General features: G+C 41.0%; 92 protein-coding genes, 2 tRNA genes, 3 pseudogenes and 1 riboswitch (1 of these 98 running past the window's edge). Of the genes and pseudogenes, 85 read left to right on the top strand and 12 right to left on the bottom strand.

From position 1 onward, the window contains the following. From JYB65_RS06745 to JYB65_RS06700, 10 genes are all read left to right on the top strand, one after another. A protein-coding gene (locus JYB65_RS06745; protein ID WP_206581895.1) for a phosphoribosylformylglycinamidine synthase crosses the window boundary here: on the top strand, nucleotides 1-2882 show its 3' portion. 925 nt of this gene lie to the left of the window's left edge; only the last 2882 of its 3807 coding nucleotides appear in the window; the start codon falls outside the window, past its left edge; the stop codon is at nucleotides 2880-2882. Nucleotides 2883-2931: 49 nt separating this feature from the next. Further along, nucleotides 2932-3414 (top strand): 5-(carboxyamino)imidazole ribonucleotide mutase, encoded by a 483-nt coding sequence (gene purE, locus JYB65_RS06740; RefSeq protein WP_206581894.1) that lies wholly within the window; start codon nucleotides 2932-2934, stop codon nucleotides 3412-3414. A 93-nt stretch (nucleotides 3415-3507) separates the two neighbouring features. Continuing rightward, nucleotides 3508-4212: a phosphoribosylaminoimidazolesuccinocarboxamide synthase gene (gene purC / locus JYB65_RS06735; protein ID WP_206581893.1), complete on the top strand. Its 705-nt coding sequence runs from the start codon at nucleotides 3508-3510 to the stop codon at nucleotides 4210-4212. 17 nt (nucleotides 4213-4229) lie between these two features. After that, complete coding sequence (purF, locus tag JYB65_RS06730; RefSeq protein WP_245156614.1) at nucleotides 4230-5657, top strand: amidophosphoribosyltransferase; 1428 nt, start codon at nucleotides 4230-4232, stop codon at nucleotides 5655-5657. A gap of 2 nt (nucleotides 5658-5659) precedes the next feature. Beyond that, nucleotides 5660-6691, top strand: coding sequence for a phosphoribosylformylglycinamidine cyclo-ligase (gene purM / locus JYB65_RS06725; protein WP_206581891.1), 1032 nt, complete (start codon nucleotides 5660-5662; stop codon nucleotides 6689-6691). Continuing rightward, a complete protein-coding gene (gene purN / locus JYB65_RS06720) occupies nucleotides 6685-7278 on the top strand; it encodes a phosphoribosylglycinamide formyltransferase (RefSeq protein WP_206581890.1) in 594 nt (197 codons plus the stop codon). The genes purM and purN overlap by 7 nt, the downstream gene beginning before the upstream one ends. 46 nt (nucleotides 7279-7324) lie before the next feature. Then, the gene (locus tag JYB65_RS06715) at nucleotides 7325-8743 is read left to right on the top strand and encodes an amidophosphoribosyltransferase (RefSeq protein WP_206581889.1); all 1419 of its coding nucleotides are present in this window, start codon (nucleotides 7325-7327) and stop codon (nucleotides 8741-8743) included. A gap of 6 nt (nucleotides 8744-8749) precedes the next feature. Next, a complete protein-coding gene (purH, locus tag JYB65_RS06710) occupies nucleotides 8750-10285 on the top strand; it encodes a bifunctional phosphoribosylaminoimidazolecarboxamide formyltransferase/IMP cyclohydrolase (RefSeq protein WP_206581888.1) in 1536 nt (511 codons plus the stop codon). Nucleotides 10286-10303: 18 nt separating this feature from the next. Further along, nucleotides 10304-11617, top strand: coding sequence for a phosphoribosylamine--glycine ligase (gene purD, locus JYB65_RS06705; RefSeq protein ID WP_206581887.1), 1314 nt, complete (start codon nucleotides 10304-10306; stop codon nucleotides 11615-11617). Nucleotides 11618-11886: 269 nt separating this feature from the next. Further along, on the top strand, nucleotides 11887-12594 hold the full coding sequence (locus JYB65_RS06700; RefSeq protein ID WP_206581886.1) for a pseudouridine synthase: 708 nt from the start codon (nucleotides 11887-11889) through the stop codon (nucleotides 12592-12594). Between the two features lie 75 nt (nucleotides 12595-12669). Here JYB65_RS06700 and JYB65_RS06695 read toward each other — a convergent pair whose 3' ends face one another. Together JYB65_RS06695 and JYB65_RS06690 are read right to left on the bottom strand one after the other, a co-directional pair. Next, complete coding sequence (locus JYB65_RS06695) at nucleotides 12670-12951, bottom strand: DUF503 domain-containing protein (protein WP_206581885.1); 282 nt, start codon at nucleotides 12949-12951, stop codon at nucleotides 12670-12672. 323 nt (nucleotides 12952-13274) lie between these two features. After that, the gene (locus JYB65_RS06690) at nucleotides 13275-13430 is read right to left on the bottom strand and encodes a hypothetical protein (protein ID WP_206581884.1); all 156 of its coding nucleotides are present in this window, start codon (nucleotides 13428-13430) and stop codon (nucleotides 13275-13277) included. A gap of 181 nt (nucleotides 13431-13611) precedes the next feature. On the opposite strand from JYB65_RS06690, the gene JYB65_RS06685 reads away from it, so the two are divergent. From JYB65_RS06685 to JYB65_RS06650, 8 genes are all read left to right on the top strand, one after another. Further along, nucleotides 13612-14397: a threonine/serine exporter family protein gene (locus tag JYB65_RS06685; RefSeq protein WP_206581883.1), complete on the top strand. Its 786-nt coding sequence runs from the start codon at nucleotides 13612-13614 to the stop codon at nucleotides 14395-14397. Then, on the top strand, nucleotides 14394-14873 hold the full coding sequence (locus tag JYB65_RS06680; RefSeq protein WP_206581882.1) for a threonine/serine exporter family protein: 480 nt from the start codon (nucleotides 14394-14396) through the stop codon (nucleotides 14871-14873). The genes JYB65_RS06685 and JYB65_RS06680 overlap by 4 nt, the downstream gene beginning before the upstream one ends. Beyond that, nucleotides 14870-15622 carry an exodeoxyribonuclease III gene (locus JYB65_RS06675; RefSeq protein ID WP_206581881.1) on the top strand — a complete coding sequence of 251 codons (753 nt, stop codon included), beginning with the start codon at nucleotides 14870-14872 and terminating at the stop codon, nucleotides 15620-15622. The genes JYB65_RS06680 and JYB65_RS06675 overlap by 4 nt, the downstream gene beginning before the upstream one ends. Before the next feature lie 91 nt (nucleotides 15623-15713). Continuing rightward, complete coding sequence (locus tag JYB65_RS06670; protein WP_206581880.1) at nucleotides 15714-17054, top strand: FAD-dependent oxidoreductase; 1341 nt, start codon at nucleotides 15714-15716, stop codon at nucleotides 17052-17054. 338 nt (nucleotides 17055-17392) lie between these two features. Beyond that, entirely contained in the window at nucleotides 17393-18781 is a 1389-nt protein-coding gene (locus JYB65_RS06665; protein WP_206581879.1) for a sigma-54-dependent transcriptional regulator, read from the top strand. A 372-nt stretch (nucleotides 18782-19153) separates the two neighbouring features. Next, nucleotides 19154-20566, top strand: a complete 1413-nt coding sequence (locus JYB65_RS06660) for an APC family permease (protein WP_206581878.1) — start codon at nucleotides 19154-19156, stop codon at nucleotides 20564-20566. Nucleotides 20567-21102: 536 nt separating this feature from the next. Beyond that, a complete protein-coding gene (locus JYB65_RS06655; protein WP_206581877.1) occupies nucleotides 21103-22515 on the top strand; it encodes an APC family permease in 1413 nt (470 codons plus the stop codon). Nucleotides 22516-23093: 578 nt separating this feature from the next. Then, the gene (locus tag JYB65_RS06650; RefSeq protein WP_206581876.1) at nucleotides 23094-24506 is read left to right on the top strand and encodes an APC family permease; all 1413 of its coding nucleotides are present in this window, start codon (nucleotides 23094-23096) and stop codon (nucleotides 24504-24506) included. A gap of 411 nt (nucleotides 24507-24917) precedes the next feature. Here the strand turns inward: JYB65_RS06650 and kal are convergent, their stop codons facing one another. Further along, nucleotides 24918-25298, bottom strand: coding sequence for a 3-aminobutyryl-CoA ammonia lyase (gene kal / locus JYB65_RS06645; protein WP_206582208.1), 381 nt, complete (start codon nucleotides 25296-25298; stop codon nucleotides 24918-24920). 286 nt (nucleotides 25299-25584) lie between these two features. Between kal and JYB65_RS14935 the strand changes: the two genes are divergently transcribed. The 12 genes from JYB65_RS14935 to JYB65_RS06585 all read left to right on the top strand — a co-directional run bounded on the left by JYB65_RS14935 (nucleotide 25585) and on the right by JYB65_RS06585 (nucleotide 40421). Then, nucleotides 25585-27675: a sigma-54 interaction domain-containing protein gene (locus JYB65_RS14935; RefSeq protein ID WP_245156613.1), complete on the top strand. Its 2091-nt coding sequence runs from the start codon at nucleotides 25585-25587 to the stop codon at nucleotides 27673-27675. A 315-nt stretch (nucleotides 27676-27990) separates the two neighbouring features. Continuing rightward, nucleotides 27991-29022, top strand: coding sequence for an L-erythro-3,5-diaminohexanoate dehydrogenase (gene kdd / locus JYB65_RS06635; RefSeq protein ID WP_206581875.1), 1032 nt, complete (start codon nucleotides 27991-27993; stop codon nucleotides 29020-29022). Between the two features lie 217 nt (nucleotides 29023-29239). Beyond that, a complete protein-coding gene (gene kamA, locus JYB65_RS06630; protein ID WP_206581874.1) occupies nucleotides 29240-30499 on the top strand; it encodes a lysine 2,3-aminomutase in 1260 nt (419 codons plus the stop codon). Nucleotides 30500-30671: 172 nt separating this feature from the next. Beyond that, entirely contained in the window at nucleotides 30672-31697 is a 1026-nt protein-coding gene (gene kamB, locus JYB65_RS06625) for a lysine 5,6-aminomutase reactivase subunit KamB (protein WP_206581873.1), read from the top strand. Nucleotides 31698-31723: 26 nt separating this feature from the next. Beyond that, nucleotides 31724-33352, top strand: coding sequence for a lysine 5,6-aminomutase reactivase ATPase KamC (gene kamC, locus JYB65_RS15200; protein WP_206581872.1), 1629 nt, complete (start codon nucleotides 31724-31726; stop codon nucleotides 33350-33352). A gap of 43 nt (nucleotides 33353-33395) precedes the next feature. Further along, the gene (kamD, locus tag JYB65_RS06615; RefSeq protein ID WP_206581871.1) at nucleotides 33396-34952 is read left to right on the top strand and encodes a lysine 5,6-aminomutase subunit alpha; all 1557 of its coding nucleotides are present in this window, start codon (nucleotides 33396-33398) and stop codon (nucleotides 34950-34952) included. After that, complete coding sequence (gene kamE / locus JYB65_RS06610; RefSeq protein ID WP_206581870.1) at nucleotides 34952-35725, top strand: lysine 5,6-aminomutase subunit beta; 774 nt, start codon at nucleotides 34952-34954, stop codon at nucleotides 35723-35725. Before kamD ends, kamE begins: the two co-directional genes overlap by 1 nt. 71 nt (nucleotides 35726-35796) lie before the next feature. After that, nucleotides 35797-36474 carry a CoA transferase subunit A gene (locus tag JYB65_RS06605; protein WP_342366644.1) on the top strand — a complete coding sequence of 226 codons (678 nt, stop codon included), beginning with the start codon at nucleotides 35797-35799 and terminating at the stop codon, nucleotides 36472-36474. Beyond that, on the top strand, nucleotides 36462-37118 hold the full coding sequence (locus JYB65_RS06600) for a 3-oxoacid CoA-transferase subunit B (protein WP_206581868.1): 657 nt from the start codon (nucleotides 36462-36464) through the stop codon (nucleotides 37116-37118). Before JYB65_RS06605 ends, JYB65_RS06600 begins: the two co-directional genes overlap by 13 nt. Before the next feature lie 248 nt (nucleotides 37119-37366). Beyond that, nucleotides 37367-37837 carry a chemotaxis protein CheW gene (locus JYB65_RS06595; RefSeq protein WP_206581867.1) on the top strand — a complete coding sequence of 157 codons (471 nt, stop codon included), beginning with the start codon at nucleotides 37367-37369 and terminating at the stop codon, nucleotides 37835-37837. A 13-nt stretch (nucleotides 37838-37850) separates the two neighbouring features. Then, nucleotides 37851-39530 carry a methyl-accepting chemotaxis protein gene (locus JYB65_RS06590; RefSeq protein ID WP_206581866.1) on the top strand — a complete coding sequence of 560 codons (1680 nt, stop codon included), beginning with the start codon at nucleotides 37851-37853 and terminating at the stop codon, nucleotides 39528-39530. A 24-nt stretch (nucleotides 39531-39554) separates the two neighbouring features. Next, on the top strand, nucleotides 39555-40421 hold the full coding sequence (locus JYB65_RS06585) for a PhzF family phenazine biosynthesis protein (RefSeq protein WP_206581865.1): 867 nt from the start codon (nucleotides 39555-39557) through the stop codon (nucleotides 40419-40421). A 75-nt stretch (nucleotides 40422-40496) separates the two neighbouring features. Here JYB65_RS06585 and JYB65_RS06580 read toward each other — a convergent pair whose 3' ends face one another. Further along, a complete protein-coding gene (locus tag JYB65_RS06580) occupies nucleotides 40497-41726 on the bottom strand; it encodes an alanyl-tRNA editing protein (protein ID WP_206581864.1) in 1230 nt (409 codons plus the stop codon). A 159-nt stretch (nucleotides 41727-41885) separates the two neighbouring features. Here JYB65_RS06580 and JYB65_RS06575 point away from each other — a divergent pair, with 159 nt between their 5' ends. The 3 genes and pseudogenes from JYB65_RS06575 to JYB65_RS06565 all read left to right on the top strand — a co-directional run. Continuing rightward, on the top strand, nucleotides 41886-42665 hold the full coding sequence (locus JYB65_RS06575) for an N-acetylmuramoyl-L-alanine amidase (protein WP_206581863.1): 780 nt from the start codon (nucleotides 41886-41888) through the stop codon (nucleotides 42663-42665). Nucleotides 42666-42931: 266 nt separating this feature from the next. Continuing rightward, nucleotides 42932-44503: an AraC family transcriptional regulator gene (locus JYB65_RS06570; RefSeq protein WP_206581862.1), complete on the top strand. Its 1572-nt coding sequence runs from the start codon at nucleotides 42932-42934 to the stop codon at nucleotides 44501-44503. A 167-nt stretch (nucleotides 44504-44670) separates the two neighbouring features. Beyond that, nucleotides 44671-44787 (top strand): annotated as a pseudogene (locus JYB65_RS06565) (IS3 family transposase); the annotation flags it as partial. Nucleotides 44788-44836: 49 nt separating this feature from the next. On the opposite strand, the gene JYB65_RS06560 reads toward JYB65_RS06565, so the two are convergent. Both JYB65_RS06560 and JYB65_RS06555 read right to left on the bottom strand, forming a co-directional pair. Then, on the bottom strand, nucleotides 44837-46312 hold the full coding sequence (locus JYB65_RS06560) for a Na+/H+ antiporter NhaC family protein (protein WP_206581861.1): 1476 nt from the start codon (nucleotides 46310-46312) through the stop codon (nucleotides 44837-44839). 368 nt (nucleotides 46313-46680) lie between these two features. Continuing rightward, on the bottom strand, nucleotides 46681-47808 hold the full coding sequence (locus tag JYB65_RS06555; RefSeq protein ID WP_206581860.1) for an aldo/keto reductase: 1128 nt from the start codon (nucleotides 47806-47808) through the stop codon (nucleotides 46681-46683). 176 nt (nucleotides 47809-47984) lie between these two features. On the opposite strand from JYB65_RS06555, the gene JYB65_RS06550 reads away from it, so the two are divergent. Further along, entirely contained in the window at nucleotides 47985-49133 is a 1149-nt protein-coding gene (locus JYB65_RS06550; RefSeq protein WP_206581859.1) for a serine hydrolase domain-containing protein, read from the top strand. Continuing rightward, complete coding sequence (locus tag JYB65_RS06545; protein ID WP_206581858.1) at nucleotides 49120-50289, top strand: M20 family metallopeptidase; 1170 nt, start codon at nucleotides 49120-49122, stop codon at nucleotides 50287-50289. Before JYB65_RS06550 ends, JYB65_RS06545 begins: the two co-directional genes overlap by 14 nt. A 104-nt stretch (nucleotides 50290-50393) precedes the next feature. Here the strand turns inward: JYB65_RS06545 and JYB65_RS06540 are convergent, their stop codons facing one another. Next, nucleotides 50394-51572 carry a hypothetical protein gene (locus JYB65_RS06540; protein ID WP_206581857.1) on the bottom strand — a complete coding sequence of 393 codons (1179 nt, stop codon included), beginning with the start codon at nucleotides 51570-51572 and terminating at the stop codon, nucleotides 50394-50396. A 196-nt stretch (nucleotides 51573-51768) separates the two neighbouring features. Then, nucleotides 51769-51893: riboswitch (SAM riboswitch) on the top strand. Between the two features lie 109 nt (nucleotides 51894-52002). Between JYB65_RS06540 and metK the strand changes: the two genes are divergently transcribed. The 11 genes from metK to JYB65_RS06485 all read left to right on the top strand — a co-directional run bounded on the left by metK (nucleotide 52003) and on the right by JYB65_RS06485 (nucleotide 68372). Continuing rightward, nucleotides 52003-53187, top strand: coding sequence for a methionine adenosyltransferase (gene metK, locus JYB65_RS06535; RefSeq protein WP_206581856.1), 1185 nt, complete (start codon nucleotides 52003-52005; stop codon nucleotides 53185-53187). A 229-nt stretch (nucleotides 53188-53416) separates the two neighbouring features. Next, nucleotides 53417-54730 (top strand): aspartate kinase, encoded by a 1314-nt coding sequence (locus JYB65_RS06530; RefSeq protein ID WP_206581855.1) that lies wholly within the window; start codon nucleotides 53417-53419, stop codon nucleotides 54728-54730. 58 nt (nucleotides 54731-54788) lie between these two features. Continuing rightward, the gene (locus JYB65_RS06525; protein WP_206581854.1) at nucleotides 54789-55862 is read left to right on the top strand and encodes a hypothetical protein; all 1074 of its coding nucleotides are present in this window, start codon (nucleotides 54789-54791) and stop codon (nucleotides 55860-55862) included. Further along, on the top strand, nucleotides 55863-56483 hold the full coding sequence (locus tag JYB65_RS06520; RefSeq protein ID WP_206581853.1) for a hypothetical protein: 621 nt from the start codon (nucleotides 55863-55865) through the stop codon (nucleotides 56481-56483). A gap of 178 nt (nucleotides 56484-56661) precedes the next feature. Further along, nucleotides 56662-57936: an HlyC/CorC family transporter gene (locus tag JYB65_RS06515; RefSeq protein WP_206581852.1), complete on the top strand. Its 1275-nt coding sequence runs from the start codon at nucleotides 56662-56664 to the stop codon at nucleotides 57934-57936. Between the two features lie 3 nt (nucleotides 57937-57939). After that, on the top strand, nucleotides 57940-60708 hold the full coding sequence (gene secA / locus JYB65_RS06510; protein WP_206581851.1) for a preprotein translocase subunit SecA: 2769 nt from the start codon (nucleotides 57940-57942) through the stop codon (nucleotides 60706-60708). Nucleotides 60709-60722: 14 nt separating this feature from the next. Then, a protein-coding gene (gene prfB / locus JYB65_RS06505; protein WP_206581850.1) for a peptide chain release factor 2 occupies nucleotides 60723-61824 on the top strand; the annotation gives its coding sequence in 2 pieces (ribosomal slippage) (nucleotides 60723-60797 and nucleotides 60799-61824; 1101 coding nt in all). A 5-nt stretch (nucleotides 61825-61829) separates the two neighbouring features. Next, a complete protein-coding gene (locus JYB65_RS06500; protein WP_206581849.1) occupies nucleotides 61830-64085 on the top strand; it encodes a Tex family protein in 2256 nt (751 codons plus the stop codon). A 131-nt stretch (nucleotides 64086-64216) separates the two neighbouring features. Beyond that, entirely contained in the window at nucleotides 64217-65368 is a 1152-nt protein-coding gene (locus JYB65_RS06495) for a sodium ion-translocating decarboxylase subunit beta (protein ID WP_206581848.1), read from the top strand. A 182-nt stretch (nucleotides 65369-65550) separates the two neighbouring features. Next, on the top strand, nucleotides 65551-66219 hold the full coding sequence (locus JYB65_RS06490) for an HAD-IA family hydrolase (RefSeq protein ID WP_206581847.1): 669 nt from the start codon (nucleotides 65551-65553) through the stop codon (nucleotides 66217-66219). A gap of 83 nt (nucleotides 66220-66302) precedes the next feature. Next, the gene (locus JYB65_RS06485; protein ID WP_206581846.1) at nucleotides 66303-68372 is read left to right on the top strand and encodes a methyl-accepting chemotaxis protein; all 2070 of its coding nucleotides are present in this window, start codon (nucleotides 66303-66305) and stop codon (nucleotides 68370-68372) included. A gap of 110 nt (nucleotides 68373-68482) precedes the next feature. On the opposite strand, the gene JYB65_RS06480 is transcribed toward JYB65_RS06485, so the two are convergent. Next, nucleotides 68483-69688 carry a glycosyltransferase gene (locus JYB65_RS06480; protein WP_206581845.1) on the bottom strand — a complete coding sequence of 402 codons (1206 nt, stop codon included), beginning with the start codon at nucleotides 69686-69688 and terminating at the stop codon, nucleotides 68483-68485. Nucleotides 69689-70037: 349 nt separating this feature from the next. On the opposite strand from JYB65_RS06480, the gene JYB65_RS06475 reads away from it, so the two are divergent. The 10 genes and pseudogenes from JYB65_RS06475 to JYB65_RS06435 all read left to right on the top strand — a co-directional run bounded on the left by JYB65_RS06475 (nucleotide 70038) and on the right by JYB65_RS06435 (nucleotide 82663). Beyond that, nucleotides 70038-71531: an aldehyde dehydrogenase family protein gene (locus JYB65_RS06475; protein WP_206581844.1), complete on the top strand. Its 1494-nt coding sequence runs from the start codon at nucleotides 70038-70040 to the stop codon at nucleotides 71529-71531. A gap of 461 nt (nucleotides 71532-71992) precedes the next feature. Continuing rightward, entirely contained in the window at nucleotides 71993-72997 is a 1005-nt protein-coding gene (locus tag JYB65_RS06470) for a beta-ketoacyl-ACP synthase III (RefSeq protein WP_206581843.1), read from the top strand. 16 nt (nucleotides 72998-73013) lie between these two features. Next, on the top strand, nucleotides 73014-73979 hold the full coding sequence (fabK, locus tag JYB65_RS06465) for an enoyl-[acyl-carrier-protein] reductase FabK (RefSeq protein ID WP_206581842.1): 966 nt from the start codon (nucleotides 73014-73016) through the stop codon (nucleotides 73977-73979). After that, nucleotides 73924-74934, top strand: coding sequence for an ACP S-malonyltransferase (locus JYB65_RS06460; RefSeq protein WP_206581841.1), 1011 nt, complete (start codon nucleotides 73924-73926; stop codon nucleotides 74932-74934). The genes fabK and JYB65_RS06460 overlap by 56 nt, the downstream gene beginning before the upstream one ends. A gap of 30 nt (nucleotides 74935-74964) precedes the next feature. Further along, on the top strand, nucleotides 74965-75705 hold the full coding sequence (gene fabG, locus JYB65_RS06455; protein ID WP_206581840.1) for a 3-oxoacyl-[acyl-carrier-protein] reductase: 741 nt from the start codon (nucleotides 74965-74967) through the stop codon (nucleotides 75703-75705). Between the two features lie 48 nt (nucleotides 75706-75753). After that, entirely contained in the window at nucleotides 75754-76995 is a 1242-nt protein-coding gene (gene fabF, locus JYB65_RS06450) for a beta-ketoacyl-ACP synthase II (protein WP_206581839.1), read from the top strand. Between the two features lie 41 nt (nucleotides 76996-77036). After that, the gene (gene fabZ / locus JYB65_RS06445; RefSeq protein ID WP_206581838.1) at nucleotides 77037-77462 is read left to right on the top strand and encodes a 3-hydroxyacyl-ACP dehydratase FabZ; all 426 of its coding nucleotides are present in this window, start codon (nucleotides 77037-77039) and stop codon (nucleotides 77460-77462) included. A 57-nt stretch (nucleotides 77463-77519) separates the two neighbouring features. Beyond that, a pseudogene (locus JYB65_RS15105) lies at nucleotides 77520-77783 on the top strand (MarR family transcriptional regulator); the annotation flags it as partial. A 156-nt stretch (nucleotides 77784-77939) separates the two neighbouring features. Next, the gene (locus tag JYB65_RS06440) at nucleotides 77940-78998 is read left to right on the top strand and encodes an NAD(P)H-dependent flavin oxidoreductase (protein WP_245156628.1); all 1059 of its coding nucleotides are present in this window, start codon (nucleotides 77940-77942) and stop codon (nucleotides 78996-78998) included. 245 nt (nucleotides 78999-79243) lie between these two features. After that, a complete protein-coding gene (locus JYB65_RS06435) occupies nucleotides 79244-82663 on the top strand; it encodes a PD-(D/E)XK nuclease family protein (protein ID WP_206581836.1) in 3420 nt (1139 codons plus the stop codon). Nucleotides 82664-82744: 81 nt separating this feature from the next. Here the strand turns inward: JYB65_RS06435 and JYB65_RS06430 are convergent, their stop codons facing one another. Beyond that, nucleotides 82745-83002 (bottom strand): hypothetical protein, encoded by a 258-nt coding sequence (locus JYB65_RS06430; RefSeq protein WP_206581835.1) that lies wholly within the window; start codon nucleotides 83000-83002, stop codon nucleotides 82745-82747. A 3-nt stretch (nucleotides 83003-83005) separates the two neighbouring features. After that, complete coding sequence (locus tag JYB65_RS06425) at nucleotides 83006-83512, bottom strand: helix-turn-helix domain-containing protein (protein ID WP_206581834.1); 507 nt, start codon at nucleotides 83510-83512, stop codon at nucleotides 83006-83008. Between the two features lie 410 nt (nucleotides 83513-83922). Between JYB65_RS06425 and JYB65_RS06420 the strand changes: the two genes are divergently transcribed. Together JYB65_RS06420 and JYB65_RS06415 are read left to right on the top strand one after the other, a co-directional pair. Next, a complete protein-coding gene (locus tag JYB65_RS06420) occupies nucleotides 83923-84897 on the top strand; it encodes a C-terminal binding protein (protein WP_206581833.1) in 975 nt (324 codons plus the stop codon). 359 nt (nucleotides 84898-85256) lie between these two features. Further along, a complete protein-coding gene (locus tag JYB65_RS06415; protein ID WP_206581832.1) occupies nucleotides 85257-86648 on the top strand; it encodes a sigma-54 interaction domain-containing protein in 1392 nt (463 codons plus the stop codon). Nucleotides 86649-87041: 393 nt separating this feature from the next. Here the strand turns inward: JYB65_RS06415 and JYB65_RS06410 are convergent, their stop codons facing one another. Then, complete coding sequence (locus JYB65_RS06410) at nucleotides 87042-88541, bottom strand: UxaA family hydrolase (RefSeq protein WP_206581831.1); 1500 nt, start codon at nucleotides 88539-88541, stop codon at nucleotides 87042-87044. 562 nt (nucleotides 88542-89103) lie between these two features. Here JYB65_RS06410 and JYB65_RS06405 point away from each other — a divergent pair. The 25 genes and pseudogenes from JYB65_RS06405 to JYB65_RS14920 all read left to right on the top strand — a co-directional run. After that, nucleotides 89104-90138: a TRAP transporter substrate-binding protein gene (locus tag JYB65_RS06405; protein WP_245156627.1), complete on the top strand. Its 1035-nt coding sequence runs from the start codon at nucleotides 89104-89106 to the stop codon at nucleotides 90136-90138. Nucleotides 90139-90202: 64 nt separating this feature from the next. After that, nucleotides 90203-90760: a TRAP transporter small permease gene (locus JYB65_RS06400; RefSeq protein WP_206581829.1), complete on the top strand. Its 558-nt coding sequence runs from the start codon at nucleotides 90203-90205 to the stop codon at nucleotides 90758-90760. Next, the gene (locus JYB65_RS06395; RefSeq protein ID WP_206581828.1) at nucleotides 90757-92055 is read left to right on the top strand and encodes a TRAP transporter large permease; all 1299 of its coding nucleotides are present in this window, start codon (nucleotides 90757-90759) and stop codon (nucleotides 92053-92055) included. The genes JYB65_RS06400 and JYB65_RS06395 overlap by 4 nt, the downstream gene beginning before the upstream one ends. Nucleotides 92056-92274: 219 nt before the next feature. Beyond that, on the top strand, nucleotides 92275-93216 hold the full coding sequence (locus JYB65_RS06390; protein WP_206581827.1) for an AEC family transporter: 942 nt from the start codon (nucleotides 92275-92277) through the stop codon (nucleotides 93214-93216). A 407-nt stretch (nucleotides 93217-93623) separates the two neighbouring features. Continuing rightward, nucleotides 93624-94694, top strand: coding sequence for a glycerol dehydrogenase (locus tag JYB65_RS06385; RefSeq protein ID WP_206581826.1), 1071 nt, complete (start codon nucleotides 93624-93626; stop codon nucleotides 94692-94694). Nucleotide 94695: 1 nt separating this feature from the next. Next, nucleotides 94696-95451 (top strand): SDR family NAD(P)-dependent oxidoreductase, encoded by a 756-nt coding sequence (locus JYB65_RS06380; RefSeq protein WP_206581825.1) that lies wholly within the window; start codon nucleotides 94696-94698, stop codon nucleotides 95449-95451. 596 nt (nucleotides 95452-96047) lie between these two features. Then, on the top strand, nucleotides 96048-97187 hold the full coding sequence (locus JYB65_RS06375) for an acyl-CoA dehydrogenase (RefSeq protein ID WP_206581824.1): 1140 nt from the start codon (nucleotides 96048-96050) through the stop codon (nucleotides 97185-97187). 19 nt (nucleotides 97188-97206) lie between these two features. Beyond that, nucleotides 97207-97995: an electron transfer flavoprotein subunit beta gene (gene etfB / locus JYB65_RS06370; protein ID WP_206581823.1), complete on the top strand. Its 789-nt coding sequence runs from the start codon at nucleotides 97207-97209 to the stop codon at nucleotides 97993-97995. 13 nt (nucleotides 97996-98008) lie between these two features. Continuing rightward, nucleotides 98009-99085: an electron transfer flavoprotein subunit alpha/FixB family protein gene (locus JYB65_RS06365; protein WP_206581822.1), complete on the top strand. Its 1077-nt coding sequence runs from the start codon at nucleotides 98009-98011 to the stop codon at nucleotides 99083-99085. Between the two features lie 34 nt (nucleotides 99086-99119). Then, nucleotides 99120-100319 (top strand): thiolase family protein, encoded by a 1200-nt coding sequence (locus JYB65_RS06360; protein WP_206581821.1) that lies wholly within the window; start codon nucleotides 99120-99122, stop codon nucleotides 100317-100319. 31 nt (nucleotides 100320-100350) lie between these two features. Further along, entirely contained in the window at nucleotides 100351-101205 is an 855-nt protein-coding gene (locus JYB65_RS06355; protein ID WP_206581820.1) for a 3-hydroxyacyl-CoA dehydrogenase family protein, read from the top strand. 10 nt (nucleotides 101206-101215) lie between these two features. After that, nucleotides 101216-101983 carry an enoyl-CoA hydratase/isomerase family protein gene (locus JYB65_RS06350; protein ID WP_206581819.1) on the top strand — a complete coding sequence of 256 codons (768 nt, stop codon included), beginning with the start codon at nucleotides 101216-101218 and terminating at the stop codon, nucleotides 101981-101983. Nucleotides 101984-101997: 14 nt separating this feature from the next. Next, nucleotides 101998-103224, top strand: a complete 1227-nt coding sequence (locus JYB65_RS06345; RefSeq protein WP_206581818.1) for a 2-hydroxyacyl-CoA dehydratase subunit D — start codon at nucleotides 101998-102000, stop codon at nucleotides 103222-103224. Nucleotides 103225-103226: 2 nt separating this feature from the next. Then, nucleotides 103227-104354, top strand: a complete 1128-nt coding sequence (locus JYB65_RS06340; RefSeq protein WP_206581817.1) for a 2-hydroxyacyl-CoA dehydratase subunit D — start codon at nucleotides 103227-103229, stop codon at nucleotides 104352-104354. Nucleotides 104355-104372: 18 nt separating this feature from the next. Next, complete coding sequence (locus JYB65_RS06335) at nucleotides 104373-105164, top strand: acyl-CoA dehydratase activase (protein ID WP_206581816.1); 792 nt, start codon at nucleotides 104373-104375, stop codon at nucleotides 105162-105164. After that, nucleotides 105157-105597 carry a 3-hydroxyacyl-ACP dehydratase FabZ gene (gene fabZ / locus JYB65_RS06330; RefSeq protein WP_209010497.1) on the top strand — a complete coding sequence of 147 codons (441 nt, stop codon included), beginning with the start codon at nucleotides 105157-105159 and terminating at the stop codon, nucleotides 105595-105597. Before JYB65_RS06335 ends, fabZ (JYB65_RS06330) begins: the two co-directional genes overlap by 8 nt. A gap of 32 nt (nucleotides 105598-105629) precedes the next feature. Continuing rightward, nucleotides 105630-106949: an acetyl-CoA hydrolase/transferase family protein gene (locus JYB65_RS06325; RefSeq protein WP_206581815.1), complete on the top strand. Its 1320-nt coding sequence runs from the start codon at nucleotides 105630-105632 to the stop codon at nucleotides 106947-106949. A 332-nt stretch (nucleotides 106950-107281) separates the two neighbouring features. Continuing rightward, complete coding sequence (locus tag JYB65_RS06320; RefSeq protein ID WP_206581814.1) at nucleotides 107282-108730, top strand: 4-hydroxyphenylacetate 3-hydroxylase family protein; 1449 nt, start codon at nucleotides 107282-107284, stop codon at nucleotides 108728-108730. Between the two features lie 217 nt (nucleotides 108731-108947). Beyond that, nucleotides 108948-109502: an NADPH-dependent FMN reductase gene (locus JYB65_RS06315; protein WP_206581813.1), complete on the top strand. Its 555-nt coding sequence runs from the start codon at nucleotides 108948-108950 to the stop codon at nucleotides 109500-109502. Between the two features lie 245 nt (nucleotides 109503-109747). After that, on the top strand, nucleotides 109748-110551 hold the full coding sequence (locus JYB65_RS06310; protein ID WP_206581812.1) for an AAA family ATPase: 804 nt from the start codon (nucleotides 109748-109750) through the stop codon (nucleotides 110549-110551). A 237-nt stretch (nucleotides 110552-110788) separates the two neighbouring features. After that, on the top strand, nucleotides 110789-111790 hold the full coding sequence (locus JYB65_RS06305) for a calcium/sodium antiporter (RefSeq protein ID WP_206581811.1): 1002 nt from the start codon (nucleotides 110789-110791) through the stop codon (nucleotides 111788-111790). 88 nt (nucleotides 111791-111878) lie between these two features. Next, nucleotides 111879-112448: an acetylglutamate kinase gene (locus JYB65_RS06300; RefSeq protein WP_206581810.1), complete on the top strand. Its 570-nt coding sequence runs from the start codon at nucleotides 111879-111881 to the stop codon at nucleotides 112446-112448. Nucleotides 112449-112594: 146 nt separating this feature from the next. Continuing rightward, nucleotides 112595-112670, top strand: a tRNA-Thr gene (locus JYB65_RS06295). Between the two features lie 9 nt (nucleotides 112671-112679). After that, a tRNA-Pro gene (locus JYB65_RS06290) sits at nucleotides 112680-112756 on the top strand. Between the two features lie 131 nt (nucleotides 112757-112887). Then, nucleotides 112888-112971 (top strand): annotated as a pseudogene (locus tag JYB65_RS14920) (transposase); the annotation flags it as partial. Between the two features lie 19 nt (nucleotides 112972-112990). Here the strand turns inward: JYB65_RS14920 and JYB65_RS06280 are convergent. Beyond that, a complete protein-coding gene (locus JYB65_RS06280) occupies nucleotides 112991-113188 on the bottom strand; it encodes a hypothetical protein (RefSeq protein WP_206581809.1) in 198 nt (65 codons plus the stop codon). 217 nt (nucleotides 113189-113405) lie between these two features. Between JYB65_RS06280 and JYB65_RS06275 the strand changes: the two genes are divergently transcribed. Next, nucleotides 113406-114479, top strand: coding sequence for a type I restriction endonuclease (locus tag JYB65_RS06275; protein ID WP_206581808.1), 1074 nt, complete (start codon nucleotides 113406-113408; stop codon nucleotides 114477-114479). A 457-nt stretch (nucleotides 114480-114936) separates the two neighbouring features. After that, entirely contained in the window at nucleotides 114937-115053 is a 117-nt protein-coding gene (locus JYB65_RS15275) for a DUF4368 domain-containing protein (RefSeq protein ID WP_206581807.1), read from the top strand. Nucleotides 115054-115343: the final 290 nt, after the last annotated feature.

Raw genomic sequence — 115343 nt, 5'->3', positions numbered from 1 at the left:
GCAGTATTAAGGTGAAGGCGAAGATCGACGGTCGTGAAGAAGATTGGCTGGTCATGTTTAAGAACGAGACGCATAACCACCCAACTGAGATTGAACCGTTTGGCGGTGCAGCTACTTGTCTTGGCGGAGCCATCCGAGATCCTCTTTCAGGCAGAGTGTATGTATATCAGGCGATGAGAGTGACAGGCTCTGCTGATCCGAGAACCCCGATTGAAGAAACCCTTCCGGGCAAATTACCGCAGCGGAAAATTACACAGGGTGCGGCGGCCGGATACAGTTCCTACGGAAATCAGATTGGCTTGGCGACAGGCCAGGTCGTTGAAATATATGATAAGGACTATGTTGCAAAACGGATGGAGATCGGAGCGGTAATCGGAGCAGCCCCGGCTTCCCATGTTCGAAGAGAATCCCCCATAGAAAGCGATTGCATTGTATTGGTAGGAGGAAGAACAGGCAGAGACGGATGCGGCGGCGCAACCGGTTCCTCCAAAGAGCATACGGAAGATTCTATTTTGACTTGCGGTGCGGAAGTTCAGAAAGGAAATCCTCCTGTTGAAAGGAATATTCAACGTCTTTTCAGGAGAAAAGAAGTTTCTACTTTAATCAAGAGATGCAATGATTTCGGCGCCGGCGGCGTTTCTGTTGCCATCGGAGAGTTGGCTGACAGCTTAGATGTGAACCTTGATTTAGTTCTTAAAAAATATGACGGATTGGACGGAACGGAACTGGCTATTTCCGAATCTCAGGAAAGAATGGCTGTCGTAGTAGACAAGGCAGACGCAGAACAGTTTATTGCGTATGCCCAACAGGAAAATCTGGAAGCTGTGGTGGTAGCGAAAGTAACCGATACAGGACGTTTCAGGATGTACTGGCGGGAAAAATGCATCTTAGATTTAAGCAGAGCTTTCTTAAATACCAACGGTGCAACACAGGAAGCCACGGTATTCGTAAAAAATAATGTAGATATTACTACCTTAGATGATGGAAGTATTAAGAAAATAACCAGACATTTAGAGGATTTAAATTGTTGCAGTCAAAAGGGCTTAGTCGAACGCTTTGACAGTACCATCGGTGCGGCGACTGTGCTAATGCCTCTCGGAGGAAAGCATCAGCTTTCTCCGGCTGCGGGTATGGCGGCAAAGCTTCCGGTGACAGAAGGTGAAACTACTACTGCCACGCTGATGACCTACGGCTTCGACCCTCAGATTGCTAAATTCTCCCCTTATCATGGAGCGATGTATGCGGTGATTGATTCAGTGACGAAGATCGTGGCTATGGGAGGAGATTATACGAAGGTTCGATTGTCATTCCAAGAATACTTTGAACGAATGACAGAAAACCCGGAAAGCTGGAGTAAACCGTTCTCTGCGCTGCTCGGTGCATTGAAGGTTCAGAAGGAGCTCAACATTCCGGCTATCGGAGGAAAAGACAGCATGTCCGGCACATTCATGGACATCAATGTACCGCCGACTCTGGTTTCTTTTGCAGTATCTGTTGCAGATGCGGAAGAGGTGGTTTCCACCGAACTGAAACGCAAGGACAGTCAGCTGGTATTTTTAGCACCAAAATGGAATAAAGATAAAATTATCGATTTTGACATGTACCGAAAGAGCATGGCAAGGGTACGTGAATTAACTGCCCAGAAAAAGATTCTTTCTGCTAATACGGTGGGAAGAGGCGGAATCTTTATTTCTTTAGTGAAGATGGCAGTCGGCAATAAAGTCGGCGTGGGTCTGGATTATGTCAGTGAGCGGGAACTGCATGAGCAGTACTATGGTGCTCTAATTTTAGAAATTTCAAAAGACGAAAATGCGGAAGAGTTGTTTGATGGATTGAGACATAAGGTCATCGGCCATACGGATGACCGAGAAGAAATCGCTATCCAGATTACCGATGATAACAAAAAGCCGATTGGCGTAGCCCTTGGCCTCTCTATCGACGAACTTATAAGACAGTGGTCTGCACCGCTGGAAAGTATATTTCCGGTTCGCACTGCGGATTGGAAGACAACGATCGATCAGACGGTTGTCCCGACGATTTCGTACGAAGGAAAGTGTACCTATACGCCTGCGATAAAGATCGCAAAGCCGAGAGTGCTGATTCCGACCTTCCCCGGGACAAACTGTGAGGTGGATTCGAAGCGTGCATTTGAAAGAGCTGGAGCGGAGACGGATATCCAACTTATCCGAAACATGACGCAGCATCAGCTGATTGACTCCATCAACGAATTGGAGCAGAAAATCAGACAAAGTCAAATCATCTTTATCCCCGGTGGTTTTTCGGGCGGTGATGAGCCGGACGGTTCGGCAAAATTTATCACAGCGGTATTCAGAAATCCAGCGATCAAAGAAGCCGTAACGGACTTACTGGAAAACAGGGACGGCTTAATGTTCGGTATCTGTAATGGATTCCAAGCGTTGATTAAACTCGGTTTGGTACCATGCGGAAAAATACTGGATTTGGATGAAAAAGCGCCGACGCTGACGTATAACAAAATCGGCCGCCACGCATCGTGTTTGGTCAGAACAAGAATATCCTCCGTGAAGTCTCCATGGCTCGCGGGAACACAAGTAGGTGAACTTCATACCGTGGCAATTTCCCATGGCGAAGGACGTTTTATTGCGAATGAAGAGGTGCTGAATCAGCTCATCGCGGGAGGTCAGGTAGCAACCCAATACGTTGGATTTAACGGAACCCCATCCATGGACATCAAATTCAATCCGAATTACTCCACCATGGCAATTGAGGGGATTACTTCTCCGGACGGTCGTGTATTCGGCAAGATGGGACATTCCGAGCGAATCGGACAATATGTGTATAAGAATATACAAGGAAACACGGATCAGAAAATTTTTGAATCCGGTGTGAAATATTTTAAATAGATAAAATCGTATGACGAAAGTCGCTTGATGAAAAAAGGAGAGTTGTTTTATGAAAGTTGCGATTGTAATGGGCAGCAAATCGGATTATCCGGTGGTTCAAAAAACCGAAGACATTTTAAAGGAGTTCAACGTAGAAACAGAAACCAGAATTATTTCCGCACACAGAACGCCGAGGGTGGCTGAAGAGTTTGCTAAAACAGCAGAAGAAAAAGGCATTGAAGTGATTATTGCGGCAGCAGGAAAGGCGGCTCATTTGGCAGGAGTACTTGCCGCTACCACGCCGCTACCTATCATCGGGATTCCGATGAAGTCCAGCACGTTAGACGGATTGGATTCTCTTCTTTCCGTTGTACAGATGCCGAAAGGGGTGCCGGTGGCAACCGTAGCGATTGACGGAGCGGAGAATGCAGGGCTGCTCGCGGTGCAGATGCTTAGTATCAAATATCCTGAACTTCGAGAAAAAATGAAAGCGTATAAAGTTAAAATGGAAGAAGATATTATTGCCATTGATTCAGAATTTAGTAACAAGTAAGAAATGAGACAGTCCTTTTCGCCTAGGGGCCCAGAGGATAAACGATTATGAATTATGAATCGTAAAATGAAGAAAATATAGGAGGATTGAAAGATGGAGAAGTTAGAAATGATTTATGAAGGAAAAGCAAAGAAAGTCTTTAAAACAGATGATCCAAAGCTATTTATTGTTGATTATAAAGATGATGCCACAGCGTTCAATGGGCTAAAGAAGGGACAGATCGGCGGGAAGGGTATCGTAAACAATACAATGGCTAACATTATTTTTGAGATGCTTGAAAAGAGAGGTATTCCTACACATTTGGTGAAGCAGCTAAGCGAACGAGAGACCTTGGTAAAGGCTGTTCAAATTCTTCCGCTTGAAGTCATCATCCGAAATGTGTCTGCCGGTTCGTTCTCCAAAAGATATGGCGTAGAAGAAGGCATTCTGTTTAAGAAGCCGGTTCTGGAATTTTCCTATAAGAACGATGATCTAGGGGACCCTCTTATCAATGATGACCATATTCTAGCACTTGAATTGACTACAGAAGAACACCTTGCTGATGTGAAGAAGTATGCGTATGAAGTGAATGAGGCGCTAAAAGAGTTTTTCCTTGAACGGGATTTAAAACTGATTGACTTTAAAATTGAATTCGGCTTACATGACGGACAGGTGATTCTTGCAGATGAAATCTCGCCTGACACGTGTCGGCTTTGGGATGTAAATACCAATGAAAAAATGGACAAGGACCGATTCAGAAGAGACCTTGGAAATGTGGAAGAGACTTATCAGGAAGTATTTAACAGAATAAAGAAATAAGGACAATGGAGACAACAATGTTTGATATTAACCAGGAACTGAGAGAGTTCGAAGAAGAAAAATTCCATGATGAATGCGGGGTAGTCGGCGTGTATGCTCCCGGGAAAAAAGATATTGCCAGATCGGTGTACTTTGGATTGCATTCGCTGCAGCATCGGGGCCAGGAGAGTGCCGGTATTGCAGCCAATTATGGAGGAAAGATTCAATACTACAAAGAAATGGGCCTGGTGCAGGAGATCTTTAATGATGAAATTATTGAACGCTTGCAGGGAGACATTGCCATCGGCCATGTGCGCTATTCGACTGCCGGGGAAAGCCATGCGATCAATGCCATGCCGCTGGTTGTCTACTATAAAGGCGGTGCCTTGGCACTGGCCCATAACGGAAATCTGGTGAATGCAAGAATCCTAAGGGAAGAGATGCAGGACAACGGTGTTATTTTCCAAACGACGATTGATTCTGAAGTGATTGCGGCACTCATTGCAAGGCATATCAAGGATCATACCATTGAAGAGGCGATTACCAAGACCCTTGAAGTGGTGAAAGGCGCGTATGCGCTTGTCATTACTTGCGGAGATAAATTAATCGGTGTACGGGACCCGAACGGAATCAGGCCTTTATGCATCGGAAAAACGCCGGATGGCTTTGTTCTTTCTTCTGAGAGCTGCATTTTTCCGCTTCTTGGTGCGAAGCTGATTCGAGATGTGGAAGCGGGAGAAATGGTGGTGATCGAAAATCATGAAATCAAATCCTTCCCTTACGCGAAAAAATGCAGCAAGGCTTCTTGCGCGTTTGAATACGTATATTTTGCAAGACCGGACAGCGATATAGACGGTCGGAATGTATACACAGCCAGAAATCTTTGCGGACGAATTCTCGCAAAAGAACATCCGGTGGATGCGGATGTGGTGATTTCCGTGCCGGATTCGGGAACGGTTGCAGCTATTGGCTATGCAAAAGAATCTGGGATTCCTTACGGGGAAGGTTTTATAAAAAACAGATATGTGGGAAGAACCTTTATACAGCCTGATCAGCGAATGAGGGAACTGAGCGTACGATTAAAGCTGAATGTGCTCAGAGAAAATGTGGAAGGCAAACGGATTATCATGATCGACGATTCGATCGTACGGGGAACGACTAGTGTAAAAATTGTAAAGATGCTGAAAGATGCGGGAGCAAAAGAGGTTCATGTCCGAGTAGCCTCTCCTCCTGTTACGGATCCCTGCTTCTTTGGTATCGACACACCAAACAAAAATAAGTTAATCGCGGCAACACATACCATAGAAGAAATTTGTGAAGGTATGGGAGCGGACTCCTTAGGGTATGTAAGTGTAGAAGGAATGCTGGAAGCCATTGCGCTAGGCAGTGACAAGATCTGCAAAGCTTGCTTTACGGGAGATTATCCGATGGAACTGCCGGAAGTAAGCATGAAATGGGAGGAATAAAAATGGATGAACAATTAACCTATAAGGATGCCGGCGTTGATACAAAAGAAGGCGAACGAGCTGTCAACTTAATGAAGCCCCACGTGAAAAAAACCTTTAACGAGAATGTCCTTACAGGGCTCGGCGGATTCGGCAGCCTTTTTAAACTGGATGTTGCAGGACTGACGGAACCGGTGCTTGTATCCGGAACAGATGGCGTAGGAACCAAATTAAAGATTGCCTTCCTGATGGACAAACACGATACGGTTGGTATCGATTGCGTGGCTATGTGCGTCAATGATGTTCTTTGCCAAGGAGCAAAGCCTTTGTTCTTCCTGGATTATATTGCAACAGGCAGCGTAAAAGCGGAAAAAATTGCAGCTATCGTGAAAGGGATTGCGGATGGATGTGTTCAGGCAGGGAGTGCTTTGGTCGGCGGTGAAACAGCGGAGATGCCGGACTTTTATTCCGAAGGTGAATATGACATGGCCGGATTTTCGGTAGGGATAGTTGATAGAAGTAAAATGATTACCGGAGAGAAGATTGCAGAAGGAAATCAGGTTATTGGAATTGCTTCCAGCGGCATTCACAGCAATGGCTATTCCTTAGTACGAAAGGTATTTTTTGAAAAACTCCAAATGAACGTAGAAGATCATGTAGAAGAACTTGGAATGACTTTAGGGGAGGCATTGCTGACACCAACTAAAATCTATGCCAATGCGTGCAATGCTGTTTTAGGCAAGCATGAAGTGAACGGCATCATCCATATTACCGGGGGCGGATTCTTTGAAAATATTCCGAGAATTATTCCAAAAGGACTTGGTGTGAAAATTAATGTAGGCAGCTGGCAGGTTCCGCCGATTTTTTCGTACATCAGCAAGTGCGGCAATGTAGAGGAAAAAGAAATGTTTTCGACCTATAACATGGGCGTCGGCATGATGATGATCGTAGCGAAAGAAGAGGCACAAGCAGTGTTAGAAACCCTTCGAAACGCCGGAGAAACGGTCGATCTAATCGGAGAAATCATTTCGGGTGAAGGAGTATCGTTATGCTAAGGATAACGGTTTTGGTATCCGGGGGAGGAACCAATCTGCAAGCGATTATCGATTCCATCGAGTCGGGGAGAATACAGGGAGCCCAAATCGGTTGTATCATATCCAGCAATCCGAATGCGTATGCCCTTGAAAGAGCGAAAAAGCATCGGATTAGGGCACGTGTGATCAGTAAAAACGAATACCCCGACATGGCAGCCAGAACCGAAGCACTTTTGGCAACACTCAAGCAAGAAGAAACCGACTTGATTGTTCTCGCAGGATATATGAGTGTATTACAGCCGAAACTGGTACAAGCCTATCAGGGACGAATCATCAATATTCATCCTTCTTTGATTCCGAAATTCTGCGGTGCGGGATTTTATGGAAAAAAAGTACATCAGGCGGTGCTTGATGCCGGTGAAACCGAAAGCGGTGCGACGGTTCATTATGTAGATGAAGGCGTTGATACCGGTGAAATCATTGTACAGAAAAAAGTTCCCGTTCTGGAAGGAGATACGGCAGACACATTGGCAGCCAGAGTCCTTGAAGAGGAACATCAACTATTGACACAGGCAATTAATACGGTGATAGAAAAAATGAATCACTAGCAGTTCTTGAGACAGAGTCTGCTAGACGTAAAATGAAGGAGGAAAAATGGGCGGCTTATTTGGAGCAGTATCGAAGAACGATATTGTAATGGACTTATTCTTTGGTACGGACTATCATTCCCACCTTGGGACGAAAACAGGCGGAATGTGTGTTTTCGGTGAGAACGGTTTTAGCAGGGCCATTCACAGCATTGAAAACGGGGCTTTCAGAAATAAATTCGAAAGAGAAATCGGTGAAATGAAAGGGTCGATGGGAATCGGAAGCATCAGTGACGGTGAGCCGCAACCTTTAACGGCATACAGTCAGCGAGGTCATTATGCCGTTGGAACGGTAGGCAGAATCAACAACAAGGAGCAGCTTGTCCGGGAGCTTTTAAACAATGGATGCAATCAGTTTATGGCTATGAGCGGTGGTCAGATCAACAATACGGAATTGGTAGCGTCGTTGATTTCTACCGGACGTACTATTGCAGAAGGGATTCGAACGGCGCAGAAAAAAATCGATGGTTCTTGTACCATGTTGGTGCTGACCCCGGATGGACTGTATGCCGCAAGAGATAAATTCGGAAGGACGCCGCTTATTATCGGACAGAAAGAAGATGGCTATTGTGTTGCTTCCGAATCGTTCTCCTTTATTAATATAGGGTATAAAAAGATAAGAGAAGTAGGGCCGGGCGAAATTGTTCTCATTACGCCTGAACTTATAGAAACAGTGGGTGAAGCGCAGGAAGAAATGCGGATTTGTACGTTTCTATGGACTTATTTCGGCTATCCTACCGCGGTATATGAAGGTGAAAATGTGGAAAAAGCACGTCATCGAAACGGTGCATTGCTGGCAGAAAAGGACGGCGATCTGGATGTAGATTATGTGGCAGGGGTGCCGGACAGCGGTGTTGCTCACGCACTCGGTTATGCGAATAAATCCGGAATTCCATACGCCAGACCGCTTATCAAGTATACGCCTACTTGGCCGAGAAGCTTTATGCCGCAGAACCAAAAAGCCAGAAATCTGATTGCTAAAATGAAGCTGGTTCCGGTGTTTGAGATTATTCACGATAAAAAGTTTGTACTGGTGGATGATTCCATCGTGAGAGGAACGCAGCTTTCCGAAACCGTAACGTATCTGCATGAGAACGGTGCAAAGGAAATCCATGTGCGATCAGCCTGTCCCCCTATTATGTATGGCTGTAAGTACTTGAATTTTTCCCGTTCGGTAAGTGAGATGGATTTAATTGCACGCCGTGTGATTTGTGAACTGGAAAACTTGAGTCCGGAAGAAGTAACCGGGGAGCTGGTTGCCGAATATGCATCTTCAAAGACACAGAAGCATGCGGATATGGTGGAGAGGATCAGAGAAAAATTAAATTTCAATAGTTTGAGATACCAGGATTTAGAGGATACGTTAGAGGCTATCGGTATTGACAGATGTAAGCTTTGTACCTATTGCTGGAACGGAAAGGAGTAAATATAAATGAGAGCATTAATAAGTGTATCGGACAAAACCGGTGTGGTGGCTTTCGCAGAAGCATTGCAAGAACTTGGTGTAGAAATTATTTCAACAGGCGGAACCCATCAGCGGCTTGCAGATAATGGCATAAGAGTAAAAGGAATTTCAGAGGTGACCGAATTTCCTGAATGCTTGGATGGCAGAGTAAAGACGCTTCATCCGGCAGTTCACGGCGGCATCCTTGCTAGGAGAGATAAGCCGGAGCATATGCAGCAGCTGGAAGATTTACATATCGAAACCATCGATATCGTGGCAATCAATTTATATCCATTCAAAGAGACGATTAAGAAGCCGGGGGTGGCGCTTGAGGAAGCGATTGAAAATATTGATATCGGCGGCCCAACGATGCTTCGTTCCGCAGCGAAAAACCACCGAGACGTAGTGGTCCTTTGCGATCCTGCCGATTATGAAAAGGTTATTGCAGAATTAAAGGAAAATAAAACCGTTTCACTCGATACGAAATATAGGCTTGCATTGAAAGTATTCCAGCATACGGCTGCTTATGATGCCATGATTTCAGAATACTTGAGAAAACAAATCGGTGAAGAACTCCCTGATAATCTTACATTGACTTTCGAAAAGATTCAGGACTTACGATACGGGGAAAATCCTCATCAAAAGGCAGTTTATTATAAAGAGATACAGCCTGCAAACGGTTCTCTGGTAAATGCCGTTCAGCTTCACGGAAAAGAACTTTCTTTCAATAATATTAATGACACACAGGGAGCACTGGCAACGTTAAAAGAATTCAGTGAACCGACAATTGTGGCGGTAAAGCATGCGAACCCTTGCGGTGTAGGAAGCGGTTTTGACATTCTTTCTGCTTATCAGAAAGCGTACGAAGTGGACCCGGTTTCCATCTATGGAGGTATTGTTGCAGCAAACAGGCCGATTGATGGACCGACGGCAGAAGAGATCAGCAAAATTTTTGTTGAAATCATCGTCGCACCGGAATTTACACAGGAAGCAATGGAAATTTTGACTCAGAAGAAAAACATCCGGCTGTTAAAACTGGATCAGATTGAAGCGAAAGGACCGCAGGGCCAACTGGATGTCAAGAAAGTTTCGGGTGGGTTGCTTGTTCAAGATACCGATGAGATCTTGTTTGCAGAAGAGGATTTAAAGATTGTATCCGACCGGATTCCTACAGAGCGTGAAATGGAGGATATGCGTTTCGCGATGAAAGTGGTGAAGCATATTAAATCCAACGGCATTGTTATTGCGAAGGATTTGAAAACATTAGGAATCGGGCCGGGACAGGTCAACCGAATTTGGGCCGTAGAGAATGCAATCAAACAATCCTTATTTGATTTGAAGAGCTCTGTTCTTGCCTCCGATGCCTTCTTCCCGTTTGATGACTGTGTGACGGCAGCTGCGGCAGCAGGTGTGACGGCGATTATCCAGCCGGGAGGCTCCATCCGGGACGAAGAGTCCATCAAAAAGGCGAATGAACTTGGTCTTGCGATGGTATTTACGGGTGTGAGACATTTTAAACATTAATGGAAAAGTGAGGTACGTATGAAGGTATTAATTGTGGGCGGCGGAGGCAGAGAACACGCGATTGCTTGGAAACTGGCGCAGAGCCCAAACGTAGATAAAATATACTGTGCCCCCGGAAATGCAGGAATTGCGAACGTGGCAGAATGCATAGCGGTCAAGGCGGAGGATATAAAAGGTATTTGCCGTTTGGCAGCGGAGAAAGAAATTGATCTGGCAGTCATCGGCCCTGAAGTACCTCTTGCGCTTGGTATTGTAGATGAATTGGAGGATATTGGCGTAAGAACCTTCGGACCGAATAAAAAATGCGCTCAGCTTGAGGCAAGCAAAGCGTTTACAAAGGCATTTTTGGCAAGACATAACATTCCTACGGCAGGATATAAAGAGTTTACCGATAAAAACGAGCTTCTTGAGGAGGTCGGTCTATACGGCTATCCTATGGTCATTAAAGCAGATGGACTTGCAGCCGGTAAGGGGGTCGTGATTGCGGAAACAAAAGAGGATGCTGTACATGCCATTGAAGAAATGATGGGCGAGCGGGTTTTTGGTGATGCCGGAGATAAGATCGTTGTAGAAGAATACCTGACCGGCGTAGAAGCCTCCATGCTTTGCTTTGTGGATGAACATACCATTGTTCCGATGGAATCCGCGCAGGACTATAAGCGAATCTTTGATGGCGATAAAGGGCCGAACACAGGCGGAATGGGCACGTATTCTCCAAGCTTGGTGTTTAATAAGGAATTGGAAGAACGAATCCGAACCGAAATTTTAGAGCCTACCTTAGCTGGTTTCCAAAAGGACGGACTGGATTTTAGGGGTGTTCTTTTCGTCGGGCTGATGATCAGCGAAAACGGACCGAAGGTCATCGAGTTTAACAATCGGTTTGGTGATCCGGAAACTCAATCCGTGCTGCTAAGGTTGGAGACAGATCTTTATGAGATTTTTGATGCGGTGGTGGATAATCGTTTAGCAGACATAAACATTCAATGGAGTGACAAGAAGGCGGTTTGTGTGGTACTGGCTTCCGGCGGATATCCCGGAGATTATGAACGAGGTAAAGTAATTACCGGGCTGGAAGAAGTGGACGAAGATGCAGTAGTGTTCCATGCAGGGACAAAAGCATTGAATACGAGTAAACTGGCAGGCGACAGCGGCTGTGGGATTGAGCGCGTGGAAACGGTGGATATTGTAACCGACGGAGGCCGGGTTTTAGGGGTTGCCGTTCTTGGCAATACACACGATGAAGCCAGAATGAAAGCTTTTGAGAATGTGAAAAGAATCCATTTTGAAGGGCTGCAATATAGAAATGACATTGGTTTAATCTTAAAGAAATAAAAAAAGCGTTGTCTAAATTAAGGAAGTAACGTTATTTAGACAGGCAATGTTTCAGGATGAATCTTTTTATAAATTTCATTTACGAAATTTGAAAAGATAAACATTTCAAAACATCCATCAATATTGCCTGTCTAAATGATTCCTCTTTTATTTTGGGACAGCGGGGAGCGAGGACGTTGGGTTCCCTAGTAGGGTGGGTGAAACCATCTTTTTTATTGTAAAGAAATATGGTATACTAATACGAGTAAATTCGATTAGGAGAATATAACATGAGATTAAACAAATACATCGCACAAGCCGGTATAGCCAGCAGGCGAAAGGCAGATGAACTGATACAAAACGGAAATGTTAAAATAAATAGGATGACTGTAAAAGAAATGGGTACCGAAGTCCAAGAAGGGGATGTAGTCGAGGTGAATGGCAGAGAGATAGAAGCGGTTGCTAAGAAACCGGTCTATATCATGCTCAACAAGCCTTTAGGCTATATCACTTCCGTATCCGATGAAAAAGGCAGACCCACCGTGCTGGATTTAGTAGCGGATGTGGATGCCCGGTTATTTCCGATAGGAAGACTGGATTACAATACGTCAGGACTGTTGCTGCTGACCAATGATGGAGATATGGCATATCGGCTGACGCATCCCAAGCATCAGATTTATAAGACCTATCGAGCGCGGGTTTCCGGCGTATTGTCGAGAGAGCGGATCAATAGATTGCAAAACGGGGTGGATATTGGTGGTTTTGTTACGTCTAAAGCGAAAGTAAAAGTGATTAAGCAAGGGGAACGTTCTGCCATTGTGGAACTTCAGATTACAGAAGGAAAAAATCGTCAAGTGCGAAAAATGTTTGCTGCGGTCGGCAATAAAGTACAGGAATTGGAAAGAACCGCAGTCGGAGAATTATATCTTGGACGTCTCATGGTAGGTCACTATCGAAAACTGACTCCGAAAGAAATTGAATATCTTAAGGATTGCTAAAAAAGAAAAGCGCTGTTACCTATTTTTGATGGTAAACAGCGCTTTTAATAGTTCATTACTGAAGGAAACCTAAAATTAAATGATTTCCCGTTCCACTCTAGTGACCTCAGCTTCATTAGTATCTTCTATATAGTTCAAGACATTTTGTAAGATGCTATCACAATGTGCAGTTTCGTCACTGACGCAGGCCAACCCTATTACAATAAATTGATGGACATCTTGTTTGTCTACCTCTGCTATGGAGATATTAAATTTATTGCTGGCTTTTGCGCAGATACTTTTTACAATCATACGCTTCTCTTTTAATGAATGTACCCATGGTGCATGGAGTTCTAAAAGCATTGTTCCGACGAACATGGAATCACCTCTTTATTGTGTATAATATAGTCTATTATACCACAAAATCAATAGTATTAATATTCAATGTTTTTCTGATGATCTAAGGCATTTTTTGCCTTGGAATAGATACTTTAAAAATTATTATCGGCAAACAAAAAAAGCCTCTGCGAGGCGCTCGTAGTTTGTATTCGCTCGCGTTTAGTCGTAGCTTTTTATGATATTTCGTCTATATTGCAAGCGATATTTCCTACGTAATAAATAACGGCAGTACAAGTACTGCCGTTATTTATCGCTGTATTTATTTTGTGCTTAATAAGACCTTTAAAAGGCATTAAGTTTAACTAATGATAGCAGCCAATATAAGCAGTTGGAGATGCTTCTGCCGGTTCCACGGTAACCTGCCCATTTTCTAAACTCAAGCTGAGCGATGTTTCTTCTTCGTTAAATTCTTTCTCCATCACGATATTGCCTAGATCGTCTTTAATGATAATTTTCATAAAGGACCCCCTTCTAAAAGATGTATGTAAAAGATACTTTTTATATTTTGTTTTATACATTAATATAATAAAGCGATAAATCGATTAAGTCAAGTGCTTTTGATAAAGTTTGCTGTTTTTTTTCGGCAGTTGTTGTATACTAAGAAATAAGAAATTTGAGCAATACAATAGGGGAAAGATGATGACGAAACAAATGCAAAAAAAAATATTGATTCTTGCATTGTTTGCAGGCGAAACGATGATGAAAAGCGGGGCTGAAATCTATCGGGTAGAAGATACGGTTGAACGGATCTGTAAAGCGGCGGATATGCCGTATGTGGAGGTCTTTGCGATTCCTACGGGGATATTTGTTTCAATAGATCAAGGTGAAGATAACCGTGAGATGTTTACGTATATAAAAAGAATACGAGGGACAGGTATTGACCTTGGGCGGATTTCTGAACTGAACCAATTTTCAAGAGATTTTGCCAGTAAAGATTTAACCGTGGATAGCGGGATGAACTGGGTAAAGCAAATCTCGAAAACAAAACCGTATCGGCTGCCGTTAAGGCTTTTGGGAGCATCATTGGTATCTTCTTTTTTTTGTCTGATGTTTGGCGGGGATTTAAAAGACTATTTTTGTGCTTTTTTTATCGGTGCGATAAGCTATTTGCTTTCTATTTTATTTGACGAAATAGAGACGAATTTTTTTATCAAAGGTTTCTGCTGCTGTGCATTAGCCACGATTTTGGCACTTGTTTGCTCTTCGTTAGGACTTGGTTCGTCTTCCAGTGCGATTATCATAGGAGCACTGATGCTTTTTGTACCCGGAGTGGCCATCACCAATGGGATACGGGATATGTTGGCGGGGGACATGCTGGCAGGAGTGGTGCGGATTGCAGAGGCCTTCTGTATTGCCATTTCGTTAGCAGCAGGGGCCGGTGTCGTACTTCGTGCATGGGTGGCTTTCGGAGGTGCGATTCTATGAATATTTTTTTGCAGTTCATCTTTGGCCTTTTAGCGACGATTGGATTTTGCATCTTATTTCATGTGCCGACAAAGAAAATTATAGGGGCAGGATTCGTTGGTGCGGCTGGTTGGGCAACGTATATGTATTCCATTCAGGACGGACAGAGCAAATTGCTGGCGTGTTTTTTCGGTGCGTGTATAGTGGGTCTGTTTGCAGATATCTTATCAAGAGTTTGTAAAGAGGCAGCTATTATTTATATTATACCGGGGATCATTCCATTGGTGCCGGGTGCCGGTATGTATTACACTACTTTATACTTAATAAACGGGGATCTTTCGGCTTCCGCGGCGAAGGGAACTGAAACGTTGCTGATGGCAGGCAGCATTTCGGTAGGATTGCTGGTTGTAGGTTCTATATTGAGGATACGCCATGTCGTGTCATCTAAATTTCAGAAGCGGATAACGAAAAAGAATACTATGAGAGGTACAGAATGAAGTTTATAACGTGGAATGTAAATGGCCTAAGGGCTTGTATGGGAAAAGGATTTTTAGAGTTTGTACAATTGGAGTCTCCTGATTTTATCTGTCTGCAAGAAACGAAGATGCAAGAAGGGCAGGCAGAGGTGAAGCTGGAAGGGTATCGACAGTTTTGGAACAGTGCACAAAAGAAAGGCTATTCAGGAACGGCGATTTTTGCTAAAGAAGCGCCGCTGTCTGTTTCTTATGATATTGGAGCAGAAGGGCATGATATGGAAGGCCGTTCTATCACGCTAGAGTATCCCGAATTTTATTTAATAACGGAGTATACGCCAAATGCTCAGGATAAACTGGCTCGCATTGATTATAGACTGGAATGGGAAGCCGCTAGGAGAAACTATCTGAAAGAGCTGGATCAGAAAAAACCTATTATCCTGTGCGGAGATTTGAATGTAGCGCATCAGGAAATTGATTTGAAAAATCCGAAGTCGAATCGGGGAAATGCAGGCTTTTCAGACGAGGAGCGGGATGCCTTCGAACAGCTGCTGGGAATTGGATTGGTGGACAGCTACCGATACTTATATCCGGATACCACAGGCCAATATACGTGGTGGTCTTATCGTTTTAATGCCAGAGCCAACAACGCAGGTTGGAGAATTGACTATTTTCTGCTGTCTGAACGGATGAAAGACAGGATACAGGAGGTTCAGCTCCGAAATGATATCTTTGGAAGCGATCATTGTCCGGTCGTCTTAGAATTGAAATAAAGAACTTATAAAACTATAACTCACCAAACCCCTTTGACTCGAATATTCTAATATGTGATATTTTAGAGCTTCGAATCGAGGGGGATTTTTTATGTATAAAGTGGTAATTATCGGCGGGGGCTGGAGCGGATGCGCTGCTGCCGTGTCAGCTCGAAAAGCAGGTGCGGAAGTAGTGCTTTTAGAAAAGACGGACTTGCTTTTGGGACTAGGCAATGTCGGGGGAATTATGCGTAATAACGGCAGGTTTACAGCGGCAGAGGAAAATATTGCATTGGGGGCCAAAGAGCTATTTGGAATAACCGACCAGTGCTCACGACATGTAAATGTTGATTTTCCCGGTCATAAACATGCCAGCTTGTATGATGTGATGAGGGTGGAACCTCAGGTCAGAAGGTTGCTTTTAGAAATGGGTGTTGAAATTCATCTGATGGCAAGGGCTATCGATGTAGAAATGGAAACGATTGAACTGCCCGGAGAACAACCTCGCAAGTACTTAAAATCAATTATTTTGGCAGACGGCAGCGGCGTAGCTGTCGGCAAAAAGACGGGAGAATTTAAGATAGAGGGGGATGTTTTCGTTGAATGTACAGGATCTACAGGACCTATGGGGAATTGCCTGGCTTACGGGAATGGATGCTGCATGTGTATTCTCCGATGCCCTGCTTTCGGCCCTAGAGTCAGTATTTCGCAAAAAGCAGGTGTAAATGATATCATGGGCATGAGGAAAGACGGCGCTTGGGGGGCATTCAGCGGTTCAGGAAAACTCGAAAAAGATTCTCTTTCGGAGGAAATACAGCGAGTGCTCAATGATACCGGAGTTGCTGTTATACCTCTTGAGAAAAAAGACATCGTAAAGGAAAAATTGAATCTGAAAGTTTGCCAGCAATATGCGCTTGATGAATATGCTGAAAATATCGTCTTATTGGATACCGGATATGCTAAAATTATGACTCCATTTTTCCCATTGGAGAAATTGAGACAGGTGGAAGGTTTCGAAAATGCAAGATATGCAGACCCATACGCAGGAGGAAAGGGAAATTCCATCCGATACTTATCGGTGACGGAACGGGAAGACAATATGAAAGTCGCCGGTATAGAAAACTTGCTTTGCGGAGGTGAAAAATCAGGACTTTTTGTAGGGCATACGGAAGCAATTACAACCGGAAGCCTGGCAGGATATAATGCAGCAAGATATCTAAAAGGATTGAAACCGATGGAATTGCCTCGTCAGCTGGCAACAGGGGATCTGATCGCGTATGCCAACGAACGGCTTAAAACCAGCGAAGGACTGATGACCCGATATACGTTTGCCGGAGCAGAATATTTTAAGAGAATGCAGGAACGGGAATTGTATTCAATCAATCCGGAAGAAGTCACTAATCGCGTGGCACGCAGCGGACTCAAGGGCATCTATAGTGAAAAAATGATTTAAGGGGTAGTAAATAGAAATTTTATTCCACTGTTAAGAAAAAAATTTCTCGGACTATTTTCACTCATTGGCAGACCTGTTAAATGAATAAAGATATCAAAAAAGAGGTGAATGGATCAAAAAGTTCACGCTCTTTTTTTATGGTAAAGAATATAATTTGCCATAAATAAAAAAATAAAGAAAAATTTTTGAGCTGGTAAATATAATAGGTGTCGGTGCTTGAAAAATACAAGAATTTAAGTATAGAAATTCACATGTTTATTTGTTTTCTACTATTATTTGTGGTAAAATAGAAATAGCTGTAAAACGTTATTGGTGGAATAGAAAGCGATGTAAAGAAAATGGATTTTAATATTCTTATAGTAGATGATGAACAGGATTATTGCGAAGTATTAAAAATGATTTTTACGTCTAAGGGGTATCATGTAGATACTTGCATAGATGGCTTTGCTGCGCTTAAGATGCTGGAAGAAAAGCAATTTGATTTGGTCGTTACGGACTTAATCATGCCGGAGATGGATGGAAATGAATTGCTTGCCAAAATAAAGGAAAAATACCCCAATGTAAACGTGATTGTTTCTACTGCGTACGGGACGGTTGAAAAAGCGGTAGAAAGTATGAAAAATGGAGCATACACCTGTGTTACAAAAGGTGACAGCCCCGAGAGCTTGCTCATCGAAATAGAAGGGCTTTATGCGGAAACGTTAGAACGGGCGGAAGAAAAACAAAAAAATGGAAAGCCGGTTCATGAAGCAGATGATATTCTAGGGGAGTTTATGCTCATTACAAGAAATCCTGCTTATGCAAAGACTTTAGCGATGGCAGAAAAAGCAGCGAAAAGCAATGCCAATATTTTAATACTGGGAGAGTCCGGCTCGGGGAAAGACGTGTTGACCAGATACATCCATTCAAAGAGTAATAGAAGAAATAACGTTTTTATGGATCTTAACTGTCATGCAATAGCTGAGAATGTGTTAGAATCAGAACTTTTTGGTCACGAAAAAGGATCGTTTACAGGAGCCGCGGCAAAAAGAGTAGGACGCTTCGAAGCGGCAGATCACGGAACTTTATTTCTGGATGAAATCGGAGACATCTCATTGACTATGCAGGCAAAGCTGTTAAAAGTTCTTGAGAACAAAACCATTTGCAGGATGGGAAGCAATGAAGAAACGAAGGTAGATTTTAGATTAATTACGGCGACAAACAAAAACTTGGAAGAAGAAATTGCGTCAGGGAGATTCAGAGAAGATTTGTTTTACCGCTTAAGCACGATTATTATTACTGTGCCTCCGCTCAGGGAACGTAAGGAAGACTTACCGTTGCTGATTGATTATTTTGTCAGTATGATTGGAAGAGAGATGGAGGTTGAAAAGCTTGCTATAAGCTCTGACGTAATGGCATCGTTGCTGGAATATAATTATCCAGGGAATATCAGGGAGTTAAAAAATAAGATTGAACGATTGGTTGTTTTTGCAGAGGATGGAGTTATTCGCGCGGAAGGCGAGAAACTTCAGGTAAAACCGGAGGACTATATCACTCTTCCTCATTCTAATTTGACTTCTGAGCCTAAATTGGACAGAACACTGAAAGAACTGCGGAAGGAATTGGAGAGCAAATATATCAAGAGTGTTTTAGATGAATGCCGACATGATATGAACCGTGCTTCAGAAATTCTTGGAATAACCAGAAGACAACTTCTGAATAAAATAACGGAATACGGACTTCGATAACCTAGTGAAGATGAAAAACGTATTCTATAATAATTAAAAGATAAGAAATAAAATCAGGTGCGAAAAAAAATTCGCACCTGATTTCTTATTTTAAGGAGGTTTAGAAAAAAATTTCGCAAAAAATACGATAATATGGCAAAAATAAACAAATAATTGCAAACGATTAATAGAAATATTATTTATTTTTAAAAATATTTTATTTAATAAAACATTCAAAAATAAACATATTTTCATGAAAATATGTACAATTTTATACAATAATAAAAACCTATCACTCCCATAAGCAAAAGTTGGCATGTGGATTGCGTTATATAAGCATGTCGGAATTATTTATCTTATGTTAAGACAAAATTATTTAAGGAGGAACAAATAATGAGTCAAGAACAAAAACTCGTTAAGAGCTTTAGCACTAAAGATATTTTAGCTATGGCTTTTGGTACGATGATCGGATGGGGCTGGATCATGCTCTCCGGAAAATGGGCTGCTGACGCAGGTATGATGGGTGCCATCGGCGCATACCTAGTTGGTTCTATATTATGTATTTTTATCGGTTTGGCATATGCAGAGTTAACGCCTGCTATTCCATTCACAGGCGGTTCCGTAGTATTCTCGTATAAGTCAATGGGTTACTGGGCCGCAGTAGTGGCAGGTCTTGGTACCGGTTTGGCTTACTTAGGAGTAGCTGCATGGGAAGGTCCTGCTTTTGCAACAGCGATTGACTATGTATTCCCTATTCCAAAAATTGGTTACCTATGGACGATCCAAGGCTATGATGTATATGGATCATGGGCTGCTGTAGCCATCGTTGCATCTATTGTCATCACAGGGCTGAACTATCGTGGAGCGAAGGAATTTGCGTTATTCCAGAACATCGCTACCGTTGGTCTGATTGTAGTTGGTGTTATCTTCTTAGGCGGCGGTCTTGCTATGGGTGATATGGCCAATGCACAGCCTATGGTTACAAACTTCGCTGGATTTGCATCCGTACTATTGATGGTACCTGCTATGTTCGTAGGATTTGACGTTATTCCCCAGTCCGCTGGAGAAATGAACGTGCCTCTAAAGAAGATTCCTAGCTTGCTGATTATGTCCATCTTAGCAGCTGCTGCTTGGTATATCTTGATGATTTTATCCACTTGTCTATCCGCGCCTACAGAAATCCGTGTAAACGGAACAATTCCTGTAGCGGATGCTATGGCATACAACTTCGGTGGTGCAGTTTGGGGCAAGGTTTGTATCGTTGGTGCAATCTGTGGTATCTTAACAAGCTGGAACGGATTCCTTTACGGAGGTGCCCGTGTAATCTACTCCTTAGCAAACGCTAAGATGCTACCGGTTTGGCTTGGATATATCCATCCTAAGTTTGGTACACCTACACATGCGGTATTAGTATGCGGTATCATTTCAACTTTATCTTGCTTCCTTGGCAAGGGTGCTCTTGTTTGGTTCGTAGATGCAGCTTCTTTCGGAGTTGTAATCATGTACGGCATGGTGACATTATCCTTCATCGTATTAAGAATCAAACAGCCTGAGTTACATAGACCATACAAAGTACCTGCATTCGGATTTGTTGCAGTAATGTCTATATTTGTAACATTATTTTTCTTATACCTATACTTACCAATGGGTCCTGCTCCGCTTCTTCCAGTAGAATGGTTAGTAGTTCTTGGTTGGTTCGGCATAACATTTTTATTAGCAATCTATGCGAGAGTTAAGTATAAGGACGTTACTCCAAGAGAAAGAGAAATCTTGATGTTCGGAGAAGAATACGTTAACCAGAAATAATGACAACGATGGTAATTTCGGGATGAGTTCTAAAATCAAAATTATTATAGAGAATAGCTTATCCATTTGTTATGCAGATTGATGACAACCTTATTGCAAGGAAATCACAAATCGCCGATTTGTAGATATATATTGTTAGGTGATGAGGTCTTGTCATATAGATTAATAAATATTCCAAAATAAAAGGACTGCTCAAGAAGCAGTTCTTTTATTTTTTGTTCCAAAGAAATAAATGGGGTCTAAAATGCGAAAAAACTTTCGCATTTATTGTGTTAATACCTAAGATCAGAAAAAAAATTCTCAAAAAAATCGACAAAAATCAATGATAAGCAGCGTATGAAAATTTAAAATTATTAGTTTTTTTGAAAATTTAATCTAATTAAACATTCAAAAATGAACATATTTTACAGAAAATAAATTCAATTATAAAAACCTATTAAAACCATAAGCAATAATTGGCATGCGGATTGCGTAATATAAGCATGTCGGAATTATTAATCTTATGTTAAGACAAAATTATTAAGGAGGAACAAATAATGAGTCAAGAACAAAAACTCGTTAAGAGCTTTAGCACAAAAGATATTTTAGCTATGGCTTTTGGAACGATGATCGGATGGGGCTGGATCATGCTCTCCGGAAAATGGGCTGCTGACGCAGGTATGATGGGTGCCATCGGCGCATACCTAGTTGGTGCGGTATTATGTGTTTTTATCGGTTTGGCATATGCAGAGTTAACGCCTGCTATTCCATTCACAGGCGGTTCCGTAGTATTCTCGTATAAGTCAATGGGTTACTGGGCTGCAGTAGTGGCAGGTCTTGGTACCGGTTTGGCTTACTTAGGAGTAGCTGCTTGGGAAGGTCCTGCTTTCGCAACAGCGATTGACTATGTATTCCCTATTCCAAAAATTGGATATTTATGGACAATCCAAGGATTTGAAGTATATGGCTCATGGGCTGCTGTAGCTGTTGTTGGATCCATCATTCTTACCACTCTAAACTATCGTGGAGCGAAGGAATTTGCATTATTCCAGAACATCGCTACCGTTGGTCTGATCGCAGTTGGAATTATCTTCTTAGGCGGCGGTCTTGCTATGGGTGATTTCGCCAATGCACAGCCTATGGTTACAAACTTCGCTGGATTTGCATCCGTACTATTGATGGTACCGGCTATGTTCGTAGGATTTGACGTTATTCCTCAGTCCGCTGGAGAAATGAACGTACCTCTAAAGAAGATTCCTAGCTTGTTGATTATGTCCATTTTAGCTGCGGCTGCTTGGTATATCTTGATGATTTTATCTACTTGTCTGTCCGCTCCTACAGAAATCCGTGTAAACGGAACAATTCCTGTAGCGGATGCTATGGCATACAACTTCGGTGGTGCAGCTTGGGGTAAGGTTTGTATCGTTGGTGCAATCTGCGGTATCGTAACAAGTTGGAACGGATTCCTTTACGGAGCTGCTCGTGTAATCTACTCCTTAGCAAATGCTAAGATGTTACCGGTTTGGCTTGGATACATCCATCCTAAGTTCGGTACTCCTACACATGCAGTACTAGTATGCGGTATTATTTCAACTTTATCTTGCTTCCTTGGTAAGGGTGCTCTTGTTTGGTTCGTAGATGCAGCTTCTTTCGGAGTTGTAATCATGTACGGTATGGTAACATTATCCTTCATCGTATTAAGAATTAAGCAGCCAGAGTTGCACAGACCTTATAAGGTTCCTGCATTCGGATTGGTTGCAGTGATGTCTGTATTTGTAACATTATTCTTCTTATACCTATACTTACCAATGGGTCCTGCTCCGCTTCTTCCAGTTGAATGGTTAGTAGTTCTTGGTTGGTTCGGTGTATCATTCTTATTAGCAATCTATGCGAAGGTTAAGTATAAGGACGTTACTCCAAGAGAAAGAGAAATCTTGATGTTCGGAGAAGAATACGTTAACCAGAAATAATGACGACATCGGTAAAGTTGCTTTTATTTAAAAAGTGAGCTTACCAAATATAAGGAAATAAACCTTATTAATAATGAATTGAAAAATATTCCAAAAAGAAAGGACTGCTGAAAAGCAGTCCTTTTTGCGTACCTATTATTCTACGCCACGGCCCTTATATTATTGTAGTAATAATATATTTTTTAGAGTATTTAAAATAATTGAAACAAAACAGATAAAATACACAAAAAAGATTACAATTAGAGGAGTATTTTCCCATATACAGGGACAAACGAGAAATTTTTTTCTCAAATAGTTTATTAACGAGTAATATGAGAAAAAAAATTCGCGCAAAGATTCGCAAAAGTTCGACAAATACAAGCTATGAACATCATATGAAAATTACAAATTGTTAGATTTTTTAAAATAATCAAGGTGATGAACTATTGAAAAATGAACAAATTTCTCTTGAGAAGACTATCAATAGTAAAAATCTATTGTTCCATAAATAATAGTTGGCATAAGGATTGCGTTATATAGGCAATGTCGGAATTATTAATCTTATGTTAAGGCAAAATTATTTAAAGGAGGAACAAATAATGAGTCAAGAAACAAAAATGGTCAAAAGCTTTAGTACAAAAGACATTTTAGCTATGGCTTTTGGTACAATGATCGGATGGGGCTGGATCATGCTCTCCGGAAAATGGGCTGCTGACGCAGGCATGATGGGAGCCATCGGTGCATACCTAGTTGGTTCGGTATTATGTATTTTTATCGGTTTGGCATATGCAGAGTTAACTCCTGCTGTTCCATTTACAGGCGGTTCCGTAGTATTCTCGTATAAGTCAATGGGTTACTGGGCTGCAGTAGTAGCTGGTCTTGGTACCGGCTTGGCTTACTTAGGAGTAGCTGCTTGGGAAGGTCCTGCTTTCGCAACAGCAATCGACTACGTATTCCCTATTCCAAAAGCTGGATTCTTATGGACAATTCAAGGATTTGAGGTATACGCTTCATGGGCAATGGTTGGGGTAGTTGGAGCTATCTTCCTTACATGGCTAAACTATCGTGGAGCGAAAGAATTCGCTTTATTCCAAAACATCGCTACACTTGGTCTGATCTTAGTTGGCATTATCTTCTTAGGCGGCGGTCTTGCTATGGGTGATATGGCAAATGCTGCTCCTATGACTACAAACTTCGCTGGATTCGCATCCGTACTATTGATGGTACCGGCTATGTTCGTAGGATTTGACGTTATTCCTCAGTCCGCTGGAGAAATGAACGTACCTCTAAAGAAGATTCCTAGCTTGTTGATTATGTCCATCTTAGCTGCGGCTGCTTGGTATATCTTGATGATCTTAGCCACTTGTTTGTCCGCTCCTATCGAAATTCGTGTAGACGGAAAAATTCCGGTAGCTGACTCCATGGCATACAACTTCGGTGGTGCAGTTTGGGGTAAGGTTTGTATCGTTGGTGCTATTTGCGGTATCGTAACAAGCTGGAATGGATTCCTTTACGGAGCTGCTCGTGTAATCTACTCCTTAGCAAATGCTAAGATGTTACCGGTTTGGCTTGGTAAGATTCATCCTAAATTCGGTACACCTGGTAATGCTGTATTGGTTTGCGGTATCATCTCCGTATTATCTTGCTTCTTAGGAAAAGGAGCTCTTGTTTGGTTCGTAGATGCAGCTTCTTTCGGAGTTGTAATCATGTACGGTATGGTAACATTATCCTTTATCGTATTGAGAATTAAGCAGCCTGAGTTACACAGACCATACAAAGTACCTGCATTCGGATTTGTTGCAGTAATGTCTGTATTTGTAACATTATTCTTCTTATACTTGTACTTACCAATGGGTCCTGCTCCACTTCTTCCAGTAGAATGGGTAGTAGTTCTTGGTTGGTTCGGCGTATCCGGTCTATTAGCAGTTTATGCAAAGGTTAAATACAAGGATGTTACTCCAAGAGAAAGAGAAATCTTGATGTTCGGAGAAGACTACGTTAATCAGAAATAATGACGACGCCGGTAAAGTTGCTTTTATTTGAAAAGTGAGCTTACTACATATAAGGAAACAAACCTTATTAATAATGGGATTAATAAATATTCCAGAACAAAAGGACTGCTGAAAAGCAGTCCTTTTCTTAACATAGGAAATTAATTTCTAGGCATAAGTTGAAAATTTATAAATTAAAATAATAGCTGATAGCCTAAAAGCACGTGGATATATAGAACAATCTTCTGCATCTTAATGAAAATTTTTATGAAAAGAAATAAGCGAACGCCTTTGAAACAAAGGGGTTCGCTTAAATCATGTAAAGAAGATGATAAAGGAGACTCGGTCGAGGAAGACCGGTCTATAGTGGTTTTGTTGAGTGTGTATGAGAAAAAATATTACATCCTAAAGGATAGCGTATAACGATGTTTCTTATTTTCGTTTCGCTTCTTTAGGAGTTACACAAACGCCTTTTGCCTTGCAAACGATAATAGGCTCTTCCAAAAAATCTGCGGCGGAAGGGCTGATATCCGGTCTGGCTGCAACTACTTTTTTCGCAACAAATTCCATTGTCCTTGAAGTGTTGCCCATCTTGGTAATCTCACCGTAAGCTTCAATATAATCGCCGGCATATGTCGGTGCTAGAAATTCAACTTCATCATATCTTAAGAAAAGTCCTTCGTCTCCATCGCACTTAATTAATAATTCTGTCGCAACATCTCCAAATAGATGAACCATATGAGCCCCATCAACAAGACTTCCACCGTAGTGGGCATCCTTGTGTGACATTCTTAATCTGACTGTAGATGTAATCTTTTCCATTCGCTTTTTCTCCTTTTTGTTTTTGGTGATACTCCTCCCCTGTTCACGAGTTAAGAGCAATAGTGGAAACGTGAGCAGAGGGATGAAGGAATTCACCTGAGTAATTTTGGTATAAATTGATATAAATATTAATTGCAAGTGTCATGCCAATAGTTTATGATTGAAAATAGGTAATATGTGAACCGATTTTGGTTCGGACGTTTTTGAATTTAGAGGAAAAAAATTTCTAAAGAGAGAAACGATTTTAAATGAACAGCATAGAGGAGAGGAGCAATCAATGTTAGAAAACTATGGCACAAATCGTGTTTTAGAACCGAAATACGTACTTCCTACTTCGGCTTGGAAAGTCGACAATTCGAGAGAAATATATCCGAATGAGATGCGCATCCTGTTGAAAACCTTGCATATCGAGACTACCAGCTTTAAACAAATCTGTTTAGAAGCCAATAATAGTGAGGCGCAAATCAAGGAGAAAATATTAGATATTATAATGAAAAGAGGCAAACTCCATAATCCTGTAACGGATACGGGCGGTCTTCTCTATGGCGTGGTGGACGAAATCGGAAGCGAATATGTGAATGAGAAAGAGCTTAAAAAAGGGGATGAAATTTTATGCAATACCTCCCTTTCCGGTGTACCGCTCTATTTAAATCGGATAACGGCTATTGATAGGGCCTATACACAGATCGAGGTCGAAGGGTATGCTATCGTATTTCAAAAAATTCCTATTGTAAGGAAACCGGAAGGGGTGCCCTTGAACCTGCTTTTACTTACTTTCAATGAGTCGGGGACTTTATACCGAGTCAGTCGGGAAGTCTGTAAGAAAGGAGAAGGCAAAGGAAGATATTTGGTGGTAGGGAATAACATCTTGATGAATTTGTTGTTTGGATATGTTATTCGTAAGATTGCAGGAGCTCAGGTACAGATCATGTGCATGCTTGATAAGAGAACGGATCTGGTTTTGGTTGGAAAATCAATTGATAAGCTGTTATCTAAGGTGTTTAATGACATTCATTATGTGAATATTTTAAGGCCTATGGAGTGTTTGGAAAAACTCAACATTGAATCTCAATTTGACTTGACGGTTAATTGCGCGGACCTTCAGGGAGCCGAAACCATTAACATTTTAGCAACGAAATCCGGAGGAACGGTCGTATTCGCTAATTTAATAAACAATTACAATATTGCTCTTTACATAACGGAATCGGTTTCAAAAGATTTAGATATCAAATGTGCCGATGGATATTTAGAAAAATACGATGAATTTGACATTGAAGTTGTAAAAGAATTAGCACCTTATATGAAAGATATGGTGAGCTCTGTAACAAGTTTGCAGGAAGATTTAGCGTATCCGTTGGTAAGGGAAGATCGACTGATTTCCAGTGAAGGATACCGGCGAAGCTTAGCGGAGAATTTTATATGTGAGAGCCGCGCGATGGCCATGGTGTTAGAGGAAATCTTAAGTGTGTCAAAGTATGATTGCAATGTATTAATCACAGGAGAAACCGGTGTCGGCAAGGATAAAATTGCGAATATCATACAAAAAAACAGCACACGAAATATGCAGCCGTTCATCAAAATAAACTGTGCTGCCATCGCACCCAACTTAATGGAATCCGAATTTTTTGGTTATGAAAAAGGTGCCTTCACCGGGGCAAACTCAACCGGGAAAAAGGGGTATTTTGAGGCAGCAGATAACGGTATTATTTTTCTGGATGAAGTGGGTGAATTACCGTTAGACATACAGGCTAAACTGCTTCGAGTAACGCAAGACGGTGAAATATACAGAGTAGGGGGTACTACTCCGATTAAAACCAACGTGCGAATCATTTCTGCTACAAATAGAAATTTAATGGATCAAATTGAGAAAAAGCTGTTCAGACAAGACTTATATTATAGGCTGAATGTGTTTCCGATTAAAGTCCCTTCTTTAAATGAAAGGAAAGCTGAAATCCCGGCACTGGTAAGGCATTTCGTACGAACTTACAATGGAAAATACGGCATCAATCGAGGCATTGATGAAGAAGCAATCGAATATTTAAAAGAACGGCAATGGGTGGGTAATATTCGAGAATTGGAAAATTCAATACAACGTATCATGATCAGTGCAAAGGGCGAGAACATCACATTAATAGACGTTATAAAGTGTCTGCATGATAAAATTTTCGATCAAGTGGAGCTTACAACCGAAGAAGGTTTGCTGAATGCGATCGAAAATGAAGTACCTTTAGAGGATATGATAGAGAGCTTTGAAAAAGCGATACTTCGTTATGCGTGCGAGAAATATGGATCAACCAGAAAGGCAGCAAAAGCGATCCAAATCAGCCAGACTCAATTAGTGCGAAAAAAGAAAAAATATAATATTTAAATATACAGAAAAAGGGGTGAACCGAAAAGAGTTCGCCTCTTTTTCTGTATTGAACCCTTTTCGGTTCTGATATGAGCAAGATAGTACGGATTTTAGGCATAAAACCCCTCAAATTAAGCACTGCCTTGAAATTATTATAGGATAATAGGTAAATCTTAACGTAAATTGGGCAACATGATAGGTATGGCACAGATGTTGCTATACATGTAAAGTGAAAAGTTAATAGCGAACCGGATGACAAAGTTTTGATACAACCGGGATAAGCATTAAGAAAAAAAGAATAAGAAACAGTTATTTATTTAGAGGAGGATTGCTATGAAAAAAGGATGCCCATATGGGACCCACCGAGTTATTTCACCGAAGGGAGTTTTACCACAGCCTGCAGACGTGATTGATAACACAATGGAAATTTATGATAACGAAGTACTTATTGATGTGAAAACATTAAATGTTGACTCCGCATCTTTTACCCAAATAGAGAGACAGGCAAATCATGATATCGAAGAAATCAAGAAAATTATGATGGGCATTGTTGCTAAGGCTGGTAAGCACAAGAATCCAGTAACAGGATCCGGCGGTATGCTTCTTGGTACTGTAAAAGAAGTTGGTGAAAATTATGTAGGAGATTTAAAGCCTGGTGATAAAATTGCTACACTTGTATCTCTTTCTTTAACACCACTTGTAATAGAAGAAATTCTTGAAGTTAGACCGGACATCGATCAGGTAGACATTAAGGGTCAGGCTATTTTATTCCAGAGCGGCATTTATGCTAAGATTCCGACAGACATGCCTGAAGGATTAGCATTATCTGCATTAGACGTAGCTGGAGCTCCTGCTCAGACAGCTAAATTAGTAAAGCCTGGTGACACAGTTGTTATCATCGGCGGTGGCGGTAAGTCTGGATTACTATGCTTATATGAAGCAAAGAAGAGAGCAGGCGTAACCGGTAAAGTTATTTGTATCGGTGGTTCTGAAAAGTCAACTGATAGAGCTAGAAAGCTTAACTTAGCAGATGTATATTTTGCTGCAGATGCAACAAACGCTGTAGAAATTTACAACAAAGTTATGGAACATACAGATGGCAAATTAGCAGATGTTGTTATTAACTGTGTAAACATCGAAAATACTGAAATGGGTTCTATCTTAGCTTGTAAGGATGATGGAATCGTATACTTCTTCTCCATGGCAACTAGCTTTACAAAAGCTGCATTAGGAGCTGAAGGTGTAGGCAAAGACGTAAATATGATCATCGGTAATGGATACTGTAAGGGCCATGCCGAAATTACGCTTCAAGTTCTTAGAGAGTGCGAGCCTTTACGTAAACTGTTCCAAGAGATGTATGCTTAGGCAACAGCTTATTTCAATAGAAATAAGTACGGACTTATTTCACGTAAGAGGATCATCTTGTGCAAGGTGATTGATTAAAATAGTTTTTAAATTTTGCTGATTTAGAAATATATATCGGGAAGGTCTGTGAGGTCAACAGAGCAGCTTGCAGGCCTTAGCCTGATAGCATGTTGCTATCAAATACTCCAAATAATAGATGGATTAAAGGAGAGAGAAAATGGCTGAAAGAAGGAATTGGAAGGATATTTCCCTTTGGAAAGATGTGACAGAAGAGCAGTGGAATGATTGGCGTTGGCAAATATCAAACCGGCTGACTTCCGTTGAAGATATCAGAAAAGTAGTAAATTTAACTCCGGAAGAGGAAGAAGATATCAGAAAAGTAATGGACGGGTTCCGCGTAGGAGTCACTCCGTACTATGCATCCTTAATGGATCCGGATGATGTACGATGTCCAGTAAGAATGCAGGCGGTTCCTGTGCTATCTGAAACGCACAGAAGCGATGCAGATATGCTGGATCCTTTACATGAAGATGAAGATTCCCCGGCGCCTGGTCTGACACACCGATACCCGGATAGAGTATTGTTTTTAATAACAGATCAATGTTCGATGTATTGCAGACATTGTACGAGAAGAAGACTTGCGGGAGAGAAGGACGGAGCCAGAGGCAGAGAGGATATTGATGCATGTATTGCATACATAAAGAAGACTCCTGTTATAAGAGACGTACTTCTTTCAGGCGGAGACTGCTTATGTGTGGCAGACGAAACGCTGGAATATATCATCAGTGAATTAAGAAAGATTCCTCATGTTGAAATCGTGAGATTGGGATCGAGAACGCCGGTGGTTATGCCACAGCGAATTACGGATGACTTGGTTAATATGTTGAAGAAGTATCATCCGATTTGGTTGAATACCCACTTTAACCATCCGAAAGAAATGACGCCGGAGGCAATGGAAGCTTTGAGAAAGCTTGCAGATGCAGGTATTCCTTTAGGAAATCAGTCAGTTCTTCTTCGAGGTGTAAATGATTGTCCTCATATTATGAGAGAACTTATGCACCTTTTGGTAAAAAATAGAGTAAGACCGTACTACATTTATCAGTGCGATTTATCTCTTGGTATTGAACATTTCAGAACCCCTGTTTCTAAGGGTATTGAAATTATAGAAGGATTAAGAGGTCACACCTCCGGTTATGCAGTACCTACTTTTGTAGTAGATGCACCGGGAGGCGGCGGGAAGATTCCGGTAATGCCTCAGTATTTGATTTCTCAGTCGCCTGATCGAGTTGTTCTGAGAAATTATGAGGGTGTTATCACCACTTATACCGAGCCAAAAAATCAACATGAATTAGAATGTACCTGTGATTACTGTACCGGTAAAAAGACCTATCATTATGAAGGCGTTGCCGGACTGGAACAGGGAGAAAGATTGTCGTTGGAACCGCAGGATCTGCTGCGTCATAAACGAAATAAATAATCAACTGAAAATAATGATTAAAATGATATAAATGTGTGCACCGAGCTGATGAATAAGCAGCAAGGTGCATATGTTTCTACGCTGAATGAAGTAAACGGCTTTTATGAGCTATGCAGAAAATGAAAAGAGATAAGTATTTTCAACGGCTGATTATAGAGTAAAGGAAATAAGAATGGGATTACTGGAACAATTAAAAGACGAATATAAAATCCTTTCTATAGTTGGGATGGCTAAAAATGCCGGAAAAACAACGGTACTGAATTATCTGATTGAAGAGGCAATGGACGAAGGCATTGTTTTAGGCATTACTTCTACAGGAAGAGATGGGGAAAGCGTGGATCTTGTAACCGGCACGGCTAAGCCGAAGATATTTTTGGATGCCGGTACGATTGTTTCTATTCCGAAGCAGCTATACGAGTTTGCGGACGCAGGGCTTGAAATCCTTCGCATCAGTAGATACAGCACCGCTATGGGACCCATCTTGTTATGCCGGGTAGTTCAAAGCGGAAATGTCCAGATTGCAGGGCCGGTCAGCACGGCAGATCATAAAGAGATGTGCAAAGAAATGCTGGCGCTGGGGGCGGAGAAAATTCTGATTGACGGTGCAATTGATCGAAAATCGATAGCGGCACCGGAAACGTCCGATGCGATTATCCTTGCAACAGGAGCAGTCCTTTCCAGAAGCTTACATAAGATTGTGGAAGAAACCGTTTATACAATCGAACTTTATACGTTACCTGTTTTAGAAAATCAATTCATACAGCAGGTAATTGAGGCTCAAGAAAATAGGAACAGAGTGGTTGTTTTCTCGGATGATAACTTTGAACTGTTGGATTTAAAAACGGGACTCGGTGCAAGTAAGCTGATCGATGAGGCGATAAGTGAGAAAATCACTCATGTATACATTCCGGGAGCGATGACGGGCAGTGTCATAGCGGATATCCATCCTAAAAAGTTCAAAAGGGTAAAATTTGTACTGAAAGATCCTACGAAAATATTTATGGACTATTTCACTTGGGGAAGGCTGAAAAAGCAGGGGTTTTGCGTAGAAGTGATACAGAATATTAACATTGCAGCGGTGACGGTAAATCCGGTCTCCCCATTTGGTTATTGTTTTGAGCACAGAGTGCTGATAGATGCGATGACCGCAGCGATTAAAAATATTCCGGTTATCGACGTCAAATATAGATTCGATTAGGCTGTGCGACAGAGGAGGTGCATTCGGTGAGGTTAGCAAATGAAAAAACAAGAAGAGAAACCGGACTTTCTTATGTAATGCAGAGTGTATACACGGCGACACCTTTTGGTGTCAAGCTTATGAAAGAATTAGTGCCTTTTATGCCGGGGCAAGAGGAACAATTAAAGGAAGAGTTCCTGCGAATGGAACGAATATCCATGTTGATGAATCAACATCCTAAAACGGCAGATATTCTTTATGAATGTTTCATGGAAGTCAAGGACTGTACCTTTACCGTGGAACGAAGCGGCAAAACGGCTTTATCCGTTGTAGAACTATTTGAATTAAAAAGCTTATTAATTCTGATGGAAAAGGTTCGGAAGATTCTTTTGGAAAATAAAGAATACATTCCGGAAGAATTTTTCCTGGAGGATATAGAACCCGCTCTGGACATATTGGATCCGGCAAAGCAAAGAATGAATACGTTTTATATTTATGATGAGTTTTCAGAAAGGCTGGGACCCCTGAGAAAGCAGAAGCGGGAATTGGAAGTTGCCATACGAAAGGAACAGAAAAAAACAAAACTATATATAGAAGAAAAGTATGGTTTGGAAATCAGTCCTAAATTTGAATATGTGGTTTCAAAATCTATGGTACATTTGCTGGCCACTATTTCTCAGATTCCCGAACTTTGTATAAAAGATGAAGACTACATGAATACCACTTTCCAAATCAAACCTTCCGCAGAAGTTCGAGATTGGATGCAGAAGATTGAGGAGCTGAACCAAGAATCGGAGGAAGAAGAAATTCTCGTACGATCCCGGTTATCCAAAGAAGTCTCCGTCTATAAAAAAGAGATCTTACAGAACTGTGGAAAGCTTGGGAAGCTTGATTTTACAATGGGAAAGGTAGTCTATGCTCAAAAGCATCAATGTATCAAGCCGGAAATAGTAAAACAACATCTCATTGAATTTGCAGAGGGACGGCAGCTGGAGGTAGAGGACATTTTACTCTCAAAGGGAAAGGCGTACTGTCCGGTAGGGATATCCCTTTCAGATGGAGTGACCTGTATTACAGGAGCGAACATGGGGGGGAAAACGGTCAGCCTCAAGCTGGTCGGATTGATTCAATTGCTGGCTCAGTACGGATTTTATGTACCTTGCAGTCAAGCACGTCTGGGGCTTTGCAATTTTATTCAGATCTTAATCGGAGACAGTCAGAGCTTAGAGCGAGGCTTATCCAGCTTTGGCAGTGAAATGGAGGAACTAAAAGAGATCCTGGATCACAGCACTTCTCAATCGTTGATTCTAATTGATGAAATAGCCAGCGGGACGAATCCTATCGAAGGGCTGGCATTAACAAAAAGCCTCATTGACTACTTGAGAGAGAAACCTTATATCACGTTGATCACCACTCATTTTGATGATGTGGCAGGACGGAATAAAGTGAAGAATATGCAGGTAATCGGTTTGGAAAATGCAGATTTTGAACGGCTTGATAAGGAAATAAAATATGCCAACAGAAAAGAACGAATTAACATTATCGCAAAATACATGGATTATCGATTAAAACTCGTTGAAAGCGGGGAGGAAATCCCTAAGGATGCGCTGAATATCGCAAAAATACTAGGATTGAATGCGGAAATTATAAATAAAGCTAAAGAATATTTAAACTAGGAAACATTCAAGCTATTTAAGAGCAAGAAGAGGAGGAAAGGAAATGGCAAGCAAACTGAACTTAGATCCAAAAATTATTGACGGCGCACGGTCATGCGCTGCTCGGATTGCACATAGTATGCAAGAATTTATTGATCGGCATACAACGGTTAGTACAGAAAGAACGATATTGCGTTTATTAGGGGTTGACGGAGTTGACGAAGTGGATACCCCGCTGCCTAATGTTGTGGTGGATCAGATCAAAGAGGCTGGAGGACTTCCGAGAGGCGTTGCCTATTGGATAGGAAATGCAATGATTCAGACCGGTTTGACTCCGCAGGAAATTGCAGAAAAGATGGCGGCAGGGCAGCTTGAAATAACAAAACTGCCAACAGCTCCGGCAGAGGAAGCTGAAGAAAAAATTATGCCGGTTGTGCTTGGTGCTTTAGAAAAAATTAAAGCGCAAACTGCTAAACGAAATAACTACTTGGCTACATTGGGAGAAGGAAGAAAACCCTATTTATATGTAATTGTTGCCACCGGAAATATCTATGAAGATGTAATCCAGGCGCAGGCTGCTGCCAGACAAGGGGCAGATATTATTGCCGTAATCCGGACCACTGCACAGAGCTTGCTGGATTATGTTCCTTATGGACCAACGACGGAAGGCTTCGGCGGAACCTATGCAACGCAGGAAAACTTCAGAATCATGAGAAAAGCATTGGATGAAGTGGGCGAAGAGATCGGAAAGTACATTCGGTTATGCAACTATTCCTCCGGAATGTGTATGCCTGAGATCGCGGCTATGGGTGCCATTGAACGATTGGATGTAATGCTGAATGATGCGATTTACGGTATTTTATTCCGGGATATTAACATGCAAAGAACGCTGGTAGACCAATTTTTCTCCAGAGTAATTATCGGATATTGTGATATCATTTTTAACTCCGGTGAAGACAATTACTTGACGACCGACGATGCTTATGAAGCAGCTCATACGGTTCTTGCTTCCCAGTTTATCAATGAACAATTTGCAGTAATTGCCAATGTAAAGGAAGAGCAAATGGGTCTGGGTCATGCTTTTGAAATGGACCCAGAGATTGAAAATGGTTTTCTATATGAATTATCACAGGCTGTTATGGCGAGAGAAATATTCCCTAAAGCACCGCTAAAGTACATGCCTCCTACAAAATTTATGACCGGAAACATTTTCAAAGGACATATTCAGGATGCGTTGTTTAATTTGGTATCTGTTTGGACGGATCAGTCTCTTCAATTGCTTGGCATGCTGACAGAAGCCATTCACACTCCTCATATGCATGACCGATATTTATCTATTGAAAACGCTTCGTATATTTTTAATAATGCAAGAGATATCGGGCAGGAAGTCGAATTTAAAAAGGATGGAATTATTCAAAAGAGAGCGCAGAATGTATTGGACGATGCCAATAAGCTTCTCCATGATATAGAAAAAGAAGGCCTGTTCTCTACTATCGAACAGGGTAAGTTCGGAGGAATCAAGCGTTCCAGAGAAGGGGGCAAAGGTCTCGAGGGCGTGTGCGTGAAGGGAGAAGGATATTTTAATCCATTTATTCCGCTCATGATGGGAGGTGCGAAATAATGACCGCGATAAATAATGCTGCAAGTACGCAAGTTGATTTAACCAAGGTGAAACCATATGGCGATACCATGAACGACGGGATGATGGAATTTGCATTTACTCTTCCGGTTCCATACGGTGAAGAGGCTAGTGAAGCCGCAAAAGCCCTTGTTAAGAAAATGGGCGTGGATGAGCCGAGTTGTGTTTATTCAAAAGACATGGGCGGGGGATTCACCTTTTTCGTTGTATACGGAAAATGCCAGCATACCGTTGATTTTACCACTATAAAAGTTCCTAAAGTGGATGTGGAAATTATGGATCGAGTGGAATGCGGAAAATATATTGAAGACAATATTAAACGAGAAGTGATTATTGTCGGAGCCAGCACCGGATCGGATGCGCATACGGTGGGAATTGATGCGATCATGAATATGAAAGGATTCCACGGGCATTTTGGTCTGGAAAGATACAAGGGCGTTCGGGCTATTAATATGGGAAGTCAGGTTCCGAACGAGGTGCTGATAGCGAAGGCGATTGAGGTAAAAGCAGATGCTATTTTAGTGTCTCAGACCGTTACGCAAAAGGATATTCACATTCAAAACTTAACCAACATGGTCGAACTGCTTGAAGCGGAAGGATTAAGAAACAAAGTGATCCTTGTCTGCGGAGGTCCTAGAATCTCTCATGAACTTGCACAGGAACTAGGTTATGATGCAGGCTTTGGCAGTCATACGTATGCAGAACATGTCGCTTCTTTCGTATTGACAGAAATTTCGAGAAGAGGCATGGCATAAAACGTCAAGGCAAAAGTTAGAAGAGTTAATCTTTAGAATGAAAAAATGATAGAAAGGTAGGGGCTTAGATGATTGATAAAATCAGAACAGCTGAAGAAGCAATCGCTGATATTCAAGACGGTGCGACGATTATGGTGGGCGGCTTTATGGCATGCGGAACACCAGAAATTTTGATTGATGCCCTTGTAGAGAAGGGCGTAAAAGGTTTAACGATTATCTGCAACGATGCGGGAGTTCCTGGGAGAGGAGTAGGAAAGCTTCTTTCCAATGGACAGATTAAGACACTTATTGCCTCCCATGTAGGACTAAATCCTGAAGTGGCACAGAGAATGAATACGGACGTTGCAGAGGATAAACTAGAATGTATATTAGTTCCGCAAGGGACTCTCGCAGAGAGAATTCGAGCAGGTGGAGCTGGCCTTGGTGGATTTCTAACACCGACAGGAGTAGGAACCATTGTAGCGGAAGGCAAGCAGATAATCCGCGTAGGAGAGAAAGCGTTTCTCCTAGAGGAACCGTTAAAAGCGGATTTCGCCTTAATCAGAGGATCTCAAACCGATAAATTTGGAAACACCACCTATAATGGCACAACAAGAACCTTTAATCCAATGATGGCGACAGCTGCAAACTATGTAATCGTGGGTGCTTGCGAGCTTGTAGAAGTAGGAGAAATAGATCCAAATAACGTGGTTACATCAGGAATCTTTGTTGATGCAATAGTAGGAGGTGAAAAACCATGGCAGATATAAAAGTAAGAATTGCAACAAGAGTAGCTAAGGAATTAAAAGACGGAGATGTAGTGAATCTTGGAATTGGTCTGCCTACAATGGTAGCAAATCATCTTCCTGAGGGAATTGACATTGTATTACAATCTGAAAACGGCATGATGGGAATGGGATCGGCACCTGAACCGGGTAACGAGGATGTAGATGTAGTAAATGCAGGTGCCCAGTATGTATCGATCAATCCAGGCGGTCAATTTTTTGATAGTGCTACTTCCTTTGGAATCATTAGAGGCGGACATGTAGATGCAACTATTCTAGGTGCACTCGAAGTCGATCAAGAAGGAAATCTTGCGAACTGGATTGTCCCAGGAAAGATGGTTCCGGGAATGGGTGGAGCAATGGATCTTGTTGTGGGTGCAAAGAAAGTAATCGTAGCAATGCAACATACGCAAAAAGGAAAACATAAAATTTTAAATAAGTGTACATTGCCGTTTACAGCAGTAAAAGTAGTGGATATGATCATTACAGAAATGGGTGTAATGAAAGTAACAGACAAAGGCATTGTACTTACCGAGTTGCATCCGGACTATACACTTGATGAGATCAAAGCAGCGACGGGCTGCGAATTGACTGTTGACCCGAATTTAAAGGCAATGGAAGAAGAATAACGACAATTTCCATAGGCATGACAACGTAACAGCTAAGGCATTTCGCCTTAGCTTTTTTTTGCAAAAAAATAGTTGCAAAAGGTTACAAATTTTCAAACAAATTTACTGCCGGATTAAAGCCGGAACTTGCCTTAACCATGCAAAACGTGTAAAATAAGGTAATAATATTTTGCACCTTGTAGATAATTGTAGTATAATTACGGTATAGTAGATGCTTACATTAATTGGAAGTACAAACGGAGGGCCTTATGATAAAAAATGATATGGATAATGCGGAAAAATTATTGGATTCTGCCGCAGATGAATTGGAAATTTTGGTTTTTACAATAGATGATCAAGTGTTTGGTGTTAATGTATCTCAGGTCAGAGAAATTTTAATGCCTGAAGCTGTTGACAAGGTACCTCAGGGGCATCCTTCAGTGGAAGGCGTCTATATGCCGAGAGATATATTGATTACGGTTATTAATTTAGCAGATTACTTAGGAATTTATCTGCCGCCGGATCAAAGAACGCTATTCATCGTTTCCGATGTCAATAAACTCAACGCTGCTTTTAGAGTAAACAATGTATTGGGTATCGAAAGAATTTCAGATAAAAACATTGAGAAAGCGGAAGTGTCCTATGCAAAAGAAGGTGTACTGTTCGGTATTGTTCGTGTGAATAAACGATTGATTTCACTTGTAGATTTTGAAAAAGTTGTAGAGGATATAGCACCATAAGGAGGGCGAAACTATGGGCAGAGAAAAGAACACCATAGAAAATTCTGCGAAAGCGGGTGTGAAAAGAAAACGGCTTACTAATAAGATAGCGCTATTTATTATGTCGAGTATGGCACTCAGCGCAGCAATAATGATTGGTTTGGCCTATATCATTTTAAATGGACTTACCAAAGGTAATTTCACTATGAATCAAAGCCTTGTTTTAATGATCGCAGCAGGCGTTTTGGTGTGTGTATTTGCCACGCTGATAGTAAGTGGGTTTATCAGACGCGTACTAAAACCGATTCTCGATATTGCTCAAGAAGTTCAATTGCTTTACAAAGGCGACTTTTCCAGCAATGTTGAAATTCACGCCGATGATACTGAAGTTGGAGAAATGGCAGAACATATTGAGCTGATGAGAAGTTCATTTAAAGAGGTCATAGAGGACATTACCCATTGCTGCAAGGAATTAGCGCAAGGGAACTTCACCGTTGAAACCACCGCTGAATATGCAGGGGAACTGGGAAAAGTGAAAGAGGCTTTATCGAATACGATTTCTACCCTCAGAGAACTTGTCAGCCAAGTAGGTTCATCCGCGGAGAAAGTTGCGGTTGGGTCAGGGCAAGTATCGCTTGGTGCGCAATCCGTATCTCAAGGAACGATGCAGCAGGCTAGTGCGATCCAGCAGCTTTCCGCAAGTATTCTTGAAGTGTCTGAGAGTGTTAAGAATACGGCAAGCGGCGCAACTATTGCAGAACAATTGACGAATAAGGTCGGTCAGGAAATGAACATCAGTGACCAAAATATGAAAGAAATGATTGTTGCGATGCAAGAGATCAGTAGCTCGTCCACCGAAATCGGCAAAATTATCAAGGCTATTGAAGATATTGCATTCCAGACGAATATTCTTGCTTTAAATGCCGCGGTTGAGGCTGCGAGGGCAGGAACAGCCGGTAAAGGTTTCGCGGTAGTAGCGGATGAAGTAAGGAATCTAGCGACAAAGAGTGCAGAGGCTGCAAAAGATACCACTTCGTTAATTGAACATTCTATTTCTGCAGTTGAAAATGGAACGACAATCGCCAATACAACCGCGGCTTCGCTGCAAGGCGTTATAGAGGGCGCGAAAGACTTGATTGTTCAAATTGATTTGATTGCGAAAGGTGCAAAAGAAGAAGCGGCAGCTGTGCGGGAAATCACAGAGGGTATTGACCAAGTGTCTGCAGTGATACAAACGAATTCTGCAACGGCTGAGGAAAGTGCTGCAACAAGTGAAGAATTATCCGAGCAGGCTAATATGCTGAGAGAAATGGTAAGCAAATTCCGACTAGCAAAATCAACGAAAGTTGTAAGTGAACGAACAAAGGAATCCGCTATCATAAAGCCTAAGATGAGTCCGGTCACCATGGAAGAAAAGAAGCCGGCAGTGACAGAAAACAGATCGGTAAGGCAGGCTATCAGCCCGGTCAAGGAAGCGCCTAAGCAGATAGCAGCAGAAAATAAACCGATCGTTCAGCAATCGTTGAAAATAGAGGAAGAACCGCCACAGGAAAAACCGGTACAGCGTACACCGTTTATTGCAAAAAAAGAAGAGAAACCGAAGCCTTCTGCAACCGCAAGACCGGAAAAGCCTCCGGCAAGAAAACCAAAGGAAGAAGAACGGGCAGCAACGCTGACTGGTAAGACCATTAATGATTATTCGGATAAATATTAGTTCATATAAATAGGAGAACGTAAGATGAAGTTTCAAATTGTTGATGCTTTTTCAGACAAATTATTTGGAGGAAACCCTGCCGGTGTCGTTTTAATCGACAACGGTCAGGAGTTTCCTCTTGACGTTACAATGCAAAAAACAGCTGCAGAGTTGCGTTATTCTGAAACGGCCTTTGTAAAGAAAATGAATGAAAATGAATTTACTATAAGATATTTTACACCGGCTTCCGAAGTTGAACTTTGCGGGCATGCGACGATAGGCTCTTTCGGAGCGCTACTGGAAACGGGCGTAGTCCGAGACGGCAGTTCGTATATCTTACATACTTTAGCGGGAACGTTGCAGGTTGAAATAAAAGATGGACTTATATGGATGGATATGGCATTGCCACAGGTTGTGAATACATTGTCTAGAAGTGAACAAAGACAAGAACTGGCAAATGTGATGGGAATTCATGAGGACGACTTATATTTAGAGCCGCAAATTGTTTCAACAGGGCTTCCGGATATTTTGATGGGTGTGCGTTCTTTAGCAGTGCTAAACAATATACAACCTGATTTTCCGGCTTTATCCAAGTTATCGGAACAGTATGGCGTTACAGGAGTTCATGCATTTTCATTGGGAACGGATAAAGTCACTGCGAATTGTCGGAATTTTGCTCCGCTGTATGCCATTGATGAAGAAGCGGCAACCGGTACGTCTAACGGAGCCTTAACCTTTTATTTGTATCAGCAAGGATTCATCAAAGAAGAGCAGGAGAATTTATTTATTCAAGGGGAATCGATGGGAAGACCTTCTAAGATCATGAGCCGATTGCAGACCGTGAATGAAATCGTAAAAATACAGGTGGGCGGAGTTTACAAAAGATTAGCGCAAGGGGAGATTTATATTTAAAATAAAAATGAGCGAATTAAAAACGGGGGCTATCTAAAATTCAAACTTTTTAGATAGCCTCTTTTTTGGTGGATTTTATCGCAAATGCTTGTCCAGCAGATCAATAAATGTATCTAACGATTCTGCTTTTGAAAATAACGCCCGTGCGTTGGTATTGTTCCCGCCGCCTTTGCCTTGATAAATGGAAGCGTTCTCTTTTACAAGCTTTCCGCAATCAATATTTCCGTTTGAGAATAATAGTAAAGTGTGATCGGATTCGGAAACAATAAGCAAAAGAGTCTTTAGTTCCGGTATGAGAGGTCTTCCGATGTTTAATAAATCATCGACTTTCAGATCAGTATAACGCTTAACCAGTATCTTGGAGCCTCTTTCCGGAAGAAGCTCTGCTTTGATAGAAGCCGTTCTGTCGGATATAACCGATTGCTTTAATACATGAAGCTCGCTTTTAAGCATTTTTGTTTTTTCTTCTTGTACGGCCATCTTTTCAAGTAAATCGCTGCTGCTCGCGGAGTATCTGTTGTTTAATTTCATCATCATTTCGTGATACTGATTAAAAAGAGTGAACGCCCTTTCTCCGGCTTCGCAGTATACACGAAACATGCCTTTATAATTTTCCACTTTTAGAATCTTGATGAGGCCTACCTGACCGGCACTGGAAGGATGCGTGCCGCAGCAAGCTACACAATCCGCAGCATTATCGATATCGCCGACACATACAATAGAAATGTCTTCATCTAATGCCAAGGCCTTCCGAAGAGGTAATTTTTCAGCCTCTTTCCGTGTTTCAAACCTTCTTACAGAAACGGGGGCATCTGACCAAACCACCTGATTGGCTAAGTGCTCAGCTTTCATCGCCATCTCCCAAGTGAGTGACTTAAATTCAGGCTTCTCTTCCAAGCTGATGTCAATCGTCATGTACTCTTCGCCCATGTGGAAGCCTCTATTTATTCCGCCGTATTCACGATAAAATATACCGGATAGAATATGTTCGCCGCAATGCCGCTGCATATTGAGGAAACGATGAGCCCAATCCAATTCACAGAAAACATCTTCTCCTTTATTCCACACGATATTACTGCCACTGCATTGTATGGTGTGGTAGATAATTCCATCCCGCTCAGAAACATCAATAACCTCGAAATTGTTTATCTTGCCTTTATCGCAACTTTGCCCGCCGCCGGTGGGAAAGAAAATAGTTGCATCCATTACTAAAACAAAACCTTCTTTGTATGGAGTGGCTTCCAGAAGTTTTGAAGTGGTAGACTTTAGATAGGGATCTTGTTGAAATAATTTAACCGTATCCATAAAATTCTCCTTAAAATAATTAAAATAATTATAGCACAAATTAGGCATCTTGTTATATAATAAATTTAAACCTGTACTAATTTGCTCTTATCGATTTCATGTGTAGTATAGGACAACTCATAGACCGCATATACTCTGTGTAAATGGAGGCTTGTAACTATGAAGAATGTAACATGGAATAAATTAAGATTGACATTGTGTCTCATATCTATTGCTGTTATAGTCGCTTCAGTACCAACTTATCGTGAGGTGCTGCGAAACGTTGAGAAAATAACATCTACGGACTGGATTGTCATAGATGCGGGACATGGCGGTTTTGATGGAGGCGCATCGAGTGCGAATGGTGTTCCGGAAAAGGATATTAACCTTGCCATTGCGAAAAAAGTGGAAAAAATGGCTTTAGCCGATGGCTGGAATGTGACGATGACTAGAAGTGAGGATGTCAGCCTGAATAAAAGTGAAAAGGGTGCCATACGAAGCAAGAAAACGAGTGACTTGCTGGAACGAAAGAGAATCATTTCAGAAGTTGCGCCCATAGCTACCGTCAGCATTCATTTAAATAGCTTTACAGCGGACCGCTCCGTTCATGGGGCGCAGGTATTTTTTCCTTCCGGTTCTGAAAACAATTCAGTGATTTCCGAAAGTAAGCGATTAGCCGAGATCGTCCAGGAACAACTGATTAATGAGATTAATGATGGCACGGAACGAACCGCTTTAAGTAAAAATGGTGTTTTGATTTTGAAAAATCCAAAAACTCCCATCGTGATTGTGGAGTGTGGATTTTTGTCGAATTATGAAGAAGCAAAAATGCTGCAAAGCAGTGAATACCAGGAAAAATTAGCGAAAAGTATCTATAATGGGATTATGATTTTTGCTGATAAAGAAGGAAAAAGCAAGTTGAAACTCATTGACAGCCAGTCTGGGAACATGGGTTTATAATGGAGAAAATAAATCTGTGGATAACTTGAAAAGTTATTGCACATCTAATCATAAAACTATTGAAAAATACAGGGCTAAGAAGAATAAAGATATCCACAGTGACAAGTGGAACAAATTGTATACAAACCGAAAAAAGAATGTGGAAAACTTGATTGACAGGCTAAATATCACACGCTAAGGCCTGTTGAAAAATGTTTCGAACAAACCATAAAAGGTTTACATAATATACGGATTGGATTACAAGATGAAACGATATGGAGGGACAAATGTTAAAGGAAAAAAGCTACTTTAAAGAAGAACTGCCAATAAATGTTACCACGGCTCATATTGAAGATTACCCTATCCACTTTCATGATGATATAGAAGTCGTATATGTGCTGGAAGGTTCTATTGCTCTTAAAAATGGCTATTATAATTATATTTTAAAACAAGGTGATATTTTTATCCTGAATGATAGAGAAATTCATAGCTTTACCAAAACAAACGAAGGCAATATGGTCATGATGCTACAATTGGATTTATCCTATTTCTCCAACTATTATGGCAATTTAAAGAATAATTTTTTTGTGACAGATATGCAGGATGATGACGAAAGCCTTGATATTTTAAGAAATATTTTAGGCAGAATCATGATGGAGATTTTGGAAAAAGGATATGGCTATGAACATAAGGTTATTGAAAGTACACATAATTTACTGGCGTGCCTATTAGCAGACTTTCAATATTTCCTCATGGAAGACGGCAAATTTATCAATGAAACAAAAAATAAAGGCAACAAAGTGTTAGCAGGCCGTTTGAGAAGGATCACCGGATACATGTATGAAAATTATACAAGAAAGCTGACCTTAAATGAAATTGCCGATAAAGAACACCTAAGCATCTACTATTTATCTCATGTGATTAAAGAAGCTACGGGCTTAAGTTTTCAGGATTTACTCAGCTTTATCCGAGTGGAAGAATCCGAGAAACTGCTTCTCGGAACCAATAAAAAAGTCGGAGCTATTTCGGAAGAAATGGGTTTTTCAGCAGTTCGTTACTATATAAAACACTTTAAAACTTGGTTCGGAATGCATCCGCTTGAATACCGAAAAAAATTTACCGATAAAGTAAGCAGTCGGGAAACGGCAGCAAAATATATTCGATGCTCCCCTCAGGAGATTGAAGAAGCAATACGTAAGCAAGTAAAGGGTGTTTACACAGAATATATTAAAGGTAAGAAGCCGAATCCGGTCATTGTGGAACTCGACATTATGGCGGCACTGCAGGAAGAATCGGCAGAGAACAATTTCATCGGAACGCTGCTTGAAAGAGACAATATGAAGCCTATCGCAAGGCCTTACAATCTGATGGTCAGCTTAAAAGAGCGGTTGCTGGCATCTGGTATTAACTATATGATTACAACGAGCTGCAATGGTACGGCAGAGATAAACAGTATAAGCATCCTTGTTTATAATATCAACGATTTCATTAAAAACGATCTTCAGCATGCGGAAAACAGAGAAAAGATTTATGAAATTGCTTCTCAATATGATGAGGAAGGTGAATTTCTGATTAAATGCCAAGGCTTGTCCGGCGAGTTTAACGTAAGCCGATACAAGATTTCACAGAAGAATATTGTGACAGCCTATCAGGAAGGCTTGAGAGCGCCTGGAGTGGCCAGCAAAAGAGAAACCCTTATAAGCAGCTGGTCAACGCTGCCGGATGTGGAGTTCAGTGCGATTACAACCTCTGAAGCCCTAAGTATCCGTTCTACAATGAGAGGAATCAGTGCCGAGATCATATTGATTGATCGTCAACAGCAGTCCAATCATTCTAAAGCGAAGCAGCTTCTTCGTTAATGGACAACCTATATTCAACTATGTGGCGAGGTGCAACAAAAGAAAAGGCACGATCGCTTGGTAATAAGAGATAAAAAAGAAGATAGACTTTCAATTTGAAGTGCGCCCCAAAGGTTAGACAAAAACGTCTAATATTTGGTGGTGTACTTTTTCGTATGGGACTTGGGGATTACAAAGATTATTATAACAACAAAAGAATTAAGTGCAAACTAAAAGGACTGAACCCGGTACAGTACCGAATTCAGTCCCTAAAAATTTCTTCATTATACTGCCCAACATTTTGAGTGCAGTTCATAATTGGCATCTTTTTTCTTATGAAAATAACATATTCTTTTATAAGTAAGTCTCTTCTTTCACAGCCTTCTTAAGATGAACATCCGGTTCAGCCGGAAGTTTAAATAATGGAATAAATCGATCCAAGCCGGTGAAAGTTAAGATTATAATGGAAAAGACAGCAGTCATAGCCATGAAATTGTATTTGATGATATCCATAGCTACAAATTGATGCAATGGATAAATAGCGGTAGCGATACCTATATAGAATCCAATGTATACATGCCAAGGTATTAGTTGAGAACCAAATACGCCTAAAGCATCTCCGAACGTTGCATTTCTAAGCTTTAATGTGTACATATCTTTTTCATTAGCTTCTACGTTCTCTTCCACTAAACCTTTTATGATAGGACCCACGGTTACAATCTGAGCCATTTCATCTGCAAGGCAAGCATTTCCGATTAAAGATAAGAGTGCATTGCAGGTCATTAAATGTCTTACTTTTCTGGATATCTTAAGAACGAAAACAGAGAGCGGCTCAAAAGCATGAATTCTGCCCATTATTCCTCCAAATGCAGCTACCCACATCATCATTACAATTACCCATGAACCTGCATCGGAGAAACCATCCTGCATCAGCTGAATATACTCTCCAATGGACGTAACTGTTCCGGCAAAGCTCCCGCAAATATAAGCAGAAACAATACCAGCGCCTAAGCAGACAAATGTAGATAATCCTTTAATGGCAAACGCTATAACAAGAATCAAAGGAATAATCATATAAATGGGAACACCTTCTTTGACCTGCATTAATAAATCAACAGCAGCAGGTCTTTCTGCTTGTAGAATATCCCAAACCTCATTTGGGATAGCTGCGATAGCAGTAGCGCCATCTGTTGAAACTGAAGGGAGTCCGGAGGTATAACCAACGACCAAAAATAAAATAGCTGTAGCAGCCAAGCAAAGAATGGACCAGACACCTTGATGCCTGATTCTATCGATAATTTCCACTCCTTGAATACCGGAACTTACAACTGTAGTATCTGAAATAAGACCAATATTATCACCGAAGCAAGCACCACCCGCAATAGCTGCGGTGGTAAGTAATAAATCACCTTGAACAATGTGATTTAGCCATAAGAAAATTGGTGCACAGGCAGCAAACGTTCCCCATGAAGTGCCTGTCGCAACGGAAAGGACACAAGTTACAAGGAATCCTACAAAAGCAACTGTTTTTGCAGTAATACCAAGTCCAAGAGAGATATTTACAATAGCTGCACCTACACCAGTTGACATAAATGAGCTTGCCATTGCATAAGCAAACATAAGAATAAACAATGCCACTATAATTTTGCTTACACTTTCAACTGCTGGATCCAGCAGTTCTTGAAACGATAACTTTTCTGTAATCATCGCAACAGCAAATGCTGTAAACGTTGCGATTGGGGCTGCAGTAAGAGCATCCACCCCACTAATCATCAGTCCGGCCATGACCAGCACTGGGACAAATTTAATTGCCGCTTTTAATCCTTTCATGATACCTCCAAATAAATTTTTTTTTCAGCAAAATGATGCGTTTAGCCATCGAAGTCTATAAATTTGTAACTTCTCAACATAAATCTGTCGGATTATTTATTTATAAATTAGACAGGCCTATGAATGGTGCATCGACTTTGATTGTATCTCATCAAGAGAAAACTTGTCAACATAAATAGACCGATTTTGACAAAATAGTTTGAAAAATCAATTTAAAACAAAAATATAAAAAAATAAAAAAAATGGAAATATTGAGACACATTGTTACAAGATGTATTTATAGATAAAAATAAAAGCCTTGTTCTGCGATAATCTTCACAGAGCAAGGCTGAGATTGAGAGCTGAATTAGTATGGGACCGCTAAAAAATTATTCAAAGATTTCTTTTGCTTTCTGCATAATTTCAGATACCGGTAATCCTTGTGGACAATGGCTCTGACAGGCATTACAGGAGGTACAGACCGAAGGTCTGGCTTTTGGTGAAACCCACATATTGAAATCAGCTTTAATTTTGGGATTGCCATTATATAAATGCCATTCATTATACAGGTTAATCACCGCAGGAATTTCAATTCTTTGCGGACATGGCATACAGTAACGGCATGCTGTACAGGAATATTTAATGAGATTATTGTATTCGTCAGATACTTTAGCAATGATCTTGTGTTCTTTTTCTGTAAGGCTATTTGGCTCTGCTTGGCTAAGAATACGAATATTTTCTTGCAGCTGTTCCATTGTGGTCATACCACTTAAGATGGTGAGAACTTCCGGAAAATCAGCCACCCAACGAAGTGCCCATTCTGCAGGAGTACGTTTCACATCCGCCTCAGCCCAATATTTTTCGATGGATTCCGGGAGCAGATCGGTTAGCTTGCCACCTTTAAGCGGTTCCATAATGATGACTGGAATACCTCTTGCAGCTGCATATTTTAATCCTTCTAATCCAGCTTGAAAGTTCACATCCATATAATTGAGTTGAATTTGGCAAAAATCCCATGGGTACGCATCTACGACTTCTTTAAAGCATTCAAAATCATCGTGGAAAGAAAATCCTATGTGCTTGATTTTGCCTTCTGCACGCTTTTGTTCTAGAAATTCTAGCGTATTGAATTGCAGTACCCGTTTCCAAATCTGCTTTGTTATATTATGAACAAGGTACATATCAATCACTTGATCATCTAATCTTTCTAGCTGATTGGTGAAGATTTGCTTCATGCCTTTTTCATCTCGGGCCATCCATACTGGCATCTTATCAGCTAATAGAACTTTCTTTCTATAGCCGTCTTTTAATGCTTTTCCGGTAACCACTTCACTTTCACCATTGTGATACATATACGCAGTATCTACATAGTTAATGCCGCTGTCAATGGCGGTGCGTATCATTCGAATGGCTTCCTGTTCATTAATTTTTCCATTTTCTAAGGTTGGAAAACGCATGGTTCCAAAACCCAATAAAGAGACTTTTTCACCAGTTTTAGGAAATGTTCTGTATTGCATTTAGTTCCTCCATATATTCATATATTGCACGCTGATCTTCAACTGATTCAACGTTTTTCGCTTCAGCGATTGATTAAGTAAAATAGACTAAGATCTTAATATATTTTACCATAAAGTAAAAAAATACGATATACTAATTTTGACAGTGACAATGACGTTCAATCGGAGGGGAAAATATGCTAGCCGAAAAGCTAAATAATTATATAGAAGAAGCACTTTTTTATCATGATATAGCCGGTCTGGCGATCGGGGTGACCGTGGGCAGCAACAGCCCTCTTCCCTGTCGAGGACTGCACTATGAGAAGACCGCAGGCTATCAGGATTTTACCGATAAAAAAACCTTGAAAATCGATCAATATTTTCATGTGGCTTCTGTCACCAAACTGTTCGTAGGAACCGCTATTTTATTGCTTTGGGAGAAGGGAAGCCTTTGTCTAGATGCTGAAGTATCTGAAATTCTGCCTTGGTTTTCTATTGATGATAAACGCTATAAAACGATAACCGTCCGACATTTATTGACCCATACTTCGGGGTTAACGGATGTAACGGATTATGGATGGGATAAACCGCAGCTGGATGAAGGTGCCTTGCAGCGGTATTGTGAGTCCGATGAAATAAGAAAATCCAAATTGCTTTGGGCTCCTGAAGAAAATCGATTCCAATACAGCAATATGGCCTATGAACTGCTTGGTGCTGTAATCGCTCATGTTTCCGGTATGTCTTTTGAGACGTTTGTCGCAGAAAATATACTGAAGCCACTGGATATGAAAGATACCACTCTTTTAACCTTTGAGCGTACAAAGAAACTAGGTATTCAAGGGGAGTTAACGGATCCTTTCTATGTGAAGGAAAGTTTATCGTTGGAAAATTTGGCTAAAGTGAATATGGCGATGCCCCACACGAAAAATGAGCGGAAATTCATCCTACTGGAGGAACAATATCCTTATAGCAGGGCCCATGGACCGAGCTCAACAATAACGACAAATTTAAAGGACTTAGAGCGATGGGCAAGAGGGCATATAGAGAAAAAAGTTCTTCGGAAAGAAACGTACGATTTGATGTGGAGAAAATATGCACTGGTTTCAAACAATGAGGAGCATATTGGCTTGAGCTGGTTTATTCGAGAGCAGAATGGCTTTACACTATATGGACATGAAGGCAACGATGACGGATTTCGTGCTAGCTTTTGGCTTTGCCCGGAGTTGGATTTGCATATTGCTGTATTAGCCAATTTGTCGCAAGCACCAGTGAAAAAGATCAACAAAAACATATTGGAACTGATTCTGAAAGAAAACAACAAGGAGGAATGGGATGAAAAATTATGAGAAACTAAAAGAAGCCGCCTATGAGCGATTGGGGGAATACGAGGCGGTTTGCCGGCTGATCAATGATGATTTAGCAGACCATCCTGAAGTGTCAGGAAAAGAGTACGAATCCTCCCGAAAAATAGTGAAATTGTTAAACAAAGAAGGGTATCAAACGGAAGCCCCTTATGCCGGATATGATACGGCCTTTAAGGCGGTATACGGAGACAATAACCATTCACGAAAAATTGCTCTTTTGACGGAATATGATGCGCTGCCCGGGATTGGACATGCCTGCGGACATTGCACCAGTGCTGCGATCAGCTTATTGACGGGGTTATCTTTGAAAGAATTGCAAGAAGAATTAGATGCCGATATCCATATTATAGGTACTCCGGTGGAGGAGACAGATGGCGCAAAATGCACGATGGTGAAAAACGGGGTTTTTGATGAATATGATATGGCGTTAATGGTGCATTTATACGATGAAAACATCCTGGCACCTAAATTGCAAGCATTGAATTCTTATCTTTATACTTTCCACGGAAAACCAGCGCATGCGTCAGCGGCTCCGTGGGATGGGAACAATGCATTAAATGGTGTGCAGTTGATGTTTCATGCCTTGGATATGCTTCGGCAGCATGTCAAACCGGATGTGCGGATTCACGGGGTCATACGGGATGGCGGCTTAGCACCCAATATCGTTCCGGAATCGGCTTCGGCAGAATTTTATATTCGTTCCATGGATCGGCATTATTTGACTGAACTGCTGAGGAAAGTGGAGGATTGCGCCAAAGGAGCAGCTATTGCGACTCAAACAAGCTACCAGAAAAAGCTGACTGCAGAGTCTTATGATAACCTGAAGGCGAATCCGACGGGAGAAGGTGTCCTGTCAGAAACGTATGCGGAGCTAGGGTTGGAGCTTGGCAATCCGGATCGAATATTCGGTTCCTCGGATGCCGGAAACGTGAGCATGATTTGCCCTACCTTTCATCCGACCCTTCAAATTGTGGAACCGGGAGTGGCCATTCATACGAGAGAATTCGCAGAGGCAGTCAAATCATCTCGAGCACATCGGGCGATTGCAGACGGGGCTAAAATACTGACGCTTCAAATATTAAAAATCTTCACAGACTCAAAAAAATTTGAAGCAATGAAGGAAGATTTTAACCAATGAATAAAGGCCATGCCTTGCAGGGAATTGAAACTCCCTGTTAATGCATGGCCTTGATTTTTAGTTGTTAACGTAAATGGAAATAACGTATTTCGTAAGTTGCCTATTTATTCTTTTATAAATTCTAAGAAGTCTTCAAAATCTTCAAAATCACTTTGTATAAATTCATATAGGATCGGTTCTTTAAATTCATATTTTGCCGTCATCACCAGATATTGATCAAAGGAACTCCTTCTTAAATCTGCTTCAAGGGCGTGGATTCCCTGGATGCTGTAGCTGGCTACGATCATCTGCCCGTAATCGGTCACGTAGTACATGCCGTAGATATCTTCGTTTAATCGAAATACCTGTTTGTTTACGTGATTATTATTTTTATTAAATACTAGAAATAGCTTTCCGTTTTCATGCAGAGTAAGCATCGCGTTGGAAGTGACTTCCGATATTTTACTATCGAAAACTTCCTCGTTATCGATCAGGATATCATATACGGTGATGAATTCAGGTCTTGAAAGCATCATCGCTGCTTCTGCGGCACTAACCTTAAAGCCGGAGCGTCGTTTAAAGCCGGAGATTAGAAGGGCGTCTACTTGAATTTCAGAAATGATAATGTGATATGTCCCGTTATATTCAATAAGGGATTCACATAGATAAGCATTGGTTTCTTCATCGCAAATATCTATAGTATTTTTACAGAGGGTGGATATAGGGTAATCATCATAAAGACGGATATCTATTCTTCCGTTCGTCAAATACTTCGCGGCATAATAGTCCCGCCCAAAGCAGCGCATCAGGAAGTAATTGATGACCTGATGAACGGAGTGGACCTCATCGCACATTTTTTTCATTAAATCACTTCGCTGGCGAAGGGTTAATGAAATAGGCTTATCCAAGATAAACTGATATTCTTCTTTTCCATCCGGCAGGGGCAAGGACAACTCTTCGTTTGCTCTCACATAATCCTGCACGAGAAAACGAGCCTCCTCTTCCGAAAGATCTACTTTTTTACCGCCTAATCCTCCTAAAAGAGCGGATTCAATTAACGAAATTTCAGCTACATCATTCCCAACGATGCTTTTATACGTTTCAAATCCATATTCTTCTGCATCAAAATAGTAAAATTGGTGAAAATCTGTAGCAAGATCAGCATCTACTAAATGCCAGTGAATATAAAGACCGGTCACACCCATCAGTCGCGTATCTGTGACATATGCGGACACGAATTCTTTTGTACCGTGTAAAGGAGCATCTAAGCCTCCTTTTATTACTCTAAAATTTCTATCAGTCAAATCTCTCTCCCTTTTTTTCTATCGCACGAAACCATAAGTTAAACCATATTAAAGTATAGTGTGCAATAGATATTATTACCGAGTATAATAAATTAGTATACCTCAAAAGGTTACATATTGACAATATGCTTTTATGGGATATAATATAATAAAGTCTTTAACAATAGAAAGACTTTTATAACTAAAAATTAAATAACCCTTATCAAGAGAGGCGGAGGGATTAGGCCCTGCGATGCCCGGCAACCTATGTGTTTTATGGTGAAGTATAAAATATAAAAGGTGCCAATTCCTACAGATTGGTTGAAATCTGAGAGATGAGGAAGGATGATGAAACAATATCTAACCTCTTTCTTTGAAGAGGTTATTTTTTTTAGCTGTTTTTTATTTTAGAATTTTGAGACGAATTGATTCGCCCAAAAAGGAGGTACACATGAAAAAATTATTTACATCAGAATCTGTAACAGAAGGGCATCCTGACAAAATATGCGACCAGATTTCAGATGCCATTTTAGATGCTATTTATACACAGGATCCGTATGGAAGAGTGGCGGCAGAAACTACTACTACAACCGGATATGCAATGGTAATGGGTGAAATCACTACAAAATGCTATATTGATATTCCTAAAATTGTAAGAGGAGTTATTTGCGATATTGGATACGATAAGAGCGAATATGGTTTTGACGGAAATACTTGCGCTGTTCTGACAGCTATAGATGAGCAATCCGGCGATATCGCAATGGGCGTAGACAAGGCGTTAGAGTATAAAGAAGGTTCCCTGAACGATCAGATTGAAGAAACCGGAGCAGGAGATCAAGGGATCATGTTTGGGTTTGCGTGCAATGAAACACCTGAGTTAATGCCCATGCCGATCTCTCTTGCCCATAAGCTTGCACTACAGCTTACAAAGGTGAGAAAAGACGGAACCTTAAAGTATTTAAGACCGGATGGAAAGACCCAGGTAACGGTTGAATACGATGGCGATAAGGTAAAAAGAGTAGATACTGTTCTTATTTCAACGCAGCATGATCCGGAGGCTACCCAAGAACAGATTAGAGCAGATCTGATTGAAAAAGTTATTAAGCCAATCGTACCGGCTGAACTGTTAGACAGTGAAACAAAATATTTTGTAAACCCAACCGGACGATTTGTAATCGGCGGACCGCATGGAGATTCGGGACTGACCGGCAGAAAAATTATCGTTGACACGTACGGCGGCTATGCAAGACACGGCGGCGGTGCATTCAGCGGCAAAGACCCTACAAAAGTAGACCGTTCTGCTACGTATGCAGCAAGATACGTTGCGAAGAATATTGTTGCAGCAGGTCTTGCCGATAAGTGCGAAATTGAGCTCGCTTATGCAATTGGTGTTGCAAAACCAGTATCCATTATGGTGGACACGTACGGAACAGGAAAAATATCAGATGAAAAGATGGTTGAATTGATTCAAACACATTTTGATTTAAGACCGGCAGCCATCATCAGAGAGTTGGATTTAAGAAGACCAATTTACAGACAGGTAGCTGCTTATGGTCATTTTGGAAGAACTGATATCGATATTCCATGGGAAAAGACGGATAAAGCGGAAATTCTTGCGAGGGATGCTGGAATTTAAGACTTTAGAAGAATAAAGCGATGATGAATTAAAATGAGATCACCTTGGAATGTTAAAAATAGTCAAGGTGGTCTTTTTTTGGTTATTTTATTGCGTTAGGCTTGGCATTTATATATAATGTACTATTATGCTTATGCTTTAATAAATAATCATTCATGTACCTATTGTGCATTTAGAACATATTACAAGAATAGCGCAGATAAATTGCGGAAATAAGGAGGTAATTCCAGTGGGAATTAAAGTAGCAAAGTTTGGTGGTTCATCCGTTGCAGATGCTATACAGCTGACAAAGACAAAGGAAATCATTGAAGCCGATAAGGAACGACGGTATGTCGTCGTATCGGCTCCCGGAAAAAGATATACCGAAGATAATAAGATCACAGATCTTTTATACCTTTGCAAGACGCATATCGACCATAATCTGCCGTATGAGCAGGTATTTCAGGTGATTTGTGACCGATATATGGCGATGGTCATTAATCTGGGCATCAATCTTGATTTAATGGTTGAGTTCGATGAAATTAAGAAAAACCTTCAGGAAGGTGCTTCTGCGGACTATATTGCCAGCAGAGGAGAGTATTTAAATGCAAAGATTACTGCGTCTGTACTTGGTTATGATTTTGTTGATACGGCAGATTTTGTCCTGTTTGACGAAAAAGGCCGCTTTCTTGCGGAAGAGACCAACCGGGTACTCGGCGAAGAATTAAAAAAACATGAACGGGCTGTTCTTCCCGGTTTTTATGGCTCGTATCCGAATGGCAAGATCAAGACCTTCTCCAGAGGAGGTTCAGACATCACCGGAGCTATCGTTGCAAGAGCGGTTAAAGCGGATGTTTATGAAAACTGGACGGACGTTTCAGGTTTCCTTATGGCAGACCCTAGAATCGTATCCAATCCAAAACCAATCAGCAAAATTTCTTACAAAGAATTAAGGGAACTTTCCTACATGGGCGCATCCGTACTTCATGAGGATGCAATCTACCCTGCAAGAATCGAGAATATTCCAATCAATATTCGAAATACCAACATTCCTACTGATCCGGGAACGATGATTAATGCGGAAGTGACGGTGGAAAAAGACCGGATCATCACGGGAATTGCAGGAAGCAAGGATTTTACTGTAATTGCTATTTATAAGAATATGATGAGTCAGGAGATCGGCTTTATCAGACGTATCAGCGGAATCCTTGAGGATTATGACATTGCCATTGAGCATCTTCCTTCCGGGATTGACACCGTTTCGGTTGTTATTGCAAATAAAAACCTAGACGGCAGACTGGGAGAAGTTCTTGATGACTTAAAGAAAAAGTTGAATCCGGACTCCCTTGATGTATTTGAGGATATGGCCCTCATTGCAACAGTAGGGGCAGGCATGTCCAGAAGACCGGGCGTATCTGCAAAATTGTTTACTGCGTTGGCGGAAGCAGGCGTAAATATCCGAATGATCGATCAAGGCTCCAGTGAAATGAATATTATTATTGGCGTTGAAAATAAAGATTTTAATACTTCCATTAAGGCAATTTACAATGCATTTATAAGTTAAAAAATGAAACAGATAAAAACGTCCCACAAGCAGGGACGTTTTGTTATAGGGGGAGCGTATGGAGATTAGCAAAAGGGATCATCTGGTATTCATCGTGTGTATAGCAGCAATTGCGGCAGCTGCGCTTGCGGCAATCGGATACATTCAATGGAGCAAGCTCGATGAACCGGTATTTACAGAGTCTTTTCTGGAGATTGGTTTACCTGAAGTAAAGATGTATGACAGTGAGACGGATGCGGAAGTGGAATTGAAACAGGATGGCCTGTATTATCCCCTTGAGACGGGCGGGGAAGAGAGGCCCGAAATAGGAATCCAGCCCGGAAGTGACCGGTTAATGGAAAGGTTTAGAGAAGACTGTGAATTTCAATTAAAATGTATAACCAATATAGATGATCCGATAGAGATCGTGGGGATTGCCTTTGATGAGGCACCGGAGTTAGCCGCGCGTATTTCAGGCGAACCGAATGTGGGCTCGGCAGGTGTATGGGTGTATTCCGGAGGAAATCAGAGCAAATCAGGGGTACCGTATGGGCGTTTTACCATAAAGACCATGTACATCACTTTAGGCGACGAGAATAAAGAGGTATTTATGGATTTAATCAAAAACAATAAGACGTTAGAATTAAATCACGCAACGATTTATGCGTATGCAAATAATAATAATCTTACCTTCAAACATGTGAATATCGGGAGAATCTTACTGACACCGATCAAAAAGGAAGAAGCTGTCTTAGATCGGATTGCAGGCACCGGAATCGGTGATAATGAAGGCATAGAAAACACAGACACCTATATTGCAAAAAAAGATGTTCACCTTGTATCTGTGCAAAGCCCCTTAATGGAGGAATTGCAAAATTCTATACAAATAGAGATCGGAAAGACTTCTTATAAAGATGCAGCTGGACTGCAATGGAATAAAGGTGACAAGATCTCTATCAAAAGCCGGGCAAAGCCCCCAGGAGCCAAGGCTCCGGGGTACTTTGGCTATCAGCTGTTACCTGTAGTTACTTTGGAAGACGAGGACGGAAATCAATATCAGATGCAGATTTCACCGATGAGTTATTCTAATGGGGATTTCGGATATACAACGGCAGAGCTTCGACAATACTTAAGAGAAAGGGGCGTTATCTAAATGCAACGAAACAGAGGATACCGATTTGTATTTTGGGGACTTGTACTGTCCATTTTGCATATTAATATAGGGGAGATGGAGATTTTACCGAACTTTATCGCTGTGCTGATCATCGCAAAGGGGATTTCCATTGTACTCGAAGATAATGGGAATAAATATTTGCTGCGTGCCCGTATGTTGTGCCGCATATACGCCGGTGTCCAAGGGGCAGCGTTTGTGATGGAAATGGTAAAAGAAGGACTTCTTCTCAACAATATAGATGCTGTTTTGAATGAAACATTGACCCTATTGTTGTTCGCGTCAAATTCGATTCTAAATATAGCATTTCTGTTTTACTTGTTTATGGGGTCTGAGCTATTGCTCTTTGAAAGCAGAAGAGATTGCTTTACGCTGGGTAGGGAGATCGATGAATACTTCACCCCGGAAAGAAATCTGCGGAAAGTGGCCACCAAGTTTGCTGTATTATATACCATTGGCACCGTGCTGATGATGGGTGGATTAGTTTTTCGCAATGACTTCGGAATACTGGCTGTAATAGGTGCAATAGCTGCTTTTGCCGGAACCGTTTGGGTGGCATCCAACATCGCTTATATCCGGAGACAGTATCCGGAATACAGATAAATTTGATCTTGGAGAGGGCAAATAACTTGTCCTCTTTTATTTTTCTGTGAAATATGGTACAATATAATGCTATAATGGTTATTTATATTTTACACAAGCCATTTAGCTTTATAAAAGCGCCTAAATAAGTTCATATTTTGATACGTTGTTGGACAATTTCAAAAGGGAGATCGAATGAATGGAAGGGAATATCACCATATCAGTACTTGCTCTTATACTATTGATTATATTTTCAGCATACTTTTCAGCAACCGAGACGGCATTTACATCCTTAAATCGAATGAGGATAAAACATCTTGCAAATGATGGTGATAAAAAGGCTAAACTTGTTTTAGACTTAGAAGAAAATGTTGATAAGCTGCTGACTACTCTATTAATTGGGAATAATATAGTCAAGATTGCGATGACTGCTATCGCGACGGTTCTTTTTGTAAATTTATACGGAGAACTCGGTGTTATACTCTCGACAGTCGGTATTACCATAGTTATATTGTTTTTCTGTGAAATTTCACCGAAGAGCATTTCAAAAGAAGATCCAGAAAAATTTTCAATGTTTTCAGCTCCGCTTCTCTGCGTTTTCATTTTTCTATTGACCCCCTTGAACTATCTTTTTTCCGGGTGGAAAATCTTCATTGCTAAAGCCTTTAAACGAGATTACAGCAGAGGTATCACAGAAGATGAATTGCTGAGCATTGTAGAAGAAGCTGAAACAGACGGCAGTTTAGATGAAGAGCAAAGTGAATTGATTCAGAATGCAATAGAATTTAATGACTTAGAAGCGTGGGATGTGCTGACGCCTCGTGTAGATGTGGAAGCCATCGAAATCAAACAGTCCAAGCAGGAGGTGGGAAACTTATTCCTGCAAACCGGTTTTTCCAGATTGCCGGTCTATGAAGAAAATATGGATCGAATTGTTGGTGTGTTGAACCAGAAGGACTTTCACAATTATGTAATCGGTCAGCATAAAGAAATTGTAGATTATGTGACGCCGGTTGTATTTGTGGCAGGGTCTATTCGAATTGCTAATCTGTTGAAACGAATGCAGGTGGCTAAAACGCACATTGCGATCGTCGTGGATGAATACGGCGGAACAGAAGGCATTGTTACGATGGAGGATATTATTGAAGAACTTGTCGGTGAAATTTGGGATGAACACGATGCCGTGACATCGCAAGAAATTCTGCAAATTTATGACGGCAGTTTCAGAGTACTCTGCAGTACCAATGTAGAAAAAATGTTTGACTATTTTAATTTGAAATATGAGGAGATGGATGTAACTACTGTAAATGGCTGGGTTGTCGTACAACTCGACAAACTCCCAAGCGTAGGTGACTCCTTTGAATATGAAAACCTAAAGGTAAGAGTCACTAAGGCCGATGGCAAGAGGGCCTTAGAAGTAAATATTGTTGTTAAACCAAAAAAAGAGGAACAACCAGAAGGGGAAAAGAGGTAAAAAATGGGTTTTATGGAGAAAATCTTTGGAGATTTAAATGTAAAAGAGGTTAAAAAAATTGAAAAAATTGTGGATAAGGTAGAATCTTTTGATTCCGCAATGCAAGCACTAAGCGATGAAGAGCTAAAAGCAAAAACGACAGAATTTAAACAACGGGTAGCGAAAGGTGAAACCCTGGATGACCTTTTGCCTGAAGCATTTGCCGTTTGCCGAGAAGGTGCGGTAAGAAGTTTGGGGATGAAGCATTTCAGGGTGCAGCTGATCGGTGGTGTGGCGCTGCATCAAGGGCGTATCGCTGAAATGAAAACCGGTGAAGGTAAGACGTTAGTGGCAACGTTGGCAGCCTACCTAAATGCATTGAGCGGAGAGGGAGTTCATGTGGTAACCGTCAATGATTACCTCGCTAAGCGTGACATGGAATGGATGGGGAAATTGTACTCTTTCTTGGGCCTGTCAGTCGGCTGCGTAATACATGGTGTCACCGGAGCGCAGAGAAAAGCTGCGTATCAAGCGGATATTACCTATGGAACAAACAACGAATTCGGTTTTGACTATTTAAGAGATAACATGGTAACGTACCGTGAGGAAATGTCTCAGCGTGAAGAATTGAACTTTGCTATTGTCGATGAAGTAGACTCTATCTTGATTGATGAAGCAAGAACTCCTTTGATTATATCCGGACAAGGAGCTAAATCTACTGATTTATACAGTGTGGCAGATAAGTTTGTCATGACGTTGCGTAATGAAGAGGATTTTACGATAGAAGAAAAAGATAAAACGGTTGCCTTGACGGAAGAAGGGGTAAGCAAGTGTGAAAAAGCATTTAATATTGAAAACTTCTCCGATCCGGAGAATATGGAAATTAACCATCACGTACTGCAAGCCTTAAAAGCCAGAAATTTAATGAAGCGTGATGTGGATTATATCGTAAAAGACGGAGAGATTGTTATCGTCGATGAATTTACGGGACGTTTGATGTTCGGCAGAAGATACAGCGACGGATTACATCAGGCAATTGAAGCGAAAGAAGGCGTATTGGTTCGCTCCGAATCCAAAACCCTTGCGACGATTACCTTGCAGAATTATTTCAGAATGTATAAGAAGTTAGCCGGTATGACCGGTACTGCTAAAACGGAAGAAGACGAATTCCGTGATATCTACAACATGGATGTAGTCGTGATTCCAACCAATAGACAAATTGCCAGACAAGACCTTCAAGACTCCATTTATGCGACGGAAAAAGGGAAATTCAAAGCGATCGCAGAGCGTATTGCGGAGGTATATGAAACCGGACAGCCGATTTTAGTAGGTACGATTTCCATTGAGCGTTCCGAGCTCATCAGCGATATGCTTCGCAAAAGAGGAGTCAAGCACAACGTGTTGAATGCAAAGCAGCATGAGAAAGAAGCGGAAATCGTAGCAGAAGCAGGTCGTCTGGGAGCGGTTACCATCGCAACCAACATGGCTGGTCGTGGTACCGATATCTTGCTGGGCGGTAACCCAGAATTTGAAGCTAAGAGAGAGATGAAGAAACAGGGTTTCACGGATGAGGCACTCTCCTTTGCAACTTCTTTTGTATCAACCAACGATCCGGAGCTGCTGAATGCCAGAAAGGTATTTCAGGAGTTAAGCGACAAGTTTAAGAATGAAAGATTGGAAGAACAGCAAAAAGTACGGGAACTTGGCGGACTTTGCATTATCGGTACAGAGCGTCATGAATCTCGAAGAATCGATAATCAGTTAAGAGGCCGTGCAGGACGTCAGGGCGATCCCGGAACTACTCAATTCTTCTTATCTCTTGAAGATGAACTGATGCGGTTATTCGGCGGAGAGAAGATACAGAATCTGGTTGGAAAATTAGGCGTGGATGAAGATGAAGCCATTGAAGCGGGTATGCTGACCAAGCGTATCGAAGCCGCGCAGAAACGTGTGGAAGCAAAGAATTTCCACATCAGAAAATATGTATTGCAGTATGACAATGTAATGAATAAGCAGCGTCAGATTATCTATGAAGAACGGCGTAAGGTTTTGTTTGGGGAAGATTTGAGAGAACACATTCGTAACATGACCTGTGAGCTGGTTGATGAGTTAGTTGCGCCGATTGTAGTCGCTTCCCGATATGCAGAAGAATGGGATTTAGACACGTTAAACGGTCATTTAAACAAACTTTGTCCGAGATTTACGGATTTTTCCTATACGGATGAAGAGATACAAAATTTAAGTCAAGAAAAATTAAAAGAAGATATTCATAAACAGTTTGAGAAGCTATACGAAGAAAAAGAAAATGAAATTGGTATCGAGCGAATGCGTGAACTGGAGCGAATGATTCTGATTCGAGTAGTGGATAACAAGTGGATGGATCACATTGACGACATGGATCAGCTCCGAAGCGGTATCAATTTGAGAGCCATCGGTCAGCAAGATCCTGCAGCGGCTTATGGAAACGAAGGCTTCGATATGTTCGAATTAATGATACAGGCGATCAAAGAGGATACGGTGAAATTCTGCTATAATGTAACCCTTCAAACGAATGCGGAGAGAAAGAAGGTCATCGAGATCGGAGAAGGGCGAAAGGAAGATTATAGAGAAGATGCAAGCTCCATCCAAAGTGGTGACATGCCGGATCAGGCACCTGTGCCGAACCGGGAAGAACACCGGGAACCGATTCGCAGAACGGAAGAAAAGATCGGCAGAAACGATCCTTGCCCGTGCGGAAGCGGCAAGAAATATAAGAACTGCTGTATGAATAAAGACGAAGTAACAATGGAATAGAGAAGGGGGATTATATGGTTGAGTTAGATCAGATAAAATATGAGATACCTGCCGCAAAGGTAAATTTGATAGAGGTAGGTGAGTCTCTTTGACCTCGCTAATCTGGAAAAACGATTAGAGGATATAGAGCAAGAGTCCCGAATCGATGGATTTTGGGAAGATCACGAAGCGGCGCAGAAACTGTTAAAAGAGAAAAAAGCGTTGGAAAACAAAGTGGGCGCTTTTCACCATCTTCAAATCGCATTGGAAGAAGTTGAACTTCTAATCGACATGGCGGAAGAAGAGGATGATACGTCGATGATCGAGGAGATCAAAGAGGCTTTCCATAAATGCAAAGAAGATATGGAAACGTTGCGGATTCAGACCTTATTGTCGGGCGAATATGACCGCAGCAATGCCATTCTATCCATCCATGCCGGAACAGGCGGAGTGGACGCGATGGATTGGGCAGAAATGCTCCTGCGAATGTATACAAGATGGGCGGAGAAAAAAGGATATAAATGCAGGATGCTCGATTTGCAGGATGATACGGAAGCAGGCATTAAAAGTGCTACGTTAATCGTTGAAGGTGAAAATGCATACGGATATTTGAAAAATGAACGGGGCGTTCACCGTCTCGTTCGAATTTCGCCTTTTAATTCGCAGGGAAAGAGGCAGACGTCGTTTGCTTCTGTAGAAGTAGTCCCTGAAATTGAAGATGACATCCACATTGAGATTGATCCGGAAGATTTACGTATCGATACGTACCGTTCCAGCGGAGCCGGAGGCCAGCACGTGAACAAAACCGATTCGGCTATTCGAATTACGCATTTACCGACTAATATTGTAGTAACCTGCCAAAATGAAAGAAGCCAGCATCAAAACAAAGAAATGGCAATGAAGATTTTAAAGTCCAAGCTGGTGGAACTGGCGCAGCAGGAACATAAAAATAACTTAAAGGAACTGAAAGGCGACTTCTCTCAAAACACATGGGGAAGCCAGATTCGTTCGTATGTATTTCAGCCCTATACGTTAGTGAAAGATCATCGAACCAATGCTGAAATAGGGAATGTCCAAGCAGTGATGGATGGTGATATCGACTATTTTATCAATGAAAAATTAAAATGTAAGGATTAGTGAAAATGAACATTATCGAAAAATTGGCCATGGAGTTTTCCATAAAAATTTCACAGGTAGAAAATACAGTTCAGCTTATTGATGAGGGCAATACCATTCCGTTTATCGCTCGTTACAGAAAGGAAGTAACGGGCGGTCTCTCAGATGTTATCTTGAGAGATCTGGAAGAACGGCTGAATTATTTAAAAAATTTGGAGACCAGAAAAGAAGAAGTCATCCGGATTATCGAAGAACAGGGAAAATTAACCGAAGAATTAAAAGTAGAGATAGAGAAAGCAGAAGTTCTGCAGCGGGTAGAAGATTTATACAAACCGTATAAGCAGAAGAAATCTACGAGAGCTTCAAAGGCAAAGGAAAAGGGTCTGGAACCGTTAGCTTTGCTTTTTTTTGCGCAGGAGATCGAAGCAGGGAGTATGGAAGAACTGGCCTACCCTTATGTAAGTGAAGAAAAAGGTGTAGAGACGGTTGAGGAGGCAATCCAAGGAGCAATGGACATCATTGCCGAAAAGATTGCGGACGATCCGGAGCTTACCGCGCTGGTTCGAGAAAAAACCCAGAAAGCAGGGTTGATCTCCACGGAAGCGGCAGATGAAGAGGAAAAAACAGTCTATGAAATGTATTATGGACATCAAGAAGGCATTGATAAGATTCCGAATCATCGCGTGTTAGCTGTCAACCGCGGCGAAAAGGAAAAGAAACTAAAGGTAAAGGTGATTGCACCGATCGAAGAACTGCAGGCGATATTAGAAAAACAAGTTGTGATCAATGAGAAATCAATATTTACGGAGCTGCTGAAAGATACCATTACGGATGCTTACAAACGATTAATCGCTCCTTCCATTGAACGGGAAATGCGAAATAATCTAACAGAACGTGCAGAACTGGAAGCCGTAAAAGTTTTTGCGAAAAATACGGAGAAACTATTGATGGTTCCGCCGGTGAAAGGTGCCAGAATTATCAGCATTGACCCCGGTTATCGGACCGGATGTAAAGTGGCGGTATTAAATGAGACCGGAAAATTACTGGCATATACAACGGTTTATCCCACTGAACCGAAAAGGGATATCGCGGGAACAGAAGCCACGTTAAAAAAGTTAGTGGAAAAGTTTAAAATAAATACGATCGTAATCGGAAATGGAACCGCTTCCAGAGAAACAGAGGAAGTGGTTGAGAATTTCATCAAAAAGAACGGTTACGATGTAAACTATACCATTGTGAATGAAGCAGGGGCCTCTGTTTATTCCGCTTCCAAACTGGCGACAGAGGAATATCCGGATTTGGATGTAACGACTCGAGGGGCGATGTCCCTTGGCAGGAGACTTCAAGACCCTCTCGCTGAATTAGTAAAAATATCTCCTAAGAGTATCGGGGTGGGCCAGTACCAGCATGATATTGACCAGAATCTGTTAAACGGTGCGTTAACCAATGTGGTAGAGGATTGCGTAAACCGTGTGGGTGTAGACCTGAATACGGCTTCTCCATCCCTTCTTTCGTATATCGCGGGGATTAATATGGGCATTGCTAAAAACATTGTGGCATACCGGGAAGAAGTGGGACAGTTTACCGCTCGAAAAGAACTTTTGAAGGTGGCGAAACTGGGTGAAAAAACGTACAAGCAGTGTGCCGGATTTATGCGAATCGCAGATGGAAAGAATCCGTTGGATGCGACTTCTGTTCACCCGGAATCCTATGCCGCGGCGGATACGATGCTGTTAAAACTGGGAATTGATAAAGAAATGATTCGTCAAGGCGGAGCGAAGGATATTGAAGAACGAATTTGTGAAACATATCCTGCATTAAAAAAAGCAATTATACCGAATGGCAAAAAAGGGCTGGAAGCATTGGCTGTCCTGAAAGAGACCAAAGAAGATCCGAAAAAAGGGTTGGGCAAAAGTATTGAAAAGCTGGCGGACGATATCGGTATCGGTGCAATGACGCTGAAGGATATCATTGAGGAAATAAAGAAACCGGGACGAGATCCGAGAGAAGATACCCCTGCGGTGGTATTTCGAAATGATGTGAGAAGCTTCGAGGATTTAAAGGTAGATATGGAATTGATGGGAACGGTTCGAAATGTAGTGGACTTCGGAGCCTTTGTCGATATCGGTGTGAAGAATGACGGATTGGTGCATATCTCACAAATCAGCAATAAATTTATCAAGCATCCGATGGATGCGGTGGCCGTCGGTGATACGGTCAAGGTGAAGATTCTAAGTATCGACCACGATCGACACAAGATCGCATTAACAATGAAATTTTAACGATGTTACTAGTTACAAGTATACTGTATACCTCAAACTGGTTTATTGTATTGGACAAAATGTGTGTGATACGATCTCCTTGGGCAGCCCCTAAAATGGCTTGACTACATAGAAAAGGAGAGTAGCGTGACATGTTATTACAAACCGTACAATCGTTTATTGGTGATACCGGCATAGCAAACCTAGACTACAAAAGTGCTATTATGATTGTAGTTTCACTGTTTTTGCTGTATCTGGCCATAAAAAAAGGCTTTGAGCCTTTGCTGTTAATACCGATTGCATTCGGTATGCTGTTATCAAATTTACCACTCTCAGGCGTATTTGTAACAGATATAGATGTTACATCATCGTCTCAACTATCAGAAGCTGGCTTGTTGACTTCGTTCTATTTATTGAAGCCAATCCTGCCGTCGATGATATTCCTTGGAGTCGGTGCGATGACGGACTTTGGTCCGCTTATTGCAAATCCCAAGTCATTACTGTTAGGTGCAGCAGCCCAACTTGGTATTTTCGTTGCTTTTTTTGCCGCAATATTTTTGGGCTTTACTGCACAGGAGGCTTCGTCTATAGGAATCATTGGAGGAGCTGATGGCCCAACTGCCATTTATCTGACTCAGAAGTTGGCTCCGGCCCTTCTTGGCGCAGTTGCAGTTGCCGCGTATTCCTATATGGCCTTGGTTCCGGTTATTCAGCCGCCTATCATGAAATTATTGACGACTAAAAAGGAACGCATGATTAAGATGGATCAACTGAGGCATGTATCCCAACGAGAAAAGATTTTATTTCCGATAGCGGTGACCGTTATTGTTGTCTTATTGCTTCCTGCAGCAGCGCCGCTGATCGGATTCCTTATGCTGGGCAATTTGTTTAAGGAGTGCGGAAAAACCTTTCGGCTATCGGATACAGCTGCCAATGCCATGATCAACATCGTGACAATCATGCTTGGATTGGCTGTCGGTGCTTCCGCACAAGGCCCTAGCTTTTTAGTGGCAGACACCATCAAAATTGTTATTTTAGGTGTTTTCGCTTTTGCCTTTGGTACGGCGGGAGGTGTCCTTTTGGCAAAGGTGATGAATGTTGCGAGCGGTGGAAAAATCAATCCTCTGATAGGCTCTGCAGGCGTATCGGCAGTTCCGATGGCAGCCCGTGTTTCGCAGAAGGTCGGGCAGGCTGATAATCCTTCCAATTTTCTATTGATGCATGCGATGGGACCAAATGTGGCAGGTGTAATCGGTTCTGCGGTTGCGGCGGCTGTTATGTTAAATATGTTTGGCGGATATTGATTAAATGGAATATTAAAATAATAGCACGGCGCAGCCTCTCAGACTGTGCCGTGCTATTATTTGCAAAAGATTCTGAAAAGGTTTATACTGATGCGTATAGACATATAGTCTCGACCATGTTAAAATAATAACAATAATTGCTAATAAATGAGACTGAAGAGAACCTAAACAGGAGAAAAAAAATGAGTAAAATTAACACGGTATTATTTGATTTTGACGGCACATTGATGAACACCAACGAATTGATTATTGGGTCATGGCAGCATACCTATGAAACGATAACCGGAACACCGGGAGAGCGAGAGTCCATCATCCGCACCTTCGGAGAAACGTTAAAAGTTTCTATGATAAAGGCATTCCCGGATTATCCAACCCATGAAGCGATTGAGATATACCGGAGTTATCAGCGAGGTAAATTCGGAGACTTTGTTTCCTTATTTCCCGGCATGCTGGAACTCCTTCAGCAACTGAAAAACAAAGTATATAAAACAGCTATCGTCACTTCCCGGTTACGGCCTACTACCACGGAGGGAATTGAGAAATTTGAGCTTCATCAATACCTGGATGCGGTGGTCACAATGGAAGATTGCACGAAACATAAACCGGATCCAGAACCCATATTGATCGCACTGGAAAAGCTGGGGGCAAAACCGGAAGAAAGCATCATGCTGGGGGACAGTATGTTTGACATAAAGTGCGCAAAGGCCGCCGGCGTTAAATCCGTTTTAGTAGGCTGGGCTATGGCGGTAACGGAAGAAGATAAATGCGGGCCGGATGCACCGGATTATATTATTGAGACAGCGGAAGAATTACTGGATATTTTGAATGCACGTGAGAGCAGTTCTAGTTAACCAAACCCTAAATTCATTAACAATTATAGTTTGTATCATACTTAATACTACATTTGAAGAAGGAACGGAAGGAAGTGTAAAACATGAACCAGGGTAGTGTTCAATGGAACCATAAGCTAAGTGTCAGGATACCGCTAATTAATAGTATTATCATTCTTATAGTAATTCTTGTGATGTGTACAACCCTTAGTGTGTTAACTGGAATGACGGTAACGAATTTAACGAAAGAAGAAATTGCCTCTATCGCAGATTCGAACTCACAGGAAGTGATCTCTTACTTCAACAACATGCTGATTTTCTCAGAGGCTTTATCCTACGACGTAGAGCGGTATCAAAGCTTGGATCAAGCTTCGGCCGATAAAATGCTTCGACAATCTCTCCAAGATGCGTTGAAGAACGATAAGATTTTTTCTGCTTATTATGCTTTTGAACCAAATGCCTATTTCCCGGATACGCCGAAAGGCTTATCCTACTATGCATTTAAAGACGGAAACTCCATTTTGATGGATGTCTATAATGATTATGATGTTTATTCCACCGGCGATTATTATGCGCCGGCAAAAGAAATGCTGAAGACCCATGTGACAGCACCTTATTCGTATGAACTTTCGACAGGGGAAACCGTATGGATGGTGACGTTAAGCACCCCTATTTTAAATGAGGGCGGCAAGTTTATCGGAGTTGCCAATTGTGATATTTTAACCAATTCTTTTGGGGGGTTAAATTATGATACAGGCGGATACAAGAGCTCTTGCAGCTATATTGTAACCCAGGACGGAACTTGTATCGCGAATACAGCGGATAAGGAGTCAATCGGTCAAATTTTAAAAGTTGTTTCCGATAACAAAGAGATTTCACAAGCCGTTGCAAATTCAAAAGAAATTTTGACAGAAAATGATAATCCGTATGATAAAGGGAAAAATGCGTGGATTTTTCATGAACCGCTGACCTTAAGCGGGACAGATCTTGCATGGTCCAGTGCCTTTGTTGTAAATAAGGGAGAAGCGTTAGCCGCAGTGACAAAAATAACAGTGGTGCTCACCGCTATTGGGATCGTGGGATTGATTGTCTTGGTTGCCTGCAGTGCTCTCTTCTTAAAAAAAGGATTGGCCCCTATCTCATCCGTTATGAAATTAGGCGAAAAGATGGGAAGATGCGACTTAAAGAGTGAAGCGTTTCAGATTCCTAAAACGAAGGATGAACTGGGACAGCTGGCCAATATCTTCCATGGAACCTCTTTGACACTAAGTGGATATATCAGCGATATTTCTAACTTGCTGAGAAATATATCAAACGGTAATTTGCAAGTGGAAGTGAAGAAAGATTATATCGGCGATTTTGAGGCCATTAAAGATGCTTTAAATCATATTTTAAGTTCACTAAACGATATATTTAAAGAAATGCAAACCGTTGCAGAGCAGGTATCAACAGGAGCAGATCAAGTCTCGGTCGGTGCACAGGAGCTAAGTCAAGGGGCTATTTTGCAAGCCAGTTCGATTGAAGAGCTATCCGCAAAGATCATGGAGATTTCGGATCAAGTCAAGCAGAGTACTGAAAATGCGGGTATTGCGAATGAGCGTGCAGAAACGGTGGGAACAGAGATTGAGACAAGCAATCAGCAGATGCATCAATTATTGGCAGCAATGGATGACATCACGCAAAAGTCCGGTGAAATCGGCAAGATCATCAAGACGATTGAAGACATTGCATTCCAAACAAACATTTTGGCTCTCAACGCGGCTGTTGAAGCAGCCAGAGCCGGCGAAGCGGGGAAAGGCTTTGCGGTTGTTGCGGATGAGGTAAGGAATTTGGCTTCTAAAAGTGCGGAAGCCGCTAAGGATACAACAGCTTTGATTGAGGGTTCCTTGCATTCCATAAATGAAGGGGCGAGAATCGCAGAAGTCACAGCAGCTTCCCTAGGAACGGTTGTCTTAGGAACAAAGGATATCGTGGAAAGTATCGGTGAGATTTCTGTGAAATCAAAAGATCAGTCTGTAGCTCTGGAAGAAGTAACATTAGGAATTGATCAAATTTCTTCTGTCGTACAGAATAATGCGGCGACTGCAGAAGAGAGTGCTGCTTCCAGTCAGGAATTATCCGCACAAGCTCAGCTGTTAAAGGACTTGATTGGCCGATTTAATTTAAAAAATTAAATATAAATGGAATAACAATACAACTTACATAAAAAACCCCCAAGATTCACCGGTTAAAGGTGTATTTTGGGGGTTCTAATGTTGCGTAGTTATAAGAATCCTTTAAAGCGTTAACGGTACATCCTCAGCATCGGAATCAAGCGGGCTCGAATAGAAGCATGCCCTTTAAAGTTTTTCAGGGCGTCTTGATAGACCTCTAAAACCCTTTTACCGAAAACCTCTTTGGAATATTTTTCAGCAGTTTGTTCCGCATTTTTGCAGAATTGAGCATATTCATCAGGCGTATTCAAGAGGTGGATTAGTTTTTGAATAAATTCCTCCGCATTATCATAGAAATAACCGTTCGTTCCTTCTACTAATACATTTTCGAGGCATTGGTCGTACTTACATAATAGAGGTATACCGCTGGCGAGGGCTTCAATATAAGTAAGCCCTTGTGCTTCGCTTTGTGAAGCGCAAACGAAAACTTTACCGATCTGGAAATATTCCGGCACCTCATCAGGAGAGATCATCCCGGTGAATAGGATATTGGTCTCAAGGCCAAGGCTGGCTACCCGCTCTCTTAACGTGTTTTCATAGGGACCTCCGCCTACAAGAATCAAGAAGATCTCCGGATGGGATTCTTTTAAGAGAATCATATCGTCGATCAGCTCATCAATGTTCTTTTCGTAAGCAAGCCTTCCGATACTTATGATAACCGTCTTGTCTTTCGGGATGCCTAAAGTATCTAAGAGTTCCAATCGTCTTGTTTCAGAAATACGTGGTCTGTATTTATTCAAATTGATTCCTGTCGGAATAGTAAAAATCGGATTCTCAATTCCATAGGAAAGCAATAAATTACGCGTTTTGATGGTAGGTGCAATGACATAGTCCATGGAATTTACAATGCGGTTCGTTCCGAATAGGACCAATTTCTTGGTAAGGCCGGTACCGTGCAATAAATAATGTGTATAATCCTCGTAGATAGTGTGATAGGTATGAACGATCGGAATGTTTAATTTAATGGCAATATACTTCGCGAATATAAATGAAAACCATTCGCATTGTGAGTGGATGATATCCGGGTGCCAATCCAATATATCCGGCAGAAAGACACTGTGGAAATTGTGAGTCGCTCTCGCTTGAGGATAGACTTTTACCCTAAAAGACTTTAAATAGTAAGTATCCTCTTCGTATTTTTGTTTGCCGTCAGGAGATAAAGTCAGCACTCTGACTTCGTGTCCCGCTTTTTCTAACTCGTCTTTTAAATTGATCACAGAGGTGACAACTCCGTTAATAACCGGTTTGTACCAATCTGTGGTGATTAATATTTTCATTTGAATCCCCTCTTTGTTTTATAGCTTCATTCATTAGTCATTAAATTTTAATAACTCATCCCAAGCACTATTTTTGCACAAAAGTTGATAAAAGTCTACTTAATAATTATTACAGTATTATTAATAATATTGATTGAATTTTGCAAATAGGTTCGTTAGAGGGTTTTCTAATGAATGAAGTTATTATATACTAATAGAAAATCGACCGGGTACATGTGCAGATGCTTTTGTTTGACGTCAACGTCACTGCCAAAAAAATAAATGGTGATAAATGCTTAGACCGCGACATTTATTTGTAGTGAATACTTAAATGGTAAGGATGCTTACCCAACAAGGAGAGTGTAGAAGGATGAACAGTCAAAAATATTATAGAAATTATATTAACGGTCAGTGGGTGGATGCCGTTTCAGGGGAAAAAAGAGAAGTAATTACACCGACTGACGGTGAAGTTCTTGCTGTAGTTGCCGACGGAAATCGGGAAGACGCACAGCTTGCAGTAAAAGCAGCAAAGAATGCTTTTTACAAAAGCGGAGAATGGAGGCGTATGGATGTACAGAAACGAGCCGATATTCTCTATAACATTGCAGAAGCGATACAGGACAGGCATGAAGAAATTGCAAGGATTGAGAGTTTAGATAACGGAAAACCATTAAGAGAAGCGGAAGAAGATATCAGTGATGCGGTAAGCTGCTTTAAATATTATGCAGGACTGGTCAATAAGCCTTATGGCAGTGTATACAATGTAAATGAAGGCTTCGGCAAGATGCATACCTATACGGTACATGAACCGGTTGGAGTCTGCGCCTTGATCACGCCTTGGAACTATCCGTTGCTAATGGCGGCATGGAAGATTGCTCCCGCGCTGGCTGCCGGAAATTGCATTGTCTTTAAACCAAGTTCGAATACACCGATTTCATCTGTACTTTTGTTTGAGATTTTAGACAAAATCGGATTGCCGCCGGGTACGGTTAATCTCGTCATGGGCGGTGGCGCCACAGTTGGTCAAGAACTTGCGGAAAATGCGGAAGTAGATATGGTAACCTTTACGGGCAGTACAAGTGTTGGCCAGGGCATTCTACGTGCCGCTGCCGGAAACCTGAAAAAAGTCGGGCTGGAACTTGGCGGAAAATCTCCGAATATTATTTTTGCGGACGCTGAGTTTGAAGGTGCTGTGGAATGGGCGATGATCGGGGTTTTCTTTAATCAGGGGGAAGTATGCTCCGCGGGATCAAGAATCCTCATTGAAGAGAGTTTAAAAGACCGCTTTGTGGCCAGATTGATTGAACGATTAAAATTATTAAAAATAGGACACCCGCTCTCTGATGTAGATATGGGGCCTTTGGTATCAAAAGAGCAGCTGGAAACCGTTCTTCGCTTTGTTGAAATAGGTAAAGCGGAAGGCGCGGAATGCGTCTATGGAGGAACTCAATATACGGAGGGTGAATGTGCAAAAGGCTATTATATGATGCCTACCATTTTTGACAATTGTACATCGGACATGAGGATTGTTCGGGAAGAGATCTTCGGTCCCGTGGTAACCATTCAAACCTTTAAAACGGAAGAAGAAGCCGTAGAAATGGCAAATGATACGGACTATGGATTAGCCGGTGCCGTGTTTACAACGGATGGGGCACGAGCTTTACGGGTGACCAAAGAAATTCGGGCCGGGATTACTTGGATCAATTGCTATAATCCAACCTTTAACGAAGCTCCTTGGGGCGGCTACAAAATGTCTGGGATCGGCAGGGAACTTGGCATTCATGGATTGCATGAATATCAGGAAATAAAACAAATCAATATCAATCTGCATCCGGGGCCGGTGGGTTGGTATCCGGTAGAATAAAAGTTCATATGTTACCCCAGAGGGGCTGTTTCAAAACAAGTTGCACCTTTATTTAAACAGCTAGCTCCCGCAGGATTCATTTCCAGAATGTATCTTTTGGTAAATTTCATTTGCTGCTTTCAGGTAGAAAAGCAAACTCGCTGCGCTCAGGCAGTGCTTTTCTTCGCATTGCATACTCGCTGAAAGCATTGCTCACGAAATTTGAAAAGATGAACATTCCTCAAAACATCCATCGGAGCTGGCTGCCCAAATGAAGGTGCATTTTTTTCAGATGGCCCTTTTTCCATGCATAGACTTGACTTTTCTTGGGAATAAAAATATAATATTATAAAACAGTTTGATTATCAAAATAAATTTCAATATAGCGAGGTGAAAATATATACTCGCTGAAACGCATAGAGGTAAGAAAAATTTCTATAGTCGAAATTTTTCTACTTAGGCGTTATAACAAGGAGGCAAAATTGGGAATTGCAATTAGGAATACAGGCAAAGCCTTACCGAAGCTTATTGTTAAAAATGATGATATCGCAAGATTTGTGGATACAAATGATGAATGGATCGTTTCCAGAACCGGCATCAAAGAACGAAATATATCCACGGAAGAATCTGCTTTGGATTTAGCGACCGCTGCGGCAAGAGTTGCCCTTGAGGGTGTAGACTACAATTCAATTGACTTAGTGATTGTAGCAACCGTTACTCCTGATAAAATCGTTCCTTCTATGGGCGCACTGGTAAAGAGAAAATTAGGTCTGCCGAATGCCGTTGCTTATGATATTAATACTGCTTGCAGCGGATTTATTTATGGCATGTGGATGGCAGAAGCGCTTATGCGAAACGGACGGGATGTTCAAAATGGGGGAACTCGCACCAATATCATTAACAGAGCTTTAGTAATCGGTGTAGAACGGTTAAGCAGGATTGTTGACTGGACAGATCGCTCCACTTGCATCATTTTTGGAGATGGGGCGGGCTGCGCCTTATTGGAGTATGATGAACATAAAACGGGGATTATTTCCTCATTTGTTAAGAACTATGATGATGTAACGGATTCATTGACCTGCGGGATGGAATACTTAAAGACTCCGTTTACAAACGAAGAAACGGATAATCCGGAGAAGCAAGCCTTATCGATGAATGGCAATCAGGTCTTTAAATTTGCGGTGAACGCGATTGGTGAGGTGATGGAAACGGCACTGGCGTATGCCGGATTGACGCCGGAGGACATCACGTATTATGTGCCGCATCAGGCAAATTTAAGAATTATCACGGCGGCTGCAAAGAAATTTAAGCAGCCAATGGAGAAATTCCAAGTGACGATTGGCGAAACCGGAAATGTTTCGGCGGCAAGTGTGCCGATGGCTCTTTATGATACCATGCAGTCAGGCGAAATCAAAAAGGGTGACAAGATCATGCTGATGGGATTTGGCGGAGGTCTTAGCGCAGGAGCTGTAATATTCGAAGTATAAATTAGGAGGACACTCAATGAACGAAATATGTCAGATCATAGAAACACAATATCCGATTATACAGGGCGCTATGGCAAGAATTGCCGAAAGCTCATTAGCGGTGGCAGTGAGCAACGGAGGCGGGCTTGGAATTATTGCAAGCGGAGGATATGATGCAGAATGGCTGAGAGAAGAAATAAAGAAAGTAAGAGAGAAAACAGATAAACCTTTCGGTGTGAATTTAATGTTGATGATGCCGAACATAGATGAATTGATTCAAGTGGTATGTGAAGAGAAGGTGCCGGTTGTCACAACAGGAGCAGGAAACCCGGGCAAATACATCAAAACTTTAAAAGAAGCAGGGATTAAAGTGATTCCGGTAGTCGCTTCCGTAGCACTTGCAATAAGAGTGGAACGGGCCGGGGCGGATGCAGTGATTGCGGAAGGGCAGGAAGCCGGAGGACATATCGGTGAAACGACGACGATGGCACTGATCCCTCAGATTGCGGATGCGGTAAACATTCCGGTCATTGCAGCAGGCGGAATTGCAGACGGCAGAGGAATTGCAGCGGCGTACATGCTTGGTGCGAAGGGTGTTCAAGTGGGAACAAGATTCGTTGTGGCATCCGAATGTATCGTTCACCAAAACTATAAAGATGCGATCATAAAAGCGAAGGATACGGACACTTGTGCAACCGGAAGAAGCACAGGACATCCAGTCCGTGTTATTAAAAATAGATTGGCGAAAGAAATTTTGGCATTGGAAAAAACCAATGAAGGGCAAGATGCCATTGATAAAGTCGGGATCGGAGCGTTGAGTGCGGCTGTATTCAAAGGGGATATGGAACGCGGCTCCGTCATGTCAGGACAGATCGCAGGGCTTGTAAAAAAACAACAGCCTGCAGCGGAGATGATTCAGGAAATGTTTGAGGAGGTAACGAGAATTTATGAAGATAGGGCTACTATTTGTGGGGCAGGGAGCTCAGTACACCGGAATGGGTAAAGAGTTATACGAACACTCCCCAAAAGCAAAAGAAATTATGGAACTTGCCGGTGATGAGATAAAAGCGTGGTGCTTTGAAGGTACCAAAGAAATGCTTCGGCAAACGCACATCACACAGCCTTGTATCTATACCGTAACAATGGCGGCGTATGAGGCTCTTTTTGAAGGAATGGCAAAGCATGATGCAGCACTTTTAGACTCGATTGAAATCGTTGGTATGGCAGGTTTTAGTCTGGGAGAATATGCGGCATTGACGGCGTCCGGCAGTATCTCCGATATCCGCAAAGGAATGGAGATTGTCACCAAACGCGGCAATTGGATGAATGAAGCAGGACTTGGGGAGGACGGCGAACCAAGAGGAGGCATGGTTGCTGCATTCGGTGACAGACAGTCGATTTTAGACTGTGTAGCCGCTGTGAAGGATGGAGAAATCTTGCAGGGAGTGAATTTCAATTCCCCTGTTCAGACGGTTGTAGCGGGAGAGAAGACAGCACTGGAACGATTCAAAGCAGAAGCAAAGATCAGAAAGATGAAGGCGATCCCGTTAAGTGTGGGAACAGCTTTCCACAGCGAGATGATGGCCCCCGCAGCAGAAAAATTGCAAAACTATTTGATGACTTGCAAGTTAAAGGCACCGACGTATAAGTTGTATTCCAACATAACCGCAGAGGATCTGATGGCGGGCTTATCGGAAAAGGATCAAGCTGACGAAGCAAAGGTTAGTGAGTACATCGCTGACAGGATGGGCCAACAAGCAATGAGTCCGGTATGCTGGCAGGATATCATAGAAAATATGGTGAAAGACGGCATTGAATGTGTCATTGAAATCGGACCGGGCAGTGCACTCAGCGGTATGGTCAAGAAGATTAAAGAAGACTTATTAACATTGCACGTGGAAGATATGGAAAGCTTAAAGCATACCATTGATTTGTTGGCAGAGCACGTGAATGCCTAAATGGGGCCTAGCGTTTTGGAGGGTAAAAGAATGTTAAATGAAAAGAGTGCAATTATAACGGGCGGGGTACGGGGCATCGGAAAAGCGATTGCAGAAGAATTTTGCAAGAATGGCGCAAATGTCCTGCTTTGTTATAGAAGCAATGAGGAAGCTGCGAAGCAAACAGCAGAGGAACTGAAGAAATATGGTACCAAGGTAGAACTTTTGAAGGGCGATGTGGCTGAACCAAATTTTGCAGCTCAAGCTGTTCAGAAGGCAAAAGAAGAATTTGGTAGAATAGATATTCTCGTCAATAATGCGGGAATTACAAAAGACAAACTGCTCATCAAAATGTCTGAAGAGGATTTTGACTCGGTAGTAGACACGAACTTAAAAGGAAGTTTCTACTTCTTGAAAGCAGTGTCCGCCGTCATGATTAAACAGAAATCCGGGAGTATCGTGAACCTCTCCTCTATCGTTGGGGTAAAGGGAAATCCGGGTCAGGTGAATTACAGTGCGTCCAAAGCAGGAGTGCTCGGAATGACCATGTCTGCAGCAAAGGAGCTGGGCCGCAGAGGAATCCGGGTAAATGCCATTGCACCGGGCTATATTGCAACAGACATGACCGGCATATTGACAGAGGAACAAACTGCTAAGATGAATGAAGCGATCAGCCTCGGCAGGATCGGAGCAGTAGAAGATATTGCGAAAACAGCTTTATTTTTGGCATCTGATATGTCGTCTTATATTACAGGGCAGACGATTTGTGTTGACGGTGGTATGAGCATGTAGTGCAGCGGATTTAAAACCAAGCGCTGAAATTAGGAGATGGAGGAATTTATGGATAAACGAGTTGTTATTACGGGACTGGGAGCAGTTGCTCCGGTAGGAAACAATGCAGACGACTTTTGGGAAGGTATAAGAAACGGTAAAAACGGCATCGATAAAATCACACTTTTTGACACAACCTATCAAAAAGCGATTATGGGCGGTGAAGTAAAAGGTTTTGAATACGAAGACAAGAGAGCGGCCAAGAGATTGGATCGACATTGTCAATTCGGGTTAACCGCTGCAAAAGAAGCAATCAAAGACAGTGGCATCGTAAGCGGTGAAAATGTGGATCCGTTTCGATTTGGCGTGATAGCAGGTACCGGTATCGGCGGTATTATGACGCTGGAAGCAGAAACGAGGAAGGCCGCACAAAAAGAAGAGGATAAGGCTTATTCAAGAGTATCCGCACTTTTGGTGCCGATGGTGATTCCGAACATATTGGCAGGAAATCTATCGATTGAATTCAATGCGAAGGCGACCAGCATTGGGCTTGTGACAGCCTGTGCGGCCGGCACACACAGCATTGGAGAAGCTTACAGAAGCATTAAGCATGGGTACACGGATGCGATGTTAGCGGGAGCAGCGGAAGCGGCCTTTGCGCCGGTATGTTTCGCAGGCTTTGCAAACATGACTGCTTTGTCCACAAGAACCGATAAGGACCGATGTTCTACTCCTTTCGATAAGGAAAGAGATGGCTTCGTCATGGGAGAAGGTTCCGGATTTTTAATTCTAGAGGAGCTGGAACATGCGCTTGCAAGAGGGGCGAAGATTTACGGCGAAATTGTCGGTTACGGCACAACGTGCGATGCGTATCATGTTACTTCTCCTTCTCCGTCAGGTGATGGTGCGGCGGCAGCTATGCAGATGGCGATTGCAGAGGCAGGAATTAAACCGGAGCAGGTGGACTACATCAATGCGCACGGTACAGGAACGCCGTACAATGATGCATTTGAAACCATTGCGATTAAATCCGTATTTGGCCCAGACACAAAGGTTCCGATCAGTTCCACAAAGAGCATGACCGGACACTTGCTGGGTGCGGCAGGAGCCATTGAAGCGGTTATTTGTACGAAAGCGTTGGGGGATGATTTTATCCCGCCGACGATTAACTATAAGGTTCCGGATGAGGAATTGGATTTGGATTATGTTCCGAATGTAGGAAAAAGTAAGGAATTGAATTACGTTTTATCCAATTCGCTTGGATTTGGCGGACATAACGGGACCATTCTTATAAAGAAATTTACCAAATAAAACGTTAACCGAAAATGGTTTTATGGAAAGGTGCGAATAATATGTTGATGAATAGAGAACAGATTATGGAAATTATTCCACATAGAGACCCATTTTTATTGATTGATGAAATTGAAGAAATGGAAATCGGAAAAAGCATCACTGCAATCAAGTATGTGAATGAAAAAGAATATTACTTTGAAGGGCATTTCCCTCAGGAGAAGGTGATGCCGGGCGTCCTGATTGTGGAAGCTTTGGCTCAGGCTGGAGCAGTTGCGATTTTGTCCATGCCTGAACACAAGGGCAAGATTGCCTATTTTGGTGGAATTAGTGAAGCGAAATTTCGTCAGAAAGTCCTACCTGGAGATACTTTACACCTTCATGTTGAGCTAGACCGTCTTCGCAGCAAAGCGGGTAAAGGATTGGCAACTGCCTCTATTGGTGATAAAGTAGCTTGTAAATGTGAAATTACCTTTGCAATTGGTTAAGAATAGGAGATTGTAGTGGATAAAATAACAAAGCTGAATGAAATACTAGTTGGACTCATGAACAGTGTGCTTAAAATTGAAGAACAGGCGTTAAAACAATCCAGCAATACGGATCTTTCCATCACTGAGATTCACACATTGGAGGCGATTGGTGTAGGGAAACTGAAAACCATGACCCAAGTCGCGGGCGCACTGAAAATCAGTGTAAGCACATTAACCGTTGCCATCAATAAGCTTGTAAAAAAGGGTTATGTTGGCAGAAGCAGAGTACCGGAAGATCGGCGAATTGTCAAAATAGAATTGACAGATTCCGGCGTAAAAGTAGTGGAAGAGCATCAAGCATTTCATCATGATATGATAGAAAATATTACTTCACATATGACGGAAGAGGAAATGAATGTACTCATCAAATCGCTGGAGGGTGTGCAGGAATTTTTCCACAGGCAGTTACTAACCCCGATTCAATCGGATGAGCCGATGGAATTGAAGCCGTTAAATATGGGGAACTTGTATGTTCCGATCCCTATTTTTCAAGGGGGCATGGGAATAGGCATTTCCATGTGGAAGCTCGCTGCGGCTGTCTCTAAATGCGGCGGGGTCGGCATTATCTCAGGCGCGCAGCCGGGTTATATGGAAGATGATTTTTATACAGACCCGCTGTCGGCCAATGTTCGGGCTATGAAAAGAGAAGTGGAACAAGCGATCAATGAAGTAAAGGACATTCCGGGGGCAGGTCCCATCGGAATTAACATGATGTGCGCCGCAAGAAATTATGATGAAATCGTAAAAGCAGCCGTTGAGGCTGGTGCGCAGATTATTATTTCAGGGGCAGGTTTGCCGACGTCTCTGCCGGGGCTGGTAAAAGATAAGGACGTAAAACTTGTTCCGATTGTTTCTTCAGCCAGAGCGGCTGCAGTCATTATTCGGAGCTGGGCGAAAAAATACAACCGCACACCGGATGCTATTGTGTTTGAAGGACCAAAGGCAGGCGGACACCTTGGGTTTAAAGAAGAGCAGCTTGATTTGGCAAGTGAGAATTTCTATAAAACCATTATGGAGATCAAACAAGAAATTTCTTCACTGCCGGATTGCCCGCTTATTGTCGGCGGCGGAATTTACACCAAAGAAGATGTGGAGAAAGCGCTGGCTTACGGAGCGGATGGGGTACAGGTGGGAACGCGCTTTGTCCCGACGGAAGAATGTGATGCCCCTCAAAGCTTTAAGGACGCTTATGTAAATTGCACAAAAGAGGATATTGTTATCATAAAAAGTCCTGTCGGCATGCCGGGCAGAGCGATCCGAAATAAGTTTATTACAACGGTTGCTCAGTCGGCCCAAAAGCTTCCGATTAAGCGCTGCAATGGCTGCTTGACGGCTTGCAATCCAAAAGAAGCCCTATATTGTATTACGGAAGCCCTTATCACAGCGGCTAAAGGGGATGCAGAAAATGGGCTGGTGTTCTGCGGAAGCAATGCACATTATGTCGATAAGATTGTAAAAGTGAAGGACATTTTCAGAGAATTGACAGGAAGATAAATAGCTTAAAAGAATAACACATAGGTATAAATTTAAAACACTCCGTTCATTGGGCAGAAATCCATGAACGGAGTGTTGTTGCTTGCGGCAATCTTCCGGTCCTATTATAATAGACCTTGACGAGCTTTCAAATGGACTGAAGCTATTTTCACCATAAATGACGAGCAGATCTACGGGTAGAGAATAGGAATGGGAATTATGGTATAATGAAGAAAAGAAATGCTTGATGGTAGGTGAGAGGAAACATGTTATACATATATTATGGAAGAGATAATTTAGATAAAGATCGGTTCATCTTCGATCGAGTAACCGGCAGAACCATTCTGTTAGTACCGGATCAATTTACCCTGCAGGCAGAGCGAAATGCTTTTGAATACTTAGGGGTAAAGGGCCTCATGGATTTGGAGGTGATCAGTCCGTCCAGACTTGGGATGCGGGTTCTTCGTGAAGTAGGAGGCGAAAAAACCGTTCGTATTGATAAATACGGCAGGCATATGCTGCTGTCCAAGATCATCGGGCAGCAGAAGGAATCTTTACAGGTTTTTCGTGGGATGGAAACGAGAACGTCGTTTATTGAACTGGTAAACAATTTAATCTCCGAAATGAAGCAGTTTAATACAAGCCCGGAAGAATTGCCTGCTATTTTAAGCAAGCTGAACGAAGACTCGATCCTATACCGCAAATTGACGGAGGTACATGCGATCTATGAAAAGTACGAGGAAAGCATTCAGGGTAAATATGTTGACACAGAAGATTATTTGCAGGAATATATCTCTAAAATAAAAGATTCCAAGCTGGTGAAAGAAAGTGAATGTTGGGTATATGGCTTTGATTATTTCACCCCCAAGAACTTGGATTTACTGCGAGAAATAATCGGTACGGCGAAGGATGTTCATGTAGTCATGACCTACTGTGAAAAAAGCCGAGATGAGGAAATCTTTGCGCTTACGGGGGATATCATTCGAAAATTAGAAAGGGTCTCTCAAGGCCTTGCTATGAAGTATCATATAGCGGAAATACCGACGGAATATACTATTTTGACGGCAATGAAGGGCGGCGAAAAATCTCCTGAAATTGCAGCCTTGGAATCGGAATTGTTTTCGATTCCGGTTCAAAGGTGGCGCAATGAATGGAAGCAGGAAAGGGAGAAAGATGACTTATCGGCGGTCACCTTAGTTCAGTCGGCTAATATGTACGCCGAAGTTGAAACTGCTGCCGCCTTCATCACCCGGTTGATTCGTGAAAAGAGATTTCGCTACAAAGACATTGCTGTCATTTGCAATGATTTAGAAGTGCGCGGCTCCATTATAAAACGAGTTTTTGAAGAGCATGAGTTTCCATTTTTCATGGATAAAAAGAGAAGTATATTGCATAATCCGGTGGTTGGGCTTCATTTATATCTGCTGCAGCTTGCCGGTGGAAAGTTATTGCCGGAAACGGTTATCGGGATGGCTAAAACGGGACTTTTGGATCTTTCTGCGGACAGTATCGAAGAATTGGAGAATTACGCGTATCGATACAAGATACGGGGAGGCCTCTGGAAAAATGATTTTAAAAGAGGAATAACCGAGTATGAGGAAGAGAGGTTTGCGGACATCAATCATTCGAGGGAATATATCTTTACGCTCATAGAAGATTTTGCGGCCCCTTTTAAAAAAGCAGAAACAGCAGGTGAAAAAATTGCGGTATTCTATTACTTTCTAAAAGACCGATTGAAGCTGCAGGAAAAATTGCAGGTATTAATGGAGGAGCAAAACAGGAACGGCTATTATGAAGTGGCATTCGAAACTGCTCAGATTTGGAAAATCATTGTTGAACTGTTCGATCAACTTGTAACCATATTGGGTGAAGAAAAGCTATCCATTCACGAATTAGAGACCATATTAAGGGCGGGTTTTGAATCCGTGGAAATCGGTTTGCTTCCTTCTACTATTGATGAAATGATCGTCGGAACCATGCAGCGTACCAGAATAGGAAAGGTAAAGGCGTTGGTTGTAATCGGAGCGAATGATGGGATACTGCCGTCAGCGGCCAGTGGAGACGGCATCTTAAATGATGACGAGAAGGCCGTTCTCTTTCAGCATGAAGCAGAAATATGCAAATTGGATGAACTGCGCTCCTTGGAAGAAAAATTGGCTATTTATAGAACCTTGACAAAACCGGAGGTCTATTTATGGATGAGCTATTCTATCTCGGATAATGATGGAAAGGAATTGAAACCTTCGATGATTTTCAATAAGTTGACTCAGATTTTTCCGGCATTAAAGCTGGAAGAGGATATTGTCAGCAAAGGCGATCCTTTAGCGCTGATGGCCTCCAAGAGGAATTCTATCAAGCATATGACGGCTGCTTTGCGCGAAGGATTGGAAGGACAGCTTCTGCGAGATGAGTGGAAAGCGGCATTGGCATGGTATAAGGCCTATGACTCACCGCTTGCAGAGTTGGTTCAAGAGGGAATATTTTTTAAAGTCAAGGAAGAAAAATTACGCAAGGAGCAGGCTGAGCTCTTATATAAACGGGAAGAATCAAGCGAGCTGTCAATCAGTCCTTCCAGACTGGAAAAGTTCGGACGCTGTCCCTTCGCCCATTTCGTGAATTACGGCCTGAGGCCGGAAGAAAAGAGGGTGTTTGAAATTGCAGGCAGAGAAATTGGTGATATTTATCATTTGTGCCTGATGAAGCTCTCTGAACATCTGACGAAAAAAGGGGTCCCTATAACCGATGAGAAGTCTCCTTGGATGAGCATTACCCCGGATGAATGTGCGCACTTTGTCGGTGAATTTATTGATAAGGAAGGGGCTGTTTATCAAGAAGGCCTCTTAACAGGCGGGAAAGAAGAGTCCTATAAGGCCTCTCGACTCAAAAGAGTATGCACGGATGCGGCACAAATACTGATTGAACATGTTCAGCAGGGACATATAGAAGAGGTTTTCTTTGAAGCAGAATTCGGAAAAGCATCAAAAAAGCATTTCCCTCCGATAGAAGTTTCTATAGGAGAAGAAAAAGTATTCATTGAGGGAAAGATTGACCGAGTAGATTTCTTACCGGAAGATTATGTGAAAATAATAGATTACAAATCAGGCAGTGAAAAGTTTGATGCGGAGGAAGCCAAAGCCGGGTGGAAGCTGCAACTGATGTTGTATTTAAAAGCGGCCACAGTGATTCAGCCACAGGCCCTGCAGGAAGAGAAAAAGACAGAAGTGATAGAGTCTGCTCGTAAGCCTGCGGGTGTTTTCTACTTCAAACTGGACGAACCGATGATTAACGCAAGCAATATAGAGCGGGCGGCTCTGACGGAGAAGGTAAAAGAAGAAGTGCGGAAATCCTTTAAGCTTGACGGAATCATGGTCAATGAGCCGAAGGTGATAGAAAGCATTGCAGGTGATTTCACCGGAAGCTCAGATATTGTATCGATTCGTCGAAACAAGGAGGGGGTAATTGTTGGAACCGGTAAGGATAAGCTGTTGTCTTCGGAAGAATTTTCAGAATTGCAGCAGTCCATCGATGTGAAGATCACACAGCTTTGTGCTGAACTTGCTGAAGGAAGTGTGGCAATAAAACCGAAGAAGGTGAAAGAGCAAACTGCATGCACCTACTGTTTATACCGAAGCATTTGCCACTTTGATCTTGCCTTTGAAGGGTGCAGTTACGAGGTAGTAAAATAGAAAACTATAAGAGTCAAGGGCAGTCTGCCTTCGATTGGATTGTTTTGAAAATCCATTGATGGCAGACTGCCCTTGTTGTTTTTATAGTTTAATTATAACCAGATCGCCTTCTGCGCTCTCCACATTCACCAACTCAAAGTTACGATATTTTCTCTTCATACGGATAAGTTCAGAAAAGAGTCGGTTAATATCTGCTGCGCCTAAAGGGTTGGCCTCAAGTTTCAACGCTTTTTGAATTGCGAAGGATACCATGTGAGCCGATATACGGTTGGCAATTAAACGCGTGGGCACCGGAATATACAATCGTCTTCCATTCTTATCTCGAATATAAATTCTCATATCTTATTCCACCATAACTTCTACAATATCGCCTTCCGCACTTTCCACCTCAACTAGCTTGCCAATGACGCCTTTTTCAACCATCATCAGTACTTGTTCAATATTAATGTTCTTCAATGTTTCGTTAATACCGGTATTCCCGGAGATCTGAGGGATCTGCATGCCCAATTCAAGAGCCATCTTCACTAGCGGCATGGGGAGATTTACTCGAACTTTATCTCCTTTTACAGAGTTCACGATCACCTTAAAGATCATATCATCTAAGCTTTTTCTCTGAGCTTCCGGCAGATATAGTGTTTCAGCCTTTGGCTTGGAGGACAAAATGGCATCTGTTGTAGTGTCAAATAATTCGGCTAACTGCGGCAAAAGCATAATATCAGGACAAGAGATATCGTTTTCCCATTTAGATACCGCTTGGGGTGATACACCGAGTTTTTCTGCTAATTCGTCCTGTGTAAATCCTTTTGATTTTCTAAGATTTGAAATATTCATTCCGATTGTATTGTTCATATATATAACTCCTTTTGATTTGATACTTTTATTATAGGGAAACGAATACATCTGCGGAAGATATCATCAGTTGATTTCGGCCTTCTTGTCTCAACCAAAGGTTTATTTGTCACTCAACCAATGGTTGAAAATCCCGTTTGACAAACATATTCTATCAGTATTTCCGGAAAAAGTGTATAATAAACTATTTTCCGCCCTGTATGCTAAAACAATATGCAAAAGCGCATCAACATAAAAAACAGATAGGCAAATTTGCATCATTAACGAGCGATTTATTAGAAAACAAGGGAAATATATCCATCCTTGTTGTATAATCGCTCGGTTTTTGTATGTTTACAGGATATATATTTGGCACAAAAGTTGCTTTATATAGTTATCGGGAATTAAATTCACAAGGAAAGGAGGAAAAAATGCGAAAATATAAAGTTGTTATCACAGATAGAGAATACGATAATATAGACAATGAGTTACGCATTCTGGAGGAGATAAATGCTGATGTGTATGATTATCAATTTCGTAATGAAGAAGATATTATCCGAGTGGCTCGTGATTGCGATGCATTAATTATTCAATATGCAAAGATTACCTCGGAAGTTATTGAACAGTTAGAGCATTGCAAAATTATTGCAAAATATGCGACAGGGATTGATGGAATTGATCTTAAGTCTGCGACAGAACGTGGCATTTATGTAACCAATGTAAATGATTATTGTGCAGATGAAGTTTCTACCCATACCCTTTCTTTATTGCTACAGCTTGCACGTCGGATTAAACCCCTTGACTTGTGGACCTCTGCCGGTAATTGGTACAATATGGGACAATCGATAGTCAGCCTGAGAAAAAGCGTCGTGGGAGTAATTAGCTTTGGCCGTATCGCCAGGATGTTTATTGATAAGTTAAAGCCATTGTGTAATGAAATATGGGTTTATGACCGGTTTGTTTCGAAGGAAGAAATCGAAAGATATGGGGTAAAGGCAAAAGACTTTGATGAATTAGTCTCTCAAGCCGACTTTATTTCCATTCATGCGCCATTGACAGAAGAAACCAAACATCTTTTTAATCGCGATGTATTTAAAATAATGAAATCTTCGGCATCCATTATTAATGTGGCAAGAGGCGGACTTGTATGTGAAGAAGATTTAATATGGGCACTGCAAAATGGGGAGATTGAATCAGCAGCATTAGATGTGCTGGAGACAGAACCACCGGATAAGAATAGTCCATTGCTTATCATGAAAAATGTAATTGTGACACCGCATATCGCATGGTACTCAGCTGAATCTCAGAAAAAACTTCAGTCCACAGTGGCAGAAGATGTCGCAAGGGTTCTAACCGGTAAAGCACCTGAAAATCTGGTCAATAAAGAGTTACTCAAGGTCGATTGAAGCTTTTCTGTAACTCAACATAATCACGTCCTATAATCAAAATATAACTAAAACATCTACCTCATGAAAACGCAGCGAAAAATCTTTTGCTGCGTTTTTAAATTAAAAATGAAATATACAAAGAGCTTGTATCATAAACTATTTTAAGACAGCTTGGCTAGAAATCGTTAGCAAGTCATTGACAGGAAAATAATAAAGATGCAGGAATGCATCTAAGAGTACCTATTTCTGCTATATGTTTTTGGCATAAAAATTGCTGAATATACAGGTATTGACGTTTGTTCTTGTTATGAGATGGCATTTGATGTAGAATAACCTCAACAAAAGGGGAAAGCTTAATTGAAGGGTGGCTGAATAAAATGGATGATGAAAAAAGGAAGCAAGATTTAGAAGAAATTTTGGAAGGATCTTTTGATGGAATATTGGTAACAGATGGAGACGGGAAGGTTTTATTTGTCAACAGCTCTTATGAGAGAGTCGCCGAGATTAAAAAGTGTGAAATAGAAGGCAAATACATGCGAGATCTAATCAATCCCGTATGGATGCCAAATTCGGTTGCTTATGTGGTTGCTGAGAAAAAAACGGTGGTCTCTAAACGGCAGGTTGTAAAATCAGGAAGACATATCATGGTAACCGGCAGACCTATTTTTGATGAAAATGGCGATATTAAAAAAATTGTTATCAATGCAAGAGATATCACTGAAATTTACAATTTATCCGAAGAGCTTCAAAAATCAAAACAAACCGAAAAAATGTACATGGATAGGCTTGCCGATTTATCTTCATTTGTCAGAAAGAACACCCCAATTTTAGCGGTAAGTAAACTGATGAAAGAGGTGCTGGCTCTGGCTGAAAAAGTGGCCAACTTTCATGCAACGGTTTTAATTTTAGGAGAGTCCGGTGTAGGCAAGGAAGAAGTTGCAAAATATATACATCAAAATAGTATGAGAAAAAACGGCCCTTTTGTTGCAATCAACTGCGGGGCTATCCCTGCAAATTTATTAGAATCTGAACTGTTCGGATACGAAAAAGGAGCCTTTACAGGTGCCATGCAATCCGGTAAAGAGGGTTTGTTGGAAGCGGCTAAAGGCGGCACGGTATTTTTAGATGAAATTGGTGAGATCACACTGGATTTTCAGGTGAAATTGTTAAGGTTCTTAGAGAGCAAAGAGGTTCGAAGAGTAGGCGCCGTAGATTCTAAAATAGTGGATGTTAGGGTAATTGCTGCGACGAATAGAGATTTACAGCAAATGATTGAAGAAGGAAAATTCAGAGAAGATTTATATTATAGATTAAATGTGGTGCAGATTGAAGTTCCGCCATTGAATAAGCGAATTGATGATATTATGCCATTAGCGACTTTTTTCTTACAAAAATATAACGTAAAGTATGATCAAGAGAAATTATTAACGTATGATGTGGTAAAGGAACTGGAAAATCGAAACTGGGTGGGTAACGTAAGAGAATTAAAAAACGTCATAGAAAATATGGTTATCATCAGCAACAACGAATACCTGCAAGTAGAAGATTTGCCTTGGTATAGAAAAGAATATGAGATGAAAAAGACAAGAGAACTCAATAAAATTAATACGGATGAGGAAATGTCTTTAATCGATGCGATGGATGAATTTGAAAGAAAACTCCTGATGAATGCAAAGGAGAGATATGGATCCACAAGAGAAATGGCGGTAAAGCTAAAGGTAAATCAATCGACAATTGTTCGAAAATTACAGAAATATAATTTGGTATAACTAAAACTGAGCAAATGGTTTGTTTCAATCATTTTGCTCAGCTCCTACTAATGTATTTAAATCATTTATACCAAAACCAAAGGGAGCAGGAGTGTCGGTAGAAGGAGATACACCAAAAGAAAAGGCTGCGAACTTAATGGTTAGTCTAAAAGAAAAGCACATTATTTAGGAGGAGTATAGAAATGGAGAATTTACAGGACTATAAAATTTTGTTAGTTGAAAGTGGCGTTCCTCCAATATGCCATAATTAATTCATATAAGTAACAGCAAAAAACGAAAGCCTAAATCAACGTTTAGGCTTTCGTTTTTTGCTGTTATTGGAATAGTTGTAGGCCGACAGATCTCAGCATTTAGGTGGATCTGCCGGAATGGGATGAGGGTTAGTGGGTTAAATTATAGAGTTACGCCGTCCTTTAAGATGCCCATCTGATAATACTCGTTCATTTCGTTTTTTGTTTTGTATTCTCCGTTAGCGGTGGCTAGGATGGAATCGTATAATTCTTTATTCAGTGCCTCGATTTGCTCCGAGGTTTTAGCAGATAGTAAGCGCCCTGCATCGTAGTCGATCCAAGACTTCTTTTTAGTTGCCAAAGCAGTGTTAGAGGATAACCTGAAGGTTGGGCCTGCAAACCCGCATGGCGTTCCTCTCCCTGTTGTAAAAATTGTCAATACTGCACCTGCAGCAATTTGGCCTGTTACTCCCGCAAGATCATTGCCTGGACCACTAATTAACACGAATCCATTTTTAGTGGTTCTGTCTCCATATTCCAGAACTTCAGTTACCGCGCAGTGACCGCCTTTCTGTATGCATCCCAAAGATTTTTCCTCTAAAGTAGTGAGCCCTCCTGCTTTGTTACCTTGTGTTGGGTTATCGGCAGCTTTTTCACCATATCGTGCAAAATAGGCATCATAATTATGCATCATAGAGACAATATCTCTAAAAACTGACTCATTTGCAGCCCTATTCATTAAAATGTGCTCTGCACCCATCATTTCTGGGACTTCTGTCATATTCATAGTGCTGCCTTCTTGAACAAGCGTATCACATAGGGTTCCAAGCAGAGTATTCGCTGTAATGCCAGAATAAGCGTCAGAACCCCCACAATTCATCGCTATATGCAATTTACTTAGGCTTATAGGTGTTCTCACATCGGTTTTTATAACTTCCATAATTTCATCAATTAAGGCCATTCCTGTTTCAAATTCATCTTCACAGTTTTGCAATGATAGTACTTTGATTCTTGATTTATTATAATTGCCAAGATAGGTTTCCAAGACTTCAGGAATAGCCATTTCACAGCCAAGACTGACAATGATTACTCCGCCAAAGTTGGCATTCTTTATAACACCGGCTAAAATCTTACAGGTGGTATCAAGGTCTTTACCCGTTTGACTGCATCCAAAATCCTGGGTCAGGGGCAGAATTCCATCAAAAAATGTAGTAGAGGGATATTTTGAATTTGCTAGTCTCGATAGTTTATGTAATGGGCCATTGGCGCAAAATACGGTGGAAATCAAAGCCACATGATTTCGAATTCCTGCAGAACCGTCTTCCCTGGCGTAGCCCATAAAAGTTTTATCAGAGAGCCTAGGGAAAATTGAAATATCGTTGAAATTATAGGTATATTCTTTTGATTTCCCAAGGCCTGTCACCTCATTATGAGAATGGACCCACTGCCCTGTTTTAATTGGAACGGAAGCATATCCTATAATATTATCGTATTTTCTGATACCCTCTCCCACTTCAAAATGTTTCAAAGCAATTTTGTGTGCGTTAGGAATATCATCAAGCAGAACAATGGATTGCCCATCAATTTCTATAGTTTCACCAGTTTTTAAATCAGTTGTAGCTAGGGCAACTGTATCGTTTGAATATAGTTTAATTGCACTCATTTGTAACTCCTTTTCGTTATAATAGTACCTAATATGCAAAATTTATGCCATCTGAGCTTATAGTCCGGATATGAATTGTAAAAATAGCAGATTGTAAATTTTATATTTAAGATGAAACAGAACCGCATGCGATTTTCTTTCCGCCACCTTAATTTTGCAATACTACCAAAGTTATTTCGGTGATATAATAAGACTTAAATTTTCGATAGGAATGTAATGGCATATTGAACTTGTGATACTTCTGTCTAATACATATTTTAATCTATTTAGAAGAGGAGCTTCCTACTTTGATGCCGATTTGATATTTGATGCGTAATAGCATCGACAATATTTCTTTGATGCGTAATAGCATCGACAACATTTCGCATGTTGTTGAAAGTTAGAGCTATCGATGGCAAGCTAAAAAATATAGAGTGATCCAAACCCATGAAATTTAATGAAAATAACTTGATTTTATTAATCATCAGAAAATTAGGTAAATTGGCACAAAGATTGCAGTATACATTAGCAGTGTGAGTGCACACAGATTATTAAATATTTTGAAAGAGAAGGAGTTTTGCGTATGAAAATCAAGAAAATTATAGTAAGTGCATTAGTGCTTGCTCTAGCATTCTCATTTACCGCCTGTGGAGGCGGTGAAGCAAAAGCGGCACCTGACACAAAAACAGAAGATAAGAAAGTGGTTCTTCATGTGGGTGCAACTGTTTCAACAACACATGCTTGGTATAAGGCAGCGCAACAAATGAAAGACGAAATTTATGAAAAATCAAACGGCAGTATTGAGTTGGTGCTCGACTTTGCTGGAGTTCATGGGGGAGACCGTGAAATCACAGAAGCAGTACAGAACGGAACATTAGGTATGGCTATCTGTGCAGATATCGGTTTTACGCAGGTAGTAACTGATGCTGGCTATGTCAACCTTCCTTACTTATTCCCGACCCTGGAGGACGTAGATAAGAATTATTATAATGGATGGATTGGTGAAGCGGTAAAAGGATCCATGGAGAAAAAGGGACTTGAAGTTCTTGGATTTACAGACAGTGACTTCCGTTATATCACGAATTCAAAACATCCAATCCAAAAGCCGGAAGATTTAAAGAATTTAAAACTGCGTGTTCCACCAAATCCAATGTATGTCAAATTCTTTGCAGAACTTGGAGCCCAGCCTACAGCCATGTCCATCGGTGAAGTTGCATCAGCATTACAGCAGAAAGCAATTGATGGACAAGACAATGGTCCTATTATTACATACACCTTTGGATTTCAACAGTTCCAACCATACTTGACAAGAACAAACCACGCTTTTGCGGGTGCAGCATTCTTTACTGGAAAGACAACCATGGACCAATTATCTCCTAACCAGCAGAAGCTGATGAGAGAGCTTGGTGAGAAGTATTCAGCGGTTGCTACGGAGCTGATCAGACAAGACACTGCTAAATATGAAGAAGAAATGGCAGCTACTACACAAATTTTAGACAATACGCCAGAACTTGACGCAGCATTTAAAGAAGCGGCTAAAAAGGTATGGAACGATACAGAAATAACAAAAGCTTTTGACCAGGAAGTAATGAAAAAATTATTATCACAACAGCAATAAATTAAAGAACATATTTGAGCTGCTTATAGCAGCTCAAATATGTTGAAATATTGAGAGGTAAACTATGGAAAGAAAAGCAAAGGTTGAAATCATTTCATCTGCTTTGGGAGTGGTTGAGACAAGATTTCTAGGAATATTCTTTTTTCTGATGCTGACTCTTTTATTTGTTCAGGTAGTTTGTAGATATTATCTTCATTTGCCGTTGGCTTGGGTAGAAGAATTAATACGATACCTATTTATAGGGGTTAGTTATTTAGGTTGCGCCGTAGCAATAAAAGACAGAGCGCATATTGAAATAAATATTTTGCCGGCAATTATTATGGCAGGAACAAAGTCAAAGGAAAAAACAGATAGAGTATTATACTTTGGTGATATTCTTCTAGGCATTATCAGTACAGTTTTTTTGGGGTACCTTCTTTATACGATGGTGCAGTATATGCTGGAGACAAAAGCATATGAACAGGTGTCTGTAGCAATGCAGATACCAATGTGGAGCATAGTAGCAATTATTGTGGTATCAAGTGCATTATCCCTGTTCCATTGCATCTGCAACCTGATCATGATGATCCGTAACAAAACCACAATAACATCTAAGGAAGAGGAGGAATTAAAGAATCTATGAGTAATTTAGCGATATTTTTAGTAATCTTTCTTGGACTGGCACTTTTGAGGCTTCCTGTTCCATTCAGCATGGGAATTGCATCCGTTATTGTTTTTGTAGTTGCGGGTCTACCCCTTGCCAGCGTAGCACCAGCTATGTTTTCCTCACTGGATTCCTTTACATTCCTGGCGATTCCTGCATTTATATTTGCGGGAGACATGATGGCGGTTGTCGGAATCTCCAGTGCGATCATTAACTTTGCCAATTCATTTATTGGCAGATTGAGAGGTGCGGTCGGAGCGGTTACAGTAATCACATCGTTATTGTTCGGAGCAATCACAGGATCCTCCCTTGCGACCATTACCGGTATCGGCGGAATGATGCTTCCTGAGATGGTGAAAAGAGGATACAGCAGGGAATACAGCACCGCATTGATCTCCTGCTGCGGATTTTTGGGAATATTGATACCGCCAAGTATCCCTGGAATCATATACGCGATGATGTCCGGCGCTAACCTGATGGATGTTTGGCTTTGTACTGTTACTCCTGGTATCATGCTTGGAATTGGATATATTGTCATTAACTACTTTACATATGGAAAAAAGCAAGAAAAGACGACAGAACCATTTAAGTTCGTACCATATGTAAACGGAATCAGGAAATCCTTTTGTCAATCAATTGTAGCCTTATTATGCCCGATTATTATTTTTTACGGAATCTACGGTGGGATTTTTACACCGACTGAGGCAGGAGCGGTGGCAGTATTCTATGGACTGGTAGTTGGATGGGTGTATTTACCGGTTATAAAAAAGACTTGGCCTGAAAAGAAATTCAGAACGCTTGTTGAAGACTCAGCGGTTTCCAGTGCCGCCATTTCCATGCTTATCGTTTTCGCGGCCATTGCCAGCAGAATGATCACTTTCACACGAATCCCGGAAATTTTAACGAATACACTTATGGGCATTACGGATTCAAAATTTGTATTTCTTCTGGTTCTTAACATATTGTTGATTATCGTAGGAATGTTCATGGAGACAAATACAAGTATTTTGCTGCTTGGACCGATCCTTATTCCGATTGCAACCTCCTTTGGTGTAGATCCTATTCACTTTGCAGCAATCATGCTGCTCAATCTGGAAATCGGTATGATCACTCCTCCTTTTGCAGCAAACTTATTCGTAGGTTGCAAGGTTGGAAAATGTACGATGGATCAGGTTCTTCCGCACATGATGCCATTCTTTATCGTGTGTATTATCGTGCTGATGATCATAACCTACGTACCATCAATCGTATTGTTTTTACCAGCTATGTTCTAAATCATGTTTCTCTTCATATAGTCAATATAAAAATAGCACGTACTTTTATGCAATAAAAGTGCGTGCTGTTTCCGAGTAATGGAGAATTCAATCACCATGTCATAAAGCTATTTCCTAATTTGCCTTGTTCTTCTAAAGTGGATACATAAATGGACAATAGTGCAACAAAACCAAAGTAAATGTCTAACATATAATAAAACTCTAAAAGGAGAAAGCTAAATGATTATTATATTTGCTAAAATTCTCAGCGTATTCAGCATATCGTTGATAGGATATGCCGCGAATAAACTCAAATGGATGCCAATCGAATCGAACAAATACTTTTCAGTCTTACTAATCAATATTTCCAGTCCGTGTCTTATTATTTACTCCATGAGCCAGCAGGAGATGAGCGAAGAGACGTTGACATCTGTAGTACAGACCGCTTCGCTTATGCTTTTAGCTTTAATTACCGCGACGGTAATTTCTATTTATATCGCCAAAGTCTTCAAATTTCCGCAGGAAGACCGTGGGGTCTATCGAGCATTGCTTGTTCTGACAAACAATGGGTTTATGGGATATCCGCTTTCTCTAGCCGTTTTTGGTGAAAAGGGATTATTTCTAATGATTGTTGCCAATGCAGTCTTTACAATATATCTTTATTCAGCTGGTGTTATGGTGTTGATATCAGGTAAAGGCGGAAAGCTGGATCTGAAAAGTGCGCTTAAATCAATTTTTTCCATTCCTGTAGTATCTAGCGTTATCGGTTTGTTGATTTTTATTTTCGGAATACAAATTCCGTCTCTTCTGGGAAATTTCTTAAATACTGTCGGGGCGATCACCATACCGCTTTCCATGCTAATCATTGGAATCCAGCTTGCAGAAAGCAAAGCTAGGGAGATTCTCGCAAACAAGCATCTTTTTATAACTCTCATTCTGAAATTGATCCTATTTCCGGTCCTTCTATTCGCATTATTAGTATGGTTGCCTTTCCGGCCGTTAGTATTTTGCATAGTAATTTTTGCAATGGCAATGCCGTCGGCAGCTGTTATACCGGTGCTTGCAGAAATTTACGGATCCAATGCGAAGCTGGCTGCACAGGTAGTTTTCATCACTACTATGTTTTCCCTGATAACTCTTCCGATTTTTGGAATCCTACTGACTTCATATATTGGAAAATAGAAACAGTTTAACAGAAAAATATGATGCAAAGCTGCATTACAAGAAAAATAAATTTACAGAAGCGCATCGATGTAAAATCGAAAAATGAGAAGAATATAGCATTTTTTTGCTGCAAATTTCGAAAATTATGGATTATATTGCAATATGGTTTTGGCACAAAAATTGCTTGATAAATAATTAATGGTAACGCGCTTTAAGCAAAAGGAGGAAAAATGAAAAAATATAAGGTTGTAATCACAGATAGGGAAATACGAAAATATAGAAAATGAATTACAGATTTTACAGAAAATAAATGCGGACGTGTATGACTATTGTAAGGACTCTGACTGGGAGGGTACCTGAAAATCTAGTAAACAAAGAATTGATTAAAAAGTACTGAATAAATGAAAGTAAGAAGGGAAAAAGAAATGATTTCTGTATTGACAACACCTGGCAAGTATTTTCAATGTAAAAATGCGTTGGCATATTTGCCCAAATATACAAATTACATGGGAGATACGTTTGCTATAATCTGTGATAAATTTGTTATGAAAATGCTAAGAGAGTTATTGATATCTGTTTTTGATAACAATATTACTTTGGAATTTTTTGAATTTAATGGGGAATCCACTTGGAAAGAAGCAAATCAATTAGTAGAACAAATTCAAAAGAAATCATGTGAAGTGGTTATTGGACTTGGCGGAGGAAAAACCATTGATACAGCAAAGTTGGTTTCAGATTTATGCGATCTGCCATTAGTTATTATCCCAACAGTGGCTTCATCGGATGCACCATGTAGTTCAATATCGGTAGTTTATAATGAAGATGGGAGCTTTAAAGAGGCAATAAAACTTGATCGTAACCCAGATATTGTTCTGGTTGATACAGAAATTATTTTAAATGCTCCGGTAAGAACGCTCATTGCAGGTATTGGCGATGCTTTTTCAACTTATTATGAAGCGAGGGCATGCAGACAATCAGGTGCGCTGAATTTTAGTGGAGGAGTGGCAACGGAAGCGGGGTTTGAACTTACCAGACTGTGCAGAGATATATTATTTGAATATGCAGAACAGGCAAAACATGCTGTAGAAAACAGATACTGGTGTGAAGAATTGGAGAAAGTCGTAGAGGCAAATATTTATTTGAGCGGGGTAGGATTCGAAAATAATGGTTGTGCGATAGCTCATGCAGTATACAATGGCTTAACTGCAATTATATCACCCTTTCCGGCACTGCATGGCGAAGCAGTAGCCTACGGGACTTATGTGCAACTATTAATGGAGGGTACAAGCAATGAAGAGATGGCGAAGATTACTGATTTCTATCACGCAACAGGAATGCCAACCTCTTTGAAGGAATTAGGCATATCAGATGTCAACCTAGATCTGTTAGAGCAAATCGCAATTGCAATTTGCAATACAAAACATGTAAAAAATATGCCATTTGAAGTTAAAATGGATCAGGTTAAATTAGTATTGCAGCAATTAGAAGGGATATAAAATGGATATTTTTGATTTGAAAGGTAAAAAAGCCATCATAACCGGTGCTAGCAGGGGCCTTGGCCGAGGAATGGCGGAAGGTTTATATCAGGTCGGCGCAGAACTTGTGATTATGGGAACTAGCGATAGTATAAAGGAAGTGGCAGATCAAATAGGGACGCCTAGAAGAAAAGTACATGGAGTAATTGCAGATTTTAAAGATAAAGAAGCAATTGTTAAGGCTTTTGAGGAGGCAATGAGCTATCTGGGGGATATAGATATTTTGATAAATAATGCAGGAATCCAGATACGCCATGCTTCAGAAGAGTTCCCAATAGATGACTGGGAGAAGGTTCTTATGGTAAATCTTACGGCTTCATTTATGATGAGCCAGTTAGCAGCAAAAGTTATGCTGGAAAAAGGATATGGGAAAATTATAAACATCGCATCCTTATTAAGCTTTTCCGGTGGCCTTACAGTACCTGCATATGCTGCAAGTAAAGGAGGCATTGCGCAAATGACAAAAGCATTATCCAATGAATGGGCAGCAAGAGGTATAAATGTAAATGCCATAGCGCCTGGATATATGGATACTGACAATATTGCGGCTTTGAAAAACGATCCACTTCGAAAGAGACAAATTTTGGACCGCATCCCTGCAGGTAGATTTGGAACACCAAATGATCTGCTAGGTGGAGTGATTTTCCTTGCATCTCAAGCATCAGATTATGTAAATGGCAGCATTTTAGTTATAGATGGAGGTTGGATGGGCCGATGAAGTAAAATGCATGTTAGACAAACGTTAATAGGCTTTTCTTTAATTTACTCTACGCAGAAAACAACCCCTTAAAAAGTGCTAAATATTTGATGCGGAAATGGATAATGATGCAAAAATGCATCTGATTATGATATAACAGAGATTTATAATTTGGCGGGAGAGCTTCAGAAATCGAAATAAACTGAAAAAATGTATATGGACAGACTTGCTAGAGGCCGCTAAAGGTGGAACCGTATGTTTAGACGAAAATATTTGAACCTGACCGCGGATAAAGACTGAGCCAAGTGATTTAATTCGAATCATTTAGGCTCTTTTTTGTTTGTCAAAATGAGATGCAAATCTGCATCTAAGGCAATTATGTATTAAAATGAAAAGTTATTTCAAGATGAAAAAGCATAGTAATAATAGCTAATTGAAAATAAAGTATAACCTAATAAACTTTGAAATTCAAACGTTTATCTGGATTCAAGAAGATTAAAAAAATTTTTTTAAAAAGTTGGCATGATTATTGTATTAAATTAAGAATGTTAAATAAGATGGCAGATAATGAGTTGATTATAGTGCTGTAGTTTTGAAAATAGAACGGAGGAAGTTTAATGGAATTTACTTATTCAAGAGAACAACAAATGCTCAAAAAGATGTTGAAGAAATTTGCTGAAACAGAAATCGCTCCTATTTCTTCAGAAATTGATGAAAAAGCAATCTATCCATATGAAACAGTAGCAAAGTTAGGAGAATTGGGCGTGATGGGCATGCCGTTTCCACAAGAATATGGCGGAGCCGGCACCGATTATTTAACATACATTATGGCTATTGAAGAAATTTCAAAAATTGATGCTTCACATGGTGTCATTGTTCAGACCCATAATGCGTTATGCTGCTGGCCAATTTTTACTTACGGAACGCAAGAACAGAAGCAGAAATACCTTCCAGCTTTATTATCAGGCAGGAAATTGGGTGCTTTTGGGCTTACTGAACCCAATGCCGGAACGGATGCGGCCGGCACTCAGACAAAAGCAGTTGATGCAGGAGATCATTGGATTCTGAATGGAAGTAAGATCTTTATTTCAGGCGGTGGAATTGCGGATGTTTACGTTATCATGGCTATGACAGACAAATCGAAAGGAACAAAAGGTATCAGCGCATTTATCGTTGAAAAAGGCACACCGGGATTTTCCTTCCCAAAACATGAAAATAAGATGGGCATTAGAGGTTCAATCGCAGCTGAATTAGTATTTGAAGATTGTAAAATACCGAAAGAAAATCTGTTAGGGCTAGAAGGAAAGGGTTTTAAGGTCGCCATGACCTCTCTTGATGTCGGCAGACTGGGAATTGCTGCACAAGCTTTGGGTATCGCACAAGGCGCTTTTGACCAAACCGTAACCTATATGAAGCAAAGAAAACAATTTGGAAGGACTCTTGATAAATTCCAGGCTCTTGCTTTTGAAATGGCATCCATGAAAACCAGAATCGATGGAGCGAGATATCTTTTATATGATGCATGCAATATTAGGGATAGAGGTTTGCCGGCTACTGTTTCTGCGGCAGAAGCCAAATTAGCATGCTCAGAAGCCGCTATGTATGTAACAACGAAAGCCGTTCAGTTCCATGGCGGATACGGTTACATAAAGGATTATCCAGTGGAGAGAATGATGCGAGATGCTAAAATTACTGAAATCTATGAGGGTACGTCAGAAGTGATGAAGATGGTTATGGCAGGAGACATTTTTAAATAAATTACGGAGGAATATTATAATGAAAATTATTGTTTGCGTAAAGCAAGTACCAGATACAAACGAGATTAAAATTAATCCTGAGACAGGCACACTAATTAGAGATGGTGTACCGTCCATTTTGAATCCAGATGATGCAAATGCGTTGGAACAGGCACTTCGAGTTAAAGATTTATATCCGGACACAACGGTTTCCGTTATTACCATGGGACCTCCTCAGGCTAATGAAATGCTTCAGGAGTGTATTGCTATGGGAGCAGATGATGCCATTCTTTTATCGGATCGAGCACTAGGAGGCTCCGATACTTGGGCCACATCAAATGCACTCTCTGCAGGAATAAAGAAAATTGGTGAATATGATATGATCTTTGCCGGCAGACAGGCTATTGATGGAGATACAGCTCAGGTTGGCCCTCAGATTGCTGAAAAACTGGGCGTTTCACAAGTAACATATGTGAAGGAATTTGAATTGATAAAGGATGGTATTTTAGTAAAAAGAGCTTTGGAAGATGGATACGAATTGCTTAAGGTTAAAACGCCATGTGTTTTAACAGCAATAAAGGAATTAAATAAGCCTAGATATATGTCTGTAAAAGGAATTTTAAAGGCAGGAAAACAAACAATTAAGATTTGGAATGCTGAGGATATTGGTGTTGACCTGACGACAGTAGGGTTAAAAGCATCCCCTACGAATGTATTTAAGTCATTTACACCAAAGCCAAAAGGAGCAGGAGTAATAGTGCAAGGCGATACACCAAAAGAAAAGGCTGCGAACTTAATGGCTACATTAAAAGAAAAGCACATTATATAGGAGGAGTATAGAAATGGTGAATTTACAGGACTATAAAAACGTATGGGTTTTTGCAGAACAACGGCATGGGAAGTTGATGAATGTTGCTCTTGAGCTGCTGGGTGAAGGATATAAATTGTCAAGAGAAATTGGCGGAGACACAAAAGTTTGTGCAGTTCTAGTAGGAAATAATGTGGATGGACTGGTGAATGAACTTTATGCATATGGTGCAGATGAGGTCTATGTAGCGCAGGATGCTTTACTTGAAAACTATACGACTGATGGATATACAAACGTACTAGTAGAGGCGATTATTGAACATAAGCCGGAAATTGTTTTGTTTGGTGCTACTCATATTGGCAGAGACCTTGCACCTAGAGCTGCAGCAAGATTGAATACAGGATTAACAGCAGATTGTACCAGACTTGATGTCAATGTCGCTAATTATATTAATTATCTTGAAAAAAATACGACAGCTGTTACAAATGGTCTTGATAGAAACGACACAAGCACTGGACTAAAACAAACAAGACCTGCATTTGGTGGTAACCTAATGGCTACAATTGTAACCCCTAGAACAAGACCTCAGATGGCAACTGTAAGACCAGGAGTTATGAGCAAGAGAGAAAAAGTGGAAGGCGTACAAGGCAATCGTGTTGAACTTGAAGTTAATCTGACAAAAGCAGACATAACGGTGGAAGTTTTAGAAGTGGTAAAGGCTGCTAAAGAAATTGTTTCACTGACAGATGCGGATATTATTTGCTCAGGAGGAAGAGGCCTTGGGAATGCATCAGGATTTGAATTGATGAATCAATTTGCAAAGAAAGTAGGCGGAGTTGTAGGTGCATCTCGTGCTGCTGTTGATGCGGGATGGATTGATCCAACGCATCAGGTAGGACAGACTGGTACAACCGTAAAACCAGCTATTTATTTTGCATGCGGAATATCGGGAGCCATTCAGCATTTGGCGGGCATGCAGAACTCGGATATCATCATTGCGATTAATAAAGATCCCGAGTGCCCAATGATGAAATTAGCTGATTATGCTATTGAAGGAGATTTGAAGAAGGTAATTCCTGAAATCATGGAATTATGGGATAGCGAAGAATAGATGCTATGGCAAGGAAGGATGAAAAGGAGAAAAAATGAGAGAAGTAGTAATTGTAGAGGGTATGCGCACAGCTTTTGGAAGAATGGGCGGAGGCTTTAAAAATTTAACATCTGTTCAGCTTGCGGGCATGACCATAAAGGGATTGTGTGAAAAGACCGGGATATTGGAGAAAGGTAAAGTAGATGCAGTATTTGCGGGGAGCGCATTTGGCGATGCCAATACCCCGAATTTTGCACGGTATGCCTCTCTTTATGCGGGATTACCTTACGAAACGTCCGCCACTTTTATTGAAATGCAGTGCGGTTCTGCAATCGCTTGCATTAACAATGCAGCAGTACAAATTCAAGCAGGAATAATTGATACAGCTATTGTTGGTGGCGGCGAGACCTATAGTCAGGCTTATCGGAAATTTTCCACCTACATTGAACCATACAAGGCCATACCGCCTGCGGCGGCACCAGTACGATTGTCTCCCATAGATGAAGATGACATCTCCATGATTGAAGTATCGGACTTCATGGCAAAGATTTGGGGAATCTCTCGTGAAGCGTGCGACGAATTTGCCCTGAGAAGTCAGAAAAGAGCCAGCGAAGCGATTCAAAAAGGATATTTCAAAGAAGAAATCTTGCCTATTACCGTAAAGTATGGCAAGAAGGATGCCGGAACCGTTATTGACACGGATGAACATCCCAGAGGGGATACCACTTTGGAAGGACTGGCAAAATTGAAACCGGTAAACCCTGATGGAGTGACTACCGCCGGAAATGCGTCAGGAAGAAATGACGGTGCCGCTTTTGTTCTGATGATGAGTGCGGAAAAAGCGAAAGAGTTAGGCTATAAGCCTATTGCGAAATGGATATATGGGGTAGATGTTGGGGTTGATCCTAAAATCATGGGAATCGGACCGGCTTATTCTAATTGTAAAATCCTAGATAAAATGGATTTGAAGATGAGCGATATTAATGTATTTGAGTGCAATGAGGCTTTTGCCGCCCAGAATTTAAGTGTAATCAAGCAGATGGAAGAACTAACCGGGGAAAAAATGAATATGGAAGATTGGAATCCAAATGGAGGAGCGATTGCATTCGGTCATCCAAATGGTGCCTCCGGTACAAGAGTTTGCATCTTTACCATGAAAGAATTACAGAGACGCGGGGCTAAATACGGCATGTTTTCCTCCTGCTGCGGCGGCGGAATCGGGGTATCGACGCTCATTGAAAACATCAGCGAATAAGGAATGCAAATCGTAAAGGAAGGAAACGAAGATGATGATAAATAAAGTTGGGGTTGTAGGTGCCGGCATGATGGGAGCGGAAATTGCGTTATGCTTTGCAAGAGCCGGGCTGGAGACCGTTTTAAGCGACACGACAGATGAACTTGCTATCCGTGGGAAAGAAAAGCAGGCGGCAATTTTAGATAAAAGCATAAAAAAAGGCAAAATTTCCGAAACCGACAAGGAGGCTACCCTTGCCCGGGTTTGTGCAACCGGCAGTATCGAAGACATGAGGGACTGTGATTTGGTCATAGAGGCAGCACTTGAAGTCCTGGAAGTAAAGAATAACATTTTTAAGCAGCTGGATGAAATATGCAAAAAAAGTACAATTCTAGCAAGCAATACTTCTTCTATTCCCATTACAAAATTGGCAGCTGCGGTTGGCAAAGAAAGAAAAGGCAAGTTCCTTGGAACCCACTTTAACTCTCCTGCAAGCGTGATGAAATTGGTGGAAGTTATTCCGGGTTTATTGACGGATACGGAAACAACCGATGCCGTGGTAGATCTACTAACAAAGATCGAAAAAGAACCGGTGAGAGTAAAAGATGTAGTTGGATTCGGTTTAAATCGAATTTTCCATTGTATGTATTTGGAAGCTTGCCGATTGGTAGAGGAAGGTGTGTGTACACCGGAGGATGTGGATAAAATCTGCAAATATGGTTTAGGACACCCGATGGGAATCTTTGCCCTTCTTGACATTACAAGCCATGACTTGAATCTAAACGTAGATAAAATTTTATTTGATGCGTATGGGGAGCGATTTAGACCGAGTCCGCAGATTGTCAGATTAGTTGATTCAGGAAGACTCGGAAGAAAGACTGGAGCAGGTTTCTACGATTACGAATAGGAGATTGAAAATGAGTCAAGTGAACTTAAAAAAAGAAGATGGCATAGCTGTAATAAGCATAGAAAAGCCGGAAGCTTTAAATGCACTCAGCAGAACAATTATAGATGAAATGGACGATTACATCGAAGCTATTAAAAACGATGATAATGTTAGATGTATTATTTTTTATAGCGAGAAAAATTTTGCAGCAGGTGCGGATATAAAAGATATGGCAGAATGCAGTGAAGAGGAAGCTAGAAAATTTTCTTTTTCTCCAACATATAACAAAATAGCGGAGGTTCCTATTCCAACGATTGCCGCCATTGAGGGCTATGCTCTGGGTGGCGGTATGGAACTCGCTATGGCAGCAGATATTCGGATTGCCGGTGAAAATGCAAAAATGGGATTTCCCGAAGTAACGCTAGGCATCTTCCCGGGAGGCGGAGGCACTATCAGAGTACCAAGAATTGTAGGAGAAGCCTTTGCAAAAGAATTAATTTTTACAGGGGATGTGGTAACGGCCGAAAGAGCTTTTCAAATGGGACTTGTAAATCGAGTAGTGAAAGAGGAACAGGTATATGATGAAGCAATAAAATTAGCAAAACGAATTGCCGCCCGAGGTCCTTTAGCCATTCGCATGGCAAAGGAAATAATTCGTCAGGGATTGGATGAGCCGGATCAGAATAAAGGAATTGACATCGAATCAGAACAATGGTGCAAGCTTTTTAATACATACGATCAGCGGGAAGGCATGCGTGCTTTTATTGAAAAAAGAAAGCCTGTTTTTAAGAATAGATAAGGAGGATTTGCAAAGTGGACGAAAAACAAATGACATCAAAAGATTTGCTAAATAGCTTAGTTGCAAAACATTATGAAGACGCCTTGCAAGCAAAAGCGGATGGAAAGCCTGTGGTATGGGCAACCTCTATTTCTCCTCAAGAGTTGCTTGAAACCATGGACTTAACGACGGTCTACCCGGAGAACCATGCGGCAGCAATAGGAGCACGCAAAGAAGCCTTGCACTTTATAGAACATTCCGAGGGGAAGGGATATTCTGCGGACATCTGTTCCTATGCAAGAGTGAATATGGGCTATGTGGAGTTAAAGCATGCGGAAGCACAGGATATACCCCAGCCGGATTTGATTTTCTGCTGCAGCAATATTTGCAATACGGTCATCAAGTGGTATGAGAACATAGCGAAGCAATTGAATATCCCTTTAATCATGTTTGACATGCCTTTCAATCATACCTATGATGTTCCGCAGCACAGCATTCAATACATGAGAGGGCAAATCGAATATGCCATTAAACGGTTAGAAGATTTTACCCAGAAAAAATTTGACTATGACAAGCTTGGGGAAGTGATGGAACTGTCCAATAAGACTTGTGAATGGTGGAAAAAAGCCACTGATTGGGCTAAATTTACGCCTTCTCCGTTAAATGGGTTCGACATGTTTAACTACATGGCGATGATTGTTTGCATGCGGGGAAACAAAGATGGAGAAACCTTATTTAAATTGTGGCATGACGAACTGGAAGCAAAGGCGAAAGCAGGAAAAGGGCCTTGGAACTCGGCGGAAGAACAATATAGAGTCATGTGGGATGGAATTGCCTGTTGGCCGCATTTATCCACTACATTTAAAACACTAAAGAAGTATGGGATCAATATGGTTACTTCTACTTACCCTGAATCATGGAATATACGGTATGAAAAGAATGACTTAAACGGTATGGCAAAGGCATATGCATCAAACTATGCCAACAGAAATTTGGAGTATGATACACAGAATGTCTCAAAATTGGTGGATGATTTCAGTTTGGACGGTATCATCTACCATTCAAATAGAAGCTGCAAACTAATGGATTTCAGACAATATGAGGTACAGCGTCGGGTGACGGAGATGACGGGTATTCCTTCCGTTGTTTTTGATGGCGACCAGACTGATCCTCGAAATTTTTCAGAGGCACAGTATGAAACCAGAGTGCAGGCATTAGTAGAAATGATGGAAGAAAATAAAGAGTTAAAGAGGAGAGGCTAAAAATGAGTTATAAAGAGATCATTCAAAAATTAGAAATAGCAGCTCTGCATCCATCCAAGACAGTGGCAGATACCATCAAAAATACGGGAAAACCTATGGTTGGGTGCTTCCCTATTCATACACCGGAAGAAATTATTTATGCTGCTGGTGCAATTCCTATCGGTATGTGGGGAGGCAACACAGAACTTCAATTGGCGGATAAATATTTGCAAAGTTTTTGCTGCTCCATTATGCGCTCCAATATGGAGTATGGCATGAAAGGCACCTATAGCATGCTAAAAGGTATTATACTTCCTACTTTTTGTGACACCTTAAAGTGTGTCTGTGAAAATTGGAAGGTTGCGGTTCCTCAAATTCCTATTATTCCTATCGTGTATCCGCAAAACCGAACCCTTGACTGTGGATTTGAATACTTGGTGAATGAATTTAATCGTGTGAAAGGCGAAGTGGAAAAGCTGCTGGAAATTCAACTATCAGACGACAAGTTGGAAAAAGCGTTTGATTTGTATGAAGACTATAGAGATACAATGCGGATGTTTACAGAAGTCGCGGCGGACCATCCTGAGATCATAGGAGCAAGAACCAGGCATCTGATTATTAAAGCCGGGCAATTCTTAGATAAGGCATCCTATAAAGAAGACATGAAAGCGATTATTGAAGGATTGAAACAGGAACCGATAAAGAAATTCAAAGGCATTAAAGTGATTCCTACGGGACTGATAGCGGAACCGGTTGAAATCCTGGAAATCTTTGAGGAAAATCACATTGCTTTTGTTGGAGACGACTTAGCGCAGGAATCCAGACAATGGAGGACTCCGTCGCGAAAGGAAGGCAGCGTGTTTGAAAAAATGGCCTATAGAATGGCAGACCAGCGGGGAGACACGTTTCTCTATGAAGAGCAGAAAACCAGAGGTCAGATGCTTATTGATATGAAAAAGGAAAAGAAAGCAGATGCCATCGTCGTATTTATGATGAAGTTTTGTGATCCGGAAGAATTTGACTACCCTATATACAAGGCTGAAATAGAAGCAGCGGGTATTCCGATGCTTTACCTTGAAATTGATCAGCAGATTACTTCTTTTGAACAGATCCGAACAAGAGTACAAAGCTTTACGGAAATGCTAATTTAATGGATAGGAGAATGAGAAATGTTTTTGGGAATTGATATAGGATCATCGTCGTCAAAGGTTGCCATTATTAATGATAACGGAGAACTGGCAGCTGTGTCCGTGATCAATTTAGGAACGGGTACGAATGCATATCAGACCGCTCTTGAGGATGCCCTGTCACAGGCAAAAATTACGTTAGAGGATATTCAGTTTACTGTGGCCACAGGGTATGGAAGGATGAACTTAAAAAACGCGGACCGACAGATTACTGAAATCACTTGCCATGCCAAAGGAGTCCATTACTTAGTTGGGAATGTAAGTACCATTGTTGATATCGGTGGACAGGATGCAAAAGTAATTAAGCTTGACAGCGAAGGCAAAGTGCAAAACTTTGTCATGAATGAAAAATGTGCCGCAGGGACAGGACGGTTTATGGAGGTAATGGCTAGAGTATTAGGCTGTGAATTAAGTGATCTGTCTGCGATGGCCGAGAAATCTACGAAAAACATTTCAATTAGCAATGTCTGTACCGTTTTTGCAGAGAGTGAAGTCATATCAAGACTTTCCGCAGGAGAGAAACTGGAGGACGTTGCAAGAGGTGCGCATGTGGCTATTGCAAAGAGGGTAACTGGTATGTGCAACAGAGTCGGTTATTCGCCCAAAGTGGTCATGACCGGCGGAGTGGCATTAAACGCCAATCTCGTTCAGGCGTTATCCGCGGAATTAGGGTGTGAAGTGGAAGTTGTACCGCATTCACAAGCGGCGGGAGCCATCGGTGCAGCTGTATTTGCGTATGAAATATTCAATAAAGAGGAGGACGACAATGCGTAACATAATCATGAACAAAGATGACATTAAAAAGGTTATTCCTCATAGAGACCCCATGCTTTTAATTGATGAAGTACTGGAGATGGAAACGGAAAAAAGTATTGTGGCTGCCTTTTATGTAGAGCCTTCACGAGAAATTTTTAAAGGGCATTTTCCGGAAGAAGCGGTGCTTCCCGGCGTATATACCGTAGAAATAATGGCTCAGGCATCCGATATTTTAATTTTGTCTTGTGAAAGATATGCCAATAAGATTCCGCTGTTTATAGGAATTGATAAAGTAAAATTTCTGAGCAAGATCAAACCGGGGGACACGGTAGAGGTCCATTCGGAAATATCATTTGAAAAAGCAGAAAAAGCAATCGTTACTTGCAGTGCAAAAGTATATAACGACGGTGTATTAGCCTGTCAAGGTGATGTGACTTTGGCAATGAGGTAGTTGCTGCTTGAATAAGAAAGGATTTATCAATCATGGAGTGGAAAGAAATATATGAGAGCAGAATTGTAACGGCGGAAGAGGCATTAAGCCAAATAAAAAACGGAGAAACGATTTTCCCTGCTCATGCGGCCGCAGAACCCCAATATTTGTTTAAGAAACTGGTGGAAATGAAAGAACAGTTTCAAGGCGTTAAGATTTGTCAGGGATTGAATATCGGGGATGCACCTTATGCCGCAGAAGATTGTTTTGGACATTTTGAGGTGAATACATTTTTTATAGGTAAAAATACCAGAAAATGCTGTCAAGAAGGCAGAGGTGAAATGATCCCGATTCATTTTTATGCACAGCCCATTGCCATCAGAGAGGGTAATATCCCCGTTGATGTCGCCTTCATTCAAGTGACGCCGCCGGATGAGGAAGGATATGTGAATATGGGGACTTCCTGCGACCAGACTCGAGTCATTACAGAGAAAGCGAGAATTTCGATTGCGCAGGTGAATAAAAAGATGCCGCACTTATGCGGTGAAACGAAAATTCACGTTTCTGAGATAGATTATTTTGTGGAATATGATGAAGACATTTATGAAATCCCTCTTATATCAAGTGAAGATGAGATTGCAGAAAAAATCGGCTATCATATTTCAACCTTGATTGAAGACGGTGCTACGCTTCAAATGGGCCAGGGAACCGTCCCTAACGCAATTTTAAAATTTTTAGAAGATAAAAAAGACTTGGGAATACATACGGAGGTTTTCTCCGATAATCTGATTCATCTGGTGGAAACAGGAGTTGTTAACGGAAGTCGAAAGAATATTGACAAGGGTAAAATTGTTGCAACCTTTGTTCAAGGGACAAAAGAACTTTATCAATATGTGGATTATAATCCGATGATTCAACTGATGCCGGTTGATTATACAAATGATGTGGGCGTAATAGCGCAAAATGATAATGTCATAGCGATTAATTCCGCAATCGAAGTGGACTTGATGGGACAGGTTGTGGCTGATTCTATCGGAAGTAAAATGTTTTCAGGAGTAGGAGGGCAGTTGGACTTTTTAAGAGGTGCGGAGCAGTCAAAGCATGGAAAGCCGATTATTGCATTGCCATCCACAGCCAAAGACGGAACCGTATCTCGAATTGTGGCTGTGCTGAAAACAGGGACTCCCGTAACCACAACCAGACAAGACGTACACTATGTGGTGACGGAATATGGTATTGCCGATTTGTTTGGCAAAAACCTCACCCAGCGGTGTGAGGCTTTGATCAATATTGCCCATCCGAAATTCAGGGAACAGCTGAAGCAAGAATTTGATGAATATAGAAGAAATGCAGGACAGATTTATATTAAGTAAACCGGAAGAAAAGTTGATTAGTTGAAAGTGGCAGCCGTTAAAGCAAAGCTGCAATGGATTAAATATACATAACAGCAAAAAACAATGCTTACATGGTTATTAAAGAATGAGTCAAGGTGTCTTAAAAAAGCACATTGACTCATTTTTATTGTACGTGCAGAATCTCCGGCAATGCCGGAGGATTTACATTTATTGGAGTTTAAAAAGAAATATACGTGGTATATATATCGAATGTTGATAAAATGCTAAAAATTTGGTATTATTAACTTAAATAGGAAATATTTAAGAGAATGCAGCTTTACTGCTGCATAAGAGAAAGGAAGGGCACAGTTATGACATTAAGAACCGGTAAAGAGTATATTGAAAGCCTACGTAAATTGAATTTGAACGTTTACATGTTTGGTGAAAAAGTGGAATGTCCAGTAGAGCACCCGATTATCGTACCATCTATGAATGCGGTTGCCTTAACCTATGACTTAGCTTTGGACCCGTTATATGAAGGTTTGATGACGGTAAAATCACATTTGACCGGAGAAAAAGTGAACTTGTATAATCATGTATTCCAAAGCACTTCTGACTTAGTTCAAAAAGTAAAGAGACAACGAATGTTAGGTCAAAAAACCGCTTGCTGCTTCCAACGATGCGTTGGACAAGATGCACTAAATGCTGTATATAGTACCGCTTATGAGGTAGACCAAAAATACGGCACTCATTACCTGGATAATGTAAAGGAATTTTTACTTTATGTGCAGAAAGAGGACTTGGTAACAGATGGTGCCATGACAGACACGAAGGGTGACAGAGGATTATCTCCTAGCAAGCAGAAAGACCCTGATTTATATTTACGTGTAGTTGAAAGACGTGAAGATGGTATTGTAGTCAATGGATGCAAGGCTCATCAAACGGGAATTGTGAATTCACATGAAGTATTGTGTATGCCCACCATTGCCATGTCTGAGGAAGATAAAGACTATGCGGTTTCCTTTTCTGTCCCTACGGATTCTCCGGGAATCACGATTATTTACGGACGTCAATCCTGTGATACCAGAAAACTGGAAGGCACTGAAATTGATTTAGGAAACAGTGAGTTTGGCGGACATGAAGCACTGGTTGTATTTGACCATGTCTTTGTTCCGAATAATCGTATTTTCTTAGACGGAGAAACAGAATTCGCTGGCATGATTGTAGAACGTTTTGCAGGACATCATAGACCAAGCTATGCTTGTAAAGTAGGAGTTGGCGACGTATTAATCGGAGCTGCTGCCTTATCTGCTGACTACAATGGTGTACAAAAAGCTTCTCACATTAAGGACAAGCTAATTGAAATGACGCATCTAAATGAAACCATTTTTTCATCCGCGTTGGCATGTTCCTATGAAGGCGTAAAAACTCCGTCAGGCGCTTATTTAATCGACTTAATGCTGGCAAACGTATGTAAGCAGAATGTAACGAGATTCCCTTATGAAATAGGACGTCTTGCACAAGATATTGCAGGAGGTATCATGGTTTCTCAGCCTTCCGAAAAGGATTTCAGAAGCAAAGAAATCGGGCATTACATAGAAAAGTATTTGAAGGGTGTGGATTCCGTACCTACAGAAAGCCGTATGCGCGTTATGAGATTAATTGAAAATCTAACTCTGGGAACAGGCGCGGTTGGCTATATTACTGAATCGATGCACGGAGCAGGTTCTCCTCAGGCACAGAGAATCATGATTGGACGATTAGGAAACTTTGAGCACAAGAAGGGCCTAGCAAAGAACATTGCGAAGATAAAAGAATAGAAGTGTATTGGCGAAATAAAGCCGGATAATCGAATAATCGTATAATTTAAAAACCTCTTGAGATAGGCTCAGCAACCCGTGAATCCGTCAAAAGAGGTTTTAAATCTATTAAACTAAAAATAATGAAAGAAAGTTGTTTAAATTTCCGATCACAGGATATCAATATTGCATAGGGAAAATGAACAAAAAGATTTTGTTTAGAAAGAAGGGAGAAAAAATGGGAAAAACGAAAATAGTAGCAATAGTCGGATCACTTAGAAAAGATTCCTATAACCGCCAGTTGGCTTTAGCTGCAAAGGCAGTTGTTGGAGACGAAGCTGAATTTGAACTGATTGAGTTTGGAGATATTCCATTGATGAATCAAGATATTGAATTTCCCGCACCGGAAGCTGTAAAACGTGTGAGAGAAAAGATAAAGGAAGCAGACGGTATTTGGTTTTTTACACCTGAATATAATCACTTCTTTTCCGGTGTGTTGAAAAATCTTTTGGATTGGCTATCGCGTCCGGTTAGTGAAAGTGAGCCACCGGTACTTATCGGCAAGCCCGCAGCAATAAGCGGTATTTCACCTGCCATGACTGGGACGGCAATGGCGCAGGATCATTTGGTGACACTGATAAGCTTTTTAAATATGAAGGTGATGAATTCTCCGCGCTTGACCATACCGAGTGCAATGCAGCAATTGAACCAAGAAGGGAAACTTGAACTGACGACCAGTGCTCCGTTTTTGGAGAAACAAGCAAAAGCATTTGTTGAATTTATTCAACAATAGCAGTGGGCTTTTTCAAAGATCGAAATGACAAAAATGGAAAAGATGTACACGTTATTCAAACGGGGTATTTAAATAAAAGTAGAAGAGAGCAGCAATGTTCTCTTTTTTTATTCAATTTTGTTTGTTTGAATTAAAATCAATGAAATATACAAGAAAAATAAAAAAGAACAAATGTTTGAATGTGGGACGCTCTTATGATAAACTGATTCCAGAGTATTTTGATAGATAGGAGCAGTTAGACCAGCATGATTTATTTAAGAGCTTTCAAACTTTCTGAACGGAAAATTCCCAATACAAATGTATATCCCTATAATATTTTTACAAAAAAAGAGTGTGACTGGCTGGTTTTTGAACCGATCAGCATTTTATACGGAAACAATGCCTCCGGTAAATCGACGCTTCTCAATATCATCGCTAACAAGCTGAAAATGACAGGAGCAGAGTGCGGAGCGGATATTAATCCTTGGTTTCAAATCTTTTTAGAGGAATGTGATTTCACCTTAGGAGAGAAGGAGAACGGCAAACCTCTTTTCGATTTGCCTAAGCACAGCCGCTATATCAAAAGTGAGGATGTAATGTATGTCGTTAAGAAGATACAGCAGGCGATGATTTTAAAGGAAAGCTATCTGTTTCAAAAAGCTTCGGAAGGCATGGAAGAAGATGCGGTGAAACGTTTTGCGAATTCCTATGAGTTAAAAAAGAAAATGGATATCATGCTATTTAATCAAGAAAAATATTCAAATGGAGAAACCACCCTGCAAGTGCTGGAGGATAGTATTTATCCAGACTGTCTATATTTGCTTGATGAGCCGGAGATGTCTTTGTCGCCTCAAAATCAAGTTTTACTGGCAGAAAAAATTAACGAAGCAACCAGGTATTTATCTTGTCAGTTTATCGTAGCAACGCATTCACCCTTCATGCTTGGAACCTTGCAAGGCAAAATTTTCAATTTGGATTCGAAAGAGTTGAGCGTAAGCCGTTGGAGTGATTTAGAGAATGTACGCTATTTTTATGACTTTTTCAAGAAAAATGAAGAAGCATTCAAATGAAGAAATGAATGACAGAATTCCTAAAATTAAATGAATAACCTCTACCGCTATTTCATAATTTTATAATACAGCAGATTGCACGGAATGGTAGTTTAGGGCGGTAACAAATAAAAACACAGAAGACATGACTTCTATTGCAGCTTTTTGAAATAGAAGTTTTTTTGTTACGTAAGAAACCTATAAGCAAAAACGAGAGAGTAAGGTTTATGAAGTACAGAAGCAAGGAGGATAATAAGAATGGGAAGTATAGCAAATCTTGTATTACTTATTGTAGGGTTTATCTTATTGATAAAAGGCGCCGATGCACTGGTAGATGGAAGCTCTTGTATGGCAAAAAAATTAAAAGTATCCGGTATGGTGATAGGGCTCACAATGGTTTCTATGGGAACGAGCGCACCGGAATTGGCCGTTAGTGTATCTGCCAGCTTGAAAGGTGCAAATGAAATGGCCATTAGTACTATTATTGGCTCAAATATTTTTAATGTGCTGGGTGTTCTTGGACTCTGCGCATTGTTAAGGCCTATACCGGTGCTCCCATCTGTCCGTGATAAAACCTTTCCTTATCAAACTCTTCTCGCGGTAATCCTATTGTTTTTTATTGCGGATAGTTATTTGCCTTGGTCTCCGTTATATGCAGGATTAGATACGTTTCATCCGTTAAATCAGAATATTGGAGTTCTTGACAGAACCGAAGCGGTCCTTTTGCTCTTCTTGTTTGCTGTTTTTATCTTTGAGACTGTAAGCAGTGAACCAAAAGGAAGAAAAAAATTTTCCACATCGGAGTATTCAAAGTCAGGCTATGCTGCCAATATTCTTTATATTGTGGGGGGCATTGCTGCTCTGGCGGTCGGAGGGAACCTTGCAGCGGACAATGCTTGTGCACTGGCCAAAGCTTTCGGAGTAAGCCAAACTTTGATCGGACTGATAATTGTTGGAATCGGAACTTCTTTGCCGGCATTGGCAACTTCAGTGGCTGCGGTCAGAAAAGGTGAGAATGAAATTGCCGTTGGAAATGTGATCGGATCAAATATTTTTAATATCCTTTTTATTTTAGGAATATCCGGTTTCCTGCATCCGATGGCGGTGACAATGGCGGCGTTTATTGATATAGGTGTTCTTATTATAATGAGTCTATATATTTTTGCTTACCTTTTGACCCGCCGAGCGATCAGTAAATTTGAAGGGTTTACGATGATATTAATCTATATTTTATATACCATCTACATTATAAAGAGATAGAACTTAACGTGTATGGCATCAGCGTATAATCCTAGGTGAAATTGCTATATAGCATAAAATGTTATTATATAAATAAGGAGGGAAAGAGATGGAGAATCGACCGCTTGATTGTATGGAAGGCAACTTATCACCAAAAGAAGTAGAGCTATATAATATATTAAGAAGACTCTGGATGGACCATGCAATATGGACACGGGGTTTCACAATTAGTACGGCATTTAATTCAGAGGATTTAGACGATGTGACGAAGAGGCTGCTGCGAAATCCAACGGATTTCGCTTACCTGCTAAGCATTTTTTTTGGCAACCAGTATGCGATGGAGTTTGAGGAACTACTGAGGGATCATTTGCTTATCGCTGGGCAGCTGGTTAATGCAGCAAAAGATGGAGATACCAAAACTGTGAATGAACAACGCGAGAAATGGTATCAAAATGCAACAGATATTGCTGTGCTATTAGGGGATATGAGCCCTTATTGGAATACACAGGCCTGGCAAGCTATGCTTAATGACCACTTGAAAATGGTTGAGAATCAAGCGACCCAAATACTTACAGGGAAGTACCAAGAAAGTATTGATCAATATGATAACATGCAAACTCAAATGTTGATGATGGCCGACCAGATGGCGTGCGGAATAATTAAACAATTCAACATTTAAGCGTTTTAAAGAAGAGCGCTTCATGAAAACAGTTATGTGGCGCCCTTTTTATAAATGAACTTAGGCATGAAGTCGTCAATTGCTGGACGATAATCCAGTATTGACAATTAAACAAGTCAGTGCTAAGATTTCATTATTGACTATTTGCTACTGTAGCTCATCTGGCAGAGCAGCACATTCGTAACGTGCAGGTAGTGGGTTCGAGTCCCACCAGTAGCTCCAAACTATTTCCGGGACGTGGCGCAGCTTGGTAGCGCGATTGCTTCGGGAGTAATAGGCCGCAGGTTCGAATCCTGTCGTCCCGACCATTAGAACGTTGAAATTTCAACGTTCTTTTTTTATTGTTAATGAAATCCACCTGCTATGCAGGTGAGAATAAAAAGCTTTAGCTATGGACAGGAAATAAAAACCTCCATTTGTTAAAATAGATTAGGTTCAGAAAGGAATTGAGATCATTGAAGCAGAATTATGCCCGGATCATGTACCTATGTTGGTAAGTATTCCGCCAAAGTATAGCGTAGCTCAATGACCGGGGATATTGATCAATAGAACATTCCTAATCTTATCTTAAGAGAATCTATTTTACCTTGAGTCACATAGATTCTTTCTTGTACCTCTTCCGGTGTAATCTTAAGATAAGGCCATCTACCTATGACTTTGAATTTATAAATTTCGTATTCATCTTCATCTAGCTCATTTTCAAGTTTCTGCAATTCTTTTCTGGCTTCAAAATCTGCCATTAGAATATCTCCTTTAATTTTAATATTTATGAGTTATATATACTTTAAAATAATTAGTAAAGGCCAAATTTTACTATAAAATTTATGCAGCTTTTTTATTGTTTTTAAATCTTACCTATAATGTAATATGTTGTAATATCTTAGAACTTGGAGTATGATAAAATTATAATATCTGTAAAGTTATACCAATGTATTTAGTAAAAGGAGAGCGTGAGACATGGAATTTAATGAAAAAATCAGACAGTTCATAGAACGTATTACAACCTTACAGGCTTCTATTTCCACAGAGGAGGCGACTAAAACATCTTTTGTTATGCCGTTTTTCCAGTTGCTAGGTTATGATGTTTTCAATCCTCTTGAATTTGTTCCTGAATATATAGCTGATGTAGGGATAAAAAAAGGAGAAAAAATTGATTATGCGATCATAGTTGATGAAAACCCTCTTATTTTTATTGAGTGTAAGTCTTGCAGTGAAAATTTAGAAAAACATGGAAATCAGCTTTTTAGATATTTTGGAACGACCACTGCTGCAAAGTTCGCGATCTTGACTAATGGTATTGTTTACAGATTTTATACTGATCTTGAAAATAAAAACAGAATGGATGATACCCCATTCTTAACTATCGACTTATTAAATATGAAAGATAGGGATTTTATAGAGCTTAAAAAGTTCACAAAAGATGCGCTTGATATAGATAGTATCCTAAATACGGCAGAAGAGTTAAAGTATAATCGGCTTATAAAAGAATGGTTCTCCAAAGAATTAGAAAACCCTTCTCCTGAATTTGCCAAAGTGATTTTAAATGAAGTATATAATGGAACAAAAAATCAAAAAGTCATGGATAAATTCACGCCGCTGATAAAGCGTGCACTTCAGCAACATATTAATGATTCTATGAATACTAAGATCAAGAGCGCTCTCAGTAAAGAAAATGACGAGGAAATTAAAACAGCTGAAGAAACGATTTTACAGGATAGTGCAGAGGAAGGCATCGTAAGGAAAATTGATACTACTATAGAAGAATTGGAAGCTTATGCTATTGTAAAATCTATACTTAGAACTACTGTGAATTGCGAACGGATAAATTACCGAGATACGGAAAGTTACTTCAGTATTCTCTTGGATGATAATAATAGAAAATGGGTATGCAGAATTCATTTGATGCAGTCCATAAAATACATTACTGTGGCCGATGAGAATAAAAAACCGGTTAGATATGATATTAATAGCATTGATGATATTTATAATTACGCTGATGAGATAACAGAATCGTGCAAGAGGTATCTATAAAGAGAAATTGTTGTAAATCTTCTCGTAAAATCCAAAATCAGCTAACATTTTCAAACATTAATTACCCTAAATAAAAAGGCTCAACGTATTGAAATAAACACGTTCGAGCCTTTAATAACATATTGCATCATTATTAAAATATTAAATTTGAATCCTGTCGTCTCGACCACGAAAAACAACCCCATTTTTATCATAAGGAAGAATGGGGTTGTTTTTGTGGTTATGAAATTAAGTTAATTAATTTTAATTTAACGCAAATAATTCTCTAGTAGATTGTACAATAACAATGTGAAACACGGGAAGTACATTTACACTTATATCTCCACGATCTTCGCCTAGAGCTGTATCTATGAAAATGACGCATTATCTTATACAATGAAACAATCCGCGATAGTGGATTCGAGAATTTTAATTGGAAAATATACGGATATAAAGGAACTCAATGCTAAGATTTTAAATGAACTTAGAACGAATTACAGTTCATGAAAAAAACAGAAAATCCAGAGGAAGCAAAAGCCAGCGAGTGGATATTTACTATGATTTTGTGGAGCCAATATCAATAACTCTGGTGTAGATTCAATTGCCGGCTGTTTTAACTAAAAGTAAAAGACTGTAGTGGCGAAGTTTATCAGCGGTATCTGAAAGGCGATGCTCTCCAAGATATGTCTGTTTTTGTATAAGTAAATAATTTATATAAATGTAATATAGAAGTACTAAATATAAAAAATGGTGTATAATGTAAAATATTATGTTATAATTTGTAGGAATAAAGGATAATATGTAATTATCGGTTGTTCGTTGATTTACTTTGAGCAAATGGAGAACACTATGAGTATTGATAAAAAACAGTTTATTCATCATTAT

Origin of the sequence: Clostridium aminobutyricum, from assembly GCF_017255415.1 — a bacterium.
In the GTDB taxonomy this organism is placed as follows: Bacteria; Bacillota; Clostridia; order Peptostreptococcales; family Anaerovoracaceae; genus Aminipila; species Aminipila aminobutyrica.
This window is presented reverse-complemented; position numbering and strand designations above follow the sequence as displayed.

Bases quoted from the DNA above. Each gene is read 5' to 3' on its own strand.
- purE (WP_206581894.1), top strand. From the start codon at position 2,932: ATGAAAGTTGCGATTGTAATGGGCAGCAAATCGGATTATCCGGTGGTT.
- purC (WP_206581893.1), top strand. From the start codon at position 3,508: ATGGAGAAGTTAGAAATGATTTATGAAGGAAAAGCAAAGAAAGTCTTT.
- purF (WP_245156614.1), top strand. From the start codon at position 4,230: ATGTTTGATATTAACCAGGAACTGAGAGAGTTCGAAGAAGAAAAATTC.
- purM (WP_206581891.1), top strand. From the start codon at position 5,660: ATGGATGAACAATTAACCTATAAGGATGCCGGCGTTGATACAAAAGAA.
- purN (WP_206581890.1), top strand. From the start codon at position 6,685: ATGCTAAGGATAACGGTTTTGGTATCCGGGGGAGGAACCAATCTGCAA.
- JYB65_RS06715 (WP_206581889.1), top strand. From the start codon at position 7,325: ATGGGCGGCTTATTTGGAGCAGTATCGAAGAACGATATTGTAATGGAC.
- purH (WP_206581888.1), top strand. From the start codon at position 8,750: ATGAGAGCATTAATAAGTGTATCGGACAAAACCGGTGTGGTGGCTTTC.
- purD (WP_206581887.1), top strand. From the start codon at position 10,304: ATGAAGGTATTAATTGTGGGCGGCGGAGGCAGAGAACACGCGATTGCT.
- JYB65_RS06700 (WP_206581886.1), top strand. From the start codon at position 11,887: ATGAGATTAAACAAATACATCGCACAAGCCGGTATAGCCAGCAGGCGA.
- JYB65_RS06695 (WP_206581885.1), bottom strand. From the start codon at position 12,951: ATGTTCGTCGGAACAATGCTTTTAGAACTCCATGCACCATGGGTACAT.
- JYB65_RS06690 (WP_206581884.1), bottom strand. From the start codon at position 13,430: ATGAAAATTATCATTAAAGACGATCTAGGCAATATCGTGATGGAGAAA.
- JYB65_RS06685 (WP_206581883.1), top strand. From the start codon at position 13,612: ATGACGAAACAAATGCAAAAAAAAATATTGATTCTTGCATTGTTTGCA.
- JYB65_RS06680 (WP_206581882.1), top strand. From the start codon at position 14,394: ATGAATATTTTTTTGCAGTTCATCTTTGGCCTTTTAGCGACGATTGGA.
- JYB65_RS06675 (WP_206581881.1), top strand. From the start codon at position 14,870: ATGAAGTTTATAACGTGGAATGTAAATGGCCTAAGGGCTTGTATGGGA.
- JYB65_RS06670 (WP_206581880.1), top strand. From the start codon at position 15,714: ATGTATAAAGTGGTAATTATCGGCGGGGGCTGGAGCGGATGCGCTGCT.
- JYB65_RS06665 (WP_206581879.1), top strand. From the start codon at position 17,393: ATGGATTTTAATATTCTTATAGTAGATGATGAACAGGATTATTGCGAA.
- JYB65_RS06660 (WP_206581878.1), top strand. From the start codon at position 19,154: ATGAGTCAAGAACAAAAACTCGTTAAGAGCTTTAGCACTAAAGATATT.
- JYB65_RS06655 (WP_206581877.1), top strand. From the start codon at position 21,103: ATGAGTCAAGAACAAAAACTCGTTAAGAGCTTTAGCACAAAAGATATT.
- JYB65_RS06650 (WP_206581876.1), top strand. From the start codon at position 23,094: ATGAGTCAAGAAACAAAAATGGTCAAAAGCTTTAGTACAAAAGACATT.
- JYB65_RS14935 (WP_245156613.1), top strand. From the start codon at position 25,585: ATGTTAGAAAACTATGGCACAAATCGTGTTTTAGAACCGAAATACGTA.
- kdd (WP_206581875.1), top strand. From the start codon at position 27,991: ATGAAAAAAGGATGCCCATATGGGACCCACCGAGTTATTTCACCGAAG.
- kamA (WP_206581874.1), top strand. From the start codon at position 29,240: ATGGCTGAAAGAAGGAATTGGAAGGATATTTCCCTTTGGAAAGATGTG.
- kamB (WP_206581873.1), top strand. From the start codon at position 30,672: ATGGGATTACTGGAACAATTAAAAGACGAATATAAAATCCTTTCTATA.
- kamD (WP_206581871.1), top strand. From the start codon at position 33,396: ATGGCAAGCAAACTGAACTTAGATCCAAAAATTATTGACGGCGCACGG.
- kamE (WP_206581870.1), top strand. From the start codon at position 34,952: ATGACCGCGATAAATAATGCTGCAAGTACGCAAGTTGATTTAACCAAG.
- JYB65_RS06600 (WP_206581868.1), top strand. From the start codon at position 36,462: ATGGCAGATATAAAAGTAAGAATTGCAACAAGAGTAGCTAAGGAATTA.
- JYB65_RS06595 (WP_206581867.1), top strand. From the start codon at position 37,367: ATGATAAAAAATGATATGGATAATGCGGAAAAATTATTGGATTCTGCC.
- JYB65_RS06590 (WP_206581866.1), top strand. From the start codon at position 37,851: ATGGGCAGAGAAAAGAACACCATAGAAAATTCTGCGAAAGCGGGTGTG.
- JYB65_RS06585 (WP_206581865.1), top strand. From the start codon at position 39,555: ATGAAGTTTCAAATTGTTGATGCTTTTTCAGACAAATTATTTGGAGGA.
- JYB65_RS06580 (WP_206581864.1), bottom strand. From the start codon at position 41,726: ATGGATACGGTTAAATTATTTCAACAAGATCCCTATCTAAAGTCTACC.
- JYB65_RS06575 (WP_206581863.1), top strand. From the start codon at position 41,886: ATGAAGAATGTAACATGGAATAAATTAAGATTGACATTGTGTCTCATA.
- JYB65_RS06570 (WP_206581862.1), top strand. From the start codon at position 42,932: ATGTTAAAGGAAAAAAGCTACTTTAAAGAAGAACTGCCAATAAATGTT.
- JYB65_RS06560 (WP_206581861.1), bottom strand. From the start codon at position 46,312: ATGAAAGGATTAAAAGCGGCAATTAAATTTGTCCCAGTGCTGGTCATG.
- JYB65_RS06555 (WP_206581860.1), bottom strand. From the start codon at position 47,808: ATGCAATACAGAACATTTCCTAAAACTGGTGAAAAAGTCTCTTTATTG.
- JYB65_RS06550 (WP_206581859.1), top strand. From the start codon at position 47,985: ATGCTAGCCGAAAAGCTAAATAATTATATAGAAGAAGCACTTTTTTAT.
- JYB65_RS06545 (WP_206581858.1), top strand. From the start codon at position 49,120: ATGAAAAATTATGAGAAACTAAAAGAAGCCGCCTATGAGCGATTGGGG.
- metK (WP_206581856.1), top strand. From the start codon at position 52,003: ATGAAAAAATTATTTACATCAGAATCTGTAACAGAAGGGCATCCTGAC.
- JYB65_RS06525 (WP_206581854.1), top strand. From the start codon at position 54,789: ATGGAGATTAGCAAAAGGGATCATCTGGTATTCATCGTGTGTATAGCA.
- JYB65_RS06520 (WP_206581853.1), top strand. From the start codon at position 55,863: ATGCAACGAAACAGAGGATACCGATTTGTATTTTGGGGACTTGTACTG.
- JYB65_RS06515 (WP_206581852.1), top strand. From the start codon at position 56,662: ATGGAAGGGAATATCACCATATCAGTACTTGCTCTTATACTATTGATT.
- secA (WP_206581851.1), top strand. From the start codon at position 57,940: ATGGGTTTTATGGAGAAAATCTTTGGAGATTTAAATGTAAAAGAGGTT.
- JYB65_RS06500 (WP_206581849.1), top strand. From the start codon at position 61,830: ATGAACATTATCGAAAAATTGGCCATGGAGTTTTCCATAAAAATTTCA.
- JYB65_RS06495 (WP_206581848.1), top strand. From the start codon at position 64,217: ATGTTATTACAAACCGTACAATCGTTTATTGGTGATACCGGCATAGCA.
- JYB65_RS06490 (WP_206581847.1), top strand. From the start codon at position 65,551: ATGAGTAAAATTAACACGGTATTATTTGATTTTGACGGCACATTGATG.
- JYB65_RS06485 (WP_206581846.1), top strand. From the start codon at position 66,303: ATGAACCAGGGTAGTGTTCAATGGAACCATAAGCTAAGTGTCAGGATA.
- JYB65_RS06480 (WP_206581845.1), bottom strand. From the start codon at position 69,688: ATGAAAATATTAATCACCACAGATTGGTACAAACCGGTTATTAACGGA.
- JYB65_RS06475 (WP_206581844.1), top strand. From the start codon at position 70,038: ATGAACAGTCAAAAATATTATAGAAATTATATTAACGGTCAGTGGGTG.
- fabK (WP_206581842.1), top strand. From the start codon at position 73,014: ATGAACGAAATATGTCAGATCATAGAAACACAATATCCGATTATACAG.
- JYB65_RS06460 (WP_206581841.1), top strand. From the start codon at position 73,924: ATGAAGATAGGGCTACTATTTGTGGGGCAGGGAGCTCAGTACACCGGA.
- fabG (WP_206581840.1), top strand. From the start codon at position 74,965: ATGTTAAATGAAAAGAGTGCAATTATAACGGGCGGGGTACGGGGCATC.
- fabF (WP_206581839.1), top strand. From the start codon at position 75,754: ATGGATAAACGAGTTGTTATTACGGGACTGGGAGCAGTTGCTCCGGTA.
- fabZ (WP_206581838.1), top strand. From the start codon at position 77,037: ATGTTGATGAATAGAGAACAGATTATGGAAATTATTCCACATAGAGAC.
- JYB65_RS06440 (WP_245156628.1), top strand. From the start codon at position 77,940: ATGGAATTGAAGCCGTTAAATATGGGGAACTTGTATGTTCCGATCCCT.
- JYB65_RS06435 (WP_206581836.1), top strand. From the start codon at position 79,244: ATGTTATACATATATTATGGAAGAGATAATTTAGATAAAGATCGGTTC.
- JYB65_RS06430 (WP_206581835.1), bottom strand. From the start codon at position 83,002: ATGAGAATTTATATTCGAGATAAGAATGGAAGACGATTGTATATTCCG.
- JYB65_RS06425 (WP_206581834.1), bottom strand. From the start codon at position 83,512: ATGAACAATACAATCGGAATGAATATTTCAAATCTTAGAAAATCAAAA.
- JYB65_RS06420 (WP_206581833.1), top strand. From the start codon at position 83,923: ATGCGAAAATATAAAGTTGTTATCACAGATAGAGAATACGATAATATA.
- JYB65_RS06415 (WP_206581832.1), top strand. From the start codon at position 85,257: ATGGATGATGAAAAAAGGAAGCAAGATTTAGAAGAAATTTTGGAAGGA.
- JYB65_RS06410 (WP_206581831.1), bottom strand. From the start codon at position 88,541: ATGAGTGCAATTAAACTATATTCAAACGATACAGTTGCCCTAGCTACA.
- JYB65_RS06405 (WP_245156627.1), top strand. From the start codon at position 89,104: ATGAAAATCAAGAAAATTATAGTAAGTGCATTAGTGCTTGCTCTAGCA.
- JYB65_RS06400 (WP_206581829.1), top strand. From the start codon at position 90,203: ATGGAAAGAAAAGCAAAGGTTGAAATCATTTCATCTGCTTTGGGAGTG.
- JYB65_RS06395 (WP_206581828.1), top strand. From the start codon at position 90,757: ATGAGTAATTTAGCGATATTTTTAGTAATCTTTCTTGGACTGGCACTT.
- JYB65_RS06390 (WP_206581827.1), top strand. From the start codon at position 92,275: ATGATTATTATATTTGCTAAAATTCTCAGCGTATTCAGCATATCGTTG.
- JYB65_RS06385 (WP_206581826.1), top strand. From the start codon at position 93,624: ATGATTTCTGTATTGACAACACCTGGCAAGTATTTTCAATGTAAAAAT.
- JYB65_RS06380 (WP_206581825.1), top strand. From the start codon at position 94,696: ATGGATATTTTTGATTTGAAAGGTAAAAAAGCCATCATAACCGGTGCT.
- JYB65_RS06375 (WP_206581824.1), top strand. From the start codon at position 96,048: ATGGAATTTACTTATTCAAGAGAACAACAAATGCTCAAAAAGATGTTG.
- etfB (WP_206581823.1), top strand. From the start codon at position 97,207: ATGAAAATTATTGTTTGCGTAAAGCAAGTACCAGATACAAACGAGATT.
- JYB65_RS06365 (WP_206581822.1), top strand. From the start codon at position 98,009: ATGGTGAATTTACAGGACTATAAAAACGTATGGGTTTTTGCAGAACAA.
- JYB65_RS06360 (WP_206581821.1), top strand. From the start codon at position 99,120: ATGAGAGAAGTAGTAATTGTAGAGGGTATGCGCACAGCTTTTGGAAGA.
- JYB65_RS06355 (WP_206581820.1), top strand. From the start codon at position 100,351: ATGATGATAAATAAAGTTGGGGTTGTAGGTGCCGGCATGATGGGAGCG.
- JYB65_RS06350 (WP_206581819.1), top strand. From the start codon at position 101,216: ATGAGTCAAGTGAACTTAAAAAAAGAAGATGGCATAGCTGTAATAAGC.
- JYB65_RS06340 (WP_206581817.1), top strand. From the start codon at position 103,227: ATGAGTTATAAAGAGATCATTCAAAAATTAGAAATAGCAGCTCTGCAT.
- JYB65_RS06335 (WP_206581816.1), top strand. From the start codon at position 104,373: ATGTTTTTGGGAATTGATATAGGATCATCGTCGTCAAAGGTTGCCATT.
- fabZ (WP_209010497.1), top strand. From the start codon at position 105,157: ATGCGTAACATAATCATGAACAAAGATGACATTAAAAAGGTTATTCCT.
- JYB65_RS06325 (WP_206581815.1), top strand. From the start codon at position 105,630: ATGGAGTGGAAAGAAATATATGAGAGCAGAATTGTAACGGCGGAAGAG.
- JYB65_RS06320 (WP_206581814.1), top strand. From the start codon at position 107,282: ATGACATTAAGAACCGGTAAAGAGTATATTGAAAGCCTACGTAAATTG.
- JYB65_RS06315 (WP_206581813.1), top strand. From the start codon at position 108,948: ATGGGAAAAACGAAAATAGTAGCAATAGTCGGATCACTTAGAAAAGAT.
- JYB65_RS06310 (WP_206581812.1), top strand. From the start codon at position 109,748: ATGATTTATTTAAGAGCTTTCAAACTTTCTGAACGGAAAATTCCCAAT.
- JYB65_RS06305 (WP_206581811.1), top strand. From the start codon at position 110,789: ATGGGAAGTATAGCAAATCTTGTATTACTTATTGTAGGGTTTATCTTA.
- JYB65_RS06300 (WP_206581810.1), top strand. From the start codon at position 111,879: ATGGAGAATCGACCGCTTGATTGTATGGAAGGCAACTTATCACCAAAA.
- JYB65_RS06280 (WP_206581809.1), bottom strand. From the start codon at position 113,188: ATGGCAGATTTTGAAGCCAGAAAAGAATTGCAGAAACTTGAAAATGAG.
- JYB65_RS06275 (WP_206581808.1), top strand. From the start codon at position 113,406: ATGGAATTTAATGAAAAAATCAGACAGTTCATAGAACGTATTACAACC.
- JYB65_RS15275 (WP_206581807.1), top strand. From the start codon at position 114,937: ATGAACTTAGAACGAATTACAGTTCATGAAAAAAACAGAAAATCCAGA.